Source organism: Halalkalicoccus sp. CG83, from assembly GCF_037081715.1.
GTDB classification, from domain to species: domain Archaea; phylum Halobacteriota; class Halobacteria; order Halobacteriales; family Halalkalicoccaceae; genus Halalkalicoccus; species Halalkalicoccus ordinarius.
In genome coordinates this window covers 112294-225565 of the sequence record NZ_JAZDDH010000001.1, presented here as the reverse complement: position 1 = coordinate 225565, position 113272 = coordinate 112294, and the positions used below count along the sequence as shown (strand labels likewise).

Sequence of the window (113272 nt, the reverse complement as noted above, 5' to 3'; positions counted from 1 at the left end):
AGCGATCGCACGCCGTTCGAGGAGGACGGTCCGAGAGCCTCGAGGAACGGGAAGGGTCGAGATCCGATGTCATGGCCTCCGTGACCGTCGAACGTCGGCGGGTTCGGCGTCGTGATCCGGCGCCGCCCCGCTTGGACGTGAACGGTTCCCGATGGCAATCCGAGTCAGTGGACGGAACGTCGGTCCCGGAGATGGGCGCCGAAACGGGACGATACGAAGGGCATGAACGCGTCCGAAGGGAGGGCGCCCCTTGGATGGCTCGCTGATTCGCGTATGGTCCCACGGATCGACACGGGCGCCCGAGACGCCTCGGCCCTGCCTCCTCGTGGAAATCGTCCGGACGGGTAAACGGCACCGTGGTCGATCAGCCATGAAGCCGTGCGGGATCAGTCGGTGTCCTCGAGCCCGCCGCCCGTCGACGCCGGACGGTCGCCGGCGCCGGGCACGGGGCTCGGGCCGGGTTCCTCGTCGACGACGCCGTCGGTCCAGGTCCCGCGAAGGAGGTAGAGCCCGGCGAGGACGACGATGACCACGTTCGTCAGCGCGTCCCCGAGGAAGACGCCCGTGGCGCCCATCCCCAGGGGTTCGGCGAGGCCGTAGGCCAGCAGCGGCCGGAGGACGATGAACCCGATGAGCGCGAAGGTCATCGCGATCCGGGTCGAGCCGCTGCCCCGGAACGCGCCCTGGACGACGTAGAAGACGCCGAGGAAGACGTACGATACGCCGACGATCCGGAGGTACTCGGCACCGATCGCCGTCACGTCGCCGGCGCCCGATCCGGTGATGAAGACGCCGATGATGGAGTCGGCGAAGAGATAGACCAGGACGCTGAAGCCGAGCAGACAGCCGGCGATGATCCCCGCGGCGGCGAACACGCCGCGTTTGGCGCGCTCGACCTGTCTGGCACCGAGGTTCTGGCCGACGACGGTCTCGACGCCGCGTGCGAGCCCGAGCGCCGGCAGCACGACCATCGACGTGACCCGGGTGCCGATCCCGTAGCCGGCGACCGCCGTCGGGCCGGCGATCGCCACCAGCGCGGTCAGGATCGTCACGCTGAACGCCTTGGTGCTGATCTCGACGCTCGCGGGCGTGCCGATGGTGATCAGCTGCTTGACGATCCCCGACTCGAGCCGGAAGTCGCCGGGCGAGAGCCGGATGCCGACCGAGCCCGACAGCAGCAGCCAGATCCCGACGCCGGCGGCGAGCCCGCGCGAGAGGATCGTCGCGAACGCCGCACCCTGCACCGCCCAGCCGTCGAACCCCGTGAGCGCGTACAGTTGGGCCTCGAGCGCCTCGAGGCCGAACCACGCGAAGACGACGTTGTTCTGGAACCCGAGGATGAAGAAGGGGTCGATGGCGACGTTGAGCACGACGCTCGCGGTCATGAGATACAGCGGCGTTCGAGTGTCTCCCCAGCCCTGCAGCAGCGACTGGAAGACGAAGAACGCGAAGATGAAGGGCATCCCGACGAACTCGGTTTGCGTGTAGGCGAGGGCGTACTCGTACTCGAGCGTCCCCGGCTCGGCGCCGATGAGTCGGAGCAGCGAGGGGGTGAGGACGAACCCGATGACGCCGAACGCGATCGAGAGCAGGCCCACGAACGTGATCGTCTGACCGGCGACGTGGCTGATCCGATCGAGATTGCCGGCGCCCTTGTTCTGGGCGACGAGCACCGTCCCGGCGACGTTGAAACCGATGGCGAAGCTGATGACCAGGAAGATGATCGCCCACGAGAACGACAGCGCCGAGACGGCCTCCTGGCCCAGTCGCCCGACCCAGAAGGTGTCGGCGAGGTTGTAGCCGACCATCAGCAGGTTGGTGAGAACGATCGGCACCGACAGCACGACCAGCGGCCAGACCAGCCCGCCGGAGACGACGTCGACCGCCCGGTCCGTGCCGCTCCGGCTCACTCGACCACCCCCGGCTCTGTGTCCTCCGCGAACAGCCGCGAGCAGAGGTAGGTCCGCAGCTCCTCACGGATCCCCGCGGACTCCGCCGCGTCGGTCGTCGCCTCCTCCTGCATCACGCCGTGGACGGTCGCGAGCAGCGTCGCGGCCACCTGATCGGGATCGACCTCGCGGAAGACCCCCTCCTCGATCCCGCGGCGAACCACCGCGGCGAAGCGCTCGCGGAAGAACCGATCGTTACGGGTGAAGTGCTCGCGGTAGGCCTCGTCGGTGGCGGCCTGGGCCCGGAGCTCGACCATCGCGGCCCTGAACTCCGCGCGCTCGGGGTCGAGGTCCGCCGGCAGCGCGTGATCGAGGATCGCCTCGAGATGCTCGCGGGCGTCGTCGTACTCGCGGTCGGGGATCGTCCCCTCGAAGCGCTCGAGCATGAACGAGAGGAAGTCGAGCAGGAGCTCGTCCTTCCCCTCGTAGTGGTGATAGAGCAGCGACTTGCTCTTCGGGAACTCGTCGCCGATCCGCTGGATCGTCAGCCCGGCGTAGCCGTGCTCGCAGAGCGCCCGATACGTCGCCTGCATGATGGCCTCGCGGGTGTCGGCCGGCTCGCTCTCGAAGAACTTCGCTGCCGTCATTGATTGAACGTTCATTCAGCGCCGACGGGTAAGACGGTTGTGATCGAACGCGGCGTCGGTCGACTCAGCGGCCATCGCGTTCTTCGACCCGCTCTCGGAGCGGAGCCCGAAGACGTAGTGATCTACCGCACAGGGAGGCGTACGAGCGGCTCGGTTCCCTGGAGCAGTGTGACCGCTCGAAGCGGAAAGAGGGGTGCTTCCGAGCGTCGACCATGAGCGCGGGAAGCACCGGACACCAGACGGCCGGGAGCTCATCCCTTCCTTCGGATCACCTGGTGCGGGGTCGCCCGTGACACGCAGCACGGACACGGCGGGGAGCCGTATCGGTGGCCGGGGCGACCTCCATCAGAGCGTAACGCCGTCAACGGCAAGTAGCTACTCGTCAGGACGTGTCTCACGGCATGCGACACGCCTCATTGTGTGCTGTTGTCGTGCGTCTGGAAGAGCCGTGCTATCCCTCGGTCGTGCTACCGGAAACCGACCTCCCGACGAGAGCGGTAGTGACGGTATGTCACATGAAGTCCGCGATGCCCGACTGCTTGTTCTGATCGTTCTCGAAGACGCTCTCGAGCGATCGGTCGAGGATCTTCAGGCGCTGTTTGGTGTACTCCCGACAGCCGTACTCCTCGGCGACGCGCATCGCGGTGTCCATGTACTTGTTCACCGAGCCCTGGTGGACGGTGAGGTTGACGTCGCCGTCGCACTCGCGACACGAGCCCGACAGCGGCATCCGTCGATACTTGGTCCCACACGAGAGACAGCGCGTCTCCTGGCTCGAAAAGGCTCTCAGGTTGCCGATCAGGTCGGGGAGGAAGTGGTACTCGATGACGCGTTCGGCGACGTCGGTCTCGTCGACGGCCCGCAGCTTCCGAGCGAGTTCGAGCTGGGCGTCCATCTTCTCCATCATCGAGCCGAGCGTCTTGTACGCCGAGAGGTCCGGCCCGAGCGCGAGGTTCGAGGTGTCGTGGGTGTGAGCGAAGCCGGCGTACTGCGCGTCGGTGCCCAGGGTGTCCTCGGCGATCGTGACGTCCACCGCCTCGGGGTCGGCCATCTCGAGGGTGGCTTCGTAGAACTCCAGCGGGTAGCGATCGACGATGTCCATGTTGTGGGCCTCGTCGTCGATCTCGTCGGGGTCGATCCGCGAGGACATCACGAGGGGAGCGTCCATCTGCCCGCCGCGCTTGTCGGGCAGGTACTCCTTCGAGAAGTTGAGCAGGCCGTCCATCAGCAGCATCACGCAGTCCTCGTCGCCGTCACAATTTCTTCTTTTTGCGGCGTGAAAATAAGGGTGGGCGTAGCCGACGGCCGCGCTCGTGAAGCCGACCACCCGGCCGACGACGGCCGCGCTCGTGTGGGGCGCCATCCCGAAGACGAGCTCGCCCACCAGGTCGTCGCGGTCCTCGATCCCGTAGAACGGCTCGAGTCCGTAGTAGTCAGTGAGTAGTTCGTCGACGAAGTCCGCCGTCTTCTGGAGGTTCTCCGCCGCGCCGTCCGAGAGGACGACGTCCTGGACTCGCAGCGAAACGAGCTGGTCGTCGTGTTCGAGGGGGTCGCCGCGGACGTCCTCGTGATAGCCAAGCTCGCGGAACTGCTCGACGGTGACGTCGAGCTCCGCCGGTCGGACGCTCGTCACCGGCAGGTCGGTCATGTCGTAGCGAACCGTGCCGTCCTTGAACGCGCTGATGCCGTGTTTCGCCCGGAGGATTCCCTTCTCCATCGGCTCGGGGGTGCTGTGCGAGGAGGTGAGCCCCTTTACGCCCTTCAGTATCTCGAAGGAACCCTCGCGCTCGTCGATGGCCTCGAGCGCGCCGCGGTAGACCTCGCGCAGCTCGATCGTCCGACGTTCGACGCTCGTTCCCTCGGTCTCACAGCGGGGACACTCGACGCGGCCGGCCTCGTCGGGTTCGAGCTCGCGGTCACAGTCGGGACACTCGTAATGGGGGAAGGTGTTCCCGCCGCAGTCGGGACAGCCGCCGCGGAAGGTGTGGGTTCCGCAGTTCTCGCACTCCCGACGGCCGATGGTCACCTCGATCTCGCCGGGCGTGTCGCGCATACCCGGCGCGTAGCGCGCGGCGTCGGCGACGTTTCGCTGGTTGCCGCCGGCCTCGCCGATCGGAAACAGAGTGTGGACGGCGGGGCTGAGCTCTCGTTTCTCGGACTTCTCGGGGCGGCCCATCCGGTTGCCGATCCGGGTGGGCGCGCGTTCGCGGACCGCGAACGGCGCCACCGCCTCGACGGCCTTCATCGCGTTCTCGCCGCCGTCCCATGCGTGAGCCTCCTCGGGGAGCTCCGACCAGGTTCGAGAGAGGTCGTCGTCGAACCCTATCGTCCGGACGAGCGCGCGCCACTCGGGAACCGAGAGGGTCTCGGCGGTCTGTCGGTGTTCGACCAGCAGCGTCTCGAGCGCCCGCCGAACCGTTTCGGTTCGGGCGAGTTCGAGCTCGCCGGCTCGCGGGTCATCCCCGCTCGCTTCCGAGGCCCGTTGGGCCTCGCTTGCCCTGATCTCGCCGTCCTCGACGGCGTCCGCGAGCGCCTCGAAGGTCTCGACCGAGAGATCGTGCCAGGGGTAGGTGTAGCGAGGGTGGAGCGGACAGTCGTACTCCAGTGCCCACTCGAGCGCCGTCTCGACGCTCGGCGCCTCGAGGTCGGCGTGCGGATCGTCCTCGAGCGCCTGGACGTCCGCGCCCGCCCGGTCGAACTCCTGGACCCACCACTCGACGGTGTAGGACGCCGGCGCGAGCGGGTGGTTGTTCTCGACGAACTCGCCGTAGTTGACGAGGTACTCGCCCAGATCGAGGATCCGCTCGACGCCGTTTCTGACCTCGAGTGCCTCCGCGGGGTCGTCGATCCGACGCACCTCGCCGTTGGCCAGCCTGACCGTGGGCCCCTCGATCGAGTCGACGGGGACGACCCCCGCCGCCTTCCCCGGTCGCTCGGTCTTGATCTGGGTGCCCGTCGCGAGGAAGTCGTCGATCAGATGCATCGTCGCGGGGTGGACGCCGGCGGTGGCGAAACCGTGGTTTCGCGCCCGCCCGTAGCGAAGCCGGAAGCCGCCGGATCGGGAGGGATGCGAGAAGACGGGCCGGCCCGCGATCAGATCCCGGAGGTACTTCGTCGCGGGCTCGACCCGCGGCGGGCCCGCGGGCTCGCGATCCTCGTCGGCCTCCCCTTCCTCGGCCGTGTCGTCCTCGTCTCCCTCGTCGGCGTCCTTGCCGATCGTCCCGTCGATGAGCTCCTGGAGCCAGGGCCAGTCGACCTCCTCGAGCTCGCGGGTGTAGCGCTGGATCTTCGGCGCCTTCAGCGCGATCCCCTCCGCGAGGACGAGACACATCCCCCCGCGGGCGTTGTTGGTGTCGACGCGATCGAGGTCGCGAAAGCCCGAGACCTCCTCGTCGCCCGTCGACTCCCCGTCGAGCATGATCGGGCAGTGCTCGGCGATGAACTTCGTCTCCTCGTCCTTGGGGGAGTACTGCAGGCCCGTCGTCTTGTCGTAGAGCCCCACCTCCTCGGCGTAGCGCTCGATCTCGTCGTCACGCGCGGCGTACTCGTCGATATCGAGCAGCGATCGGGTGTAGTCCGCGACCAGCACCGAGAGCGCCTGGGCGGTGCCGCCCGCCGACCGGATGGGACCGGCGTAGAAGACGCGGACGCACTCGGTGCCGTCGTCGTTCTCCATCAGCTCGACCCGATCGATCCCCTCGATCGGCGCGGCGACCACGCCCTCGGTGAGCAGCGCGACCGCGGTCCGGACGGCGCCCTCGATCTTCCCCTCCGACGTCTCGAACTCCCCCACCCGCCCCTCGGCGAAGTCCTCGGCGAGCGCGAGCGCCGCCTCCTCGCGGCTCATCTCCGTCTCGAGTTCGCGGACGCGCTCGGCGACGCCGGGAATGCCGAGGATGTTCTCGACCCGGTCGGCCATGTCCTTCGCGACGGGGATCTCGACCTCGGGGCGGGGATCGCCGCTACGCTCTCGGGCGTTCTCGGCCAGATCGAACGCCTCGTCGAGACGGGATTCGAGGCGTTCGAAGTAGCGCTCGTCTTCCGGGCGCATCTACAGCCAGAGGTCGAGTCCGGTCGTCTCGTCGGGCTCGCGGACGAGTTCGCCCTCGAGTTCGCGCAGGTAACACTCGCCGGAGAACACCGTTCCCGAGTTCAGATGGCCCGCGATGGCCTGTCCGCTCGGTCGCGAGAGCACCGCGTGGGTGTGGGCGAACCGCTCGGCACCGAGCCACGAGACGTTGCCCATGCAGGCGGCGACCTCGAGAGGCTCCTCGAAGGTGACCGCGTCGTACTCCCGCGACCGCTGGTCGTAGAACCAGAGTTCGGCGTCCTGGACGGCGCCCAGCGCGTAGAAGAACCCGGCGTCGACCTCCTGTTCGTTCGCGAGCGACTCGATCTCCTCGCGCCAGTCGGCGCCCGTCTCCATGGACGCGACGAACTCCCGGGTCGTCTCGACCTCGCGGTAGTGCATAGCGGGCCGGACGGCGGGCAGCGTCAAAAGGGTTTAGCTCCGGGTCAACAGCGCTCCGAAAGCACCACCGCGTCCTCGATCGCCATGGCGATCCACGCGTCGTCGGTGCTCGTGTCGGCGATGATGAGACGCGTTTTCGCGCCGTCGTCATCGACCGAGGCCATCACCTCGGGCTCGCCATCCACAGCGGACGCCGGTGTCGCCTTCGTGGACATATCGAGGTCCTGGTGACGGACCGTTATAAATCCGTTGGCACGAAATGGCCGTGGGATTTCTTCCGAGAGAAACCCCACGTTCGTCTGGTCGTCCGTTCGAACGGTGGACGTACAGCGTGTAAGCGTCGAGACCGGGGAGTACAAGGTAGCCGAGGTCATAGGCGGCGACCATGAACGTCGCTGACGCGATGACGCCCCGTCCGGAGCTCGTTACCGTCGAGCTTCCGGGGACGCGCGACGACGCGCTCGAGTATCTCCAGAAGGGCGGGTTCTCCTCAGTGCCGGTCGTAAAGGTCGAGGACGACACCGAGACGTTCCGCGGGCTCGTCTCGCGCGACAGCCTCATCGAGAACCCCGACGAGGACCAGCTCGCGCTGCTCCTGGAGGAGGTCCCGACGATCACCCAGGAGGCGACGGTCGAGGAACTCGCTACCCTGATGCTCCGCGAGCGGACGCGGCGGGTCCCGGTCGTCAACGGCGAACTCGAGGGGATCGTCACGATCACCGACGTGATCCGCGCGATCGCCACCGGCGACGCCGACGGCGGGACCGAGGTGGGGACGGTCGCCGCCCGACGGATCAACGCCGTCCACGCAGGAACGCCGCTTCCGGTGGCCGAACGCGAGCTCCACTACGCCGACGAGCCCTACGCGATCGTGCTCGACGACGACGCCGAACCGGCCGGCATCCTCACCGAGGTGGACGTCCTCGCGGTCGCGAACGTCGTCGAGGGCGAGGAACGCATCGGCGACAGCCTCGCCGACGACGACGACGACTGGAAGTGGGAGAGCATCAAGTCGGTCGGCAACCGCTACCTCCCGACCAGGAACGTCGAGCTTCCGACCGCGCCCGTCTCGGAGTTCATGACCGACGACGTCGTGACGGTGACGAAACGCAAGACCGCCCGCGAGGTCGCCCAGCTGATGATCCGCCACGACATCGAACAGATCCCGATGATGAGCGGCAACGACCTCGTGGGCATCGTCCAGGACAGCCACCTGCTGGAGGCGCTCGATGAGCGATAGCGCCAGCGAGCGCGAGTCGACCAAGCTCGCGGAGCTCGCGAAACGACGGGGCTTCTTCTTCCCGTCGAACGGCGTTTACGGGGGTGTCGCCGGCTTCTACACCTACGGACCCGAGGGCGCGGCGCTGAAACGCCACCTCGAGGAGGCCTGGCGCGACCGCTTCACCGTCCGGGAGGGCAACCGGGAGATCGAGGCACCGACGATCATGCCCGAAGCCGTCTTCGAGGCCTCCGGACACTTGGAGGGGTTCGACGACATGCTCGTCGAGTGTGCGGAGTGTGGCGAGAGCCACCGTGCCGACCACCTCGTCGAGGACGCCACCGCCATCGAGGACGCCGAATCGCTCTCGATCCCCGAGGTCGAGGAGCTGATCCGCGAACACGAACTGGTCTGTCCCTCCTGCGGCACGGCGCTCGCCGGCGAGCCCGTCGAGGAGTTCAACCTGATGTTCGAGACCACGATCGGCCCCGGCACCGGCCAGTCGGGCTACATGCGCCCCGAAACGGCGCAAGGCATCTTCGTCGAGTTCCCGCTGCTGGCGGAGTACGCACGCAACCAGCTGCCGTTCGGCGTGACGCAGATCGGGCCCGCCTACCGCAACGAGATCAGTCCCCGCAAGGGCGTCGTTCGGGTCCGCGAGTTCACGCAGGCCGAGCTCGAGCTGTTCGTCGACCCCGAACGCGACGAGCCCGACCTCTCCCGGGTGGCGGACGTCGAGCTGACGCTCTACTCCATCGACGAGCAGCGCGAGGACGGCACGGCGTACCTCGAGACCACGGTGGGCGAGGCGGTCGAGGAGGGCGTCATCGCCAGCGAGTGGGTCGCCTACTACCTCGGGATCGCCCAGGAGTGGTACGAGCGGATCGGCATCGACACGGACCGGTTCCGCTTCCGCCAGCACTTACCCGGCGAACGGGCCCACTACGCCTCCGACTGCTGGGACGCCGAGGCCGAACTCGGCGGGGACTGGGTCGAGATCGCCGGCTTCGCCTACCGTGGCGACTACGACCTCGCGAAACACGCCGAACACTCCGGCGAGGAGTTCACCGTCTTCGAGCAGTACGACGAACCGATCCGAACGGAACGCGCGACCGTCGACCCCGACATGAGCTACCTGGGACCCGAGTTCGGCGCCGAGGCGGGCGAGATCGCCGACGCGCTCGAACGGCTCGCAGAACGCGATCGGACGGCGTTCGAGGGTGAGACGGTGGCGGTCGAGTCGGACGGGGAGGCCTACGATATCCCGACGGAGAAGACCGGCTTCGCGGTCGAGGAGGTCACCGAGTCGGGAGAGCACGTCACACCCCACGTCGTCGAGCCCTCCTTCGGCGTCGGTCGGACGCTCTACGCCGTCTTCGCCCACGCCTACCGCGAGGACGAGGTCGACGGCGAGTCGCGGACCTACCTCGCGCTCGATCCCGAGGTGGCGCCGACCACCGTCGGCGTCTTCCCGCTGATGGACCGCGACGGGCTCGGCGAGCGCGCCCGCGAGCTGCTCGCGGAGCTGCGCTCGGCCGGCTTCGAGGCGAGCTACGACGACTCGGGCAACATCGGACGGCGGTACCGGCGCCAGGACGAGGTCGGGACGCCCTTCTGCGTGACCGTCGACTACGAGAGCCTCGAGAGCGGGGGCGTGACCGTCCGCGAACGCGACTCGACCGAACAGGTCCGGGTGCCGATCGCCGGGCTCGTGGACGTGCTCGCGGACCTGCGCGACGGGGAGCGCTCGTTCGAGGCGATCGCCGAGGAGTACGACGAGGAGCTCTCCGCCGGCGCCGAGAACGCACCGAACTGAGTATGGTATCGCTCGAAACCGTTCCCCACGTCGATCGCACGAAAGCGTGCGATCTATCGTGCGTCGGCGTTCAATCGACACCATAGTGGCCGAGATCGGCCGGCGGCTGATACACGCGAGCGGGACGGCGGCGCCGGCGAGCTACCTGCTCGGCGTGCTCACGTGGGAGCAGTTGGGCTGGCTGCTCACGATCGGACTCGTCGCGGTGTTCGTCCTCGAGGCGATCCGCCTTCGAGTCGGGCTCGACTGGTGGATCTACGAGAACCTCACCCGCGAGTACGAACGGGAGAAGGTCGCGGGCTACGCGCTGTACATGGTCGGGATGGTCCTCGCGAGCGCGTTCCCGCCGGCGATCGGCGTACCCGCGATGTTGATGCTCGCGATCGGCGATCCGCTCGGCGGCTACCTCGGCGGCGGGAGCCGGAGGAAGGGTGTCGGCGCGATCGCCGCGGTGTTCGTCGTCTGCTTCGCGCTCGCGATCCCGTTCGTTTCGCCGGGCGTGGCGGCCCTGGGGGCGCTCGCGGCGACCGCCGCGGACGGCTATCTCGTCTCGATCCAGGGGTACGTGATCGACGACAACCTGACGATCCCCTTCGCGTCCGCGGTGACGATGTGGCTGGCGACCACGCTGCTCTGAGCGGCGGCGTTACGTCCCCGTTCGCGAACCGTCTCCAGTGGTCTCGAGGATCAGCCGCGCCGCCTCCTCGGGAGCGTCCCAGTGGAGGTAGTGGCCGGCGTCCTCGAACCAGTACCAGCGTGCGTCGGGGAACCGTTCCCTGGCACGTCTCGCCTGGCGTGGAAGGGTGAGTCGATCCTCGTCTCCCCATCCGATCACGACCGAGCCGGACGTGGAGTCCGTCCCCTGCTGGGCCGGACCGAACGCCAGTCGGTACGCCAGTTCGTCGAAGACGGGCGACTCGGCGAAGGTGCGCAGCTCCTCCTCGACGACGTCGGCGGGAAGCTCCCACGGGCGCGCCGAGAGCTGAGCGAGCAGTAGCGTACGGCCCACGGCGCTGGCGGCGAGACGACCCCTCGCGGGCTGGAGCGCGCGAACGAGCCGGATCGAGGGTGCGATCGTGGCGTAGAAGAAGTAACGTTCCCACCCCTTCCAGAACCCGCCGGGGGCGAGCGCGACGGTGTCGTCGACCTCGTCACGGCGTGCCAGTTCGAGAACGAGCCGCGCACCCATGGAGTTCCCGACGGCATCGACCCCGGTGAGGTCCTGGGCTTCCAGGAAGGAGGTGACCGCCTCTGCGAGGGTGTCCATCGACGTCTCATCGGGCAGGGGTGGGGTTTCACCGTGGCCGGGAAGGTCGATCGCAACCACTTCGCGCTCCGCGGCCAGCCGATCGAGAACGGGCTCCCACGTCCGCCAACTGCCGCCGAGGCCATGAACGAGCAGCAGCGGTTCGCCCGTTCCCCGCCGCACGTGATTCATCTCCATGATCGTTGGTTCGGTTCCACCCGGGTATGAGTTCCGACCGCGGTGAAACGCGGGTCGTCGACGAACCGACCACTTCCACCGCGCCACGCGAACGCTTAACCACGAGAGCGGACAAGAACGCCCAATGGCCGCCACGGACGAGCAAACACACCACGTGGACCATCCGCTTCTCGAACCGGGGTTCATCGAACGCCGCCTCTACCAGCTCCAGCTCGCGGGGACCGCGAAGGACGCCCACACGCTGGTCTGTCTCCCGACCGGGCTGGGCAAGACGACGGTGAGCCTGCTCGTCACCGCCCAGCGCCTCGACGATCTGGGCGGGAAGGCGCTCTTTCTCGCGCCGACCAAGCCGCTCGTCGAGCAGCACGCGGAGTTCTACCGCGAGGCGCTCTCGATCCCCGACGAGGAGATCGTCGTCTTCACCGGCGAGGTCCGTCCCGCGGAGCGGGCGGCGCTGTGGGACGACGCTCGGGTCGTCATCGCCACCCCACAGGTGGTCGAGAACGACCTCGTCGGCGGGCGGATCTCGCTCGAGGAGGTCGTCCACCTGACGTTCGACGAGTGTCACCGCGCGACCGGCGACTATTCCTATGTGTATATCGCCGAACGCTACCACGGGGACGCGGAGAACCCCCTCGTCACGGGGATGAGCGCCTCGCCCGGCGGCGACGAGGAGGCGATCCTCGAGGTGTGTGAGAACCTCGGGATTCGCGAGGTCGAGGTGATGACCGAGGAGGACGCCGACGTCGACGAGTACACCTACGACACCGACGTCGAGTGGAACCGGATCGAGGTCCCGGAGGAGATCATCGAGATCCGCGACGCGCTCAACGAGGTGGTCAAAGACAGGTTGGAGAAGCTGAAGGATCTGGGCGTGATCGACTCCGCCCGGGTCGATATCTCGCGAAAGGAGCTGTTCGGCGTGCGAAGCGAGCTTCAGAAGCTGATCCAGAACGATCAGTCGGAGGGCTATACGGGCATGTCGATCCACGCGGAGGTGATGAAGCTGAAACACGCCGTCGAGGTCGTCGAGTCCCAGGGCGTCGAGTCGCTCGAGGCGTACTTCGAGCGCCTTCGCAACGAGGCCCGATCCTCGGGCGCGTCGAAGGCGAGCCAGCGGCTCGTTTCGGAACCCAAAGTTCGAGAGGCGATGCGCCGGGCCGAGGCGTACGACGACCTCCACCCGAAGCTCTCGGAGACGCGCCGACTGGCGATCGAGACGCTGGTCGACGGCGGAAAGCGGGTGATCGTCTTCACGGAGTTCCGCGACACCGCGGAAACCCTCACCGACTTTCTGGGCGAACACGTCGACGCGCGGCGGTTCGTCGGCCAGGGCGATAAGGAGGGCAGTTCGGGAATGACCCAGAAGCAGCAGAAGGAGGTGCTCGACGACTTCCGCGCGGGCGAGTTCGAGGTGCTGGTCTCGACCTCCGTCGCGGAGGAGGGCCTCGACGTGCCCGAGGTCGATCTCGTGTTGTTCTACGAGCCCGTGCCCACCGCCATCCGCTCGATCCAGCGAAAGGGGCGGACGGGCCGACAGACCGAGGGCCGGGTCGTCGTGCTGCTCGCGGAGGACACCCGCGACGAGGCGTACTTCTGGATCTCCCGACGGCGGGAGAAGGAGATGGAGTCCGAACTACGGAAACTGAAAGGCGTGGCGGGAGAGGTCGAGGAGCAGCTCGATTCGAGCCAGCGTCAGCTGGCGGACTTCGACGCCGGCGAGTCGGACGACGGGCTCGACCACGGCCTGGAGTCGTTCGGTTCGGCGGACGCGGAGGGGACGGCCGAGGAGGCCGACGACGTTGACGAGCCGGAGGAGGCCCTCGAAAGTGAGGAGGAGCCGACGGTCGCGCGAGCGGAGCCCGCGGAGGACGGGATCGAGATCGTCGCCGACCAGCGCGAACTCGACTCGACGATCGCCCGCGACCTCTCGACCCGGGAGGAGATCGACGTCCGTCTCGAGACGCTCGAGGTGGGCGATTACGTGCTCTCGGATCGCGTGGCGGTCGAGCGAAAGTCGGTGGCGGACTTCCTCGATACCCTCGTCGGCGGCGATCGCTCGGTGTTCGAGCAGGTGGGCGACATGGCGCGCCACTACGCCCGTCCGGTCGTGATCGTCGAGGGCGAACGCCTCTACGAGGAGCGAAACGTCCACCCCAACGCGATCCGGGGGGCGCTCTCGAGCCTCGCGATCGACTTCGGCGCCTCGGTGCTGCGAACCGAGGACGAGGCCGACACGGCGGAACTGCTCGCGGTGATCGCGGGGCGCGAACAGCGGACCGCCGACCGGGAGGTCCAGGTCCACGGCCGGAAGTCCTCGAAGACGCTCGCCGAACAGCAGGAGTACGTCGTCGGCGCGATCGCCGACATCGGTCCCGTGACGGCACGGTCGTTGCTGGAACACTTCGGCAGCGTCGAGGACGTACTGACCGCAAACGAGGACGAACTTCTCGACGTGGCGGGCGTCGGCGAGGTCACCGCGGGCCGGATCCGCGAGGTGGTCGCGAGCGCGTACGACCCCCAGTAGGTCTTCAAGGCTCCTAGAACGGACTCAGGGTCCCATAGTTATCCGAGGGGTAGTCTTATCAGTTGTGGATAGAACGTTCATCCAGAAAGGGATGAGTTTCACAACCGTATCGGACGAAGTCGACTCGAAGCCGGAACGTTCGTTGTACGGGAATCCACACCACGACGTAGACGTCGAGAACGACTGGGAGGTCGGGTACTACGGGAAGCGAGCCCCCAAGAGGGGCCGGAGCCGACCGAGTTCCTGCCGGCAGTAGAGCCCCGAGGCGGGTTCGACGGGAGCGAGGGAATGCGGCAGCGACCCCCCGAGTCCGGAGAGCGCTCGCGGGCACGTCCGATCGATCGTATCGCCCCGTAACGTCCGGGATCGGCGGCTCCGACGGTCGACGTTCGGACCCCGATCACTTCGGGCATACGTTTATGTCATCAGCCGTCCATACTTTACTCGAATTCGAGCAATGTCTCTCACAGTACGGCAGCGGTCGACGAACGGCCCAGAGTCGTGGTACGGTGAACCACAACACGACGTCTGCGAGGACGACGGATCGATCGAGTTCGAGCGATACGGCGAGCCGAACCACGAGCAGCCGCCGGAACCGCCCGAGTTCGTCCCCGGAATCGAGTACCGGCCGGGGCGAGCGATCGACGGACCCGCGCGAGCGAAGCGCACGATGCCGGTGCTGCGGATCGGCGACTAAGCGGTCTGCTCGCGGAGTTCGGTCCGACGGATCTTCCCGGTGACCGTCTTCGGTAGCTCCTCGACGAACTCGATCTCGCGGGGATACTCGTGGGCGGCGAGTTCGCTTCTGACGTGGTTCTGTATCTCCTCGACGAGTTCGTCGGAGGGATCGGTTCCCTCGCTGAGGACGACGTAGGCCTTCACGACGTTGCCCCGCTCGCGGTCGGATTTGGGAACGACGGCGGCCTCGGCCACCGCGGGGTGTTCGCCCAGCGAACTCTCGACCTCGAACGGGCCGATCCGGTAGCCCGAGGAGATGATCACGTCGTCCGCACGCCCCTCGAACCAGAAGTAGCCGTCCTCGTCGAGGTAGCCCAGATCGCCCGAGAGATACCAGTCGTTCACGAAACACGCCTCGGTCTTCTCGGGTTGCTCCCAGTAGCCCGCGAAGAAGCAGGGGTAGTCGCCCCGCTGGGCGATCTCACCCGTTTCACCCGGCGCCAGCGGTTCCCCGCTCTCGGGATCGACGACCGTCGCCTCGATCCCGGGTAGGGGTTTGCCCATGCTCCCGGGTCGAAGCTCCATCGTCGGATAGTTGTTGATGATCATGTTGCCCGTCTCGGTCTGGCCGTAGGTGTCGTGGATCGTCACGCCCAGCACGTCCTCGCCCCACTCGACGACGCCCGCGCTGAGGGGCTCGCCGATCGAGAGCGCGTGGCGCAGGTCGAGATCGACGTCCTCGAGGAGCGTCTCGTTCTCCCGCAGCATCCGATAGGCGGTGGGGACGCTGAACAGCACCGTAACGGGGAACTCGTCGAGCAGACCCGCCCACGTCTCGGGGTCGAACTCCCCCTCGTACGTGAGCTGGCTCGTCCCCCAGAACCACGCCCCGAGCGTGTTGATCGGCCCGGTGAGCCAGCCCAGATCCGCGGTCGACCAGTAGAGGTCGCCCTCCTGGAGGTCGACGGCGTAGCGTTGGGTGGCCGCGACGCCCGCGATCCAGCGGTGTTTGTGGAGGACGCCCTTCGCACGGCCCGTGGTGCCGCTCGTGTAGTAGAGCAGCGCGTCGTCCTCGCCGTCCGTTCGAGCGACCTCGAACTCGGGGCTCGCCGACTCGCATTCCTCGTGGTAGTCGAGGTCGCCCTCGCGACCCTCCCCGACGACGAGCACGTGCTCGACCGAGGGGACGTCCTCCAGGGCGCGGCCGACCGTCTCGCGGTTTTCGGCGGTCGTGACGACGGCCTTCGCGTCGCAGTCGTCGAGCCGGTAGGCGATCCCGTCGGGGCCGAAGCGCTCGTTGACCCCGCCGAAGACGGCGCCCGCCTTCAGCGTCCCTACGAGCGCGACGTAGTGTTCGGGGACCCGCGGCATGTAGGAGAACACCCGGTCGCCGCGCTCGACGAGCCCGTCGAGAACGTTCGCGAACCGGTTCGATCGCTCCGCGAGGTCGCCGAAGGTGAGCGTCTCTCGCTCGCCGTCGACTCCGGCGTACTCGAGCGCCACGTCGTCGTCGGGGTGGCGATCACAGACCTCGTGGGCGACGTTTAGTTCATCCGGCGCGTCCCAGTCGGCCTCCTCGAAGACGTCGGCCCACTCGAAACGTTCGCGGAGGTCGTCGTACTCCTCCATGTTGTGTGTTGGCATCGGTCGAAACTGCGGTCGAGAACGTCATAAATCACCGTGGTGGTCGGGAACTTTTTGCGGCGGCCGCTCCATCGGGCGGTCATGTCCCTCACCGATCGTGTCGAAGGGATCGTCCACGAGGAGACCCAGCGCCACGACAGGGGGCTGGACCTCACCGTCGCGGAGATACACGAGATCGACGAGCCGGGACGCGTGGACTTCGGCGGCGACGAACTGTCCGACGCCGGGCTGTCGTCCCACGAGCGGACGCTTCGCAATCCCGGAGACGACTACGGCTGGTGGTACCTCGACGCCGGCGGCTACCTCCTCGAGTACAACGAGGCACTGAGCGACGGGGAGCCGCTGACGCTTCAGACGCGAGAGGCGGTCCGCGCTCGCGGGGCGTTCCACCCGACCGTCACCGTCGAAACCCTGGATCGGATGCCGCTGTGGGTCGGCGGTAGCGGAATCCGGCTGAAGGAGAACGCCCGCGTCTCGACGCTGCTCCCGTCCGAGCGATAACGGTGGCCGACCCCGTACGCTCCTGTCCGGACCACGGCTACTTCACACGCGAGGCGTGTCCGGTCTGCGGGGCGATCAGTGAGAACGTCCTCGGCGGCGAACGCCGGACGCGGCTCTCGAAGTTCGCGAGCGGCGCGCTGCGACACTTCCCGGACGACGCCGGCCTCTCGCTCGACGAGCGGGGGTGGGCCGACTACGACGCGTTCGTCGCGATCGTCACCGACCGGTACGGCTGGGCCGAGCCTGAACACGTCGAGGCGACCATCGCGACCGACCCGAAGGGCCGGTTCGAACGCCTCGATGGACGGGTGCGCGCCGCCTACGGCCACTCGGTCGACGTGGACCTCGACGCGCCCGAGACGCCCGTCCCGGACCGACTCTACCACGGAACCTCCCCCGAGTCGGTCGAGGCGATCCGTGAGGAGGGGCTACGGCCGATGAGCCGCCAGCAGGTCCACCTCTCCGAGACGGTCGAGGAGGCACGCGAGGTGGGCCGGCGACACGCAGCCGATCCCGTCGTGTTCGAGGTCGACGCCGCGGGGATGACGGCCGACGGCCGGCGGGTCGTCCGCCGGGGCGAGGGGGTCTACACCACCGACCGGGTGCCTCCGGAGTACCTGCGCCTCGAGACGGACGCCGAGCCGTGATCGTGCTCCTCTGTGGCCCGCCGGGGGTCGGGAAGACGACGCTCGCGACGCGGGTGGTCGACCGGCTGCGGGCGCGCGGGGCGACGATCGGTCTGCTGCACTCCGACGACTTCGCCAGCCGGACCTACGAGCGGATGTACGAACGCGTCGAGCACGAGGGCGAGGACTGGCTGCTCGATGGGACGTTCTACAGACGCGAGTGGCGCGAGCGGTTTCGCGGTCTCGACGAGGTGTGCATCGTCCACGTTACCGCGAGCCTCGAGAGCTGTCTCGAGCGGAACCGGCGGCGATCGGACCCGATCAGCGAGACGGGCGTTCACGTGGTCTACCGGGAGTTCGAGGCGCCGCGAGCGGAGCTGACGATCGACACGGACGAGCTCTCGGAGGAGGAGGCGGTCGACCGACTGTACGAGGCGATCGAGGAGCGACGTTAGCGGCCGTCGAGCGTCTCGAGGGTCGCCGCCGCCTCGCGAGCGGCCTCGAGGAACTCGCGGGCGCGCCGAGGGTCCTCCGCGTCGCCCGCGCGCCGCGAGAGACGCGCGATCGTCGCGGCGAGCGCCTCGCGAGCGCCGACGAGGTCGTCGTTCGTATCCGTACCCACGTCGACGTCCGGGGTCGGTCTCGGTTCGTCCGCTGGCGCGGCGGTTCCGACGGACGACGAGGGGTCGGACGACTCCGCCGCGTCCGGTTCCCGGACCTCCGAGGGCTGGGAGGCGGTGTCGGTCGGCTCGGTCCGTTGCTCGTCGGCCAGCCGGCGGGCCTCGGCCTCGGATTCGGGAGCCGTGTCGGCGGGATCGGGTGACTCGCCTCCGGCCTCGGATCCCTGGGAAGGGGTCGCCTCGCCGCTCGACGCGGCCTGGCAGGACGGACAGAACTCCTGGCCCTCGTAGCGGAAGATCGGGCTACCACAGGCGTCACAGTGACGGTTGGTCATCGTCGCGCCCTGCAGGAGGAGTTCGCTCATCCGTTGGGTCGCCTGGCGGTCCTCCTGTTCGGCCTCGTACTTCCGGCGGAGCTTCTCGCGTTCGGCCTCCTTGTCGAACTCGCTCATACCTCCATGCAGGGTGCTTTCGCGCAAAAGCGCTGTGACTCGGTTCGTCGGGGCTGCGGGCGGCGTCCGACCGCCGACGATCGTCGGCAATCGTCGAACGCGAATACGCGCGCTGACGTGAGAATGCTACACTTCGACACGTTTAACGGTCCGCGCGTGGCGAGTATACGTGATTATGACCAAAGTGAGCGTCGTCGGTGCGGCCGGAACGGTCGGCGCGGCCGCCGGCTACAGCATCGCAATGCGGGACGTCGCGGACGAACTCGTCCTCGTGGACATTCCCGAGAAGGAGGACGACGTGGTCGGACAGGCGGCGGACACGAACCACGGCGTCGCCTACGACGCCAACACCACCGTGCGCCAGGGCGACTACGCCGCGACCGAGGGCTCGGACGTCGTCGTCATCACGGCGGGCATTCCCCGTTCGCCGGGCCAGAGCCGGCTGGATCTCGCGGGGGACAACGCCCCGATCATGGAGGACATCGGCTCCTCGCTCGCCGAGCACAACGACGACTTCGTCACGATCACCACCTCGAACCCCGTCGACCTGCTGAATCGCCACCTCTACGAGACGGGCGATCGGAGTCGCGAGCAGGTGGTCGGCTTCGGCGGCCGACTCGACTCCGCGCGGTTCCGCTACGTGCTCGCGAAACGCTTCGATACGCAGGTGCAGAACGTCGAGGCGACCATCCTCGGCGAGCACGGCGACGCTCAGGTGCCGGTGTTCTCGAAGGTGCGCGTCGACGGTACCGACCCCGAGTTCTCCGACGACGAGAAGGAGGAGATCCTCGAGGAGCTCACCGAGAGCGCGATGGACGTCATCGAGCGGAAGGGTGCGACCGAGTGGGGCCCCGCCGCGGGGGTCGCCCACATGGTCGAGGCGGTGCTTCGCGACACCGGCGAGGTGTTCCCGGCGTCGATCCCGCTCGACGGCGAGTTCGGCCACAGCGACGTCGGCCTCGGCGTTCCCGTGAAGCTCGGAGACGGGGGCGTCCAGGAGGTCGTCGAGTGGAACCTCGACGAGTACGAGCGCGAGCAGCTCGGCTCGGCGGCCGACAAGCTCGACGAACAGTACGACGAGATCAGTCAGTAGCGTCGTTCCTCGTCGTCGTCCTCCCTCTCGTCGGGCAGTTTCTCCCCGAGCAGCGCCGCCCATTCGGTCAGCCGTGACCGGTCGTCCCGTCGGTACATGGCGTGTGGGGGCTAGATCACGAACGTCGCTATAATCGTTGTGCCGGCACGAGTGGCGGTAGCGAGGGCGTGCTCAGGGAACGACCTGCTCGCCGTCGTCGTCGTAGAGCGTGATCGCATCGACCGGACAGACCCGGGCGGCCATCTCGGCGTCGAACTCCTCGCCCTCGGGCACCTCGCGGACGAATCGGCCCTCCTCGTCCTCCTCCGCGCCGGCCAGGTCCGCCTTCCCCGCGTCCATGTCCTTCTCGAAGGCGTCCCACTCGTCGACGCACTGGTAGATCCCGATGCAGGTGTCCCGATCGTACTCGATTCGCATACCCGGGGTTGTGCCGTCGTTCCTAAAGCTATGACGGACGGAACGGTGCCCGACGACGACCGGTCACAGTCGACCGCGAGTCGATTCCCGTCGGAGGGCGACAGTTTAAACCCGACGACGGGCCAATCACGGGTAATGGATACCGCGGAGCTTTCGGGCCTCCCCGCGGGGGTGACGGACCACCTCCGCGAGGAGGGCATCGAACAACTCTACCCGCCGCAGGCGGAAGCGGTGGAGGCCGGCGTTCTGGAGGGAAAGAGCGTCGTCGCGAGCGTCCCCACCGCGAGCGGGAAGACCCTGATCGCCGAGCTCGCGATGCTTGCCTCCGTCGAGCGGGGCGGCAAGGCGCTGTACATCGTTCCCCTGCGGGCGCTCGCGAGCGAGAAGAAACGCGAGTTCGAGCGTTTCGAGGAGTTCGGCGTCTCGGTGGGGGTCTCGACCGGCAACTACGAGTCCGACGAGGAGTGGCTCGCGAGCCGCGACGTGATCGTCGCCACCAGCGAGAAGGTCGACTCCCTGATCAGGAACGGCGCGCCGTGGATCGAGGAGCTCTCCTGCGTCGTCGCCGACGAGATCCACCTGGTCGACGACGCCAACAGGGGACCGACCCTCGAGGTGACGCTCGCGAAGCTCCGCCAGCTCAACCCCTCGTTGCAGACGGTGGCGCTCTCCGCCACGGTAGGGAACGCCGGCGAGATCGCGGACTGGCTCGACGCCGAACTCGTCCACTCCGAGTGGCGGCCGATCGACCTGCGGATGGGCGTCCACTACGGGGGGGCCCTGCAGTTCGACGACGGCTCACAGGAGGAGTTCGCGGTCGGGCGAAACGAGAACCCGACGACCGCGCTCGTGAGCGACGCACTGGAGGACGGCGGCTCCTCGCTGGTGTTCGTCAACTCCCGACGGAACGCCGAGGCCGCCGCACGCCGGCTAGGGGGCGCCGTCGAACCCCACCTCTCGGGCGAGGAGCTGGCCGACCTCTCGGAGCTCGCGAGCGAGGTCCGCGACGTGAGCGACTCGGAGACCAGCGACGACCTGGCTGACGCGGTCGAGAACGGCGCGGCGTTCCACCACGCGGGGCTGGCTCGCGAACACCGCACGCTCGTCGAGGACGCCTTCCGCGACCGGCTGATCAAGACGATTAGCGCGACGCCCACCCTCGCGGCAGGCGTGAACACGCCCAGTCGGCGGGTGATCGTCCGCGACTGGCAGCGCTACGACGGCGGCGCCGGCGGGATGAAGCCGCTCGCCACACTCGAGGTCCACCAGATGTGCGGGCGGGCGGGCCGGCCCGGGCTGGATCCGTACGGCGAGGCGCTGTTGCTCGCGAGCAGCCACGACGAACTCGACGAGCTTTTTGAAAGGTACGTCTGGGCGGATCCCGAGCCCGTCCGCTCGAAGCTCGCGACCGAGCCCGCCCTCCGAACGCACGTGCTCGCCACCGTGGCCTCGGGGTTCGCGAGCTCGCGGGAGGGGCTGCTGGAGTTCCTCGAACGAACGCTGTACGCAACCCAGTCGACCGATCCCGGCCGACTCGAGAGCGTGACCGACCGGATGGTAGACTACCTCGAACGAAACGGCTTCCTGGAACGCGACGACGAGGGCATCCGGGCGACGGGAATCGGCCACACCGTCTCGAGGCTCTATCTCGACCCGATGAGCGCCGCGGAGATGATCGACGGGCTTCGCGACGTCGCGGGGGAGGCGAAGGCGTCTACGGAGGACGCCGAGGGGAGGCCGAGCGCGCTGGGCCTCTACCACCTCGTCTCGCGCACGCCGGACATGTGGGGGCTCTACCTCCGCTCGGGCGATCGCGAGACGTTCACGGAGCTCGCCTACGAGCGCGAACCCGAGTTCCTCGGCGACATGCCCAGCGAGTTCGAGACCGAGCGCTTCGAGGACTGGCTCTCGGCGCTCAAGACCGCGAAACTCCTGGAGGACTGGGCGAGCGAACTCGAGGAGGACCGCATCACCGAGCGCTACGGGATCGGCCCCGGCGATCTCCGGGGGAAGGTCGAGACGGCCCAGTGGCTGTTGAACGCCGCCGAACGGCTGGCGATCGAACTCGACCTCGGCGCCGACGTCGTGACGCGGATCAGCGCCGCCCGCCAGCGGGTCGAACACGGCGTGGGCGAGGAGCTACTGAGCCTCGCAGGCGTCGGCAACGTCGGCCGGGTCCGCGCCCGGCGGCTCTACGAGGCGGGCATCGAGACCCGCGACGACCTGCGAAACGCGGACAAACGTGTGGTCCTCGGGGCGCTCAGAGGCCGGGAGAAGACCGCCGAGACGATCCTCCGCAACGCTGGCCACCCCGATCCCGACCTCGAGAACGTCGAGGCCGACGAGTCAGCGGCCGCGGCGGCCGAGAGCGACGGCGCGAAAGAAGGAGGCCAGGCCGGCCTGGGGGACTTCTAGTGGAGACGACGACCGGTACGGCCGAAATCGGGAACCTCGATGCCTTTCTCGATGAGCTGGATCGGATCGGGCGGGCGACCGACTGTGCGATCCAGGCGCTGGACGCGCGCTACGTCGCCGGCCCCGAACAGCTCGAACGCGCCGTCGCACTCGCGAATCGGTCGTTCGAGCGCGGCGAGAACGTCGCCCGGGAGCGAGGCGTCGAGATCCTGCTGTACGCCGCGGGGCGCCGTCAGATCAACCGCGCCTTCGAGATCGGCGTGAGCGAGGGGGCCCGTGAGATCGTGCTCGTCGCGGACGGCGAGAACGAGAAACGCGCGGTCGAAGCGCTCGAGGAGCTGCTCGACGGCGGAGGCTGGGAGCCCGGCGAGCGGGCCGACGCCGAACGAATCAGCGAGTTCTACGGGATCACCGACGTCGAACGCGCGGCGACCGACGCCTCGTTGTGCGACCTGGTCTGTGAGCGTGTCGCGCTGCTCGAGGTCGAGAAGTAAACGAGGCGAATGCAGGACCAAGCGTTATGCGCGAGGCGGGCGAACGTCGAGACATGAGCGAACGTGACCCGGATCGCGATCCTCAACGCAGCGCGCGGGAACGCCAGCGCGAGCGTGCCGAGGCGGCCGAATCGGCCGCGGCAGGCGAGTTCGGGGAGATGCTCTCGGATCACAAGTTCCCGACGACGAGCGAGGAACTGGCGGTCGACTACGGCGACGAGCCGATCGACATGGCAAACGAGACCGAGTCGATGGGGAGCGTCCTCGACCGCCTCGAGGGCGAGCGCTTCGAGAGCATCCAGGAAGTCGAGGAGGCAGTCTCGAACGAGCTCACGGGGAGCGAGGCCGGCCCCGAGGAGTACAACGACGAACGCGACCTGACGGAGCTCGAGGACGAGGTCCCGGAGGAGGAAGAGCGCGACCAGCCCCAGGGTCCGCTGTAGTCGGGTACGACGACCGAAGTCACGGAGACCTGACGAACTCGGGGCCGAATCCCTTACGTCCCGCCGCCCGTACTGAGACCATGCCCCCACACGTCGCCGATCCCGTCGATATCGGCGGCCTCACCCTCACGAATCGCCTGTATCGCGCCCCGCTTCTCGAGTGTGCCGGAAACGGCCCCGACGCCGTCGACGTCCTGATCGACGAGCTTGAGCCCGCCGCCGCGGCCGGTGCGGGGCTGCTCTTCCAGGGCGCGACGATCGTTCGCAAGGAGGGCGGCTGTGCCGCTCCCGGCATGACGCGCGTCCACGACCGCTCGTTCGTCTCTCGCTTGACTCGGCTGACCGACGCGATTCACGAACACGGCTCGCGGATCTTCCTCCAGCTCGAACACGGCGGGCTGCGGAGCATGGAGACGTGGCACGCGGGCTATCGCGACGAGCGTTCCGACCTCCGACAGCTCGCGGTCTCCGAACCCCCCCTTCCCCTCCGCGTAGCCGATCGATTCGGGCTCCTCGAGTACGACCCGCACGTGCTCTCGACCGACGAGGTGTACGAACTGGCCGCGGACTTCGGCCGTTCGGCGGGGTACGCGATCGAGGCGGGCTACGACGGGATCCACCTCGCGGGCGCAAACATGGGAATCGTCCAGCAGTTCCTCTCACCCTTCTACAACCGACGCGACGACGAGTTCGGCGGCGATCTCGAGAGTAGGACCCGCTTTCTGCAGGTCGTCCACGACGAGATCCGCGAGCGCGCCGGCGACGTTCCGCTGGTGACGAAGGCGCCCGCCGAGACGGGGAGTCCGCGAGTCGTACGTCGCCGACTGAGCGAGCGCGACGCGGTCGAGATCTGCCGGGCCTGCGAGTCGATCGGCTTCGACGCGGTCGTCCCCGTCCGTGGATCGGTCTTCTGGGACATGAGCGTCGTCCGCGGCGAGCACCCCGATCGGGCCTGGCACGACGAGCGGTTCCAACCAGGGTACGAGGCGGCGTTCGGCCCCCGATGGCGATGGAGGACGGTCGCGATCGCGAACCGGCTTCACGCCCGCCGGTTCGGGTTCGAGCCCGCGTGGAACGCCGCACTCTGTCGACGGGTGCGAGAGCACGTCTCGATTCCCGTGCTCTGTGAGGGCGGGATCCGCGAGCCGAACCGGATCGACTCCCTGTTGGGCTCGGCCTGCGACGCGGTCGGGATGGGCCGGCCGTTCTACGCCGAACCGCGGCTCCCGGCGCGCGTGCTCGCGGGCGAGGGCGTGGTCTGTGAGAACTGCAACAACTGCACCGTCCCGCAGGTGACGGGTGCCGACGGCGTCTGTCGCACCCCGAGCGTGCTGGCGAGGCGGGGCGAACTCGCCCGGGAGGGAGCCTACGAGTGGTGACGATCGAGCCGCTGTTCGTTCTCGCCGTCGCGCTGCTGATCGCGGGCGTCGTGGGCAGCTTCGTTCCGCTCGTTCCGGGGGTAGCGCTCTCGCTCGCGGGGATCTATCTCTACTGGTGGGGAACGGGCTACGCCGAACCCGGGCTCCTCTTTCTGGCCGTCGCGACGGTCGTCGGACTCGTGACGCTCCTCCTCGACTACCTCTCGAGCGTGATCTCGGCGAGCGCGAGCGGGGCGTCGATGCGGACGGCCGCGATCGCCGGGGTCGTCGGCCTCGTCGCACTGGTGATCACGGGCCCGATCGGCATGCTGATCGGCGTCGTGGTCGCGACCTTCGTCCTGGAGTACGAACGATCGGGCGACGTCGAGCGGAGCCTGCGGACGGGGGTCTACACCTCGATCGGGATGCTCGCTTCGAGCGCGATGCAGGCGCTGATCACCGGCGCGCTGCTCGTCGGATTCCTGATCGCGGTCTGGTAGCCCTCGTCGGGATCGACGGCACCGGGGCCCGGTTCTCGCGTGGACCCGGGTTCGTCGAACGACGAAAACGGGTCCGAGCGTGGAACGCGACCCGGAGGACGGGAACCGGCCGGCCGGTCACTCGAGTCGCGTGCCGTCGCGCGGACAGTAGTCGAACTCTCCTCGTTCGGTCTCGAACCCACACGCCGGACAGCGCTTCGTCTCCGGGCGCGAGCGCCGGCCGAAGAGGAAGGGGACGAACGGTATCAGGAGGAAGAGGAGGAACGTATCGAAGTACACCCACGCGAGAACGCTGATCGCGACGCTCGCGGCGATTCCCAGGAGGGCGGTGAGCCAGCGACTGGAGACCATGCCGGGCGATAGTCGCCCCGGACACAACAGCCTATCGTAGGTCGGAGTACGGCGGGAACCCGTAGCTATACCCACGCCGGGCACCTACGACCGGAAAATGGCCTCGTTCGGCTCCCGCCTGATCCGGCTTCTCCCACACTATCTGGTGATGATCGCGTCGATCTTCGCCGTTCTGATCGCCATCCAGGAGTTCTACGGCGGACTCGGCTTCTGGGCATCGTTCGCGGTGGCGATCATCGTCGCGGCCGTCTATCCGGTGGTCGTTCGCCGGCTCGGACTGGCTCCCGACTCCTGGCAGTGAGACGCTCGGTGGACGCTATGAGCCCCCGTCGATCGATCCCCTACTCGATGGCCGGATATGCATTCGGTGCCCGAGACGGGACGGGGGTCTAGAGGTCGTACTGCTCGCGAACGAGGTGGGCGATCCCGCGATCCTCGAGGATCTCCATCGGCGCGAGCATGTCGAGTTGCACCACGCCGGGGAGTCGACCGACCTGGACGCCGCCGGTGAACGTACACCGACCACGGACTTCGCCCTCGGTCATGTCGAGGAGCTTCCCAGCCCGATCGAACGCGTTCTCGGTGGCGTCGTTGATCGTCGCACCCGATCCGACGATCTGGATCGGACCCATCTCCTCGACAGCGACGCCGTAGCGCTCGGCGAGCGCCTCGCCGGCCTCGCGCTCCTCGTCGGTGTAGGGTTCCGCGATGTGGGGCAGGTCCTCTTGGTTGGGGAGCAGGAGCGGCCCGTCGAGCTCGAGATCCTTGATCACCTCGACGCCGAGAGTGGTGTGCCCGCTCACGTCGGTGGTGTGAAGCGAGAGCTCGCCGTCGCCCTGGTTGGCGTGAATGTCGCCGACGTAGACGCCGCCACCCTCTACCTTGACGGGACAGATCAGGATCGCGCCGGGGCGGACCTCGCTCACGTCCATGTGGCCGTCGGTCCGTGCCTCGAGCTCGTCCTCGTTCTCGAGACCCCAGTCGTGCTCGGCGCCGATCAGGGACTGCCCGAAGTCGCCGGCGTTGTGCGAGTCGGGTATCTCGATCGGTGGCGTAGTGCCGACGTTGCCGATGAAGGGCCGGAGGTGTCCGAGCGTTCCGGGCATCTCGCTCGGCTTGTAGAGGAGTATGGGATGCTGGCGGGAGTTCTCGGGAAGCGCCATCGCCTCGTCCGCGCGTTCTGCGAGTCCGTCGGCCGCCTCCTCGTCGACGGTCAACCCCACCGTCCGATCCTCGTCGAAGACGACGGTGTAGCCGTACTCGAAGCCGAACGAGGAGGCGTTCGCGCCGCACTCCGCACACCGGATCGACTCCTCGCCGGTACCCTCGACGATCGTCTCGGGCCACTCGGCGCCACACTCCGGGCAGCGGTGATCGACGAACGGGTCGCTGTCGAACGCGCCCTCGCGCTCCTTCATGCTGCCCGTGCTGGTGGCGATCGACGTCACCTCGACGTCCTCGATGCGGAGGGCGATCGCGTCGCCGACCTCCGCGCCCTCGACGGCGATCGGCCGGGTCACCTCGTGGCCGCCGCGGAACCCGGGGGTGATCATCGGCCCCCAACAGCCCGCGGGGGTGTGCGTGCGGATCGTGCCGCCGTCGGCGACCGTGCCCGCCCACTCCTGGTCGGGCCCGACCAGACCGAGGGTGAACTGATCGACCGAGAGCTCCTGCTGGATCTCGCGTTGTGCCATGCTAGCGGCTATGTACGCCACCACAATAGCGATTGTGTCACACGCCCACGATCGGACCAGTTCGGGGACGAGGTTCCGCCGGACAGCCTCAAGTGTCTTCCCTCCCGAAAACGGGTATGGAGACGACCGTCCTCGTGGTCGGCGGCGGGGCGACGGGCGCCGGCGTCGCACGGGACCTCGCGATGCGCGGGGTCGACGTGACGCTGGTCGAACGCGGTCGGTTCGCGGGGGGAACGAGCGGCCGATCGCACGGCCTGCTCCACAGCGGGGCGCGATACGCGGTCGACGACCCCGAGGGGGCCGGGGACTGCCTCGTCGAGAACCGGATCCTGAAGCGGATCGCACCCCACTGCATCGCCGATACCGGCGGCTACTTCCTCCGGACCGCCGACGACGACCCCGACTACTTCGAGCGAAAGCGCGAGGCCTGCGAGGAGGTCGGCATCGAGACCTCCTCGGTCGACGTCGAGGAGGCGCGCCGTCACGAACCCGACCTGGCCGAGGGCGTCGAGCGCGTGCTCGAGGTCCCCGATGCCGTCGTCCACCCCACGCGACTGACGGCGGCCAACGCCGCAGACGCCCGCGAACACGGCGCGCGCCTGCTTCCCGAGACCGAGGTCCGCGACGTGGTCCGTGAGAACGACCGGGTCGTCGGGGCGGTCGTCGACGACGGATCGAACGAGCGACGGATCGACGCCGAGCACGTGGTCAACGCGACGGGCGCGTGGGCCGGGCGACTCGGCTCGCTCGCGGGCGTCGAGATCGAGATGGCGCCCACCAGCGGCGTGATGGTCGCCGTCGAGTTCGAGGGGCTCGACACCGTGTTGAACCGGGCGCGTCCGGCCGCCGACGGCGATATCGTCGTCCCCCATGACGGGCAGGTCGTACTGGGGACCACCAGTGTCGACGTCGAGGATCCCGACGAGTTCTCGACGGACGACGCCGAGATCGATCGGATGTTCGAGGAGTGTAGTACCATGCTCTCGGGGCTCGATCCCGACCGGATCGACCGGGTTTACTGGGGGGTGCGCCCGCTCTACACCGAGGATCGCGAACGCTACGAGGGCCGCCAGATCTCCCGGGGGTTCTACCTGCTCGATCACGACGCCCGTGACGGCGTCATCGGCCTCTCGACCATCGTCGGCGGGAAGCTGACGACCTATCGACGCATGGCCGAGGCCGTCGGCGATCACGTCGCCGATCGACTGGGGGTCGAGGAGCCCTCCCGAACCGTCGAGACGCCGCTCGTGGGCCACGACGATCCCGACCGGATCGACGAGATCGTCCGCGAGTTCGGCGCGTCGAACCCCGCCGACGAGGACGTCACCGATCGCCCGTGACCTGCCGGTGACGTCCGGGGACGACGAGCGGGCGTCGAACTCGGCCGTCGACCGAATCCGGCGGTGAACGCATACGAAGTCGTACCGTTTATCCCGTTTTTCCCGCTACACCAGAACAGAGCCGTCTACGAGGCAGTATTCACGTGATGGGATTCCGAGTCGGTCGCCGTTCGACCATCGAATGATGCATGTGAACGAAGCGCTCGATCCTCGTTCACGGAATATCAGGGTTAACAAGGTACTAACTCGGTTGCTTTCGGAATAACAAAGGACGTCTGTTCTGAAGACCGGGACGATGAAGGACTCGACGAACCGACGACGGTTTCTGACGGCGGTCGGCGCGGGAACGTTCGCGCTCGCCGGTTGTAGCGGTCAGATTCCAGGCGGCGACGACGGAGACGGGGACGGCAACGGTAACCAGAGCGAGAGCGGTAACGACGAGGGTAACGAGACCGGCAACGAGAGCGGGAGCGGACAGAGCGTGCCGTTCCCGGCGCTCGATAAGGGCGAACTCGTCGACGACTTCGAGAATCTGGAGGACTGGACCCCGATCGAGGACGGACAGGTAGCCGGCGACACCGAGAACGCACTCGTCGGCTCACAGTCCGCACGCATACAGGGATCGGGTACCTTCGCGGGGATGTTCCGCGCGTACCCCGAGGGGCTCAACGTCGCGAATAGGAACCTCTCGCTCGCGCTCGCGGTCGATGCTCCCCGTCCCGCCCGCGTGACGGTCGAACTGCTCGCGCCCGGCGAGAGCGACATGCTCCGCGGTACGAAGACGGTCGTCGGCACCTACACGGGCTGGATGCGAATGGACGTCGGCATCACCGGACAGCGGGGCGAGCCCAATCTCGAGAACGTCCAGGAGATGCGCATCCGCCTCGATGCCCCCGAAGAGACGGACATCCGCTTCTGGGTCGACGATCTCCGGGCGACGCCGAAGGCCGAGAACGGCTACGTCATGCTGACGTTTGACGACGGCGTCGCGAGTCAGTACGAGAACGTCTTCTCGAGGCTCAACGATCGGGACATGTCCGGCGTCGTCGCGGTAAGTAGCGACTCGCTCAATCGCGAGGGGCGGCTCAACATCGACCAGCTCCGCGAGATGCGCGACGCGGGCTGGGACGTCTCCTCGCACCCCGAGGGCGACGCATTCCAGCAGCCGCTGGACGACATGGAGGCGATCCGTTCGGCGATTCAGTCGAACTACGAGTACCTCGACAACCGCGGGTTCCCGAACGGCGCGCGCCACATGTTCGTCCCGTATCACAACACCAATCAGGAGATCGTGGAGATCACCCGTGAGTTCCACGAACTCAGCTCGTACTTCGGCGGAATGCCGGCCGCGATTCCGTTCACCGATCCGATGCACGTCTCCCGGGTCGACATGCACAACGACGGGTTCACCGATCTGATCGACCTGGCAGCCGAGCACAACCAGCTCGCGGTCGGGCTGGCTCACGGCGTCGTTCCCGAGGACGAGATCGAGGACGACCCCCTCGCCGACATGACCGTCGAACAGCTCGAGGAGTTGCTCGACTACATCGAACAGAGCGACGTCCAGGTCGTGACCGCCTCCCAGTTGGTCGACAACCAGGACAGCCTGTAACGCCTGACTGATTCGCGACGGCCATGCGTCGAGTTAACAACCTCAGTCAGAAAGGTATTAACGGTGCGGGCGGTAGTTCAACTTGAACGAAAACATGTGGCCCTGGGAACACGTCATCGTCGGATACGTGGCGTACTCGTTGTTCCGTCACCTCTTCTTCCGACAGTCGCCAACGGGCCGGGAGACGCTCGCCGTGGTCTTTGCGTCGCTGCTTCCGGACCTGATCGACAAGCCGCTGGCCTGGCAGTTCGGCGTGTTCGAGGGCGGGTACGCGCTCGCTCACTCGGTGTTCTTCGCCGTTCCGGTCTCGATCCTCGTGGGCGTGCTCGCACGGCGCTACGGGGCCGGCCGCGCGGGTCTCGCCTTCGCCGTCAGCTACCTGATCCACCTCCCGAGCGACGTCATCTCGCCGTACTTTCATTACGGTGACCTCGCATGGGAGCGGATCCTCTGGCCCGTTCGGCGATCCAAAGGCGAGTACTCCCAGGGATTGATCGACGGATTTCTCGAGTTCTTCATCCCCTACGCCTACGAACTCGCCGCAGGCGAGCCGTCGGGCTACCTGCTCTTCCAGCTAGGACTAATGGGCTGTGCGTTCCTGCTGTGGATCTACGACGGCATGCCGGTGCTCCGGGAGGCGGTGTTGGGTACCCATCGCCGAATGACCGGCGGGGGCGGGCTCTGATCGGCGCTCGGCGAGCGCCGGCCGCGAGGGTTCGACGCGATGGCCGGGGAAGGGTATTCATGGCGGACTCCCTAGGGCGGCCATGGCGACGCATCCCCCGGGGCCGAAGGGCCTGCCGATAGTCGGGAGTACGCATCACTACGCCCGCGATCCGTTCCGGTTCATCGAGGGCGTTCGCGACGCCTACGGCGACGCCGCGCGGTTCACGCTGGGACCGCGCGAGACCTACCTGCTGACGAACCCCCGGGACGTCGAACGAGTGCTGGTTCGCGAGGAGAGCTCGTTCCGCAAGCCCGACTTCCAGACCGATGCACTCGGCGAGCTACTGGGCGAGGGCCTGCTGTTGAGCGAGGGGAGCGCCTGGCGGCGGATGCGAGAGCTCTCCCAGCCGGCGTTCGACATGCGCCGGCTCGCCGGCATGGGGTCGATGATGGTCGAGCGCACCCAAGGGGCGGTCGCGGACTGGGAGGAGGGTGACCGGCGGAACGTCGAACTGGAGATGGCCCGGCTCACCGTCGGGATCATCGTCGAGGCGATGTTCGGTACCGACCTCGGTGAGGAGCGAACCCGGCGGGTCCAGGAGAACCTCGAGCCGCTGGGCCGGCGATTCGAGCCCGACCCGCTTCGGTTCCTGACGCCCGAGTGGCTGCCGACCCGCGAGCGGAACTCGTACCGGGCGTCGATCCGGGAGCTCGAGGCGGTGATCGACGAGATCGTTCGCGAGCGCAGCGGCGACCTCGGCGAGGACGACCTGCTCTCGATCCTCCTGCAGGCCGAGCGAAGCGGCGCGATCACCGAACGACAGGTTCGCGACGAGCTGATGACGATGCTGCTCGCGGGCCACGACACGACGGCGCTGTCGCTGACCTACACCTGGTATCTGCTCTCGGAACACCCCGAGATCGAACGGCGGTTCCACGAGGAGATCGACGAACTGCTCGGGGGCGAACCGCCGACGGCCGCCGACACGCGGAGGCTCGAGTACGTCGGTCGGGTGCTGACCGAGGCGATGCGGCTCTACCCGCCCGTCTACACGATGTTCCGCGAGAGCACGGAGTCCGTCGAGCTGGCGGGCTACGAGCTTCCCGCGGGGTCGCTGTTCATGCTCCCCCAGTGGGGCGTCCACCGCGACCCGCGCTGGTACGACGAGCCCGAGCGGTTCGACCCGGACCGCTGGCTGCCCGAGCGCGCCGCCGAGCGTCCGCGGTTCGCGTACTTCCCGTTCGGCGGGGGCTCGCGCAGCTGTATCGGCCGGCAGTTCTCGCTGCTCGAGGCGACGCTGATCCTCGGAACGATCGGGCGGAACTACCGGCTGGAGCGGGTCGGCAACGGCCCGATTGACCTGCGGGCGTCGCTGACGATGCACCCCGCGAACGGGATGGAGATGCGGGTGGGCGAACGGAATGACGTTGAGGGCTGATCACGCACCGTCCACGCCGGCGTCCTCGGGATACGTCTTGAGGAACGGGTCGAATCGGACGTTCGCGACGCCCGGATCGAGCGACTCGGAGACCGTATCTCCCGCGCCGTCGGCAGGGGCGCCCGTCACGGGGTCGACGAACGGCTCGGCAGGCTCGCCGTGGCTCGACGGTCCGTCGGACGCGCCCCAGTAGTTCGCGGTCGCATCGAGGACGTCCTCGAAGCGGCCGTCGCCCGCCTCCTCGCCGAGCACGTCGCTCGCGAACTCGTCGACGTTCCGGATGCCGGACTCGTTGGCACAGATGGCGTTCCCCCGGAAGACGTTGTCGCGGGCGAAGACCCCCTGGACGGCGCCGGTTCCGTTGTCGACGATCCGGTTGCGTTCGATCGCGTTGTCGGTCGCCTCGTGTCCGAGCCGGATCCCTACCTCGTTGTCCTCGACGTCGTTGTGTACGAGGGTGACGCCGCTCGGGCCGCCGTAGACGTCCGGATCGCCGAACAGGTCCACGCCCGCCCCCGACTCCGAGAGGACGCTGTCCTCGATCGTGATTCCACGAGCGCCGAACAGGAGGGCGATGCCGACGCCGTCGTCCGGCGTCTCGACCCCCGCGATCCGCCCGCCGTCGACGCTCTCGTACCGGATCCCGGTCGCGAAGCCGGTGGCGGTCAGGTTCCGAACCGTGACGTTCTCGACGGGGCGGGCGTCCGGTTCGAACGTCCCCTCGGGGTTGACGGCGATGCCGGCGAGGCGCGCACGGTCCCCCTCGTCGGCCGCGCCGGTGCCGTCGATCACGTGTCCCCGTCCGTCGAGGACGACGTCGTCGGCCCGGACGTCGATACAGCCGTAGCCGTCGGCCGTCGTCGGCGAGACGTCCTCGGTGAGCACGTACTCGCCGGGTTCGGTGATCGTCGTACAGCCATCGATCTCGGTCGGCGAGTCGCGGGCCGCGACGCTCGACGGTCCGACGGCGATGCCGACTCCGGCGGCGCCGAGCGCCCGCAGGAACAGCCGTCGGCCGTGCGAACCGCGTCGTGTCGGCGTCGATCGGTCGGTCGGTTCGGTCCCCTCCATGTCTCTCGGATACGCGGGCTACCTATTAGTTCCCCGTAACTATCCTATCGCTGACATATCCGAGGAGAGGGGCTCGCCACGGGGCGAACGCTCATCGGTTCGGCAGCCGAACGGCCGGTGTGAACGATATGAATCGCCAGTGGGTGCTCGCGAGTCGACCGAAGGGGAAGCCGACCGAGGAGGAGTTCGAACTCGAGGAGGGGGAGGTCCCCGAACCGGGGCCCGACGAGGTGCTCGTGCGGACGGTCTACCTCTCGGTCGACCCCTACATGCGTGGGCGGATGCGCGACGCCGAGTCGTACGCCGAGCCCTGGGAGGCCGGCGACGTCATGCGCGCCGGAGTCGTGGGCGAGGTAGTCGAATCCAACCACCCCGAGTTCGAGGCCGGTGACGTCGCCTTCGGCAACCTCTACTGGGCGGAGTACGCGACCGCGAAGGGAAGCCAGTTGACCCACGTCGACCCGGAGCTGGCGCCGATATCGACCGCGCTCGGGGTTCTCGGCATGCCCGGGCGCACGGCGTACTTCGGCACGTTGGACGTCGCGGAACCCGAACCGGGCGATACGATGGTCGTCTCGGGTGCCGCCGGCGCGGTGGGCTCGGTGGTCGGCCAGCTCGGGAAGCTTTCGGGCGCCCGCGTCGTCGGAATCGCCGGCTCCGAGGAGAAGATCGAGTGGCTGACCGACGAGCTAGGGTTCGACGCCGGAATCGACTACCGCGATGAGAGCGTCCCCGAGGGACTGGACGAGGCCTGTCCCGACGGAGTGGACGTCTACTACGACAACGTGGGCGGCGAGATCACCGACGCCGTCTTCGACCGGCTGAACGTCCGCGGGCGGGTGGCTATCTGCGGGCAGATCTCGCTCTACAACGCCCAGCAGCGCCCGACCGGGCCGCGAAAGCTGGGGAGGCTCATCGAGACGCGCGCCCGCGTCGAGGGGCTGCTCGTAGGCGACTTCGAGGGACGCTATGACGAGGCCAACGAGCGACTGGCACGGTGGGTGAACGAGGGGACGATCGAGTACGAGGAGACGATCACCGAGGGGTTCGAGAACGCGCCGTCGGCGTTCATCGGACTGTTCGAGGGCGAGAACGTCGGCAAACAGCTGGTGGAGGTCGGGGAGTACGAGAGGTAGTCCGTCGTAAGGCACGGAACCCCGACGGGAGTCGCGGACTCAGTGGGTGGAGTCGAGCCCGAACCGGACGCCGGTGAGCTTCTCGGAGTGCTCCCAGAGGCGCGCGGCGCGTTCGGGGTCGTACGACCGGTCGTGCGAGCGCTGTTGCTCCGGGGGGCCGCGCGACTGCATGAGGCCGCTCGGACCGACGTAGTCGCCGTCCTCGACGTCGGGCGCGGTCGCCGCGTACAGCAGGGGGAGCGCGCCGCGTTCGGCGCTCCGGGCGAACAGCGCGTTCGCGGCGTGCATCGCCCACAGCCGGAGCGTCGAGTCCGTCATCTCCGGCCCCCGGCGCTGGAGGTCCGTGGCGGCCCAGCCGGGGTGACAGGCGACGCTCTTCACGTCGAGGTCGGCGATACGTGTCCGGCGCGCGAGCTCGTAGGCGAACAGTAGGTTCGCGAGCTTCGACTGGGCGTAGGCCTCCCACTCGTCGTAGTGCTCCTCGCCGTGGAGGTCGTCGAAGTCGATCTCGCCGCGCTCGTGAAGCCCGCTGCTCTGGGTGACGACGCGGGTCTCGCCGCCGGTGCCGACGAGGTCGTCGAACAGCAGGCCCGTCAGCGCGAAGTGACCGAGGTGGTTGACGCCGAACTGCGTCTCGAAGCCGTCGGCGGTCTCGCTGCGGGGAAGCGCCATCACGCCGGCGTTGTTACAGAGGACGTGCAGCGAGGGGTAGGTTCGCGAGAACTCCGCCGCGAACGCTCGAACGGAGTCGAGGTCCGTGAGGTCTCACTCGTGGACCGACAGCGAGGCGCTCGGGAGGGCGGCTCGGATCCCGTCCCTCGTCTCCCTGCCGCGGCGTTCGCTTCGACAGGCCATGACGACGTGGGCACCCTTCCGGGCGAACGCGCGGGTCGCCTCGAGACCGAGACCGGTGTTCGCGCCGGTGACGACGATCGTCGCCCCCGAGAGGTCCTGCATTCGTTCCGCCGACCAGTTCGTTGTCATCGGATCGGAGGCAGGATCGAGAACAGCGAAGGCGTAACGGCCCGGGCCATCGGAGGACGGGGGCGGCGAGAGGAGGACGCGGCACGATCGTCCGTCCGTCGAGAACCGGCGTTCGAGCCGGGTTACTCCTCGATCGTGAGCACGCCGTTGTTCACCGAGATCTCGTCCGCACCCTCGGGAAGTTCGAACTCGACCTGGCGGTCGTCGGCGACGACGATCGCCGTATCGCCGACGACGTCGATCGAGAGATCGCCGGCGTCGGCCCCGAAATCCGCGACGATGACGCTGCCATCGTCGTACGTTCGGGTTCGAACCGATCCGTCCTGCTCGTCGACGGTTCGTAGCTCGTGGGGCGTTTCCATGGGCGTAGGTTAGGGTGTGAGACTGATAAGCGACCTGCAGGCGACCACAAGGCGGTTCGATCGATGGCGTCGTCCGCCCGTGGTCGGCGTCGTGTGAACGTATCGTCCGTCTATTCCGGGCCGAGCGCCGGGCTACTCCGGACTCGGCGTTTCGACGTGCGAGAGGTAGGCGGTGAGGTCGGTCGTCGTGACGATGCCGACGACGCCCTCGGTCTCGTCGACGACCGGGACGTGGTGAAAGCCGTGGTCGATCATCAGGTCCGCGACGTCGCGGATGTCGTCGTTGGCGGCGGTGGTGACGACGTCGGTGCTCATGTATTCGGAGACCGGCGTGTCGGACGCGCGTCGGTCGTCCGCGCCGAGGCGGACGAAGTCGGTGGCGGTGAGGATCCCTTCGAGATCGTTGCCCTCGCTCACGACGATCACCGAACCGATGCCGTTCTCGCTCATCTTCCGTGCGGCCTCCTGGATGGGCGTCTCGGCGGTGACCGTTCGGACGGGCGAGGACATGAGTCGACCTACGAAGACGTCTCCCATGTGCTACGGTTTCTCTCGGCTCGGGATAAGGGTTGGTGGGGTGTGATCCGGTCGGAATGCGGGGACTCGAGAGACCGAGCCGAAAGGACTCGACCGGACCTCCGGCTCGATCGGGTCCTCGGATTACGCGATGAATGGGGTACTCAATCCGCGTGGGTCGGCTCGGCGAAGGGCTGGGAGGAGGAGCAGACGGGGCGCAGTTCGACGATTCCGGGCTCGGCGACGCGGACGACGTAGTCCGCGTACTCGAACTCGACGACGACCGAGCCAGCGGCGGACGGGGCTTCTGAACCCGCGAACAGCGCGTTCAGAGCGTCGGGATCGATGGACTCGTACAGAAGCGGGAGCTCGAGCTGGCTGCATCCCTGGCGTTCGGCCACCGTCCGGAGCACCGTCTCCGTGATGGGTTCCGAACCCTCGTGCCGTGTCGAGACCCCTTCGGGGGTAGTCGTGTTTTCCATGGCAACGAATGGCAGCCTATGATGTTGGTCGTATCCGTTCATACGTTGCGCCGTTTATATACTACCGCCGCGAGCGGCCCCGTGCGTCGGTCGTCGCGAGGTGTTCGATCAGCGTCGCGGTTCCCCGGCGGATCCGTCGGCCCGCGGCGGAGGCGGAGATCCCGAGCCGTTCGCCCACCTCGGCGAGCGACGCGGATCGTGGGTCGTCGAAGTAGCCCGCATCGAACGCCTCGAACATCGCCTCCCACTGTGCCTCGGTGAGGATCGTAGTGGAGAGCGCCGTGTTCATCACCTCGGCGGAGTCGGATCGGTAGAGGCGCTTGATCGCCAGTTCCGCACCGACCCTCTCGCAGTAGCTTCCGAACTCCGAGAGGTACGACTGATCGACGGCGCGGAGTCGGGCGGCCCAGGCGGCGTCCTCGTTCCAGAGTTCCAGGAGGTGGATCCCCATGTCGGTCGCCTTCGTCGGGAAGTCCTCGATGGTCGACTGGTCGAAGTCGATCCGGTAGATCCGCATCCCGCTCGAGTCGGTCATCACACGCGCGTTCCGGACCGTCTCGTCCTCGGAGAGCACGCGTTCGACCGTCTCCCAGTCGACGGTGGGTTCGATCTCGATGGTCGTGAAGACGGTCGGTCGATCGCTCTCGGTGTGGAGGGGGAGGTCGGGCCGAAGCACTACGTCCTCGAGCGAGGAGATGGTGTGATGGAGATGCATCCGCGGGTGCGAAAACCGTACCTCGGCGATGATCGTCCCCATTTCGTCCTCCTTAGTATTCGTAACTAGAGTGGATTAAAAAAACCTCGTATACGTGACGTTCGTCCGTTTTTTCACGTCTACTGAGAGGTTCGTCGGGGATCGGTCCTCACCACGGACGATCACCGAACGGGGAACGCGGCGAGCCGGATCGGCGTGACGGCTCCACAGCGGGGTCCCGATTCCGATGCCGGGTTGGCGAACCGGTGCGAGGAGTCAAACCTGGGGACCGGTCCCGACGGCGGACCGGAGCCACCGCGATAGCGACGGCTCCGTCGGTCCGATCGACGCCAAAAATCCGTGTGAACGTGCTTCGCCGGGGGTCCGTCGCGCCTCAGAGGCGGGTGACGTTGGTCGCCCGGGGGCCCTTGGGGGCCTGTTCGATGTCGAACTCCACTTCCTGTCCCTCCTCGAGGTCCGGACCGCCGACGTCCTCCATGTGGAAGAAGACGTCCTCGTCCGCGTCCTCAGTCTCGATGAAACCGTAGCCGCCAGTGTCGTTGAAGAAGTCGACCTTGCCTTTCGCCATAGCTTCTGAGAGGAGAGCCCCGACGCGGATAACGGTTCCGCGGTCCGCGTTGTCGCGTGAGTCCGACACACGGTCTCTCGGCGATCGGAACCGGCGACCGGGCGACCCTCGCGAGCGACGCCGGTCCTACTGGAATCCCGACGTCAAGAGTTAAGCACGTCGACGATGGCGATCTACGGGACTCCATGACCGTACCATCCGTCGAACTGCCGAGCGGAGACGAGATGCCCGCCGTGGGCGTCGGCACCTGGGACATCGAGGGCGACACCGTCCGGGAGGCCGTCCGTGCCGCCCTCGAGGCCGGCTACACCCACGTCGACACCGCCGAGGGATACATGAACGAGAGCGAGATCGGCGACGTGCTCGGCGAACACGACCGCGAGGAGCTGTTTCTCACCTCGAAGGTGCTCCCCTCGAACCTGGGCTACGAGGACGTCATCGAGGCGTGCGAGGCCTCGCTCGATCGCCTCGGCACCGACTACCTGGACCTGTACCTGATCCACTGGCCCAACCCCGCGATCTCGCTTCGCGAGACGCTCCACGCGATGGAGCGGCTCCACGAACGGGGGCTGGTCCGCAACGTGGGCGTCTCGAACTTCAGCGCCTACCAGCTGAGCGCCGCCCACCACGTCTCGAACGTCCCGATCGCGGTCAACCAGATCGAGTTCCACCCCTGGTTCCAGCGCCCGGAGCTCGTGGAGTACTGCCGGGAGACGGACGTGGTCGTCGAGGCCGCCGCGCCGCTCGCCCGCGCGGAGGTCTTCGAGGACGAGGTCGTCGGGGAACTCGCCGACGAGTACGGGAAGACCCCCGCACAGATCGTCCTCCGGTGGGCCCTCGAGAACGACGTCGTCACGGTGCCGAAGTCCTCCTCGCCCGAGCACGTCCGCGAGAACTTCGAGCTGTTCGACTGGGAGCTCGAGGAGAGCGACCGCGAACGTCTCGACGAACGGGATCGGGACCAGCCGGTCTACGACACGCCCGCACGCGACTGGAGCGGCGACATCTACGGGATCTCGGAGTAGCTACGGCTCTGCCCTCGGCCGGTTTCTGCTTCGCATCAGTGGTGAACGTGAACGTCCGGGTATCGATCCTACAGCATCATCGAACTCCTCTCAAGAACGGGACTGCCCTCGACGCGGAACGGATCTCGTGCCAGAAGGTTCGGCCTCTAGACGGGGCAGGGGGATCGGAGGGGGCCCGGAACGTACAGATAAGCACCCACATTGCCGTCCCAAGCGCAGCTCCAATGGCTGAGAACGGCATATTGAGCGTATAGAACGTCAGGGTGTAGATGATGCTCCGGATGGCGATCGGGAGACTCGTCGTTCTCGGGACGCGAGAATCACCGTTTCGGAGGGTCGGTGCGAGGATAACGACGGAGCAGAGGCCGCCAACGAGAAAGACGCCTTCCTGCCACGTCACGGAGTCACCTGCCGTTGCTGTGAGATCGGTTGAGTAGTAACAGTTCCGTACGATACCATGCTCGAGAGAATATGTAATTAGATATAAGTTTTCTCGCGGGATCATTACCGATGACATCCACTCCTATCAGAGCGGCGCGATCGCTACGGATGGCGGACGAATACAGGACTGGCGTGAGAACTACCGCACTCGATCAGTGGAGGGGGTCAAATCCGGTTTGAATCTGGGAATAACCGTCTTTCCCATAGCGGAATATCGCAGTACGATACCGGAACTCGTCACCAGCCGTCCGAACCCAGGCGAAGAATCCCTCCTTCAGGATATCGTCGAATCGTACGGTAGCCGACCAGAAGTGAGGCAAAGCTACTGCTGTTCTCGGCAACGACGGGAAAAGTTCGAGTAGTCCCAACAGGATTCGAACCTGTGTCGAAGCCCCCAGAAGGCTTCAGGATTGGCCACTACCCCATGGGACTGTACTCCTCCCTACTCACCCGGCGTTTGTAAGCGTTGCGCGTTCGCTCCGCCCCGATACGGACTCACAGTGTTCTGGAAGGGCGTGCATGGATCGACATCTACTTGCTCGCGAGCTATGCACTCCCGTGTATGTACGTCGGACGCTTCGTCGTGATCGGCCCCGAGGTCAGCGCGTATCGCGTCTCCTCGCGCTCGTTTCCGAACCGGCAGGTGATCGAACGGGACGACCGGCTCACCGTCGTCCCCACCGCCGACGCGGAGGAGACCGACAACCCCTACGTCTCGTACAACTGCGTACGGTTCACGGATCGAGGAGCGGTGCTCGGCAACGGCTCGCACGTCGATCCCATAGCCGAGAAGCTCGAACTGGGCTACCCCGCGCGCGACGCGCTCGCGGAGAGCCTGCTCGCGCTCGACTACGAGAAGGACGACTACGACACGCCGCGGATCGCGGGCGTGATGGACGACGACGGCGCTCTCATAGGTATCGTCCGCCGGGACGCCCTGCTGGTCGAGCGCGTTTCCGAGCCAACGCTGGTGGCGACCTACGAGCGCGACTCGCCCGAGCCGTTCGGACTCGACGCTACCGGAGCGGAGACGGCCGCGAGCGAGGTCTACGAGAGCGAGTTCGAACACGCCGTCTGCGCGGCGGGGGTCGCCCGCGTCGACGGCGGCTTCGAGCGGGCGATCGAGAACGGCGAGGACCGAACGCAGCCACGATAGGACTGAAGGACCCGTTCCCCCTACGAGGGGTATGCGCGTTGGTCTCGTCTCCGACGTTCACTCGAACCGGATCGCGCTCGAAGCCGTCCTCGAGGACATGCCCCCGGTCGACGCGATGGCGTGTGCGGGCGACGTCGTCGGTTACAACCCCTGGCCCGGAGAGTGCGTCGAGGCCGTCCGCGAACGCGAGATCCCGACCGTGATGGGCAACCACGACCGTGCGGTCGCCGAGGACACCGCCTTCCGGTTCAACTCGATGGCCCGCGCGGGGGTCGAACACGCTCGTCGGGAACTCGACGAGGAGCAGTTGGAGTGGCTCTCCTCGCTCCCCGACGAGCGGACGATGCTCGACGGGCGGGTGAAGCTCGTCCACGGCCACCCCGACGACCCCGACCACTACACCTACCCCGAGGAGTTCGCCTCGAGCATGCTCGCAGAGGAGGAACTGCTCGTGCTCGGACACACCCATATCCAGGGACACGAGACGTTCGAGGAGGGGATCGTCTGCAACCCCGGAAGCGTCGGCCAGCCCCGCGACGGCGACCCCCGGGCGGCGTACGCGGTCGCGGATCTCGACGCGGGCGAGATCGAGCAGCGCCGCGTGGAGTACGACGTCGACGCGGTCGCCGAGGCCGTCGGTCAAGCGGGATTGCCGCGGCGGATCGCGAGCCGGCTCTACGAGGGGCGTTAGAAGACGCTCTGGATGGTCTCGAGGGTGTGCTCGCGGTCGTCCCACGGAACGAAGACGGCGACGCTCGTCGCGCTGGTGATCAGGTCGTGAACGGCGACGCCCCGTTCGGCCAGCGGCACGACGACGTCCTGGACGATCCCCGACTGGGTGGGGAAGTCGCCGCCGGTCACGCGAACGACGGCGAAGTCGCCCTCGAGGGTGACGCTCGAGAGCGACTCGTCGTCGATCACCGACTCGTGGAGGATGGCTTCTGCCTCCTCGGCGGCCTCGGTGTCGACGTAGAACGTGACCGAGTCCATCCCGCTCGCGACCGCGTCGAGGTTGATCCCCTCCGCCGCGAGCGGGGTCGAGAGGTCCGCGAGGATCCCCGGCCGGTTGCGGATCGCACGTCCCGCGATGGTGATACACGAGAGCGGCTGGTCGCGCATGTCGACGAGGTTGTCGAACTCCCCCTCGATGCTCGTTCCGCCGGTGAGGAGGTCGCCGTGCTGGTAGTGGACGACTCTGACGTCCATGCGGTCGTCCTTATAGGAGAGCGCGCTCGGGGCGACGACCTCCGCGCCTCGGAAGGAGAGGTTTCGAAGCTCGTCGACCGAGATCTTCGCGACGTTGCGCGCCCCCTCCACGACGGAGGGATCGCCGGTCATCACGCCCTCGACGTCGGTGACGATCACGACCTCGTCGGCGCTCATGTACTTGCCGAGCATCACCGCGGTGGTGTCGCTGCCGCCACGTCCGAGCGTCGTGACGGTGCCGTCGACCGTCTCGGCGAGGAAGCCGGTGATGACGGGAACGACCCCGTCGAGCCGGTCTGCGAGTTCGCGTGCCCGGCGTCGGGTCTCCTCGACGTCGACCTCGCCGTACTCGTCGGTGACGATCGGCCACCCCTCGCTGCCGGGTTCGAGGAACGCCGCCTCCACGCCGCGGGAGGCGAGCGCGGCCTTCAGCATCCGGACGGAGGTGCGCTCGCCCATGCTGACGATCTCCGCGCGGTCGGCCTCGTCGGTCTCGAAGGTGATCTCGCCGAGCAGGTCGTCGGTGGTGTTACCCATCGCGCTCGCGACGACGGCGATCTCGTGGCCCTGCTCGACCGCGTCGGCGATCGAGTCCGCCGCCCGGTTGATCCGGTCGCCGCTTCCCAGACTGGTGCCGCCGAACTTCGCTACGACGCGCATGCGTCCACCTCGACCTCGACCGTGCGTGTCATGCTCATAGACCGTGGTAGCCATAGAGCGCAGATAATCCTATTCATTCCCACTCATTGGGAGGAGTCCGTTTGAAGGGGGACGAGTTTCGCGTTCAGGTGAACTTCCTCGCCGTGACCTCGAGGGTGTCGAGGTCGACGATCGGCGCGTAGCCCACGTCGGGGTCGATGTTGACGCTGCGCTGGAACGCCGTCTGCTCCTGCCAGCAGCCGCTGTTGATCGAGACCACGTTGTGGTAGGTGCCGAAGCCGAGCTTGTGGACGTGGCCCGTGTGGAAGACGTCGGGCACCTCGTCGATGACGAGGTAGTCGCGTTCCTCGGGGGCGACCCGCAGCTTCCCGCCGTACTTGGGCGCGACGTGGCGCTTCTTCAACAGCTGGTACATCGCCTTGTGGGGCTCGTCGTAGCTCGCCTTCTCCGCGGGGAGCTCGGCGATGATCTCGTCGAGGCTCATCCCGTGGTACATGAGCACGGAGACGCCCTCGATCGTCACCAGCGAGGGGTTGCCCGTGATCCGTGCATCGTGTGCGCTCATGATCCCCCGGAGCTCCTCGTCGAACCCCGGCTGTGGCTCGGCGAGCCGAACGGCGTCGTGGTTGCCGGGGATCATCACGATCTCGAGGTCGCCGGGTACCTCCTTCAGGTGTTCGGCGAACGCCTCGTACTGCTCGTAGATGTCGACGATCGAGAGCTCCTCGTCCTGATCGGGGTAGATCCCGACGCCCTCGACCATGTCGCCCGCGATCAGGAGGTACTCGACGTGCTGGGCCTCCGCGGTGTGGAGCCAGTCGGCGAAGCGGCTCCAGGCGTCGGCGGCGAACTCCTGGCTGCCGACGTGGACGTCCGAGATCAGCGCGGCCTGGACGTGGCGATCGGCGGTCGAGGGCTCGAACGTATGCGGGACGTCCGGGAAGAAGATCTCGTCGGTGAACAGGATGCCCGCGTCGTCCGCGAGCGTGCCCCGGACCGCGATCACCTCGTCGTAGACCAGCTCCTCGACCAGCGGGGCGATGTCGCGGTCCTTCAACACGAGACAGGGGAAGACGCCGGTGGTGTCCTCGAGTTCGACCAGCCAGTGGCCGCTCGCGGTCGATCGGACGTCGTTGACCATCCCGATCATCTCCGCATCGCTCCCGCCGGTCATCCCCTGGACGGCGCTCGCGGGTCGGTGGTTCACCCGGCGACGGAGCTTCCCCGCGAGTCGCTCGTAGCGGTCGCGGAAGACGTCGACGAAGTCGCCGTACTCCCCCGTACCGGTGCTTCGGCCGGTAATGTCGCCGGCGATCTCGATCCACCGGCGGTCCGGATCGGTCGGCTCGCGTTCCCCCGTCGTTTCGACTGGAGCTACTGCGCCGCCGTCGGCCGATCTGTCCGGTAGATCTCCAGTCGAAACGGAGGGGTCCCGGAGGTCCTCGCGGGAGTCGGCCTCGAGCAGCGACCGGACGTGCTCGCCGGTGAGTTTGAGCGCGTCGGCCGGGGCGGCCTCGACCGCGCGCTCGATCGCCGCGTCGGGGTCGGACGCACCGGCGAGCAGCGTGATCGCCTCGCGGTCGGCGTTGTAGCCCCGGGCCGCGAGTTCGCTGACGATCCGCCCGTCCGTAGTTCTCGACACGGCACCACCCTTCGGCGGGTGCGGTCAAAAGCGTGCCGAAAACCCAGAAGGTTGAAAGTCGAACCCGCGCTATGGACGCCAATGAGTTCCTCCGGCGACGACCGGCCGCGCTCGGGCGACGGCGGATCGTCGCGACGCGATACACGAACGGACGAACGCGAGCGCCCCCGAACGGTTCGGGGCTGGCTGGGCTGGTTCTGGACGGTCGAGCGCGGCGGCGCGGCGGTCCTCCGCGAGTTCCTCATCAGTGCCGGCGCGGTGCTCCTGGTGGGACTGTTGCTGTTCTCGGTCAGCGGCATCTGGCCGCCGATGGTCGCCATTGAGAGCGGCAGCATGGAGCCGAACATGAAGGCCAACGACCTGGTCTTCATCACGGACAACGACCGGTTCGTGAACGACGACGCCCACGCCGACACGGGCGTCGTCACCGCCGAGACCGGGAGCGAGACGGGCTACGAGAAGTTCAACGGCCCCGGCGACGTGATCGTCTTCGAGCCCAACGGCAGCGACCGACAGGTGCCGATCATCCACCGGGCACACTTCTGGGTCGACGAGGGGGAGAACTGGTACGACAAGGCTGACCCGGACCACGTGGGCAGCGCCGAGAACTGCGAGGAGCTCAGGAACTGCCCCGCGCCCAACGAGGGCTTCATCACCAAGGGTGACAACGAGGTGACGAACGAGCGCTACGACCAGGCCCGCGGGCTGAGCGGTCCCGTGAAGACCGAATGGGTGATCGGCACCGCCGAGATCCGCGTGCCGTGGCTCGGCTGGGTCCGGCTCCAGCTCGCGGAGCTCGCCATCGTCACGGGCCCGGGGATGACGATAGAACCCGCAACGGAGCTCCGGACGGCGGAACCGCCGACGACGTCGACGGGGGCGAACCCACCCGCAGACCGGATCAGTCCGACCGTCTGACCGACTCGCCGCGGTTCCCGAACCCCCGCTCGCGGTCCGGCGGTTCTCCTGGTGGCCGACCGACGGGCGGATCGAGCGCGAGACCGATCGACTGCTCTCGTCGATCGGACGCGCGGCCGTCCGGAGCACGGGCGAGCCGTTCTCCATGGGCTACGAGGGCTCCGGGACGCTGCCGTTCCTCCGCCGAGACGAGATCAGCGTCGAGGTCGAATAGACGCGCCGAGAGGAAGGCAGCACTTCGGTCTGAACGCCGCAAAACCGGGCCGGAAGAGCCCGTGTCACGTCTCTCGGCGATGGAGCCGAACCTCGCCATAGCAGCCGCCGCGGTCACGGAACGCGGGTCCTCGAAGGGCGGGCAGGGGGACGTGCGTCTAGTTGTCGAAGCGGGCCTGGACGAACGGCTGGATCTCCTCGATGTCGCTGAGGCGCGAGTCCGCGAGAAGCACGGCTTCGGTCTCCTCCGTCGGTACCGAGAGGCTGATCTCCTTCGTTCTGCCGTACCGGCCCTTCGAGACGACGATCGCGTTGACGATCCCCAGCATGTCGAGCTCGCTGATCAGGTCGGTGACGCGCCGTTGGGTGAGCACGTCGGCGTCGATCTCCTCGCAGAGGCGCTTGTAGATGTTGAACACCTCGCCGGTGTTGATGTTGTCGACGCCGTTCTTCTCGAGTAAGATGATCGAGAACAGCACGAGCTTCGACTGGGTCGGCAGCGTGCGGACCACCTCGACGACGCGGTCGAGCTCGATCTTGTCCTGGGCCTTGCGGACGTGGCTCTCGTCGACGCGTTCGGCCTGACTCCGTTCCGCGAGCTCGCCCGCGGTCCGGAGCAGGTCGAGCGCACGGCGTGCATCGCCGTGTTCCTGGGCTGCGAACGCGGCACACAGCGGGATGACGTCGTCGGTCAGCGCCGCGGGCTCGAACGCGATGTCCGCGCGGTGTTGGAGGATGTCCCGGAGCTGGTTGGCGTCGTACGGCGGGAAGACGATCTCCTCCTCGCCGAGGCTCGATTTCACCCGGGGGTCGAGGAAGTCGGTGAACTTCAGATCGTTCGAGATGCCGATGATCGACACTCTCGAATTGCTGAGCTCGGAGTTCATCCGCGAGAGGTTATAAAGGGTGTCGTCGCCGCTCTTCTCGACGAGCTTGTCGATCTCGTCGAGCATGATCACGACCACGCGCTCGCGGTAGTCGACCGCGTCGAAGAACTCCTGGTAGACGCGGTCGGTCGGCCAGCCAGTCATCGGCACCGGCTCCATCTCCTCGCCCTCGGCCTCGAGCTCCTCGATGCGTCGATCGATCCCCTCGACGTCGGCGAAGGGAGTCGCCTCGGGTGCGGTCGATCCGTCCTCGACGGCCTCGCGGAGGTCGGCGAGGTCGGCGAGTCGGCGCTCGACGTGTTCCTCGTTCTCCTCGATGAACTTGTTCGCGAGCTGGGCGAGCACCCGGTACTGGGTGTCGGTCACCTCGCAGTTGATGTACTCGACCTCGCAGGGGACGTCGTACTTCCTCGAGGTGCCCTCGAGCTCCTGGCTGACGAACTTCGCGCTCGCGGTCTTTCCCGTCCCGGTCTTCCCGTAGATGAGGATGTTCGAGGGCGTCTCCCCCCGGAGGGCGGCGACGAGGATCGTCGCCATCTTGTTGATCTGGTCCGAGCGATGGGGGAGCTCGTCGGGCGTGTACGAGGGTCGGAGCACCTCCTTGTTCTCGAAGATCGGTTCGCCGCTGAGTAGATCGTCGAACAGTCCCTGTGAGCTCGTCTTCTCGTCCTCGAGGACGTCCTCGACGTCGACGGCGAACTCCCGGTCCGACGGGTCGTCAGTCGGGGGGTTCTCGGGTGGTGAGTCGTTCGCGGTCATGGTTCGTGATCGGACGCCCCCATCGAACCCCATCGTTTCGAGTGGAATTCGATGCGCACGGTCGGAAATCCCGGGTTAGACGGTCTGTACCGTATGTTTCCCCGGTAATCGGTCAGGGATCGAGCGCAGATGATGCAGACGAACCCAAGGTCGGTGAGGGTCTTAAAACTGTCTCTACCGACTCGAAACGCCGGAGAGTTCTCGAGACTATTACATTTTCTCCGACGAGACGGAACCGCCGAAGCGACGAGTGAGATGGGAACACCCCCACCCCTTCGTTTCGGGTGGAACCGTTCGAGAGGGTCCCCGCGAGTCCGATCTAGGTGGGGAAACACCTAAGTAGATACCGACACAACCAGATCCGTAGTACAGTAACAGGATACGGTTCGGACCGGGTTCCTTCTTCTCTAGAAGGAGGTTTCCGCCGGAACGATCCCGTTCTTCGGTCGGGGGCCGTCCCTCGTCGGTCTCCACTCGAAACGAAGGGGTGGGGGTGGCGGACCCGGATCCTTCCGGGTCGTCACCCTCGTCCCCCGTCCGAGACGACGGCGAGCAGCCGTCCGTCTGCCGCAGGCATTAAGTAATCCTGGCTATTCGTCTACGCGCATGGATGCGCCCGAGACGGGCGCCGGAGGAAATGGATGGGACTGTTCACAGACATCAAAGATAGTATCTCACGCGCGGCGGACCGCCTCTTCGCTACCGATACACAGAAACGGATCGGCATCTACGGCCCCCCGAACGCCGGGAAGACGACGCTCGCGAACCGGATCGCTCGCGACTGGACCGGCGACGCGGTCGGCCCCGAGAGCCACGTTCCCCACGAGACCCGGCGCGCCCGCCGAAAGGAGAACGTCGAGATCAAACGAAACGGCAAGTCGGTCTCGATCGACATCGTCGACACGCCCGGCGTGACGACGAAGGTCGACTACAACGAGTTCCTCGACTACGAGATGGAGGAGGAGGACGCCATCCGCCGATCGCGGGAGGCGACCGAGGGCGTCGCGGAGGCGATGCACTGGCTTCGCGAGGACGTCGACGGCGTCATCTACGTTCTGGACTCGACGGAGGACCCCTTTACGCAGGTCAACACGATGCTGGTCGGGATCATCGAGAGCCAGGACCTGCCCGTGTTGATCTTCGCGAACAAGATCGACCTGGATGAGTCGAGCGTCCAGCGCATCGAGAACGCCTTCCCGCAGCACGAGACGATCCCGCTCTCGGCGCTCGAGGGCGAGAACATGGACGAAGTGTACGACAAGATCGCGGAGTACTTCGGGTGATCCGATGCCAGAGATAACAGGACCGGGCGGCGACGGCGTGCAGATCGACCTCATCAGCGGCGAGCGGATGGAGAACCTCACAAGCATGGAGAAGATCCGGATGATCCTCGACGGGGTCCACGACGGCAACATCGTGATCCTCGAGGAGGGGCTCTCGCCCGACGAGGAGTCCAGGCTCATCGAGGTGACGATGAGCGAGATCAACCCGGACGGCTTCAACGGCATCGAGATCGAGACCTACCCCAAGTCCCAGAGCAACAACGGCGGGCTGCTCGGCCGGCTCATGGGCAAGGAGTCGAACGCGAAGCTCACCGTGATCGGACCTGCCAACCAGATCGAGACGCTCCATAAGGACGAGACGCTGATCAGCGCGCTCGTCTCCCGGCAGTAATGCCCCACCAGTGCACCGAGTGTGAACACGTCTTCCCCGACGGCTCGAAGGAGATGCTCTCGGGCTGTCCGGAGTGTGGCGGCAACAAGTTCCAGTTCCTCCCCGAGAGGGCGAACGCCGAGGCCGGAACCGAGTCGGCCGAGATCGAAGACCCCGAACCGACCCCCGAGCCCTCCGACGCCGAGGGATCGGTGTTCACCGACCGCGGGGCCGAGGACCGCGCCCAGGCCGACGCTCGATCGTCGGTCGTCGACAGCGCCGAACTGCCCTCGCGGGAGACATCTCCGGAGGAGTCGGAACCCGAACCGGACGACGCCACCGACCTCTCGCGGCTCCGCGAGGAGCTCAACGACCAGTTCGAGAGCATCAAGATCGTCGACCACGGCCAGTACGAACTCAACCTGATGGAGCTCTACAAGCGCGAGGAGTTCATCATCGCCCTCCAGGAGAACGGCCGGTACGTCATCGAGGTGCCCGAGTCGTTCCGGCGGGGCCGGGAACGCTGACGCCGTGCCAGCCCCGACCCCTTCGTTTCGCCTGCAACCATCCGGAACACACCCGTCCGTTCCCCCGTCGGTAGTGTAGCTCCACACGAAACGACGGTCGTACCCGGATGATCCGCGACGGCGGATGGTGACCATTTAAGCGTCCCCACGTCCTCGCTCGGGGTATGAGCCAGGCCACGCGGATCGTCGTGGGAACGATCGCCATCTCGGTAGTCCTGTCGACCGTTCTCGTCGCGGTGTACGCCCTCGGGATCGTGTAGATGTTCGACGAGCGAGCGCTCTCTCCGCCGCTCGAGCGCGTGCGCGAACGCCACGCCCCCGAGACGGTCGTACTCGACTGTGCGAGCGACTTCGACACCCTTCCCGCGGAGGCGCTCGACGACCTCGCGCTGCTGACCGACTCGCTCTCCCCGACGAGTTACCCCGACGAGTGGCTACCCGACTCGGCGCCGAAGGTCCTCCGGCGGTACGCGGGAAGCGACCTCGTCGTCGGGACGCCCGGTGCGGGGAGCGTCGCGTGGACGACCCAGACCGAGCCGCCGATCTGCCTCGTGAAGGCCCGCGTTCAAGGAGTTCCCGAGGCGTTCGTCGAGTTCCTGATCGCGGAGGCGCTGGTCGAGGTCGGACTCGGGCTTCCCGAACAGTTCCTCGGGTTCTTCGGCGAGCGCTACCCCGACCTCGATCGCGTCCTCCCGCTGCAGGGCAACGGCACCTACCAGATGGCGAGCGCCCTCTACGCCGGATGGCGGGGGCTGCACACCCGCGAGGTGTTCGCGGACTGGGAGGAGGAGGAGCCCGAACTCCACGAGGCGTGGACCGACGCGGGCCGGCGCCTCGAGCCGCGTCTCTCGGAGCTGTCGGCCCTGGTCGCGAACGACGAACTCGACTTCCTCGAGGCGACCGAGTTCGCCTGCGGGGCGATCAAACACGGCCTCGATCTGCCCGCTCCGTTCGGCGCGCTCGACACCTACGCCTACCGCGAACACGGCGCGGAGTTCGCGATCCGGTGGGCCGAACGGACGTTCGAGGGACTGTTCGACTGAGTCGACCGGTCGACGCCCGATCGATCAGAACTCGCAAGTGACCTCGCCGTCGGCGTCCAGGTCGACGACGCCCGCGAACAGCTCACGGAAGCGCTCGACGGTCTCCTCGTCGTGGACCTCCGCCGAGAGGTGGAACAGCCCGACCGCGTCGTACTCCTCGAGCAGCGAGAGCAGTTCGACCATCGCGTCGTAGACGTCGTCCTCGTCGGCGTAGTAGATGAGCTCGGTGACCGAGTCGACCGTCAACCTGGTCTTACCGTCGTGGGCCTCGAGAAAGCTGCGCGTCTGCTCGAGGATCCCGTTCAGGTCGTGGGGGGCGGAGACGTAGTGGATGTTCTCGCCGCTTCGTCGGCCGTAGCCCCGCTCGACCGAGAGCGTATCGAGGATCTCCGCGCACGACTCGTCGACGTCGTAGTACTCGAGTTTCTGTCTGACCTCGCGGGCGGTGGTTCGCGTGGAGATCACCAGGAACCGGTCGGTGTCGGTCGCGAGGAACTCGGTGTCGATCCGGTCGGTCTCACCCGTGCTCGGATGCAACAGCAGGACGCCGGTCCCGCCCGGAATCGTCTCGGGGGCCCCTTCGATCGCCAGCGCGTAGTCCATACGATGGGGAGCCCGCGAATCGACTTAAGCGTGGGTGGATCCACCGGAGACCAGGAATCTCTCTGGCGATCGCCCTGGACGACCCGACCGGCTCGGCTCCCGAGCGGTTTTTGTAGCGACGTCGAGTCGTAGCGAACGAGAATGGCGACCCACGATTCGGCGCGGGAGATCTATCGCGGCGCGCTTCCGGCCATCGTCGTCAGCCTCGTCGCCGGCCTGTTCGCGGGGACCATCCTCGGCAGCGAGTCGATGCGGGCGGGCATCCAGAGCGTCCCCGGCCTGCTCCTGTTGCTGCCGGCGTTTCTCGCGACCCGCGGCGGCGTCTACGGCTCGTTGGGTGCGCGCCTCTCGAGCGGCCTCTATCAGGGGGTGATCGAACCCCGGTTCGAGCTCGACGAGCGGGTGGCCCACGCCATCCTCGCCTCCTTCATCAACGGAATGACGGTCTCGGTGTTCATCGCGGTCGTGGCCTTCCTCGTCCTCCTGGCGTTCGGGGAGGGGGGAAGCCTGCTCCAGCTGGTCGGCATCATGCTCATCGCGGGCTTTCTGAGCGCGCTCCTCATGCTCTCGGTTCTCGTGACCGTCGTGTTCGTCGGCTATCGACGGGGACTCGACCCCGACAACCTCGTCGGTCCGATCGTCACCACGCTCGGCGACGTCTTCGGCGTGCTCTTCCTGCTGGTCGGCGTCCGGATCGTGGGGTGGCTGATGTGAGTTTCTTCGGCGACGACCTCTCGGGCATGAGCGAACGGCTCGCGGCCCTCTACGAGGTCCTGACCGGCGACGCTCGGGACGACGACCCGCTCGGCGACTGGGCTGCGAGGTCGATCGTCACGACGATGCTCCCCCTCTTGATGGCTCTGTCGCTGCTCCAGATGGTCTCCGGCTCCGTCCTCGAGACGTTCGAGGAGACGCTGCTCGTCTACCCCTCGCTGCTCGTGCTGGTGCCGGTCCAGATCGGCACCGCCGGCAACCTGGCGTCGATCATGTGCGCGCGTCTCTCGACCCAGTTCCACCTGGGGACGTTCGAGCTCCACCCCTCGAACCCGGACGTGCGCGCGAACGTCGGCGCGGTGCTCGCCCTCGCGCTCACCATCTTCTCGCTCGTCGGAGTCGCGGCGTGGGCGATCGGGCGCGTGCTCGGGGGAAGCCTCGCGTTCTGGCAGGTGTTCGCCATCTCGATGCTCAGCGGGCTGGCGCTCGCCCTGCTCGTGATCACGCTCAGCCTCGTCTCGGTCACGGCGTCGTTCCGCCTCGGCTACGACCCCGACGACACCACCATCCCGATCGTCACCAACGTCTGTGACGTCGTCGGCGTGCTCATCCTCTTCGCCGTGACGAGGCTCGTGCTGTAGCATTCGAACGCGTTTTGTCGTCGCCGACCGACCTCTCCCCATGAGCGTTCGCGAGGAGTTCGACGACTGGGCCGCCGAGGGCCGCGATAGGGGGATGGAGGAGCGCCACTGGCACACCGCCAAACACGCGCTCGCGCGGATGCCGATCGAGGAGGGCGAGACGGTCCTCGACCTGGGCACCGGCAGCGGCTACGCGCTCCGGGCGCTTCGCGACACGAAGGGCGCGGGCCGAGGCTACGGGCTCGACGGCGCCCCCGAGATGGTCCACAACGCTCGCTCGTACACCGAGAGCCCGGAGATCGCCTACCTGGTCGCCGACTTCGACGAACTCCCCTTTGCCGACGACTCGGTCGATCACGCCTGGAGCATGGAGGCGTTCTACTACGCGGAGGACCCCCACCACACCCTTGAGGAGCTCGCGCGCGTGATCCGTCCCGGGGGGACGTTCTTCTGTGCCGTGAACTACTACGAGGAGAACGTCCACTCGCACGACTGGCAGGAGCGGATCTCGGTGCCGATGACCCGCTGGTCGCGCGGGGAGTACCGCGAGGCGTTCCGGGAGGCGGGGCTTCACGTCGCCTCCCAGGACAACGTCCCCGACCGGGAGGTCGAGATCCCCGAGGAGAGCGAGTTCCCGACCGAGGAGTGGGAGACCCGTCGAGAGATGGTCGAACGCTACCGCACGTACGGCACCCTTCTGACGGTGGGCGTCGTTCCGTAGCCACCGCCGTCGCGTTCCACCGGAAACGCAACCCGCTGTGATGGCCCCGAGATCCGCCGGTCCACCGGAGCGCGTTCCGCCGTCGAAACCGACGGACTGAAACGGGGTCATCGGCAATCGTCGCGGCCGAAATATCTTTCATCCACGAACCAGTCAGTGAGAGAGAATTCGTGGCTCGTTCACAACCCCTTCGTTTCGCCTGGAACTACACCAACCAGCCGGCGATCCGGGGGGTGAGGAAGGCCTCGACGAACGCGGCGATCACGAAGAGCATCGCGAGGCCGACGAGCACCCAGAAGGCGGTCCGTAGCTCCGCGGCGAGCGCCGCGTCGTCGACTCGGCCACGGGCGCGCCGCCAACCGACGCGCGCGAGGTGGAGACCGAGCGCTCCCGATATCGCGAGCGCGGGCACCTCGAGCAGTGCGTGAGGGACGACGAGCGCGGCGACGAGCAGGAGGTCGTCGCTCAGTCCCGAGACCAGACCGACCACGACGCCGTTGAACAGCAGGTTCACGACGGTCGGGAGCCCGAGCGCGAGTCCCGCGTACGACTGGCCGACGGCGACCAGCCAGTTGTTCGCCGCGATCAGCGCGAAGGTCCCGATCGGGATCGAGCCGAACGCCCCGGCAGGGTCCTGGGGCGGAGACGTTCCGATGGCGAACCCGGCGACGGCGTAGTAGCCCCCCAGAACGCCGACGCCGAACAGCGCGAGGCTCAGCGCGCTCAGTCCGGGCGTTCGCCTGGTGAACGACCACAGCGTTCCGAGACTCGTCCGCCAGGCGTCGCGAGCGCGGGCAGCGACGGGCCGTCGAGTACCCGACAGCAGCGGGTCGGGATCGATCCGCGCGCCCTCGGCGTAGACGGCCGTCTTGAGCAGGCCGAGAAACGGCGCCACGATCAGCAGTGCCAGCACGCTCGCGACCTGCGCGCCGCCGAGCACCGCGAGGACGGCACCCAGCAGGCCGAGTGCCGTCGAGACGCCGATCGCGACGGCGACGTAGACGGCGAACGCGCCGGGGCGGCGGCGGACGAACCCCACGCCGGCCTTCAGTCCGGAGAGCGTCCCCCGGTCGTCGATCACGATCGCCTGCGGGGCGAAGAGGAAGACGGCGGCGATCACCACCACCGAGAGCAGCCAGATCGGGGCGAGCAGCGCGGCGACGGCCGCGACCAGCAGTCCGATCCCCCCGTCCGCGGCGTAGATCGCGCCCGCGACGAGGACGACGAGTCCGTAGACAGCCGTCACGAGTAGGTAGAGGCCGTACTCGAGGAGCCGGAGGCCGACGAACGGCCGGGCGTCGCGGATCGCCCCCGCGACGCCCGCCTCGAGCGGGGCCCGACCCTGGAGGGCGGCGTAGACCGTGTGGACCTGTCCGGCGCGGATCGTCGCGTCGACGAGGACGAACGCGATCAGTCCGAGCAGCGCCGAGAGCACGAGCACAGCGATTACGCCCGGGGTGAGCAGGTTCGAGACCGCGGCCTCGAGCCCGCCGACGGGCGCGGTCCCGGCATCGATCGCCTCCGGCTCGCTCAGGGCGATCGCGTCGCTCTCCCGAAGCGCGTCCTCGAGAGCGGCGATCCGACCGTCCGCGCGCAACAGTAGGTAGACGACGAACAGTCCCACGAAGGGGATCGTCCGAGCGACCGTACCGGCACCCTGGCCGATCAGGTAGGCCGGCAGGATCGACGCCGGACGTTCGACCAGCGTCGAGATGGCGGCGTCGAGCGCGTCGGTGACCTTCATCCGTCGAACGATTCGTCGTCCGCCTGATAACGGTTGCGACGGCCGGAACGCGGCCACGAGCGTCGATCCATCCGTCCTACCCGCGACTCCCGGAGCCGGCGCTCGCCCCCGGCGTGGCACGCGAACCGGATCGCCCACGTCGCCCTCAGATCACGAGCGAGGCCGCGAGCCCCAGCAGGACGACCCCCAGCGCAAGCTTCAGCCGGTCGGTGGCGATCTGGTGGGCGAGCCACCAGCCGAGGGTAACGCCTCCGAGGTAGGCAGCCGTGACGAGGAAGACCAGCGGGGTGACGACCGCGCCGAGCAGCAGGTAGTTGACCGTCGTGAACAGCGCGGTGAACACGACGACGACCTGCGTGATCGCGATCGTCGCGAGCATGGGGACGCCGACGAGCACGAGTGCGGGTGCCGAGAGCGCCGCGCCGCCGATGCCCAACAGCCCGCCGAAGACGCCGATCACCAGCCCGATGCCGACGAACGCGACGAGGTCGAGCCCCTCGCGTCCGAGATCGAAGCGGGGTTCGAGGTCGCGGTACTCCCGGTAGAGGATGTTGCAACCGACCGCCGCGAGCAGCGCGGCCAGGATCAGCCCGTAGAGCTCCCGTGAGAGGTAGGCGTTGGCCTGGACGCCGAGCCACGTGCCGGCGGCGGCCGCGGCGCTGACGACGCCCGCGACCCGCCAGTCGATCTCGCCGGAACGCGCGTAGACGAGACTCCCCAGCACCGCGCCGACGGTGAACGTCGCGCTCGAGGTGCCCGCGACCTGGGCGCTCGAGAGCGAGGTCAGCAGGTAGAGCCCCGTGACGATGAGGATTCCGCCGGGGCCGATCGTGGCGACGATGATTCCGCCGAGAAAGGAGAGCAACGTGAGGGCGAGGAGGATTTCGGCGCCGAACGCGAAACTCACTGGTTCGGGCTACTCGACCCGTCCCGTTGAGGGTTCCCCTTGCAGTCGAACCCCACGGTGCGTATCAGCTGGACGGCCGGAACGGACGCCGCGCGTCGGTGCCCGCTTCTCAGTCGTCCCTCGAGCGAGTAGATCGCCCATCGTACGAGCCCCGGAAACCGTGTAAACGCCGGTCAGAGGCTACGCTATGCGACGGGCGATTCGACCGCACCGAGTTGTCGAAACAGCCCGTGTATGTCGGGTTGGAGCCACCGTTCGGCGATCTTACCGCCTTCGATACGCGTGAAGACCATGTTCTGGATCTCGAACTCCCGGCCGGTCGGCTCGATTTCCATGAACTCCCCCTCCTGGGTACCCCGGAGCGTAACGCGCATGGCGACCGTATCCCCTTCGGCGACGATGTCCTCGACCGTCGCCGAGAAATCGGGGAACGCGGCGAGGAACCGATTGAAATCCGCTCGGAGCGCCGCTACTCCCCGAGAATCCCCGTAGGGAGCGTGTTCGACGGCGTCTTCAGCGAACACCTCGTCGGTCAGATCGAGATTCCGTTTCGTGGCGATCTCCTCAGGGACCCGACGAGCGATCCGCTTGTTCTCTTCAGCATGGGCGTGTGTTCGTGTAGCCATACCTAGGGATACGCTAGCAACGGCGATAAACCACTCGTGATATCAATAGAAGACGAGGACGTGATCTCGTCTCTCAAACGGGTCACGTTCGCCGTACAGGCGAGCGGGTCAAGTGCCTCGAACCCCTCTCTCCTCCGATGAGCGACGCACACTCGGGCCCGCTCCAGCCCGACACGCCGGAGGCCGAGAAGCCCTTCAGGGTCGACGCGCCCTTCGAGCCCGCTGGCGACCAGCCCGAGGCGATCGAACAGCTCGTCGAGGGCTACGAGAACGGCGCGACGCGCCAGACGCTGCTCGGCGTGACGGGGTCGGGCAAGACCAACACCGTGAGCTGGGCGATCGAGGAGCTCCAGCAGCCGACGCTGGTGATCGCCCACAACAAGACGCTCGCCGCCCAGCTCTACGAGGAGTTCAGGAACCTCTTTCCGGACAACGCCGTCGAGTACTTCGTCTCCTACTACGACTACTACCAGCCCGAGGCGTACGTCGAGCAGAGCGACACCTACATCGACAAGGACGCCTCGATCAACGACGAGATCGATCGGCTGCGCCACTCCGCGACCCGCTCGCTGCTCACGCGCGACGACGTGATCGTCGTCGCCTCGGTGTCGGCCATTTACGGTCTCGGTGACCCGCGGAACTACGTCGACATGAGCCTGCGGCTCGAGCGCGGCGAGGAGATCGACCGCGACGAGCTCCTGAAGCGCCTCGTGGACCTGAACTACGAACGAAACGACGTCGACTTCACCCAGGGGACCTTCCGCGTGCGAGGCGACACCGTCGAGATCTTCCCGATGTACGGCCGCTACGCCGTCCGCGTGGAGTTCTGGGGCGACGAGATAGACAAACTGAGCAAGCTCGATCCGCTCGAGGGCGAGCTCAAGAGCGAGGAGCCCGCCGTGCTCGTCCACCCCGCGGAGCACTACTCGATCCCCGAGTCCCGCCTCCAGAGCGCGATCACCGAGATCGAGGACGATCTGGAGAAGCGGATCCGCTACTTCGAGCGCAACGGCGACATGCTCGCGGCCCAGCGAATCGAGGAGCGGACCACCTTCGACCTGGAAATGCTCCGCGAGACGGGCTACTGCTCGGGGATCGAGAACTACTCGCTCTACTTCTCGGACCGCGAGTCGGGCGATCCACCGTTCACCCTGCTCGATTACTTCCCCGACGACTTCCTCACGGTGATCGACGAGTCCCACCAGACGATCCCGCAGATCAAGGGCCAGTACGCGGGCGATAAGTCGCGAAAGGACTCGCTGGTCGAGAACGGCTTCCGTCTGCCGACCGCGTACGACAACCGCCCGCTCACCTTCGAGGAGTTCGAGGAGCGCGTCGACCGCCGGCTGTACGTGAGCGCGACGCCGGGCGACTACGAGCGCGAGACCAGCGATCAGGTGGTCGAGCAGATCGTTCGACCGACCCACCTGGTCGACCCCGCCGTCGAGGTCGAGAGCGCCGAGGGCCAGATCGACGATCTGATGGCCCGGATCGACGAGCGCATCGAGCGCGACGAACGAACGCTCGTGACTACGCTCACGAAACGGATGGCCGAGGACCTCACCGAGTACCTCGAGAACGCGGGCGTCGCGGTCGAGTACATGCACGACGAGACCGACACCCTCGAACGCCACGAACTCATCCGCGGCCTTCGATTAGGGGAGTTCGACGTCCTCGTGGGCATCAACCTGCTGCGGGAGGGGCTCGACATCCCCGAGGTCTCTCTAGTTGCGATCCTCGACGCCGACCAGCAGGGGTTCCTGCGCTCTCGCACCACCCTCATCCAGACGATGGGGCGTGCGGCGAGAAACGTCGAGGGCGAGGTCGTCCTCTACGCCGACGAGACGACCGACGCCATGAGCGAGGCGATCGAGGAGACCCGGCGGCGCCGCGAGATCCAGCGCGAGTTCAACGAGGAGCACGGCAACACGCCGACGACGATCGAGAAGGCGGTCGGCGAGACCAACCTCCCGGGGAGCAAGACCGACACCGGCGGCGTGACCGGCGACGCCCCCGAGGACGCGGAGGCCGCCCGCGAGCAGATCGAGGCGCTCGAGGAACGGATGAACGAGGCCGCGGGCAACCTCGAGTTCGAACTCGCGGCGGACATCCGCGACCGGATCCGCGAACTGCGCGAGGAGTTCGACGCCGTCGACGAGGGCGTCGTCCCCGAACCCGAAGCCGAGTTCTGAGCCGCCGGGATCCTCGCCCGTTACAGCGAGTCGAGAAACGCGTCGAACGCCCCGCTCTCGGGGTGGACGTGACAGTACGTTCCGAGCGCCCGGTGTTCGGTCAGGCCGTCGTGTTCGCCGTCGATCCCGTCACCTCGCTCCATCTCGAAGGCGAAACGGGCGTCCCCGTCGACCTCGGCGTTCGAGTAGTGGAACTCGTGGCCCCGGAGCGACTCGCCGGCGCCCGCGGTGAGCGTCCCCTCCTCCGAACGTAGTTCGACGTGGTCGAGCGCCTGGTACCGCTCGCACATTCGCACCTCGGCGGGGAGCACGCCGGCCATCGAGTGGGTCTCGTCCTCGACGGTCGTGAGCGACTCCGCGAGCGCCATCAGCCCGCCGCACTCGCCGAGGACCGGAAGTCCGTCGCTCGCCCGTTCGGCCAACTGGGAGAGCGCGGGCGACTCCGAGAGCGCCTCGGCGTGAAGTTCGGGATAGCCCCCGGGGAGGTAGACCGCGTCGCAGTCGGGGACCGCGTCGTCCGCGACCGGCGAGAACGTCACGAGCTCGGCACGTTCCTCGAGACGCTCGATCGTCGCCGGGTAGTAGAAGCAGAACGCGGCGTCCCGGGCGATCGCGACGCGCTTTCCGGTCTCCTCTCCCTGGGACCGGTCCTCCGCCGCTCGCGGCGGCGTGCGGGCGATCTTGAGCAGTCGGTCGACCCGGACGTGCTCGCTCGCAGCGTCGAGCGCCTCCTCCGCGAGCGGCGCCTCCCCACCCATCTCCAGGCCGAGATGGCGATCGGGGATCTCGAGTCGGTGGTCGGGCGGGATCCGTCCGAAGTACTCCATTCCCTCGGAAAGCGCCTCCCGAATGCCCCGTTCGTGTCGCCCGCCGTGGGCGCGCTGGGCGAGGATGCCGGCGACCTCGACATCGCGACCGGCGTGCTCGGCGTAGCGCCGAAAGCCGAGCGCGGTCGCGGCGACGCTCTCCATGCCGGCCTTCGCGTCGACGACGAGCACGACGGGCAGGTCGAGCGCCTCGGCGACCATCGCGGTACTGGAACCGTCGCCGTCGTACAGCCCCATTACCCCCTCGACGACGCAGACTGCGGGGGACGACGTCCCCCGGGAAGACGGGTGAGACCCGTCGACGCTCTCGCCGCGGTGGTAGTTCCGCAGAATTCCCTCCTCGCCCTGGAGCCAGAGGTCGAGCGTTCTCGACGGTCGGCCGGCGACCTGCCGATGATGGCTCGGATCGATGAAGTCGGGGCCGGCCTTCGCGGGCTGGACCGCGTGGCCCGCCCGATCGAGCGCGCGGATGACGGCGAGGGTGGCGACCGTCTTGCCGACGCCCGAGGCCGTCCCCCCGAGGACGAACCCCCTCACGGCTGCGGTTTCTCCGTCTTCGTCACCCGGTCGTACACCGTCACGATCCGTTCGCGGACCTCGGCCATCGAGACGTCTTCGCGCTCGGCGAGGAGAAGTGCCCCGCCCATGCCGACGCCCTCCTTCGCCTCCCCGGCGACGTATGCGGCCATCGCCGGATGCTCCTGCCCTCTGAACCCGGGATCCGTCACCCGGAGGTCGAGGTCGAGATCCGACGCCAAGCCCTCGATTCCGGCGCTCTCGTCCCCGGCGACGAACGAGGTGGTCGCGAGCGTCACCGGCACCTCGACGCCCGCGTGACGCGCGAGCGCCGCTGCCGCCGCCAGCTGGGTGCCGCCGCCCAGGGTCACCTCGACTCCGGCGGCGGTCGCGCCGACGATCAGCCCGGCGACCGCCGCCAATACCGGGTCTCCGACGCGCCGAACGGCCTCGACCGGATTGCCTGCGGCGTCGCCGACCTCGAGGCCGCTCGCCGCCAGCGCCTCCCTGACCACCCGCCGCTTGAGCGCGAGCGGGTTCTCCGGGAGTGATGAGGAGACGGCGGCGCGCTCGCCGAGCGCCCGGAGCACGGCCATGGCGGTGGTCGTCCCGCCCGGGATCGTCTCGCCGATCAACAGCGCCGAGTCGGGGAGGCTCCGGGCGAACTCCCGCGCGGATTCGAACAGTTCGCCGGCGTTCGCGACCGGCTCCTCCTCGCGGACATCCCTACCCGGTCCGTCGCCGAGATCGACCGTCGGCGCCGCGCTCGACCGCGCGAGTCCCGCGCCGAGCGGGGTCACGTCGAACCCCACCAGTTCGCGGACGGCGCGGGTCACGACCGCCGGCGTCGGACAGCCCGACGGGCTCACCGGGACGGCCGGCGCGAGCGTAACGTCGCCGTACTCGAGGATTTCCAGATCGGCGCTCGGCGTGTGGAGCATCGCGTCGCGGTTCGCCCCCGCGGCACTGATCCCGTCGATCCCCGCGGTCAGCGTGGATCCGCCGACCACCACCAGCCTCATTCGCCGCTCCTCGGAGCGGACTTCGATCGATCGACCGTCCACTCCACGATCTCTAGACCGGGCGCCTCGTTTCCGAACATCGTTGTACCGTCTCTAGCACAAGCGTACTTTAGTTAGTCGGTAGATCCACATATCGGCCGGTTCGTGCGGGGCTGGCGGTCGGCCGTCGGCCTCGCCGTCGCTACCGGTTCCCGTCGAATCGAGCGGATTCTGAGGCCATCCCAAGATATATGCTACTCTCTGACGAACCGTCTACAACTCCACTTGGCTTAAGTAAAGTCAATTTGTGGATTCGGAGGGACCATGACAGGCGACGCACTCACGCTCATCGGTCGGGAAGGTACACAGGACACGGAAACGCTGCGAACGCATGCCGCACGCCTCGAGGACCGTGGTGTCGTCGACGCGGTCCACGTCGCGACCTACGCGGAGGAACCGGTCCGCGAGCTTCGAGGTCGGCTCGAGTCGATCGACGCGGACCGAACGTTCGTACTTCCGGCCTGTATCGCTCACTCCCACGAGACGATCGACGCGGTTCCCGCCGCGCTCTCGTATCTCGACTCGGAGGTTCGCTACTGCGAGCCGATCGGTCGGAGTCCGACGCTCACCGCCCTGATCATGGAACGGGCAGCGAACCTCGTCGATTCCGAGGGAACGACGCTCGTCCTCATCGGACTGGGCAGCAGCTCGCTGCCGTATCACCGGCAGACGGCGGAGTATCACGCGGCTCGAATCCGGGAACGATCGAACCACGCGGACGTCGTCACCTGCTATCTCCTCCAGAACCCCGCCGTGGAGTGTGCCCGGTACAACGTCCACACGGAGCGTGCCGTGGCGGTACCGCTGTTCCTGACGCGGAACGGGACGACGGACGAGCGGATCCCCGAGAAGCTCGAACTCGATCGCGGCGGCATCGCCCTCGCCGATCCGTTCGGCAGGGACCGGCGGGTGACCGACGCGATCCACGCGGAGATCGAACGACAGCGGACCCTCGCTGGGGAGGAGGAAGACGCCGACGGGTCCCTCGCGACGTTCGAGGGGTCGCCGGCCGGAAGCCGCCAGCCCGTCGCGACCGACGGAGAAGGGGAGTACCGCTGAGAGATCGTCCTTACTCGACACCGACGCGGACGACCAGCACGGAGAGATCGGAGAAGGGGCTGCTCTCCCGATCGGATCCGCCCGAGTGAGCCGCGAGTTCGCCGAGCGACGTCCGGGTGATTGTCTCGTTCTCGTGGGTCAGCCGCTCGAGAACCAGCGCCTCGAGATCCGCCGACGCGCCCGCCTCGAGGAGGTGATCGGCGACGTCGCCGGGCATCCAGTCGAACGGCCGCGGGAGCACGAGTAGGTGGCGCTCGCCGACGGCCTCGACCAACCTCGCGAGATCCTCCGTGACGTCGCCGCTCTTGTGTAGCGTTACGAACCGGGCGTCCTCCATCGGCGTTCGGGCGCGGCTCGCGGCCATCTGCAGCGAGGAGATGCCGGGAATGACGCGTACCGGCCGACCGCTGGTTCCGGTCTCGTCACGTCCTCGGAATCGTGACGCTGATTCTGCCTCTACGGTACGTCTCTCGACGGCGTCCTGAACCTTGCCGACGAACTGGTAGCCCGAGTGGTTGGGATCCCCCATCAACACCGCGGTGGCGCGCTCGCCGGCGGCGGCGCGCTCCGCGAACCGTTCGAGCGTCTCGCGTTCGTCGCGATAGCCACACGTTAGCAGGTCGGCGTCGGTCAGGTCGGCGACGAACTCGACGACGGTCTCGAAGCCGACGACCACGTCGGCCTCCCGGATCGCCCGTTCACCTCGAGGGGTCAGGTAGTCGAGGTTCCCGGGGCCGATGCCGACCGCGTATACGGGATCGGCCGGATCGATCGGCTCCGGTCTCGAGGCCGCGACGGTCGCCGGGTCCGGCCCCGAATCGAGGTCGTATTCCGAGTCCGGACCGTCAGCGTCGGCGTCCGTGTCGGTCTCAGCGTCGTGATCACCGCCGGTCTCGCTCACAGTTCGACCTCGCCGTTTCTCGCGTCCGTCGCGACGTGGATCAGCTCGTTCGTCAGCGCCGCCGCCAGCCCGCTGCCGCCCCGCCGACCCACGTTCGTGATCGCGGGCACGCCGTGTTCCGCACTCACCTCGCGGACGCGCTCGCGGCTCTCGACCGCCTTCACGAAGCCGACCGGGGTGGCGACGACGACCGCGGGTCGGGTGCCCTGTTCGATACAGTCGGCGAGCGCGAGCGCCGCGGTCGGCGCGTTCCCGACGACCGCGATCGAGCCGTCGTAGACCCCCTGCCTGTCGAGTTCGAGCACCGAGGCCGCGGTTCGTGTCATCCCCGTCTCCGCGGCGAGTTCGGCGCCGTTGCTGATCGCCTTTCGCGTCTCGCAGTCGTGTCCCCGGTTCGTGATTCCCGCCTTCGCCATCGTGATGTCGGTGACGATCGGCCGTTCGTCGAGGACGGCGCGCGCGCCGGAGCGAACCGGCTCGGCCTCGTCCCCCCCGGGATCCGTAAACCGCAGCAGGTGTTGGAACTCGATGTCGCCCGTCGAGTGGACCGCCTTCTGACGGACGCGATCGGCGAGCGTCCCGTCGGGGACGAACTGCCGGACGATCTCCATGCTCGTCTCGGCGATCTCCATGGCGTTCTCGGTCGTCGCGCCGAGGTCGGCGTACTCCTCGAACTCGTCGTCGTCCGTAGCGCCGGTCGCGTCAGTCGTCATCGCCGGTCACCTCGCTCTCGTCTTCGCCCCCGGCGGGCCGCAGGTCGATCTCGTCGGCATCGCGCGAGGTCCGTTCCTCAAGGTCGCCGTCGACGCTCAGGTTGAGGTCCTGGAGGCGCTCACGCGTCGTCTCGTCCGCGTCCCAGAGATCGCGGTCGATCGCCTCGAGCAGCGTGTCGGTGATCGACTCGAGCGCCCAGGGGTTGACCTCGCGCATCCACGCCTGGCGATCCTCGTCGAACGCGAACTTCTCCGCGACCTCCTCCCAGAGTGTATCGCTCACCACGCCGGTCGTGGCGTCCCACCCGAGCGTCACGTCGACGGTCGAGGAGAGGTCGCCGGCGCCCTTGTAGCCGTGTTCCTCCATCGACTCCAGCCACCGTGGGTTGAGTACGCGTGCGCGCATCGCCTTGCGGACCTTCTCCTCGTTGGTGTAGACGTCGACGTTGTCGGGATCCGATGAGTCGCCGACGTAGGAGGCGGGCTCCTCTCCGGCGACCTTCGTGACCGCGGAGATGAACCCGCCATGGAACGCGTACCAGTCAGAGGAGTCGAACTCGTCCTGCTCCATCGTGTCCTCGATCTTCACCGTGGCCTCCACCCCTGAGAGCCGTCGCTCGAAGGCGTCGTGGGCCTCGCTGACCTTTCCACGCGAGCCCATCGCGTAGCCGCCCCACTGGACGTACACCTCAGCGAGATCCCCTCTATCGCTCCAGTTACCCTCGTCGACGGCCTTGTTGGTGCCGGCACCGTAGCCGCCCGGACGGGTCGTGAACACGCGGTGTCTCGCGGCATCTTCGGCGTTCGAGGCGTCCATTCCCTCCTCCTGGAGGCGCTCCGCCTCCTCCTCGACGTGTTTCTTTACGTAGTTCATCCCGTGGGGCTCGTCGAGATCGACTACGCAGTCGACGGCGTCGTGGATCACGCCCGCTGCGGCGGGGAAGGCGTCGCGGAACAGCCCCGAGACGCGCGTCGTGACGTCGATTCTCGGTCGTCCGAGCTCCTCCAGCGGGATCGGTTCGACGTCGTCGATCCGGCCGGCGTCGGTCCAGGTAGGGGAAACGCCCATGAGCGCGAGCACCTGGGCGATCGTCTCGCCGCGCGTGCGCACGGTCGGGGTGCCCCATGCGACGACCCCGATCTCCTCGGGATACTCGCCCTCCTCGTCGTGGTGTCGCTCGGCCACGCCATCGGCCACCTCCCGTCCCACCCGCCAAGCCGATTTGGCGGGCACCTTCCGGGGATCGAGCGTGTAGAAGTTCCGCGCCGTCGGCAGGAGGTCGACGCCGCCACGGGTCGGCGCGCCCGATCCGCCGGGGGGAACGTACTCGCCGGCGAGCGCGTCGGCCGTCCGGGGGATCTCCGCCTCGGCACCGGCGACGCGCGGTGCGGCCTCTTCACAGATGTAGGCCAGCGCCTCGCGGAGCCGGTCGTGAGCGCCGCGTTTCGCGCGTGCATCGCCGAGCGTGTCGATATCCACGACCAGCAGGTTCATGTTCACCTCGTCGCCTACCTCGCCCTCAAGCTCCGATTCGGGGACGTCGAAGCCGTGTCGGGCGAGCTCCTCGACCAGCTCGATGCTCGTCTCGTGGACCTCGTCCGCGGCCTCGGCATAGGTCATCCCCAGGGTCTCGTCGTACTCGCCTGGCGCCTCGAGCATGCGCTCGTAGTCCACCCCTAGAACGCCCGCGACGCTCTCACGAAGGCTCGGCGCACCGGGGTTCTCGAGCCGGGTGAGCGCCACGAGGTACTCCACCAGCCGATCGTCCGACGGGGGCTCGCCCATCGTGTGCAGCCCGAGGCGGATCTGGGTCGTCTTCACGTCGGTGACGTACTCGTGGATCCGCTCGATCAGTTCTTCGATGTCCACGTCGTCGCCGGCCACTTCGCCTTCGGCGAGCGTCGAGCCGGCCTCGTCGGGGCCCCTGACGTCCGCCTTCTCGTCGATCTCGCCCGCGATGCCGAGCTCGACGGCGAGGTCGAGCTCGTCGACCGTCGCGCGGATCAGCTCCTCCAGGTGCTCGCCGTCGTCCGCGCGGGCGTCCTCCATGCCCGCCTCGCGGTACTGGCTCGCGAGCTCCTCGAGTTCGCTTATCTCGTCGTAGGTGCCGGCGTTCGCCATCACTGGCGTGAGGTAGTCGACGATCGCCGCGTACGACCGGCGCTTGGCCTGTGTCCCCTCGCCGGGGTTGTTGACGATGTAGGGGTAGACGTTCGGGAGGTCGTCGATCAGCGCGTCGGGCGCGCTCTCGCCGTTCAGCCCGACCGTCTTGCCGGGCAGCCATTCCAGGCTGCCGTGGGTGCCCAGGTGGACGACCGCGTCGGCCTCGAACTCCTCGCGGAGCCACGCGTAGAAGGCGTAGTAGTCGTGGGGCGGCTGGAGGTCGGAGTCGTGGTACACCTTCGAGGGGTCCATCCCGAACCCGCGGGGGGGCTGGACCGTCACGAGGACGTTGCCGAACTCGACTCCGGGGATCGCGAACGGGCGCTTGGGGGGATCGCCCCACTCCTCGATCACGTTCTCCCGGAAGCGCTCGTCGGCCCCGCCGAACCACTCGCGATACCGTCCCGAAGAAACGACGTCGACGCTCCGATCGCGGACGTCCTCAGGGGCGACCCAGCGATCGTCGAGCGTGAGCTGTGAGGTGAGCGTCTCGATCACCTCCTGGCCGCCCTCGGGCATCCGCCCGCCCATGTCGTATCCGCGCCGTGCGAGCTCCTCGAGCAGGTTCACGGTGCTCTCGGGCGAATCGAGGCCGAACGCCGTGCCGATCCCGTCGTCGCTCGGCGGGTAGTTGTGTAGCACGACCGCGACCCGTTTCTCCTCGTTCGGCGTGTGGCGCAGTTCGGTCCAGTTCACCGCCAGCCGGGCGGCGTGATCGACGCGATCCTCGATCGGGAAGTGCTGTTTCGGTGCGCTGCCGATGCCCGCCGCGTCGTCGGTTCGTTCCTTCCCCGAGATGGGGTGGGTGATCACGTTGCCGTCGAACTCGGGAAGCGCGACCGAGAGCGCGAGCTCGAAGCCCATCACGCCGGTGTCCGAGGACTCGTAGCGCGAGCGCGAGCGCATCGTCGTGATGGTCTGGATGACGGGTACGCCAAGCCGGTCGAGGAAGACCTCCTCGGCGCCCTCGCCCTCGTCGCTCGCGCTTCGGCCCCGTTCGTCCATCGACAGCGAGAACATGAACGACGAACAGACCGCGTCGACGATCGGCTCGCCCGCCTCGAGCAGCCAGTTGTCGACGACCCACTCGGCGTCCTCCTGCTCGTCGGTGTCGGTCGCCGGGTTACAGAACACCGGCAGCGCGTCGGCACCCTGGGCCTCGATCGCCCGGACCAGCGCGTCGACGTACCGGGTGTTCTCGTGGGTCCAGTGGGACTCGTAGAACCAGACGCCGACGGTCGGCGTCCCGGGATCGAGCGTCGCACGCAGCTCCTCGTAGCTCGCGCCGGGATGATCGGGATGGTAGACCCCCTCCGTGGGCAGGGCGACGGGGTCGTCGTACTCCCTCGATTCCTCGCCGTACTCGTCGACCAGGTATCTGACGAGGTTCGCGAGGTTCGCGGTCCCGCCCCGATCGAGGTACCCGTAGACGGTCTCGCGGTCGTTCTCGGGGACGCTCGTGTCCTCGAAGGCGAAGGCGTCGCCGGTGGCCTTCACGATCAGCGGGATCCCCGCCTCGCGGACGCGCTCGACGGCGTGCTCGTAGCCGGGCATGCTGTCCTCGGCGCCGTGGAGCCAGAAGACCGCCGCTGCGGCCGGCTCGGCTCCCCGTTCGTGTTCGCCGACGATCCCGTCGACGAACGCGTCGGTGTCCTCGAGGTCGTCGAGGTCGCCCTCCGAGCGCACCGTCAGGTCGGTCTCGACCTCCTCGGCGGCACGTTGGATGGCTCCCAGCTCGTTCTCGGTCGCGGTGTAGATGGCGATCCGTGGCATAACGTTGTTAAACCTCTATTGCGCTAATACAAGTATGGTTGACTTAGCGAGCGACAAAAAGCTATCGCCCACCGGGAGCGGACTGGAGTTCGGCGCGGTCGTCGGCCAGGAGGAACTGAAGGAGGCGTTGCTGGCCGTCGCGGCGAACGACGCACTCTCCGGACTGCTGATCCAGGGCGAGAAGGGGACGGCGAAGTCGACCACCGTTCGCGGGCTCGTCGATCTGCTGCCGGACCAGCGGGTGGTCGCGGACTGTCCCTTCGGCTGTTCGCCGGACGATCCCGACGGGCAGTGTAGCGACTGTCGTGACCGTGAGCAGCCGCCCGTCGAGACGCGACCGGTCCCGCTGGTCACCCTCCCCTTGGGTGCGACGCGCGAACGCGTCGTCGGCACGCTCTCGGTCACCGACGCGCTCGACGGCCACACGGAGTTCGATCCCGGGCTTCTCGCACGCGCGCACCGTGGCGTCCTCTACGTCGACGAGGTGAACCTGCTCGACGACCACCTGGTGGACGTGCTGCTCGACGCCGCCGCGAGCGGCGTCAACCGCGTCGAGCGCGACGGCGTCAGCGTCTCCCATCCCGCCGAGTTCACGCTCATCGGGACGATGAACCCCGAGGAGGGCGACCTCCGACCGCAGCTTCGCGACCGGTTCGCGCTTCAGGCTACCGTCGAGGGAAGCGCCGACCTCGACGAGCGCGTGACGATCATCGATCGCGCGCTGGACGCCGATGGGTGTCGTGCCGACGGGACGGAGGCGACCGAACGCTCGCGCGACCGGCTTCTCACCGCGCGCACCCGGCTCGAAGAGGTGGTGCTCCCCGCCGAGTTCAGGCGGGAGATCGCCGAACTGTGTCGTGACGCCGGCGTCGACGGTCACCGGGCGGACATCGCTACCGCTCGGGGGGCCCGGACGTTCGCCGCGCTCGATGACCGGCCGAAGGTGCTCGAGTCCGACGTCCGCCGGGCCGCGGCGTTGGCCCTCCCCCACCGGCTGCAGTCGCGACCGTTCGAGGACGCGCCGGATCCGGAGGACGTGCTCGACGACCATTTCGACGACGAAACGGACGAGGGGAGCGAAGGGACGGTGGAGGACGGCGAAGCCGAGGACGACTCGCGATCCGATCCGGGCGAGAACGATCCGACCGAGGGGGGAGAGGAGGACGGCGAACGGGAGGACACGGATCCTGCGGCTGATCATCAGGAAGGCGAGCGTGACGATGGCGATTCCGCGAGGAACGACGAGGAAGACGGTGGGACCGACGGCTCCGACCAACCGCCCTCGATGCCGTCGACGGGAAACACGGGCGACGACCGGGGTAGCGAAGACGGAAACGGAGACGGACGCGGAGACGACGACGGCGGCGGAGGATCGGACGATACGGACGAGGAGGCGACGCCCTTGATCCCCGGGCAGGCGAACGCCGGGATCGCCGACGCGGCGGTCCCGGAGATCGATCCGACCGGCCCCGATCGAGCACCGAACGGCGATGACGGGGCGATCGGCGGATCACGGGCACGTACGGCGCCGTCGGCCGGCGGGACCGGAGCGCGGGTCCGTACCGAACACGCGGGACCGGACGACTCGATCGACGCGGCAGCCTCCGTTCGGGCGGCGGCGAGCCGCGGCAGCGACCGCGTCGAGTCCCGGGATCTCCGCCGTTCGGTGCGGACGAACGATCGATCGGCGCTCGTCGTGTTCGCGCTCGACGCCAGCGCGTCGATGCGCGGCCCGATGCGTGCGGCGAAAGGGGTCGTCATGGAACTGTTGCAGGACGCCTACGAGCAGCGCGACGAGGTGGGCGTCGTCGCCTTCGCCGGCGAGGAGGGCGAGGTTCTTCTACCCCCGACCGACAGCGTCACCAGGGCCGCACGTCACCTGAAGGAGCTCCCGACGGCCGATCGGACGCCGCTGCCCGCGGGACTGCGGACCGCCGCCGAGGTGCTCGAGCGCGCCGATCCCGCCGTCGGCGTCGTCGTTCTGGTCACCGACGGCCGCGCGAACGCGGGTACTGGAAGCCCGACCGCGGAGACCCGCCGGGCGGCGCGGCGACTGGCCGCGCTCGACGCACACGTCGTCGTCGTCGATACGGGGGATCCGGACGACAGGGCGACGTTGACGGAGGAGGTCGTCCGAACCACCGACGGCGAGCGCGTGGCGCTCTCGGCGCTCTCCGCCGAAGGGATCGAGGCGGCGGTAGCCGATGCCCGCGAGCGAACGTGAACGGCGCAACTTTTACAATCTAGCTTGCTTTTTAGCAAAGTAGAGTTTCAATGACGGAGACCGACACCGTTCGCAACCGGATCGGACGCGCGAAGACCGACGTGACGCCGGCGATGGCCGCCGCGGCCCTCCTCATGGCCGCCGCACTCGGGTTCACGCTGCTGTTTCTCCAGGACCCGATGGCTCACGACGCGATGCACGGCTTTCGCCACGCCGCGGGCATCACCTGCCACTGATCGATGATCGTCGACTCGTTCAAGCGGGGGATCGCCGCCGGCATCGTCGCCGGACTCGCCTACGGATCGTTCCTGGCGCTCGTCGGCAACCCGTTGGTCGAGTACCTGGAGCACGCTGGCCACGGTCACGGACACGAGCACGGACCGGCAGCCGTCTCGGAGCTGACGGCGGCGGTCGTGAGCGTCGGCAGCGGCGTCCTGTGGGGAGTCCTGCTCGGGGCGGCGTTCGGCGTCGCCTACTACCTCTTCGAGCCGTCGTTGCCCGGCGCCGGCACGACGAAGGCGTACGTCCTCGCCGGCGCCGGCTTCCTCACCGTGTCGGGCGCTCCGTGGCTCGCGCTCCCGCCGGTCGCTCCGGGCACCGAACAGGCGCTCGCGACCGACGTTCGGCTGGTCGTCTACGGCGTGATGATGGCGTTCGGCGCGACGATCTGTGTGCTCTCGGTCGGGCTGTACCGATACGTCCGCGACGAACACGATACGTCCGTCGCCGCCGGGATCGCTGCCGTGCCGTTCGCGCTCTGTGCGATCCCGATCGTTCTCGGCCCGACCACCGTGTCCGGCGGATCGGGGGGGCTCGCGATCGCGTTTCGGTGGCTCGTCGTCCTGGGGCAGGTCGCGCTCTGGACGATCATCGCCGCCGTCTACGGAGGGCTCGATCGACGGGCCGACGGGACTACCCCATCGCTGGACGATCTCGATGACGAGCTGACGGCGGGTGCCTAAGCGATGCGTCGACGCACCGCCGAGCAGCGCGACCGAGGGCTCACCTGGGTGCTCGTCTGTACGAACGACCGCTCCTCGGAGCACGCCTGTTGTGCCGATGCAGGCGGAAGAGCGGTCCTCTCCGAGGTGAAGTCGTGGCTCCGCGAACGCGACCTGTTCTGGTCGCGGGCGGCGGTCGTCGAGACCGCCTGTCTCGGTCTCTGTAGCGAGAACGGCACCGCGGTCGCGTTCCAACCCCGCGACGAGTGGTACTCCGACGTCAGCCCGGAGGACGTCGAACGGCTGCTCGCCCGGGAGTTCGAGGTCGAACTGGACGGCTCCGAGGAGGGCGGCGCTGCGGTCGCTCGAGAATGAGGGGTCGGAAACGGGACCCGTCCTCCCCGCCTACCGATACGTAACCGTCAGAACCGCTCTCTCGCTCGTTCTCGTCCTCCTGTCGCTCCTCCCCGACGCTATTCTTCGGCCGCGTCGATGACCTCGTAGCCGATGTTCTGCTCGTGGAGTTCGTCGGTGTGCGCCGAGACCCGGTCGGCGACCGCGACGAGCAGGACGTCGAGACCCTTCGTGGCCGCCTCCTGGACCGCGAGCGGGGTCCCGAACCGGACGTCCGGCTCGAGCTCCGCAGCACGAACCGCCGCGAGCGCCTCGGTCCCGGCCGCCGCGAGCAGGTCGTGCGCTTCCACGCGATCGACGAGGGTGGTCAGATCGACGGCCGCGCTCCCGCCGTTCTCGACCGTCGGCACGGAGACGGCCGTCACCGACCCCAGTTCGTAGTCGAGCACGCCTTTGAACTCCGTGATGCCGACGTCCCGTCCCTCCTCGGCGTCCGTAACCGCCACCGCCGTCGCGCCTTCGCCCTCGCCGGGCGTCGCCCGGAGAACGCCGCCGTGCATCGAGAGCGTCACCGTCTCGCCCTCCTCGATCACCCCGGTCGCGAGGGCGGTCTCGATCTCGACCTGGCCGATGACGCTCTCGGAGACGTGCTCGATGAACCCGCGAAGCTCGTCGGTCTGGGAGATGAGCCAGTCGACGCCCTCCTTGCTCACCTCGTAGCGTCCGCGGCCGTGTTTCCGAACGAAACCCTGTTTGACCAGGTCCTGCAGGTAGTCGCTCACCGCCTGGGCGGTGATGCCGATGGCGTCGGCGATCTCCTGTTGGCTGACCGCCGGCTGGCGTTCGGCGATCTGAACCAGGATCTGATAGCGCGTGGCGTCCCGTTTGTTCTTGAGGACGCTCGAACCCCCGCTCCCGGCCCCGTTCGCGTTCTCTGCCATCGGTTCCCGGTCGGCAGCGGGTACTCAAGTATTTTCGGTCTAATACCGCTTCAGTTGGAATCGTTCCGGCTTTCGTCGGAACGGCCACAACTCCACTTTCGCTAAAACAACCAAAATTGTTTTATGCGCTACCGGACTTGTTATCGGTGATGTCCCGCGTAGCGCTACCCCACGATGCGAAGGCGGGCCCGACGAAGCCGGAGGTCAGGGCCGTCCTCCTCGATAAGCTGGATCTGCGGACGACGGACCACTTCGCGGAGGTCGGCTCGTGTACCGGCGCCGTCACCATCGAGGCGGCGCGGCGTGCCGGGCGGGTGACGGCGCTCGAACGCAAGCCCGAGCGCCTCGAGGTCACGCGCGAGAACCTCTCGGCCAACGAGACCACGGCGGCGGTCGAGCTCCGTGAGGCGGAAGCCCCCGACGGCCTCCCTGAGGACGCCGACGCGCTGTTCCTCGGCGGCAGCCGCAACTACGAGGCCGTGCTCGACCACGCCGTCGAGACGGGGATCGATCGCGTGATCATGAACGTCTCGCGGCTCGAGGTCGCCGGCCGGGCGACCGAGGCGTTCCGCGAGCGCGACCTGCTCGAGGGAGTCGTCCAGTTCCAGGTGAGCCACGGTTACGAGCTCGCCGGCGCGACGAGCTTCGACTCGGAGAACCCGGTGTACATGCTGATCGGCGGTGCGGGCCCGGACGTGGCCGCCGACGGGGGCCGACGATGACCCTCTACGGCGTCGGGCTCGGCCCCGGTGATCCGGGGCTCATCACCGTACGTGGGAAGCGCGCGCTCGACCGCGCCGACGTGGTCTACTCGCCCGGCCGGCTCTCGCGCTCCGTCGCGCTCGAACACGTCCCCGAGGAACGGATCGGTGATCTCGACTTCCCGATGACGACCGACGAGGAGGAGCTCCGGCGCGCCTGGAAGGAGGCTGCCGCGGAGATCGCGCCGAACGCGCGGGAGGGCGACGTCGCGTTCGTCACGCTGGGCGATCCCAACGTCTACTCGACGTTCGGCCACCTCCGGCGCACGCTCGAGGCGTTCCATCCCGACGTCGCGCTCGAACTCGTTCCCGGCGTCAGCGCCGTCACCGCGTTCACGACCGCGCTCGGGGTCGAGATCGACGCCGGCGCCGGACTCGCGCTTCGGGAGGCCGCCCGCGGCGCCTCGCCGACCGGCCCCGATCGGATGGTGCTGTTCAAGGTGACGGACGCGCCCGCGACCCACGAGGGGCTGGTCGAGGCGGGCTACGACGTCAGGTACGGACGTCGCCTCTACATGGAACAGGGCGAGACGGCCGTCACCACGGATCCCGAGGAGATCGCCGATCGGGACTACTACACCCTCGCGTACGCGGAGAAACGGGGACTGGAGAAGGAGCGAGCGACCGCGGCGTTCCAGACCGACGGTAACGGCCCGGAGGCGAGGGCGGACGGCGTCGGGACGGCCGAGACCGACGGCGGTGAGCGAAGCGAAGCTTCGCGATCCTCGCCGGGGCTTCGATCCGGCGACGGTGAGTCGAGCCAAGTCGACGGAAATCGAAGATTTCCGGACCGTCAGAAGACGACGTCTTCTGAGACGAGGCGAACGTCGGAGGACGAGCGGAGCGAGTCTTCCGGCAGCGAACGATCCTCGGTGGAGTCTCGCTCCACCGGCGGGACACGAATCGAGCGCATCGAGGGCTGTGAGCACGGCGACTGCGCTCACGGTCACGGGGGTGAGAACGCGTGAGCGATTCCGGGAACGAAAACGACCCGCAGGCCGCCATCGACGCGGCTGGCGAACGCCGACTCGCCGAGCGCGAGCGTGACTCCCGTGTCTACGAGCACAGCGCGGGCGACGACCAGGAGGGGATCCCCTTCATCGGTGCCGGCCCGGGCGATCCGCGGCTGCTGACGGTCGCGGGCAGGGAGCTCGTCGAGACGGCCGATCTCGTGGTACACGCGGGATCGCTGGTCAACAGCGAACTGCTCGATCGATACTGTGCGGACGCCAGAACGGTCAGCTCGATCGGGAAGGATCTCGAGGAGCTCGTCCCGTTGATGCACGAGGCCTACGAGGACGGCGATCGGGTCGTCCGACTCCACAGCGGCGACCCCGCGATCTACGGCGCCGCGCTCGAACAGATGGACGCCCTCGAAGGGGAGGGCGTCCCCACCTACTTCGTCCCCGGCGTCACCTCGGCGTTCGCGGCCAGCGCAACCCTCAGAACCCAGCTGACGCTCAACGAGGTGGCGAACCACGTGGCGTTCACCCGTCCACAGGGCAAGACCCTGAGCGCCGAGGAGGACCACATCGGCGAGTTCGTCGGGATGGGTGACGTGACGACCTGTATCTACCTCGGTACCCACGCCGTGAGCGAGACGATGGACCGGCTGCTCGCCGATGGCCACGATCCCGACACGCCGGTCGCGGTCGTCTATCACGCCTCCTGGCCGGACGAGGACGTCATCGAGGGAACCATCGGGACGATCGGCGAGCGCGTGGAGGAGGCGGGCTACCGCGCCTCCGCGATGGTGATCATCGGTGACGCCGCGACGGGTGCGGGCTACGAGCGCTCCTATCTCTACGGCGACTGGGCGAGCCGCGGATCGAACGAGGACGGGAAGAGCGAGGGAAGCGAGGCCGACGGGACGGACGCCGACCCCGCGGCCGAGACGAGCGAGGCGGAGACGGAGGCCGACGACTGACAATGAGCACCGACACGGATACCGAGAACGACGCCACGAGCGGGTCGAACAGCTGCAAAGCACCCGACAACGACGGCGAGGTCGCGGAGGAGATCGCCATCGTCGCCTTCGAGCGCAAGATGGAGACGGCCGAGGAGATCGTCGAGGGGATCGGCGATCGTTACGAACGGATCGAGATCCTCGAGTATCACGGCGACGTCTTCGCCGAGCACTGGGGCGAGTACGACTGCTTCGTCGGGTTGATGGCGAGCGGCATCGCGATGCGAAAGACCGCTCCGCTGCTCGACGACAAGTGGGACGACCCCGCGATCTGCGTCGTCGATGAGGAGCTCACGTGGGCGATCCCCATCACGGGGGGCCACCACGGCGCGAACCAGGTCGCCGACGACCTGGCGTCGATGGGCGCGGTGCCCGCGATGACCACCGCGAGCGAGGCGGCCGACAAACAGGGCGTCGAGAAACAGGCCAAAGCGCTGGACGCTCACGTCGTCAACGGCGATTCAACCGTGGCGACCAACCTCGCCGTGCTCGACGACGAGCTCGGTCCCGTAGAGCGCCTCGACGGACCGAAGGCGGTGTTGGTCGGCGACGACGTCACCGTGTTGAAACGCAACGAGGAGGACGGCATCGTCCTCGGAACGGGGAGCGTCTCCGGCGCCCGCAAGGAGCAGTTCCTCGCGGCGTGGAATCGGGCGCTCGAGGAAGCGGAGAGGGAGTGGACCGACGTGGAGTTCGTCGCCACGGGCACTCGTAAAGAGGAGGAGGAGGGTCTGCTCGAGGCCGCCGCGGAGAAGGGGCTGGGCGTGATCTCGCTGACCAAGGCGGACCTCGAGCGGTTCGAGGGTCCGACCCCCTCGCGATCGAAGGAGCTGATCGGCTGGCCGGGCATCTCCGAGGCGAGCGCGATCGCCGCCGGCCGCGATCACGAACTGCTCGTCGAGAAGCTGAGCCACGAGGACAGCGTCACCGTGGCGGTGGGGCGATAACATGAGCGCGATTGACGACGATGACTCCGAGCTCGGCACGCTCTACGTCGTCGGGATCGGCCCCGGACTGCCGGGCGAGATGACACAACGCGCGAAGGACGTGATCCGCAACGCCGACTGCGTGATCGCCTCGAACCTCTATCAGGAGTTCCTCCGGCACGACGGCACCCTGCCGCCGGAGGACGCGGTGGCCGACGGGGGCACTACGGCCACGGCGTCGCCGGGTCGCGACCAGGAGGTGGTCCGCTCGACGATGGGCCGCCAGATCGAACTCGCTCGCGAGGCCTTCGAGCGGGTTCGCGACGGCGAGGACGTCGCGCACGTCTCGGGGGGCGATCCGAACGTCTACGGTAAGAGCGACCTCCTGTTCGTGATGGCCCGGGCGGAGGAGGCCCACGAGATCCCCATCGAGATCGTCCCCGGGGTGACGGCGGCATTGGGCGGTGCGGCCAACCTCGGTGCACCCCTCTCGAACGACTTCTGTACGATCTCGCTCTCGGACAAGTGGCGCGGCTGGGCGGAGATCGAGGAGAAGCTTCGCGCGGCGGCGATCAGCGGGTTCGTGATCGTCCTCTACAACTGCTGGCGCAACTACGAGCGGGCGGTCGGGATCGTCCGCGAGGAACGAAGCGACGACGTCCCGGTGGCGATCTTCAACGACGCCTGTCGGGGCGACGCCGGGCGCAACGGCGAGGACCGGACGATCACGACGCTCGGCGAGGCCACCGAACACGACGACGAGGTCTCCGGGATGGGCACCTCGCTGCTGATCGGTACCCACGAGACCGAGGTCTGGGAGAACGACTACGAACGCTTTCTCGTCACCCCGCGCGGCGGGCGTGACGTCGACGACTTCTAACATCACGATCCAATCATGAGCACTGACTCAGAGACCGAGACGGCGGAAACGGAGCGGCGTACGGACACGAAATCGAACTGCGGAGCGTCGAACTCCGAATCGACGGCCGACACGAGCGGGTCGAGCTGCGGCGGCTCGGCCTCGACCGAGGCGGAAGCGGGCGCCTCGGAGACGGCCGGGACCGGTTCGTCGTCGAAGTGTGGGGCGTCGAACTCGAGTTCGAACACGACGAACGAATCGAGCTCCTCGGGCTGTGGCGCCTCCTCGAGCGACGACGGAGACGAGGAGGAGGTCGGCGCGACGGTCGACGACTTCGATAGCGCTCCCGGCCGCCTCGTCGCCGTGGGCCTCGGTCCCGGCGAGCCCACCGGAATGACCTCGCGAGCCAAACGTGCGCTCGCCGAGAGCGAACACATCGTCGGCTACACCACCTACGTCGAGCTGCTGCCCGACGAGATCGTCGAGGATGCCGAGGACATCTACGACACGCCGATGTGCGGCGAGGTCTCCCGGACCGAGGAGGCGATCGACCGCGCGCTCGCGGGCAATGACGTCGCGATCATCGGCAGCGGCGACCCCAACGTCTACGCGCTCTCGGGGCTCGCGCTGGAGATCCTCGAATCGAAGGGCGCGACGGCCTCGATGGTCGACTTCGAGGTCGTCCCCGGCGTGCCCGCCGCCCAGTCGTGTGGCGCCCGACTCGGCGCCCCGCTAGTGAATGACACCGTCTCGATCTCGCTGTCGGACCACCTCACGCCGATGCCCGAGATCGAGTCACGGCTCCACGCCGTCGCGAGCGAGGGCTTCACGATCGCGATCTACAACCCCTGGAGCCGAAAGCGCCGCGAGAACTTCGAGAAGTGCTGCGAGATCCTCCTCACACACCGCGATCCCGACACGCCGGTCGGGATCGTCCACGCCGCCGGCCGCGAGGACGAACGGACGCTGATCACGACGCTCGGGGAGCTCGAGGCGCTCGGCGAGGAGGAGATCATCGACATGACGACGACGATCCTCGTGGGCAACGAGGAGACGTACGTCTGGGACGACCGGATGGTGACCCCCCGCGGCTACGAGACGAAGTACGAGTACTGAGACTCCATGGCCACCCACGACACCGACACTGATACACACGAGGACGGGACGCCCGCCTATCGCGTCACGATCGACACGGACGCCTGCGAGGGCATCTTCGCCTGCCTGACGCGCGATCCCCGGTTCGTCGAAGGCGACGACGGGCTGGCGACGATCGATCCCGCGGCGGATCCAGTCCCCCCTGAGGGCAGCGACGACGGGCGGATCCGCGAGGAGGACGGCCGGATCGTCGCGGCGTTCGCTGACGACCGGATCGAGGAGGCGCGAACGGCCGCGGCGGCCTGTCCGCCGAACGCGATCACCGTCGAGGAATGCCCACCACGCGCCACCGATGGCGGCGAACGGACGGAACGCACGGACGACCGAACGCGAACGGACGAGAGGTGATCGACGATGTCAATCGAGATCGATAGACCGAAACACATGCTCGCGGCCCATCCGGAGACGGCGTACTTCTGGGGGCGGGTCGCGGGCGACGGCATAGTGGAGGACGACTGCGTGACGGTGCGGACGGCCGACGAGACCGCCGCCCGCCGCGTCGCGGCGATCGCGGGCGCCGAACAGGTCGACCACCGGATCGTCGAACGCGACTTCGCCCACGACACCGCGATCGCCCGCAGCGAGGACGAGTATACGGTCCAGGTGTTCGGCAATCTCGCCGAGCGCGCGAGCGCGGCGCTGGGGCTGCCGATCGAGGGACAGCCCGGCGGCTTCCGGTTCGACGCCTTCGCCGAGCACGATCGCCAGCTTCTCAGAGGTATCCTCGAGGCCTGTGGCGTCGTCTGTTTCCGTGAGTCGTCGGGGGAGGTCGGCGTCTCGTTCGTCCACGAGGACCGCCAGTTACACCGCCGCGTCCGGTCACTGCTCGACGGGATCGAGCCTGCGGCCGGCTACGGTGAGCTCCAGGAGAGCTCGAGCGGCGGCTACTGGTTCGGACTGGACGACGCTACGACCGCAGACGTCGCCGCCTGGCTCTACGAGGGGAGCGACCGGACGGGGCTGTTCTCGCCGAGCCGCCGGCGAAAAACTCTCAGAAGCGTCGAACGGGCGACCGGGCGCGAGGTGGGAACGCTTCAGGGGGCGGGCGATTCGGACGCGAGCCGATGAGCCGGACTACTGGCGCCGCCGCGGCGTTCGACGACGAGGCGGTGCTGCTGGTGGGTCACGGCTCGCGGCGCGAGGAGTCGAACGACCAAGTGAGGGAGCTCGCCGCCGGCCTGGAAGGCCGGCTGGAAGTTCCCGTCGACGCGGCGTTCCTCGAGCTCGCCGAGCCGGCGATCGACGAGGCGATCGCGACGCTCGCGCCGACCGTTTCGACGGTCACGACGGTACAGCTGTCGTTGTTCGCCGCCAGCCACGTGAAGAACGACGTGCCGCTGGCGGTCCAGCGCGCCCGCGGCGAGCATCCGGGCTTGACGATCAACAACGGCGCTCATCTGGGCATCCACCCGGCGATCGTCGACCTGCTCGACGACCGCGTGGCCGCCGTCGAGGACGATCTGGGCGTCGACCGCGCGAACGACGACGTCGCGGTCGTGCTCTGTGCGCGCGGCTCGAGCGATCCCGACGCGAACGCCGACGTCCACAAGCTCGCCCGGCTGCTGTACGAGGGTCGAGACTTCTCCCGGGTCGAGGCGACGTTCATCGGCGTCACCGAGCCCCTGCTCGACGAGACGCTCCACGACGTCGCGAAGGTGCGTCCAGACGCGGTCGCCGTCGTTCCCTACATGCTGGGCGACGGCGTTCTCACCGAACGGATCCGCGATGGTACCGTCGAGTTCGACGACGACTACCCATACGTCGACGCCGCGGCCGGCGATCCCCTGGGTACCGACGACCGGCTGCTCGCGGTGTTGGCCGACCGCTGGCAGGAGGCTCGGTCGGGAAGCGTCGAGATGTCCTGCGATACGTGCAAGTACAAGGTCGAACTCGACGGGTACGAGGAGGATCGGGGCGGCGCCCGCGCCATGTTACGCGCGCTGACCCACCAGGAGACCCACGCCGACCGCGAGGACGTCGACGACGACCCGCACGTCCACGACGCACCGGAGAAACACGTCGCCGTCTGTACGAACCAGACCTGCGCCGCCGACGGTGCGCCCACAGTCCTGGAGCGGCTTCGCCAGGCCACCCGCGACTCCGAGGCGTGTGACGCTCGGATCACCCGCTCGTCCTGTCTGGGGCGCTGTGGCGACGGGCCGATGGTCGCGGTCTACCCCGACGGCGTCTGGTACGGCGACGTCGACGAGGACGACGCCGAGCGGATCGTCTCCTCGCATCTCGACCGGGGCCGCATCGTCTCGGACGCCGTCGACCAGACGCTCTGACCCGACCTGACCTCCACCGCCGATCGAACCGAAACGACGAACACCACCGACACGATTACGAGAACCATGACCTGCCACGAACTCGAAGCGCTACGACTCGGTCTGATGAACGTCCTCGGCACCGAGGACCGCACCGTTCGCGAACACGCGGAAGGAGAGCTCGAAGGCGAGCTGGAGGGCCCCATCGAGGGGCTGGCCGAAGCCGAGAGCCTCTCGGAGATCGAACGCCACCTCGACGGCGCGCTGGTCGACCTCGAGGAGGAGATCGCGCGTGCGGACGAGGAGAGCCAGGAGTACGACTACCTGCGCGGTCGGCTCGTCGCCGTCCGCGACGCGGAACGCGCGATCCACCGGCTGACCACCCAGGGTGAGGACGTCCTCTCGGGACTCGGCGAGGCCCACGACGTCCTCCACGAGACGTTCCCCGCCGATGAGTGAGAGCGAACCCGACCTGCACGAGAGCGAGGAGGCCACCGACGGATTCGCCGTCTCGCTCGGCGATCCCCGACCCGCCGGCAGCCGGCACATGTGGCAGCGCTCGGCCGTGACGATCACGGACGGACGGGTCATTGCTGGCACGGTCGACGGGAGGGTGAGCGCCTTCCCGATCGCGTTGTCCGGCTATGGAGACGAACCAGAACCATCGTGGACCGCGACGATCGCCGACGAGTATGCCGTCTCGCTCGAGGACGGTCCCGAGGGGACGGTCGCGGTCGGCGGACGGGGCGAGGGCGGGATCGTCGCGGCGATCGACGCCACGACCGGCGAGCGCCGGTGGAGCTACCGGAGCGCCGACGATCTCGGCGAGCCCCAGAAGGAGAGTCTCTTCTTCCTGCCGTACGTCGTGAGCGTCGCCACCGACGGGGAGCGGATCTACGCCGCGGCCCGCCGCTACGAGCGCGACGGCGGGGAGCGCTCGTTCCGCAGTGCGGTCTACGCGTTCGACCCCGACGGGGACCTCGTCTGGACCTACCGGGCGGACGCCTCGCCGATCGCCATCGATCTGCGCGAGGGACGGCTCGCCGTGGCGTACAACCGCTGTCCCGGCGACCACCGGACCGGGCTCGTCGTCCTGGACACGGAAACGGGCGACCCGCAACTCACCTGGGATCCCGGATGCGAGGGTGACCGCCGGGTTGGCGACGCCTCGCTCCTCGCCGACGGCGTGGCGGTCGCCAGCCACGGCGACTATCGCGGTTACCGGCTCGACGAGACCGGACGGGAACGCTGGTCGGTCGATCTCGCCCGACCTACCGAGGTCGGCGAGGAGACGCTGTACGCCTACCCGAATCACGTCCACGCGACGGGCGAGGGTGTCGCCTTCGTCACCGGGAACACGTATCCGGAGGAGGGTCGCGAGGCCGAGGGACGCCACCCTCACGAGCACACGATCACGGCGTTCACCCCGGACGGCACGGAACGGTGGCACGCCCCGGTCGGCGGCTGGGTGAGCGAACTCGCCGCCGCAGACGGGACGATCGCGACACCCGGTGCCCAGCGTTTCCGGGATCGCGATCCCGATTCCCACGGGCTCCGCCGCTACGACCTGGTCGAGGGCCCGATGACGGGGATCTCGATCGAGGGCGTCGTGACCGCCGCCGCGATGACCGACCGGCGAGTGGCCGTGATCGAGGAACCGGTGGAGTACCACGACGGCGACGCGGTCCGGGGCGGGTACCGGCTCCACGTTTCGGCCTGACGGCGGTCGTAGGCTCGATCCGTCGACGAATCGCGGTATCCCGAAGCGACGCTCGGAACCAATCCGACTCGTACCGAGTCTCGTTCGTCACGTTGAATCGATGAGCCCACGATACGGTTCCCGGCGGCTTGGGGCGGGATGACGTGCTCTTCGCGGCCGTCCGTCGTCTCAGTCGTCCGCGTGTGACGATTCAGCGGTGACGGCGATCCCGTCGATCTCAATTTCGGTGGGAACCCGGCTCGTATGCTCGTACGAGCACCGGTTCGGAGTCGGATACTCGGAGGCGACTCACCACTGGGGAGTCCGAGACATATGGGAACACGATCACGAACCGGCGGTACCCGCCTCGGTCTCCCTCCTTTTCCTTCGAAGGCCGGTAGTGATGAGGATGCCAGTCAACGACGAACTACCCACGACGGAGTCGGTTCGTGCACGGTCGAGCGTCGAAGGCGCGACGGCCGTAGTGACGGGCGCTTCAAGCGGGATCGGGCGCGCCATCGCCGAGACGTTCGTCGCCGACGGCGCGGACGTCGTGATCTGCTCGCGCACGCAGGCCGACGTCGACGCGGCCGCCGAGGAACTGAACGAATCGGACCTACCGGGCGAGGTCCTGGCGGTCGAGTGCGACGTCACCGACCGCGAGTCGGTCGAGGTGCTCGCCGAGGTCACCGTCGAGGAGTTCGGCGGCATCGACATCCTCGTGAACAACGCCGGCGGCACCGGCGAGGGTGGACCCCTCCACGAGGTCGACCCCGAGGACTGGGATGGCGTCCTCGAGGTGAACCTCACTGGGACCTTCAACGTCACGCGCGCGTTCGCCGACGCGCTCCGGGACGGCGGCGGCGCGGTCGTCAACACCGCGAGCATGGCCGGCCGCTACGGCGTCGCAGGCATGGGACCGTACAGCGCCGCGAAGGCCGGCGTCGCCAATCTCACCCGCACGCTCGCGAGCGAGTGGGCCGACAGCGGCGTACGCGTCAACGCCGTCAACCCCGGATTCATTGCGTCACCGCCCGTCCTCGAGAAGTTCGAGCTAGAGGAGATACCCGATCGCGAGCCGGTCGCACGGGACGTCGGGACGCCCCACGAGGTGGCCGACGCCGTGCGCTTCCTCGCGAGCGACGCCGCCTCGTTCGTCACCGGACAGACGATCGCACCGACCGGCCCGCCCCATACGTTCTCGCCGCCACAGTAAGGACTGCGTTCCCAGCCGGTGTGCCGGCGCGGAGCTCGGCTCCATACGGCCGTCTCGCGGGGGGCCGGATCGATCGCGCTCGGACGCTACCACCCTCGGATCGTCAAGGCGACCGAGTGCGACGCTCTCGAGGAGGACGCCGCTACAGCCGTTCGGCGATCGTCCGCGCGGTCTTCTCGCCGATCCCGTCGACGCTGCGTAGCTCCTCGGGCGAGGCACCTCTGACGCCCTCGACGCTGCCGAACCGCCGCAACAGCCCCGTCCGGGTCTTCGGACCGATCCCCGGCACGTCGTCGAGCACGGTCGAGACGTCGTCGCGGAGCGTCTGGTGGTACTGTACCGCGAACCGGTGTGCCTCGTCGCGCACCCGCTGGAGGACGTGCAGCTGTGGGGCGTCGTCGGGCCAGTCCAGCGGGCCGTCCGGGGTGATCACCAGCTCCTCGGCCTTCGCGAGCGCCACGGCCGGTATCTCCCAGCCGACCTCGCGAAGCGCCTCGCGGGCGGCGTCGAGCTGGCCCTCGCCGCCGTCGATCAGCAGGAGATCGGGGTCGGGCCGGTCGTCGCGACCCTCGACCGCCCGCAGGGCGCGCCAGCGCACGAGCGCGCGCATGTTGGCGTAGTCGTCGTTCTCCTCGGCGAGCTTCTTGCGCCGGTAGCCCGAGGTGTCGCTCTCGCCGTCGACGAACAGTACGTCGCTTCCCACCACCGAACGTCCCTGGGCGTGGCTCACGTCGAACCCCTCGATGCGCTCGGGTCGCGGCATCGAGAGCGCCTCCGCGAGCGCGCCGAGTTCGTCGCGCCGGCCCTCGCTTCGCCGGGCGTTCTTGATCGCCAGATCCACGAGCGTTCCCTCGCGACCCGCGCCCGGAACGCGGAGGTCGACGCCCTCGCTCGCGAGCCACGCGCGCAGTTCGTCGTCCGCGGGGTCCTCGGGGACGAGGATCGCGTCGGGCAACCGCCGTTCCGCGTAGTACTGGGCGACGAACGCAGCGAGGACGCCGGCGTGGCCGTCGCCCTCGTCGGGGACGTTCAGGTAGTGGCGGTCCCGGTCGACGAGCTGGCCGTCCTCGCTGTGGAGTCGGGCGACGATGGCGCGCCCGCCCTCGGTCGCGACTCCCAGCACGTCGACGGTACGGGCGCTCTCGGCGCTCGAGACGGCCTCACCGCGGCCCTCGTGAAACGATCTGACGGCCTCGAGGCGGTCGCGCAGGCTCGCCGCGCGCTCGAACGCCTGGTCCTGGGCGGCGGCCTCCATCCGTCGTTCGAGGGGGTCCGCGAGCACGCCCGTCTCGCCGGCGAAGAAGCGCTTGACCGACTCGACGTCCGCGACGTAGCTCTCGGGACCGATCTCGCCCGTACAGGGGGCGCTACAGAGGCCGATGTCGTAGTCGAGACACGGCCGCGAGCGCCCGGAGAACTTGTGATCCGAACAGCCTCGCACCCCGTAGATCTCGCGCAACGCCTTCACGACGGTCTCGACCTGCCCCTTGTTCGTGAAGGGACCGAAGATCGCTCCGGCGCTCGCGGCTTCGCCGCTCGCATTCGAGGCGCTTCGCGCCTCGCTATCAGGGTCACGCGTGATCTCGATGCGGGGGAACTCGTGGTCGGTGAGCTGGACGAGCGGGTAGGACTTGTCGTCCTTCAGCCGGACGTTGTAGCGCGGCTGGTGGCGCTTGATGAGGTTCGCTTCGAGAAGGAGGGCCTGAGTCTCGGTGTCGGTGACGGCGAAGTCGATCGCCGTCGAGGCACCGACCATCCGCCGGATCCGCTCGCTGCGGGGGTCGGCGTACGAGCGCACCCGGCTCCGGAGGTCGACGGCCTTGCCGACGTAGAGAACGGTCTCGCCGTCGAGGAACTGGTAGACACCGGGTTCACGCGGGAGCGTCGCCGATCGCTCCCCGAGTTCGGCCCCGTCCATCGATGACGGGTAGGCGATCGACGGATTTGAACGTCACGACACCGTGACGGTTCCGGTGGCGGGATCGTACTCGAGGACCCCGTGATCGTCGAGACGGGGCAGGTGGTTGTGGTGGAGCGTAAAGAGGGTTCGCCGGCGTTCGGCGGCAGCCTCGAGCGTACCCTCGTTCAGTTCCGCGACGACGTGGTCGGCGAGCGCCTCTATCGTGACGTCGGACGCCGTCCGGTCGAGACGCTCGATCACGATCCGTCGCTGAGGGTCGGCGAGAAGCGAGAACCGCTCGTCGATCGATAGTTCGGAGCGCTCCGTCAGCAGATCGGGTTCGGTCAGGTCGGCGATCATTGCCGGTACCGTTGTTCCCCTGTCGCATAGCTGCTTACCCAATGTGTTTTGGTGTTTCTCCCGCCGCGACTTTTCTTTCGCATAATACTATAAAAACACAACAATAGATATAATAACAAGAACGATCTATACGCCACGATGGTAGCTCTTCGAGACGGGACCAGAGAGTGGTCGAGTAGGTATCGCGTACTCGCACTCGGCGATCGGGACGCGACGGCGGCGCTGGAGCGCGCCGGCCACGTCGGCACCCCGGCGATCGACGTCGCGCTCGAGGAGCTCACGAACGAACGGTTCGACTGCCTCCTGATCGACGCCTCGGGATCCGGAGGCGTCGATCGACTCGAGGAGGTGACACGACTGCGCGAGGGGAGTCCGGCGGTCCCGATCGTCGCGTTCTGCGACGACGAGGCCGCCTCGGCCGCGAGCGCCACTGGCGTGACGGCCGTCGTCCGCGCCGCCCTCGGCTCGCTCACGGCCGAGGAGGCCGTGGACGAACTTCCAGTCGTCCACGGCCGGGACGACGCCGGAGCGGGGCGTCACGAGGCGGTCGCCGATCTCGGACGCCGATCGCTGGACGGCGCGCCGCTCGCGGCACTGCTAGAGCGCGCGGTCGTGCTGGTCCGCGACGCGCTCTCGCTCGATCGCTGTGGCGCGTTCGAACTCACCGCCGAGGGAACGCTGTCACTGCGGGAGGGCGTCGGCTGGGAGCCGGGCGCCGGAGACGATCTCGCGATCGACGCCGACGACGACTCGCAGGCTGCAGGCGCGCTGGCCGGCGAACCCGTCGCCGGCGCGCTCGGGTCCGAAACCCGGCTCGGCGGTTCGGACCGCCCCTTCGAGGGCGTCGAGAGTGGGATCAGCGTCGCCGTCGGCTCCGCCGGGGAGCCCTGGGGGATTCTCGGCGCGTATGCGACCGATTCGCGGACGTTCGACGGCTCCGACGTCGGTTTCGTTCGGAGCGTCGCGAACGTGCTCGCCGGCGCCGTCGACCGGGAACGAGCCGATCGGCGTCACCTCGAGACCGAACTCGAGGAGGTCTACGGCCGAGTCACCGACGCGTTCGTGGCGCTCGACGCGGACGCTCGCGTGACACACCTCAACGACCGGGCCGAGCGGCTGCTCGGGCTTCCCGCGGAGCGGCTGGTGGGAACGGTGATCTGGGAGCCGTTCCCCCCCGCCTTCGAGGAGACGTTCCGCGAGGACTACTGGGAGGCGATGGAGCGCCAGGAGCCGATCGAGCGAGAGCGCTACTACCCGCTTCTGGATCGGTGGTACGAGGGGCGTGCGTACCCCTCCGAGAGCGGGTTGTCGGTCTACTTTCGCGACATCACCGATCGAAAGCGGACCGAACGACGGCTCCACGAGGAACGAACCCTCAAGGATCGGATCGTCGAGACGAGCCCGATCGGCATCGTCGTCACCGACGTCGACGGCCGGATGACGTTCGCCAACGAGCGCGCCCAGTCGATCTTCGGCTGCAGCGAGTCGGAGATCTTGGCCCGCTCGCACGACGACGAGCGGTGGAACGCCGTCGACGGGAACGGCGATCCCCTTGACCCGGAGCAGTTGGCGTTCGCGCGCGTGAAGCGGACCGGGACCCCAGTGTTCGACGAGGAGGTCGGCATCGACCGATCCGACGGCCGGCGCGTCTGGCTCTCATCGAACTGTGCGCCCCTGTTCGACGGGGACGGCGAGTTCGACGGTGCGGTCTACGCGCTCGAGGACGTTACCGATCGGCGTCGCCTCGAGAAAGAACTCGACGACCTCCTCGGACGGGTGACGGACGGCTTCTTCGGGCTCGACGACGAGTGGTGCTTCACCTATCTCAACGAACGCGCCGAGGAGCTGATCAATCCCGAGAACAGGGATCTCCTCGGCGAGAGCATCTGGGAGCAGTTCCCCGGAGCGATCGACACGACCTTCGAGGAGGAGTATCGCCGGGCGATGGAGACCCAGCAGCCGGTCACGTTCGAGGAGCACTACCCCGAACCGCTGGACGCCTGGTTCGAGGTGAACGCCTATCCCTCCGAGACCGGTCTGTCCGTCTACTTCAACGAGATAACCGAGCGCAAGGAGCGTGAGCAGGAACTGGAGCTGTTTCACACCCTCGTCGACCACTCGACGGACGCGATCTACGTCAACGACCCCGAGACCGGCGAGTTCCTCGACGTCAACGAGACCGTCACCCGCCACCTCGGCTACGCACGCGAGGAGCTGCTCGGGATGACCACCTCCGACGTGGACTGCAAGATTCCGACGCAGGCGGCGTGGCGCGAGACCGTCGAGGGGATCAGAGCGCGAGGAGAACGAACCGTCGACACCGTCCACCGGCGAAAGGACGGCAGCACCTATCCCGCGGAGATCAACGCCTCCTACGTCGAACTCGAGGGCGGTCGGGAGTACGTCTTCGCGATCGGTCGGGACGTCAGCGAGCGAAAGGCCCACGAGCGGGCGCTCCGCGAGGAACGCGACCTCATCGAACGGATCGTCGAGACGAGCCCGGTCGGGATCGTCACGCTCGACGCCGACGGTGCGTTCGACCTCGTCAACGACCGGGCCGAGAAGATCTTCGGGTGTTCGGGTGACCGACTCGAGGAGCTCGTGGGATCGACCGACGCCTTCGATCCGATCGGTCCGGACGGCGAGCCTCTCTCCCTGGAGGAGATCCCGACCCGGCGAGTGCTCTGTGGGGGCGAAACGTTCCACGACATCGAGATGGGCTTCCGGCTGCCGGACGACGAACGCGTGTGGCTCTCGGTCAGCGGCACGCCGTTGTGCGACGAGAGCGGTGCAACGGCGGGCGGTCTGGTAACGTTCGCTGACGTCACCGAACGAAAGGAACACGAGCACGAACTCGAACAGCGCATGCACCAGCAGCACGCGATCGCCGATCTGGGCCAGCGCGCGCTCGAGGTCGACGATCTCGACGTGCTCTTTCAGGAGGCGTGTGAGATCGTCTCGGACGTTCTCGAAAACGAGTACTGCAAGGTGCTCGATCTCGACGCCGAGGGGCGGGAACTGCTGCTCCGCCGGGGTGTCGGCTGGCGTGACGGAATCGCCGGCACCGCCACCGTCGCGGCCGACGAGAACTCCCAGGCGGGCTACACGCTGCTCTCGAAGGAATCGGTGATCGTCGATGACCTCGACGCCGAGACCCGCTTCTCGGGTCCCGACCTCCTGACCTCCCACGGCGTGGTGAGTGGAATCAGCGTGATCATCGGCCCCGTCGAGAGCCCGTGGGGGATCCTCGGCACCCACGACACCGAGCGCAGCGCGTTCACTACGTACGACGCGAACTTCGTTCGGAGCGTCGCGAACGTGCTCGCGAACGCGATCGACCGGATCGAGCACGAACGGGAGCTCGAGCGCTACGAGACGATCGTCGAGACGGTGAACGACGGGATCTACACGATCGACGAGACGGGACGATTCACGTCGGTCAACCGGACGTACGCATCGATGCTCGGCTACGACCGAGACGAACTCGTCGGCACCCACGCCTCGTTGGTGGCCGACGACGAGGTGATCAAGTCCGCCCGGGAGATCGAGCAGTCGATGCGCGCCGGCGAGGTCGAATCGCCGACCCTCGAGGCGACGCTGCAAACGGCGGGCGAGAAGCGCTTCGAGGCGGAGGCGACGTTTGCGCTACTTCCGAGCGACGGGGGTGACGAGCGCGTCGGTGTCATCCGGGACATCACCGAGCGTAAGCGCATCGAACGGCAGCTTCGCCTCAGCGCCGAGACGCTCCATGGACTCTACGAGCTCACCACCTCCCGGGGGCTCTCGTTCGAACAGAAGCTGAAGCGCGTCCTCGAGGCCGGCTGCGAGCGACTCGACCTCGAGTACGGGTTCTTCACCCGTATCGAGGACGACACGATGACGATCGTCCAGAGTCACGCCGACAACGAGCTCTACAGGCCCGGCGCGTCGTGTCCGATCTCACAGTCGTACTGCAGGCGCGTGCTCGAGGAGGAGGGACTCGTCGTCGTCAACGACGCGCTCGCGGAGGGCTGGGCCGGCGACCCGGGCTACGAGACGTTCGAGCTCGGTACGTACGTGGGTGGACAGGTCGTGATCGACGGCGAGGTCTACGGCACGATCTGTTTCTCCTCGAACGATCCGAGAGAGGAGCCGCTCTCGGAGGTCGAACGCACGTTCGTCGAGCTCGTCAACGGCTGGGCGAGCTACGAGCTCGAGCGGAGCGAAAACCAGTACGAGCTCGAGCGCCAACGCGAGCAGCTCGCGTCGCTCGACCAGCTCAACGCGGTGATCCGCGACATCAGCCACGCGATCCTCGAGACGACCTCGCGCGAGGAGATCGAGACCGCCGTCTGCGAGCGCCTCGCGGATCGTTATCGGTTCGCGTGGATCGGCGCCATCGAGCGGGGCACGAGCGCCGTGTCGCCGACGGCGGCGGCCGGCGTCGAGGAGGGCTACCTCGACGAGATCGAGATCTCGCTCGACCCCGACGCACCGAGCGGGCGCGGCCCGACGGCGAAGGCGATACGCGACCACGAAGCGCAGTTCCACACGAACGTCCTCGAGGACCCCGAGTACGAACCGTGGCAGGAGGCGGCGCGCGAGCGAGGCTACCGCTCGTCTGCGGCGATCCCCATCCGACACGAGGGCTCGCTCTACGGCGTCCTGAACGTCTACTCCCCCTGCCCCGAGGCGTTCGACGGACCCGAGCGAGATATACTAACGCATCTGGGCGAGATCCTCGGTCACACCGTCTACGCCGTCGAGCAACGAAAGGCGCTCATCTCGGATACGGTGCTCGAACTCGAGTTGCGGATCGACGACGAGGAGCACCCGCTGATCGAGGCGGCCTCGACGGCGGGAGCCGAGATCACCTTCCAACGGACCGTTCCGGCGGCCGAAGGGTCGATGCTCCAGTTCGTCACCGTCTCGGGCATCTCCGCGGCGGCGTTCCGGAGCGCGGTCGAAGGGGTCGGTTCGGTCGAACGGGTGACGCTGCTCGCGGAGACCGACGACGAACTGACGTTCGAGCTGACGCTTTCTGAGTCCCCGCTCATCGACGCGCTGGCGGCGTTCGGCGGCCGACTCACGACCGCGATGATACGCCCCGGGGAGCTTCGGATCCTCGTCGAACTGCCGCCGAACGCCGACGTTCGAGCGGTGGTGGAAGCGATCGAGGAGAGCCACGCCGGCGTCAAACTCCTCGCACAGCGGACGGAGACGCACGACGGAACCACCAAACAGGAGCTCCGGGACGTGCTCGCGGACCGGCTCACCGAGAAGCAGCGTGCCGCCCTCGAGACGTCGTACTTCGCCGGCTACTTCGACTGGCCCCGGGGGCACACCGGCGAGGAGGTCGCGGAGCTGCTCGGGCTCTCCCCGGCAACGCTCTCACAGCACCTGCGGATCGCCGAACGAAAGCTGTTCGACGCGCTGTTCACGGGGAGCTGAGGCGTCGTCTCGGCCGTCACTTCCCCGACTCGGTCGTCGCCGCCGATCCGAACTCTCCGCGGACCGAGAGGTAGAGCGCGACCCCGACTGCGAGCGGGAGGGGACTCATCAGCCCGAAGAGGAACGTCGCGAGCGCCCAGTTGGTCGCTTTCCCCGTCCCTCGATCGCTCGCGTCGCGGTAGACCCAGTAGCCGACGAGCACCGGAATCACGAGGTAGGCCACCGCGAGCGCGAGCAGTTCCGGGTTCGCCTGCAGCGGAACGACGAGCATGTCACCACCCACGGGTCCGCGCTCCATCAGTGCTGGCGATCCCCCGTGTCGCGACGGCCGGAGCGCCAACGCCGGATACAAGCCGGCCGGTCGCGAACCGTCCGTCCATGACCGAGACCATCCGGTGCTGGCTGGTCGAACGGAGCTACGACGACAAGGGGCTGATCCGGATCGTCTACGCGCCGACCGACGCGAGCGGCCAGCACGTCACCGAGAAGGCAGCCGTGAGCGACCCGGACGTCACCGCGGCGATCGAGGTCGACCCCGGGAAACTCGATCCCATCGACGAGGAGCACGCCGAGCGCTACGCACAGGAGGCAGCACGGATGGCCGAGCGCCACGAGCCCGACGAATCGATCTGACGGTGACGCGTACCTAAAGACCTATGGCGGGGCTGTGACTACGGCCGGGTAATGGCCGCGATCGAACTGAACGGCGTGAGCAAACGCTACGACGACGTCGTCGCGGTAGACGATCTCGACCTCGTCGTGAGGGAGGGCGAGGTCTTCGGCTTTCTGGGCCCGAACGGCGCGGGCAAGTCCACGACGATCAACATGCTCCTCGACTTCGTCCGGCCCAGCGAGGGCCGCATCGAGGTGCTCGGTCGGGACGCCCGCGAGGAGAGCGTCTCGGTCCGCCAGCGCACCGGCGTCCTTCCCGAGGGGTTCGGCGTCTACGACCGGCTCACCGGTCGAAAGCACCTCGAGTTCGCGATCGAGTCGAAGGCGGCGAACGACGACCCCGACGCGCTGCTCGAGCGGACCGGGATCGCGGACGCCGCCGACCGGAAGGCGGGCGACTACTCGAAGGGGATGACCCAGCGTCTCGCGCTCGCGATGGCGCTGGTCGGCGAGCCCGAACTCCTCATCCTCGACGAGCCCTCGACGGGGCTCGACCCCAACGGCGCCCTCGAGATGCGCGAGATCGTCCGCGAAGAGGTCGATCGCGGTGCGACGGTGTTCTTCTCGAGTCACGTCCTCGGGCAGGTCGAGGCGGTCTGTGACCGCGTGGGAATCCTCCGCGGGGGGCGGCTGGTCGCCGAGGACAGCGTCTCCGGGCTCCGGGAGGCCGCCGGAACCGAGGCGACGCTCCGGATCACGACCGAACGCCTGCCCGAGGGGGCCGTCGAGCGGGTGCGCGGGCTCCCCGGCGTCTCCTCGGTCCAGGCCGACGGCACCGACCTGCGGGTCGGCGTCGAGAACGGCTCCAAAACGTCGGTGCTGAACGCCCTCGAGGAGGAGGGCGTCGGGGTTCGTGACTTCGAGACCGAGGAGGCCTCGCTCGAGGACCTCTTTCGTACCTACACCGAGGGCGAGACGGGGGAGGCAGCATGAGCTGGCAGGCCGTCGCGCGGAAGGACTTCCAGGACTCGATCCGCTCGTGGACGGTGCTCGCGCTGGCGGCGGTGTTCGTCGTGCTGTTCACCGTGCCGGCGTACTTCCTCGCTCGGGACGTCGGCGGACTGTTCGCCGCCGAGACCGGCGAACAGCTCACCTCCGATGCGTTCATCAGCATCCTCTCGTCGCTGATCGCCTTCTTCATCCCGATCGTCGCGATCGCGCTGGCGTACGCCTCGGTCGCCGGCGAGCGCGACTCAGGGACGATGAAGCTGCTGCTCTCGCTGCCCCACTCACGCCGGGACGTGCTCGTCGGGAAGGTCATCGGCCGGAGCGCGGTGATCGTCATCCCCGTGCTGGTCGGCTTCGCCGCGGCGGCCGTCGTCTTCCTCGCGACGCCCGTCTCGATCGAGGTCGGCAGCTACGTCGCGTTCGCGCTGCTGTCAGCGCTGTTGGGCGTGGTCTTCGTCGCCCTCGCGGTCGGGATCAGCGCGGCCGCCGCGACCCGCCGCCGGGCGATGTTCGGCAATGTCGGTATCTACGTGATGTTCTCCCTGTTCTGGGGACAGTTCGCCGAGGGGCTCGTCAACCTGCTGAACGAGTACACCGACCTCGGCTTCGAGACGCTCGTCGAGATCCAGCTCGCGACGCTGCTGTTCAACCCCACCGAGTCCTACCAGTCGATCGCGGCGATCCTCTGGACGAACGACGCCCTGGGTGCTCGCCTCGCGGCCTTCGGCGGCGGCCTCGCGGGACAGATCTACGGCCAGGCGCTCGAACCCCTCGCGTGGTACTTCTCGAACGCGATGGTGGCGCTCGCCTTCCTCGCCTGGCTGGTGGTCCCGCCGGTGCTCGGCTACCTCGTCTTCCGCGAGGCCGACCTCTAGCCCGTCTTCCATCACGTCGGATATGTAACAGCATTCTCGTGGGAGGTACGGCCGGATATCGGCGGATGGGTTTGGAGGGCCCGTTGGCGATCGGCGTAGTGGCCCTCGTCATCACCGCAGCGAAGAACGGTACACCGATCCGTAGCTATCGAAACGTATCCTCGAGCGTCCGCTGGTTCGACGACTCTCGCTCGCTCGACTCTTCGTCCGTCTCCACCAACGCCTCGAACTCCTCCGGATCGAGTTCGGGCACGTCGTTCGCCTCGGCGTCCTCGCGCTTGCTCGTCCCCGGGTTCTCGCCGACGACGAGGTAGTCGGTGTTGCCCGAGACGCTGCTGGTCACCGAGCCGCCTCGGCGCTCGATCGCCTCCGTGGCCTCGCTGCGCGTCCGGTCGGGGAGCGATCCGGTGAACACGAAGGTCGTCCCTGCGAACGCGTCGCCCTCCTCGCGCTCGCGGGCCTCGGGCTCGACGCCAGCCTCGCGGAGCTCGCGGATCACCCGACGGTTCTGTTCGCTGTCGAAGAAGTCGCGGATCTCGCTCGCGACGACGGGGCCGATCTCGTCGACCGCCTCGAGCTCGTCATCGCTCGCTTCCATCACCGCATCGAGATCACCGAACGCGTCCGCGAGTTCGCGGGCAGTCGCCCCGCCGACGTGGGGGATGCCGATCGCCGAGAGGAAGGCCGCGAGCGGGGGCTCCTTCGACGCCTCGAGCTCTGCGAGCAGGTTCTCGGCGCTCCGCTCGCCCCACCCCTCGAGCTCGAGGAGCTCCTCGCGCTCGAGCCGGTAGAGGTCGGCGACGCTCTCCTCGATCAGCCCCGCCTCGAGCAGCTGGTCGACCCGTTCGCCGCCCAGCCCCTCGATGTCCAACCCCTGGTCGCTCGCGTAGTACTCCACCGATCGCCGGAGCTGGGCGGGACAGGCCAGCCCACCGGTACAGAAGGCGATCGGGCCCTCGCGCTCGATCGCGCTGTCACAGACGGGGCAGGCATCGGGGAACTCGAAGTATCCCTCCGAACGCTTCTCGATCACCTCCTCGACGTACGGGATCACGTCGCCCGCCCGCTCGACGCGGACGAGGTCGCCGACGTTCACCCCCTTCTCGGCGATCTCCGCGGGGTTGTGGAGGCTCGCACGCGAGACGGTCACGCCGCCGACGTCGACGGGATCGAGCAGCGCGACCGGCGTGAGCCGTCCGGTGCGCCCGACCTGGAGTGCGACCTCCTGAACGGCGGTCTCGCCGGCTCGCGCCGGGAACTTGTAGGCGAACGCCCACCGGTAGTGCCGGGAGGTGCTTCCCAGCCGCTCGCAGGCCGCTTTGTCGTTGAGCTTGATCACCACGCCGTCGATCTCGTAGTTCAGCGCCTCGCGTTCCTCGAGCAGTCGGTCGCGGTAGTCGATCGCCTCCTCGACGTCGGAGACGAGTTCGGCGCGATCGTCGGTCTTCAGCCCGTACGTCTCCAGGAACTCGAGCTCCTCTCGCTGGGTGGTGAACTCCCGGCTCGAGTCGAGCACGTCGTAGAAGAAACAGTCGAGCGGGCGTTCCGCCGTAATGGAGGGATCGAGCTGTCTGAGTGTGCCCGCGGCGGCGTTTCGCGGGTTCGCGAACGGCTCGTCGCCGCGCTCGACGCGCTCGCGGTTGTACGCCTGGAACGCGTCCCGCGGGATGTAGATCTCGCCGCGCACCGCGAGGAACTCCGGATGATCATCCCGGAGCCGCTGGGGGATCGAGCGGATGGTGCGGACGTTCTCGGTCACGTCGTCGCCCGCACGACCGTCGCCCCTCGTGGCCGCGCGCTCGAGGACCCCCTCCTCGTAGATCACCTCGATCGAGAGGCCGTCGAACTTCGGCTCGCAGGTGTACTCGACGTCCCCGTCCACTTCGCGACGCATCCGCTCGTCGAACTCCCTGACGTCCGCCGCGTCGCCGCTCTGCTGGATCGAGAGCATCGGCGCGACGTGCTCGACGGTCTCGAGTTCGTCGAGCGGCTCGCCGCCGACCTGCCGCGTTGGGCTGTCGGGCGTCTGCAGGCCGAAGGAGTCCTCGAGGTCCTGGAGGCGTTGGAACAGCAGGTCGTAGGTTCGGTCCGCGATGACCGGATCGCCCTCGACGTAGTAGCGGTGGTCGTGGTACCGGATCGCCTCCCGCAACTGTCGGGCCTCGCGTTCGGCCTCCCGCTCGTCCAGTTCCTCGACCGGCTCGAACTCCGTCGGCGGCTCCCGCAGATAGGGGTTCTCGTCGCCGTTCTCGCTCGGCGTCGTCATTTGGGGTGGTTTTCGGCCGTCAGCATAAAAACGGGCCGTCTCCCGCGAGGGCCGAGACCGGCTCCGACTCGCGATCGGCCGATCGTGCTCGAATCGCGATCGTCCCGCCGGGATCGGCCGGCAGTCAGTAGTCAGTCCCGGTCGCGCTCGAGGATCGTCCCGTCCTCGCCGACGGCGATCTCGAGGAAGTCGTCGGTGAACACCACGTCCTGCAGCGTCGCGTCGGTCGGCGTCTCGTCCTCCTCCCAGCGGTAGAGCCTCCTGGTCAGGGCCGATCCGCTTCCGCCGACCGCGATGCCGTAGTCGAGGTCGCGATCGATCCCGAACAGCGACTCCTCGCCCGCGTCGTTCTTGGTCCAGACGGCGCCGTTGTACCGGAACACCGAGCCGTCGCCGCCGGTCGCGCTCACGTCGTCCTCGGCGCTGGCCGCGACGTCGTACAGCGCGACGCTCGCACCGTCGACGCCGATGCTCTCCCACCTCTCCCCGCCGTCGTCGCTCCGATACACCATCGAGTTCGTATCGGTGACGTAGACCGTCGACTCGTCGAGGAACGCTGCCCCGCCGACGCTCGAGCCGCCGCCCGGCTTGACGGCCTCGCCCCACTCGACCGTCTCGCCGTCGTACCGGCCCGAGAGCACCTCGCCCGAGCCGTTCGCGAACACCAGTCGCTCCTCGTCCGCGTCGCCGCCGACCGCGACGGCCTCCCAGGTGCTCGTCATCTCCATCGGCGCGGAGTAGTCCTCGAACTCGTCCGCCTCGACGTCGTAGCGGGCGATCACGCCGCTGCTGCCCGCGATCCATCCGGCCTCGCCGTCGTCGGTCGCGGCCGCATCGAGCAGCGCGCTGGAGTTGCCCGTCGGGCCGTCGTCCTCGATCGCGAACCAGGTGTCGTCCTCGCGTCGGAGGACCACGCCGCCCTCGCCGACCGCGATCGGCGCGGACGTGGCGGCCACGCCGCCGAGGACGCTACCGACCGGCGAGTCGGCCGCCCGCCACGAGAGGTCCGCGAGGCGAAGCGGCGTGACCTCGACGCCGTTCACCTCGACGGTCAGCTGTGGGAGCGGCCCCTGCGTGACCTCGAAGTCGACGATCCGTCCGTCGAACGCGAACTCGTGGGTGTCGCCGCCCTCGAGTGCCCCGGTGACGGTTCCGTCCTCGACGTCGGCATCGGCGTCGACCGCCTCGGCTTCGCCCTCGATCTCGATCCGGTACTCGATCGTCGCCGAGACGTCGTTCGAGAGAGTGATGCTCTGGGGGAGCGCCACGTACTCGCCCCGCTCGATCGCGGTGGGGCCGGCGCCGACGGCGACGTCGGGGAACTCTTGGTCCGTATCGTTGAGCGTAACGCCGCGGAGATCGCTCTCCGCCGGCGTCTCGAGCTGTTCCCAGTCGTCCTCCTCGGTTCGCTCGTAGACGAATCCGCTTCCGCCGGCCGCGAGGCCCTCCTGGCCGTCACGGAAGACGGCGAGGACGGCCTCTTCGCCCACGTCGATCTCCTCCCAGCCGACCCCGTTGTACTCGAAGACGGAGCCGCTCTCGCCGACGGTGGTGGCATCGTCGCCGGCCACCGCGGAGACGTCCTGCAGCGCCGTGTCGTCCGCGTAGATGCCGATCTCCGTCCAGCTCTCGCCGCCGTCTTTCGTCTCGTAGACCGCGCCCTCGGTATCGCAGACGAAGCCCGAGCCGACCTCGTAGAGTGAGACGCCCGTGATGGTGGTTCCGGAGCCGGGTTCGACGACCGTCCCCCAGTCCATGCCGCCCTCGGCGGTCTTCTCACCGGCGAGGACCTCGCCCGAACCGTTCGCGAGCACGACCTGCTCCTCGCCCGCGTCGCCGGCGACGTCGAGTGCTTCCCAGGTGCTCGTCATCTCGTTGATGCTGCCGTCCTCCTCTTCGACGCCGGGCGCGGAGTAGTCGGTCAGCTCGTGTTCGACGATGTCGTACTGGCCGATGACGCCGCTGCCGCCGGCGAACCAGACGTGTTCGCCGTCGTCGGTGACGGCTGCGTCGTTCAGCGGGTTCGACTCGGTCGTCGGGCCCGTCTCGAGCAGCGTCTCCCAGCCCGCGATGGTCCGCGAGATGAGCGTCCCCCCGTCGCCGACCGCGACGGGACCGAACAGCGAGTTGGCCGCGCTGGCGAGTCCGCTCTCGGTCGGGACGTCCGTCTCCGTCCAGTCGCCCTCCTGTGCGAGGCTCGTCGACGGTACCGTTCCGGCGAGCGCGCCGGCGACGGTCATTTTCAGTACCGTTCGTCGTGACTGCTCAGTGGATGGTACGTTCATGGATGGTGGTCGTATCGGTCGGTCGCGTCACCGGTTCCTCGCCCGTGGCGATCGCTACTCCTCGTACGCCACTATCCGTTGATGGACATGTTCTGTATAAAAATTCCGTTATCGATCGATATCACCGTCGTGGACAGGAATCTGACTATACTGATCGCTGACAGTAGTCCGATCCCGATCGGTACGACCGGTTCCCCGAAACGTATCGCTACCTATCGGCGGGGAACGTCGGTTCCGTTGGTGCGTTTCGGGACGTCGTTCGTTCGCCTCAGCTCTCCTCCGTGGAACAGTTTAGCCGTCGAGGAGGAACGCCGAGAGCCGCTCGGCGTACTCCTCGGGACGATCGACGGGCACCCAGTGTCTCGCGTCCTCGAGTCCCACCAGCTCCGCCTCGGAGATGTCGTCACGCAGTCGCTCGGCGTACTCGATCGGCTGGAACTCGTCGTCGGCGCCCCAGAGCAGGAGCGTCGAAGCCTCGATCCCGGCCGGATCGATCTCGGTGGTGTGGTTGGTGTTGGTCGCCGCGGCGTTTCGCACCAGCGAGACGAGCGCCTCCTCGGAGCCCCACTGGGTCTTCATCCCCTCGACGAACCACTCGCTGCGCTCGGGATCGACCAGGGTGTTCTCCATCAGCCCCTCGAGCAGCTCCTGGAGCTCGTCGACGCTCGTCTCCTCGGCCGTCTCCGGGAGGCCGAGGTCGACGATGGTCTCGATCGGCCAGGAGTCGTACGCGACGGCGTTCGAGAGCACCAGCCGGTCGACCAGCTCGGGTCGGTGGGCGGCGAGGCGTAGTCCGACCCCGCCGCCGAGGTCGTGGCCGACGAACGCACACGAGTCGATCCCCAGCCCCTCGAGCAGCCCGTCGATCATCTCCTCCTGGGCACGGATCGAGCGGTCGAAGCCGTCGCTCATGTCGGACTCGCCGTAGCCCACCATGTCGGGGACGATCACGCGGCGCTCCTCGGCGATCGCGGGGACGACCTCCGCCCAGAGGTACGAACAGGTGGGGATGCCGTGGAGGAACACCACGGGATCGCCCTCTCCCTCGCCGTCTTGGTAGTACGCGACGTCGAGATCGTGTCCGTCGACCGACACGGTCGTCCGCTCCTGGGCGTCCTTCCACTCGTCGTACGTGAGCGATGGCATGGCTGCTCCGAGGGTCGCCAGCCACTACAATCCCCGGCCGGTCGTGCGCGCGGGGCGGTCGAGCGATCGGCTCCTCAGTTCATGTAGCCGTCTCCCATCCGTGCTCCCTGGGCGACCAGCTCCCTCCCGGCCTTGAGCCGGTCCGTCTCCCAGTCGGCGAGCGCGTCCGCGAGGTCCCCGCCCTCCGCGAGCGCATCGCCGAGTCCGATCGCGTCGGCGGCCGCCTTCTCGGTGCCCGCGGCGGTGTGCGGGCGGGCGACGAACGCCGCGTCGCCGAGCAGACAGACGCGGTCGAACGCCATCCGCGGGACCGAGAGGTCGTAGATCGTCTGGACGAACGGGTCGTCGGTCGCCCGGACCGACTCGGAGAAGAGCTCCGGAAGCCGCTCGTCGGCGGCCGTTCGGAGCCCGCGTTCGACCTCGTCCTGGAGGGCCCCCGGCGGCACCGAGAACTCGTGTTCCACCCCTCGCACGTCGGTTAGCAGTTCGCCCAGCCGTCCGCCGTCCACGTCGTCGTACCAGACCCAGTTGAGCCGCCGCGCGCCCTCGTGGGTCTTCCCGTCGGGGCCGGGGATCAGGTAGCCCAGCATCAGCCCGTCCTCGCCCTCGTAGAAGGGGAACGTCCCCTCGAAGCGCTCGAGGAGATCCGCGGGGACGTCGCTCTCGTCGACCAGTCCCCGCCACGCGACGTAGCCGGCGTGTTCCGGGGCGACGTCCGGGAGGAGCTTCTCCCGGGTCGAGGAGCGACCGCCCTCGGCGACGACCAGCAGGTCCGCCCGGCGCTCGCCGTCCTCGAGCCGGACCGTCACCCCCTCCCCGTCGCGCTCGAACCCGACCACCCGCCGTCCCGCGTGGTACCGCTCGTCGGCGACCGCTCCGCGGAGCCGGCGGTAGAGCGCGTCCCACGCGGTGAACGCCATCGAGTCGGCGCGCTCCCGACGGAGGCTTCCGTCGCGCTCGAGGTACTCCCGGCGATCGGCAGTGAGGGTAAGCTCGTCAGGATCCGCGACTCCGCGCTCCTTTAGGTACTTCATCATCCGCGGCTGGGCGACGATGCCCGCCCCGCGGCTCTCGAGTTCGCCCGACGCGCGCTCGAAGACGTCCACCGCACAGCCCGCCTCGCGAAGCGCGAGCGCCGCGAACAGCCCGCCCATCGACCCGCCGGAGACGATCACTCGAAGGTCGTCGGTCATCCCCGGCCGTTCGGGCGCGACGCTCATAGGACTGCGGCCGGCGAAAAAGGCGGGACGGACAGGTGTGAGTTACTCCGTCGGGTCGTTGTACGTCCGCGGGTCCGGCGAGGGGAGTTCGGGCTCGCCGCCGCCGGGCTGGCGGCCGAACGAGAACTCGCCCTCGCCGTCGACCGAGTCGCCCGTCGTCCACGGCTGCTCGGGGTCGTCGGTCGGCTCCCTCGTCGTGGAGAGGAACTGGTAGTCGAACTCCTGGTTCTCCTCCTCCTGGGGGAAGCTGTCGGGCACCGGCAGGTGGTCGAACGCGTCGTCCGGGTCGCCGAGGTCCTGCAGCGCGGCGAGCCACTGGTTCTGGTGCATCGTGTCCCGGGCGATCAGGTACGACAGCATGTCCTTCATGCCCGGGTCGTCGGTCATCTCCCAGAGCCGCGTCGCGAGCGTTCGCCCGGTGGCCTCGGCGGTCACGTTCGCGTACAGGTCGCCCGCAAGGTTGCCGCTCGCGTAGACGTGGTCCGTGCTGAACGGGTTGCCCTGGCTGTCCTCGGGCATCGCGCCGAAGCCCGCCGAGAGAAACTGCCGGGGCAGGTAGCCGTGCATCGCGGCGTTGACCGCGCCGTCCTGGGACATCTCCTCGCGCAGGCCGACCGGCGCGCCCTCGAGGTTCTTCGCGACCGCCGTCGCGAGCATCTCGACGTGGCCGAGCTCCTCCATCGCCGTCTCGTAGAGCAGCATCCGCATCCCCTGGTTCTCCGGCGGCTGGTTCATCCCCTGGAACAGGTACTGCATGAACACGCGGATCTCGCCCTCGACGCCGCCGATCGCCTGCTGGAGCATCCTGGCGAACGCCGGGTCCGGCTCCTCCACCTCGACCGGGTACTGAAGTTCGTTATCGTGATAGAACATCTCTCTTTCCTCCGTCTCCACGGACGGAACGAGAGTCAATAAATACACTCTACGAAATAATTATACTATCACATGAAATTAACTAAATAAATTCGCATGGATTCCTCTGTTCGTCGACGGGTGGTATCGATCCGCGCGCTCGCCGATCAGCCGTCGTCGATGGGAAAGGGCTCGACGTCGCTCGTTGCGGCCTCCTGGAACCGCGAGAGCGCCGCGACCGGTTCACGTTCGAGCGCCGCCCGGTCGACGTAGGCGAACTCGACTCCGACCACCGGCGTCAGCCGGTCGTCCCCTCCGTCGAACGGAGCGAACGCGGCCGGCGCGGCCTCGTAGAGGCCGACGCCGCCGTGGCCGGTGGCGTACTGGTGGGGCCTGGTTCCGCAGACGAGGACGTCCGTTCCCTCCTCGGGCAGGTCCGCCGGATCGAGGTCCGCGGGCACCTTTCCGGGGAGCTCGCTCCAGGTCGCGACGCCGTCCCTGTCCTCGAAGGCGTCCCCGTCGCGCTCCCGGTGACACCGACACCAGCCCTCGCCCTGCCCGAGCGCCGCGATCCCGCCGAGGGGGAGTTCGGCGACGGTGAACTCGACGCCGTTCTCGCTCGCGCGTTCGCGCTCGTCGGCGGTCATCGGGCGGGTCGCGTGGTGGACGTCCGTCTCGCTCCGGAGGAACCGATCGAACTTTCCGTCGACGGCCGAGACCCGGACGTCGGGATGCTCCCGCTCGAACCTTCCGAGAACGTCGGCTAGCGCCGGCGCGTCCCCGCTCACGGCGACCCCCTCGGCCGTTTTCGCTTCCGCGTTCGTGCTCGCGGCGGGCTGGCCCCCGATCCCGGTCGCGACGGCCGCTCCGGTCGCCGCCAGGAACGCCCTGCGCGATCCGTTCATTGCTCCCCTCCGAACCGTGTCCGGCTGGTGGCCCACATAGTGTTGGTAGGTTGCAACGTACATGGGTAAGTCGTGGTGCTTGCGTGGGCGGGAGCCGATACGATGGCGGCATTTGCAGCCATCCACGGGGCTTATCCCCTCGCGGGCGAAGGGCGGGGTATGGACGAGCAGTTCCCGTCACTCGACCTCGACAAGCGGTGGTTCGCGTGACCGACGGACGCGAGTACACGGACGACTACGACGAGAAGACGCTGTACATCCCGGGTCCGACGGAGGTGCGCGAGGACGTCATCGAGGCGATGGCCCAGCCGATGTTCGGCCACCGGATGGATCGGATGACCGACCTCTACACCACGATCGTCGAGGACACCAAGCAGTTCCTCGGTACCGACAACGACGTCGTCGTCCTCACGGCCTCGGGGACGGAGTTCATGGAGAGTTCGATCCTCAATCTCGTCGACGAGGACGTCCTCGTGACGACCTGTGGGAGCTTCAGCGAACGCCAGGCCGACGTCGCCGAACGCCTCGGCAAGCGCGTCGACACCCTCGAGTACGAGTGGGGGAAGGCGGTCAAGCCCGAGGACGTCCGCGAGGCCTTAGAGGAGAGCGACGCCGAGTACGACGCCGTCACCTGCGTGATGAACGAGTCCTCGACCGGCGTCCGCAACCCGATCGAGGAGATTGGCGACGTCGTCGCCGAGTTTCCCGAGACGTACTTCGTCGTCGACGCCGTCTCGGCGCTGGGCGGCGACTACGTCGACATCGATAGGCATGGAATCGACGTCATCTTCACCTCGGTCCAGAAGGCCTTCGCGATGCCACCGGGGCTCGCGGTCTGCGTCGTGAGCGACGACGCCTACGAGCGCGAACTCGGGAAGGACTCGGCGTCGTGGTACGGCGGCTTCCAGCGCTCGCTCGACTACTACGACCGGAAGGGCCAGACCCATTCGACGCCGGCCATTCCGGTGATGCTCGCCTACCGCAAACAGATGAAACACATGATCGAGGAGGGTCACGAAGGGAGGGACGAACGCCACCGCGAGATGGCCGAGTACACCCGCGAGTGGGCGCACGAACACTTCGATACGTTCTCCGAAGAGGGCTACGAGTCCCAGACCGTGAGCTGTATCGAGAACACGCGGGGCATCGACGTCGCCGCGACCATCGACGCCGTGAGCGAGGAGTACGACATGGTCTTCTCGAACGGCTATGGCTCGCAACTCGGCGAGGAGACGTTCCGCATCGGTCACATGGGCGAACACGATGCGGAGTCGATCCGGGCGCTCACGGACGCCATCGAGGACGTCGCCGGCCTCTAATCCCTCGAACCCCGACTGAACCTTTACTGTTCGGCCGCCGTAGGCGGGGCCATGTCCCTGCTTATCGACACCGATCCGGGCTGCGACGACGCGCTCGCGCTGTTGCTCGCGCTCGAATCCGACCTCGACGTCGTCGGACTGACGACCGTCGCCGGCAACACCTCCATCGAGAACACCACCCGTAACGCCCTCTCGATCCTCGAGTTCCTCGAGTGCGATCTCCCGGTCGCCCGCGGCGCCGACCGGCCGCTCGTCAAGCGCCAGGACACCGCGGAGTTCATCCACGGCGAGGGCGGCCTGCGGGGCGGGCTTCCCCCGTCCTCCGAGGAGCCGATCGACGCGTCGGCCGCGGAGTTCATCGTCGAGCGTGCCCGGGAGGACGGCGACCTGACGATCGCGGCGATCGGCCCGCTCACGAATATCGCGCTCGCGCTGTCGATCGACCCCGACCTCCCCGAGTACCTCAGTGAGATCGTGGTGATGGGCGGCGCCGTCTACGCGCCGGGCAACCGGACGCCGGCCGCCGAGGCGAACCTCCACGCGGATCCCGACGCCGCGAGTCGCGTCCTCCAGAGCGCCCGACCGACGTTCGTTGGCCTCGGCGTGACCACGCGCGCGACGATCGATCCGGCCACGCTCGACCTCTCGGGCCCGCGCGGCGAGACGGTTCGCGAGTGGCTCACCTACTACCCGGATGACGTCCGTGAACGCTACGGGCTCGAGCACTCGCCGATCCACGACGCGGCGGTGATCGCGGGCATCGCCGACGACGTGCTCACCGTCGAGGAACGGGCGTTCGAGATCGAGACGGGAGACGGGCCCGCCCGGGGCGCGCTGCTCGCCGACGAGTACGGCGTCACCGACGAACCGGAGAACGGCCGCGTCGCGACCGACCTCGACGAGGTGCGCTTTCGCGCCGCGCTCGCCGAGGCGATCGAGTCGGCCCTCTAATCGTTTACGTACCCGAACAGTTCGTCGATCGAGAGCACGGTCGGGAGACCGAGTTCGTGGCCGATCCTCGTGACCGTCGGCGGATCGACGTCGGTCTCGGCGAGCACGTCGGGTCGACCGAACACCTCCCGCGCGGTTCCGTCAAGCAGTACCTCGCCCTGGCCGAGCGCGATCACGCGGTCGGCGTATCGGCGTGCGAAGCCGACGTCGTGGGTGATGACGACGACGAGTTTCCCCGCCTCGACCAGCCGCTCGATCGCGGCTCCGAGGAGGGCGGTTCCGGGGGCGTCCTGTCCGCCAGTGGGCTCGTCGAGGACGACGGTGTCGGTGTCCATCGCGAGCACCGAGGCGACCGCCACGCGTTTCCTGCGGGGCATTCCCAGATCGTAGGGGTTGCGCCCGCGGACGTCCTCGAGGTCGAGGCGTTCGATCGCCCGTTCGACCGTCTCGTCCTCCCGTTCGTCGTCGAACCCGAGGTTCTCGGGGCCGTATCTGATCTCCTCGTCGACCGTGTCGTGAAAGAGCTGGTCGTCGGGGTTCTGGAAGGAGAGCCCGACGTGGCGCGCCAGTTCGGCGACGCGGGCCTCGCGGGTGTCGATCCCCTCGATCCGGACGACTCCCTGTGAGGGCTCGAGCAGCCCGTTCATGTGCTTGACGAACGTCGTCTTGCCCGCGCCGTTCTGCCCGACGAGACAGACACACCCCGACGACATCTCGAGGCTGACGCCCGAGAGCGCCTCGACGCCGCCCTCGTAGACGTGTCGGACGTCCTCGAGGACGACGCGCGGGTCGCCGGCGGGCGCCGGCCCGTCGGTTTCGGATCGAGTTCCGTCGTCGGAGCGGTCGCCGGCCTCGCTCGTGACGCTCGCGACGTGCGGACGGAGCTCCTCGATGGCCTCGGCGACCGACAGCGGCACGCTTTCCGGGGCGCCGTCGGACCCGTGCAGCCGGCGGCCCACCCGAACCGCCTCGGGGACGTCGATCAGCTCGTCGATCCCCGGCGTCGTGAAGACCTTCTCCGGGGTGCCGTCGTGGACGACCTTGCCCTCGTCCACGACGAGCAGTCGGTCGAGGTGGGGCGCCAGCCGGTCGAGGCGCTGGCTGACGACGACCACGGTGTAGCCCTGCTCCTTCATGTCGGCGACGATGTCGAAGACGGCGTCGGCGCCGTGGGGATCGAGCTGCGAGGTCGGCTCGTCGAGCACGAGCACGTCCGGCGCCATCGCGAGCACGGAGGCGAGCGCGACCCGCTGGGACTGGCCGCCCGACAGCCGTTGAGGATTGCGATCGATCAGCTCCTCGATTCCCACTCGTCGGAGGCTCTCGACCGAGCGTTCGATTATCTCCTCGCGCGGGTAACCGAGGTTCTCGAGGCCGAAGGCGACCTCCTCGATCACGGTGGTGCTCGCGCCCGTCAGCTGGTCGAACGGGTTCTCGAAGAGCATCCCCACGCGTTCGGCGAGTTCGCCGATGGAGGCCTCGCTCACGTCGCGATCACCCACCCGGACGCTCCCCTCCAGATCGCCGTCGAAGTAGTGGGGGATGTAGCCGGGGATCAGCCGACAGAGCGTGGACTTTCCGGCGTCGCTCGGACCGGTCACGCCGACGAAGCTGCCCGACTCGATCTCCAGGTCGACTCCCGAGAGCGCGAGCCCGTCGCCCGTCCGATACTCCCAGGCGACGTCCTCGAAGGCGATCCGGGTCACGGCGCGACCCTCCAGACGACGACGGCGATCGCGGCGAGGACCGACAGCCAGCGAAGCGCCCTGTCGAACGTGCCGTCCGAGACGTCGAGCAGGTACGTGCGCTCTCCCTTTCGGGTGAACCCGCGCGACTCGAGCGCGAGCGCACGGGTCTCGGTCGCGATCAGCGTCCCGATCAGCAGCGGCGCCATCAGCGCGACGTAGGACTTGAGGCGGCTCGCGAGGCTCGCGGTGGTGTCGAGCCCCCGTGCCTGCTGTGCGTCGAGGATCGAGCGTGCACGTCGCTGCATCTGTGGGATGAACTGCAGCGCGGCCATGAAGACGTACGCGATCTTGCTCGAGACGCCCTTCTCCATCAGCGCGACCGTCAGCTTCTTCGGGTGAGTCGTGACGATCGTCCCGAGCAGCGCGATCATCAACACCGTCAGGCGAAACAGGACCAACAGCGCGAACTCGACGCCCTCGCTGTAGAACGCGAGCTGATCGATCACGGGCACGCCGATCGCGACGAGGACGGTCTCGTTCTCGGGGTAGAACAGCCCCTGGATGACCACCAGCGAGAGCGCGAGCGGCGCTCCCACCGCGAGAACGGCCGCGAGGACGGGCTTCGCGACGCCCGCGAGGAGGACGAGCCCGAGGAGGACGACCGAGAGCGCGAGCGGGCCCCAGAAGTTCGGCAGGGTGAAGGCGATCACGACGAGCGCGAGGCTGCAGACGAGCTTGGTCACCGGGTTGAGGCGGTGGAGGACGCTCGAGCCGGGACGGTACTCGAACAGCGAGTCCGCCCCCTCGGCGTTCTCGATCAGCGCCTCGACGTCGATATCCGTCGCCGTGTCCGTCTCGGCTTTCGGGTTCGCGCTCGGCGTGCTCATCGATCGCGATCGCGGTCGCGTCCGAGCGCCCGCTGGCCGAAGGAGGGGCGATACCGCTCGGGGACCGACTTCGCGATGAAGTACGCGATCACGACGCTCGAGATCTTGTCGATCGGCTCGATGACGAGCTGGGAGGCCAGCACCGCGGGCACGAGGTCGAAGCCCGCCGCGAGGAAGGCCCCGACGACGATGTCGGGTGCGGTGCCGGTCAGCCCGCCGAACAGCGTGACGACGATCGGGAGGCTGATGACGATCGAGGTGAGCGCCACCACCACGCCGACGCCCGCGAGCTTCGCGTAGTCACGGGTCTCGTGGATCCGGAACCAGCCACGCATCGCGAAGAAGCCCGCGACGAGCGCGATCGCGGCGTTGACCACCGCGAACGGGATGATCGTCGGCGAGCGCGTCACCCCGAGGACGAGGTTCGTCAGGATCCCGCCGACGGCCCCGACGAGCGGACCCGCCAGGAGCGCGAGCAGGATCGTCCCGATCACGTCCAGGTAGACCGGGATCCGAAGGAAGTTCGTGACCGTCCCGCCGACGACGTTGATCCCGACGGCGACGGGGATCAACACCCACGCGAGCGTCGTGAACCGCTCGGACGCGCGCTCCGTGATCGACGACGACTCCCCCGCCATCAGCGGCCTCCCCGATCGAACCGCTGTGAATCAGTCGATGCCATGACGTTACACGTACGGTCTCGCAGGCCCCACTTAACGCCTGTTACTCGGGTTCACTCGTAGGTCCGCTCGCCGAGTGCGTGCTCCTCGATGTACTCCCAGTCGTACTCGACGCCTAGTCCCGGGCCGTCGGGGACCGGCACCGTGCCGTCGTCGTCGATCGCGTCGAGCTGGTCGGTGTAGCCACCCTCGTAGACCGGCGCCTGGGTGTTGTCACAGTCCGGATGTACCAGCGCGAGCTCGTAGTAGTTCGCGTTGCGCGTCGCGGCGATGCAGTGGCGCTGGGCGGGTCCCGGCGCGTGGAACTCCACGTCGAGGCCGAACCCCTCCGCGACCCTCGCGCGCTTCATCGCGCCCGTGATGCCCGCGTCGTACTCCGGATCGGCGCGGACGAAATCGGTCGCCTCGTTCGCGATGAAGTCGGTGAACGGCTCGAACCCGCGGACGTGTTCTGTCTGCAGTATGGGCGTCTCGAGCTGCTGGCGCAGCTTCCGGTGAGCGTGCTGGGAGATCCCGCCGTCGCGGTAGGGGTCCTCGTACCAGAAGAACTCCTGCTCGTCACACGCCCGCCCGACGGTCAGCGCGTCGGCGAACGTCTCGTACTCGCAGGCGGGATCGAGCATCAGGTCCATCCGCTCGCCGACGCGCTCGCCGACCGCTCGGACGGTCTCGATCTCGCGGCCCACCTCCCGGGCGTCGTCGCCGCCGCCCCAGCCGTGGATCTTGAAGCCCGAGTAGCCCAGCTCGAGACAGTCCTCGGCGAAGTCGGCGTACGCCTCCGGGGAGTCGAGCCCGCCGTTGTCGTCGGCGTGATACGTCGAGGCGTACGCCGGGATCCGCTCGCGGTAGGTTCCGAGCAGTTCGTGGATCGGCGCGTCGTAGAGCTTGCCCGCGAGGTCCCACAGCGCGACGTCGAGCGGTCCCATCCCCATCCGGTCGTACTTGCGGAGCCCGCGCTTGAGCTCGCTCCAGTGACGCTCGCGTTTCAGCGGGTTCCTGCCGACGAGGTACTTCGCGCACGTGGCGATCTGGTCCGACGAGGTCGAGGTGACCAGGACGTACTCGCCGGTCACGTCCGCGTCGGTGTGTACCCTGAGCGCGAGCGTCGAGCTCTCGAGCGTCGATCCCGGCTCGTAGATCAGGTTGAATCCGTTCTCGTCGGTGCCAACGTCCTCGAGCGGGTAGGAGAACTCCGTCACCTCGATCCGGGTGATCCGTGGCGCCATGCCGGCCCCTCACCGGCTACGGAGAAAAGGTTGGGGTCCTCGTTCACACCCCCGCCGGTTCGATCGGGTGGGACTACCGACGTGGCGACGCCGTCGGAGCGTCTCAGAGCCAACCCCGCACTCGGAGGTAGTTCGCCCCCCAGTCGAAGAACGCGGCCAGCCGACCCGTGTTCTCGGTCCACTCGCGCCGACACTCCTGGCACCGGTGGCGAACCCACTCCTCGTCCTCGGTGGTCCAGGAGGTGACGCGCTCGCTCTCGCAGTACCGGCAGCGATCGGGGACGTCGATGTGGTCCGTCACGCTGTTGCGGTCGGCGAACTGGACGAGCGCCTCGATCCTGTCGGTCTGTTTGATCAGGATCCGACACCGGGGACAGCGCCACTCGATCGGCGCCTCCGAGTCGACCGGGTGACGTTCGCCGCACGACGGACAGACGAGATGCGTTCGGTCGGTCTCGTCTCCGCTCCCGTCCGTCCGCACCGGCGCCGCGGTAGAGCCTGGCAACACGTTCGTACCGATCCGCTACGAGCCGGGTGCCCGTAGTCCTATCGTCACGGGCGGGTGCCCGGTGGCCCGGCGGCGCGACGCCGGACGGTCGGCACGCCGGGGCCGCGTCTGCCCGGGGGCGCACCGACGAGCGAGGCTATCGTTCGGTCTCCGACCCCGGAGCGTCCGTAGAAAACGTCCGTCGCGCGAGCGTCGGTCTACCGTCCGTCGTCCGCGTCGCCGTCCCCGCCGTCCTCGGGGCCGCCGATGTCGACTTCGAAGCCCTCGTCGTCCCCGTCCTCCTCGTCGAGGTCGGTGAACTCGTCGAACTCCTCTACGTCGGTCTCCTCCTCGACCTCGATGTCGACCTCGATCGGGTCGCCGCGCTGGTCCTCGACTACCCTGAGGATGAGCCGTCCGCCCTCGCGACCGATCGCGCCGCCGATCGCGTAGCCGACGGTCTGTTCGGCGAGCTGACCGGGCGTGAACCGCCCGAGGGTCCGCTTGACGACGAGCCTGCCGCCCATCTGGCCGACCAGCTCTCCCATGCGCTCGAAGTCCATCGCGTCGGGGTCGCCCGCGGCGAGCCCCTCGAAGTCGACGGCGTCCGCGAGCTGCGAGAGCGAGTCGACGGCGAACGCCGCCTCCAGACCCTGCTCCAAGCTTTTTCGAAGCGGATCGGGGATGCCGCCTGAGCCTGATGACATGGGTATACTCAACGCCGGAAGACGAACAAGGTGGCGGCCTGCCCTTGCCGGCAGGTCAAGTACCGGCGGCTCTTCGGCCGCGATCCGGTCCTCAGACGTTGAATCCGAGCAGGCTCCGGTAGCGAAGCACGTCCAGAAGGACGAGGAGCGCCAGCACCACCAGCGGGTAGTGGAGCCGTCCGAGCAGCCCCCAGTAGCCGCCGCGCCAGGCGAGGACGACCGTCACGAGCGTCCCGCCATCAGCCCGTCGACGAACGTCTCCAGCCCGTCGGCGGTTCCCGAAAACACTCGATCGGTGGTAGGACGCGGCCCTCGTGCCGGACACAGGGCGCGTATCTCCCGGTTGACCCGGATCTCGCCTAACTAGTAACGAGCGCTCGCTAGATTCGGCAGGCCGTTCGTATCAGCCGCTGAGGACCTCACGGGGCCGACTGATTCGAAACGGCCCGTACCGGTAGTACCTGAAGAGATTATCCCACTCACCCACCGAGGACCTATATGGAGTGGTGCGACCGGACAACGGGATCAGTCGGAAACGAGGGTGTGAGGGTCCGGAACCGAAGCCCGAAGGGGGCAGTGGCGTGACCGACGACCCCCTCCCGGCCGAACACCTCTCGCCGCTCGCCACGCTCGTCGACGAGGTGCTCGCGGGCGTCGGCTACGAGGTGGCGGCCGCCATCGACGCCATCGACGACGCCGTCCCCGGCTACGGCGGTCTCTTCGACCCCGCGACCACCCCGGCCGAGTTGCGTCGCGCACTCGAACGCCTGCTGACGTCGGGACTCACCCGGCCACCCGTCCCCGAGCCGACGAGCGACGCGTTCGTCCTCTACGTCGACGGCAGTTCACGCGGCAACCCCGGTCCTGCAGGTGCGGGCGCCGTCATCATGGACGCTGCGGAGGACCAACTCGCCCGTCTCGGCCGACCCGTCGGCTCCCGGACGGGGAACAACACCGCCGAATACGTCGCCCTCCAGCTCGGACTCTCCGAACTGGCGGCTCGCTACGAACCACGCACGCTGGAAGTGCGCATCGATTCGATGACGGTCATTCGGGACGTCTGGGGCGGCGATGACCCGACGGAACCGGGCGTCGAGACGTACAGCGAGGCCGTCACGGCAGCACTGTCGAGCATCCCGGAACACCGGTACACGCATCTGGCCGACGACGACCCGAACCCCGCCGACGCACTGGCGACGGTGGGGGCCGACATCGCGGCCTTCGGACCTGGATAGGAGAGGTACGCCGTTCGAAACTCGACATCCGGAATCCGTTGAAATCCTCGGAAGCTACTAGCAACCAGGTGCTGACTCCACCCGCCGTATTCAGCACGCCATTTCTATCGGTCACCGAAGGTTTCGACGGACCGTCGTGACGGGTCTTCTACCACGTCGACCGCGTTCCTACCGCTCGGGCTGGAACGACGCCTCCAGCGGGAGGTCGACGCGCAGAAAGAGCGGCACGGCGACCGCGGCGATCAGTACTTCGAGGCCGCCAACGACGAGGAAGGCGGCGAGATAGCCGTAGGTGCTCGCGACGGTACCACCCAGGAGAAAGCCGGTCAGAAAACCCAGGCTGCCCGCGATGTTGAAGCCGGCCATCGCCGCGCCGCGCTCGCTATCCCGGGCGAGATCGGTCACCAGCGCCATCGTCGCGGGCGCGACCAGCGCGCCGAGCACCCCCACGAGCACCATCGACGCCTGCGCGAGTTCGAGCGTCGGCACGAGTCCGACGAGCACGATCGAGCCGCCGTAGCAGACCGAGCCGACCACGATCGGGACCGTCCGGCCGATCCGATCGGAGAGCACGCCCATGGGATACTGGAGCAGCGCGAACGGCGCGAAGAACAGCCCGAGGACGATCCCGGTCTCGGCGGGGCCGATCCCGAACGTCTCCTGGAAGTAGAAGACGCCCACGAGCGCGAAGAAGCCCGCCGTCAGCCTGTCGACGAACCCGAAGGCGTAGGGCAGCCCGAGCGTCGGCGTCCGCGCGAGTCCGCCGACGATCTCCCGGGCGCTCCGTCGGTCGGGGGCGGGCGCACGGTCGTCGATGAGCACTAGAAGGGGGACGACCGCGAGCAGCAGTCCCCCGGCGGCCCACAGCGGGACGAGCGGATCGATCGCGGCGAGCCGGCCACCCAACGGCGCGCCGCTCGCGGTTCCCAGCCCGATCGCGATGCCCGCCGCGCCCATGTTCTTCCCGTGGCCGCCCGGCAGGTCCATCAGCATCGTGATCGCGAGCGAGAAGGCGGCGATCGTCATTGCGCCCTGGCCGACGCGGATCGCGAGCACGTGGGCGAAGCGGACGTCGACGACGCCGGGAAGGATCGCGAGCAGGAGGTAGCCCGTCGCCCCGCCGAGCGCCCCGGCGGCGATGAAGGGCGCCCGCCGTCCGGCACGATCGCTCGCGGCCCCCCAGAGGCTCGCACAGACGACGAACGCCGAGAACTCGGCGACGAGAAACCACATGCTCGCGTCGAGGTCGGTGCTCGCGCCGAGCGCCGCGACCAGTCCAGCGATCCCCGGATACAGCACCACCTGCGCGAGCAGCACGACGAAGATCACGCTCGCCAGGGCGATCCGGTCGCGTCTCGGAGACGTCACTGCTCCCCGCTACGGGTCCCACTCACCTAACCCGTACGGTCGGTCTACGGGTCGACCCGCACGACGGCGACGCCCGCTGGAATCGCGGGAAGCCGGCCGTCCGTGTCGACGGGCACGGCGATGGCGACCGCGTCGGCGTCCGATCCGCGCGCCCGCTCGGCGGCCCAATCGGGATCCTCGCCGGGAACGACGAGCAGGTCGAGGGGCCACGCGTCCACTCGGAATGCCCCGTTCTCCTCGCGGACGTCGCCGTGATGGCGTTCGAGCCGGTCACGGAGCCGTCGTCCGAAGCCACCGGCCGGACCGTCCTCGTCGGTCTCGTCGGGAACGTCACCTCCGTCCTCGCCGTTCCCGCTTTCGCCGACGACGGACAGTTCTCCGTGTTCGGCCTCGAGCGCCGCGATCGGGACTCCGATCGTCGCCTCGGGGCTGCCCGCGAACAGCAGGTCCGTCGCGCGGAACCCGCCGTCGTCGATCCCGATCAGGCTCCCCGAGTCGCCACCCTCGCCCATCGGCGTGAACAGGTCGACGCCCTCGAAGACGGCGGGCCGGGCGCCGTACCCGCCGACTCGGATGCGGGCGTCACGCCCGCGGAGCTCGCCCGTCGTGACGCCCGTCGTTCGGCCGCTCTTCGTGTACTCCTCGTCGGCGTCGATGGCGGGTTCCGTGAAGCCGACCAGCGGTCCGATCCCGAGCACCTCTTCCTCGACGTCGTCGGGATCGACCGAGACGAGCGCCGAGTCGGTCGCGTTGGGCGCCTCGGTGGTGACCTCGGTCCACTCGAGGAGCCGACCGATCTCGTCGCTCGCGTCGCCCCCGTCCGCGGGACCCGGCTGGAGCACGAGGTCGCCCTCGCTCGCCTCCCCGATCGGCGCGGCGACGTGGGCGTTCGTCAGGACCACCCGGTCGCCGCTCTCGGTCTCGAGCAGCGTCGAGCCCATGGTCCCGGCGCTGACCGACGGGTGGGCGAGCGAGACGCCGGCCGGCGCGGGCCGGAGCCGCTCGGTGCGCTCGGCCTCCCGTGCTGGCTCGGCCGCCAGCGCGGTGACGTCACCGACCTCCTGAACGTCGGTC

At 68.0% G+C, this 113272-nt stretch carries 105 protein-coding genes, 1 tRNA gene and 2 pseudogenes (1 of these 108 cut by a window edge); 58 read left to right on the top strand and 50 right to left on the bottom strand.

All coding sequences use genetic code 11. The features are described 5' to 3' along the window. Nucleotides 1-386 precede the first annotated feature (386 nt). From V0Z78_RS01070 to V0Z78_RS01050, 5 genes are all read right to left on the bottom strand, one after another. Nucleotides 387-1910 carry an MATE family efflux transporter gene (locus V0Z78_RS01070; RefSeq protein WP_336342768.1) on the bottom strand — a complete coding sequence of 508 codons (1524 nt, stop codon included), beginning with the start codon at nt 1908-1910 and terminating at the stop codon, nt 387-389. Then, nucleotides 1907-2536: a TetR/AcrR family transcriptional regulator gene (locus V0Z78_RS01065; protein ID WP_336342767.1), complete on the bottom strand. Its 630-nt coding sequence runs from the start codon at nt 2534-2536 to the stop codon at nt 1907-1909. Before V0Z78_RS01065 ends, V0Z78_RS01070 begins: the two co-directional genes overlap by 4 nt. A gap of 511 nt (nt 2537-3047) precedes the next feature. Next, on the bottom strand, nt 3048-6587 hold the full coding sequence (locus V0Z78_RS01060) for a DNA polymerase II large subunit (protein ID WP_336342766.1): 3540 nt from the start codon (nt 6585-6587) through the stop codon (nt 3048-3050). Further along, nucleotides 6588-7007: a PPC domain-containing DNA-binding protein gene (locus V0Z78_RS01055; protein WP_336342765.1), complete on the bottom strand. Its 420-nt coding sequence runs from the start codon at nt 7005-7007 to the stop codon at nt 6588-6590. It lies immediately after the preceding gene. A 44-nt stretch (nt 7008-7051) separates the two neighbouring features. Then, nucleotides 7052-7222 (bottom strand): DUF7556 family protein, encoded by a 171-nt coding sequence (locus tag V0Z78_RS01050; RefSeq protein WP_336342764.1) that lies wholly within the window; start codon nt 7220-7222, stop codon nt 7052-7054. A 170-nt stretch (nt 7223-7392) separates the two neighbouring features. On the opposite strand from V0Z78_RS01050, the gene V0Z78_RS01045 reads away from it, so the two are divergent. The 3 genes from V0Z78_RS01045 to V0Z78_RS01035 all read left to right on the top strand — a co-directional run bounded on the left by V0Z78_RS01045 (nt 7393) and on the right by V0Z78_RS01035 (nt 10679). Continuing rightward, the gene (locus V0Z78_RS01045; RefSeq protein WP_336342763.1) at nt 7393-8247 is read left to right on the top strand and encodes a CBS domain-containing protein; all 855 of its coding nucleotides are present in this window, start codon (nt 7393-7395) and stop codon (nt 8245-8247) included. Further along, complete coding sequence (glyS, locus tag V0Z78_RS01040; RefSeq protein ID WP_336342762.1) at nt 8237-10042, top strand: glycine--tRNA ligase; 1806 nt, start codon at nt 8237-8239, stop codon at nt 10040-10042. Before V0Z78_RS01045 ends, glyS begins: the two co-directional genes overlap by 11 nt. An 85-nt stretch (nt 10043-10127) precedes the next feature. Next, the gene (locus V0Z78_RS01035) at nt 10128-10679 is read left to right on the top strand and encodes a dolichol kinase (protein WP_409338658.1); all 552 of its coding nucleotides are present in this window, start codon (nt 10128-10130) and stop codon (nt 10677-10679) included. 9 nt (nt 10680-10688) lie between these two features. On the opposite strand, the gene V0Z78_RS01030 is transcribed toward V0Z78_RS01035, so the two are convergent. Next, the gene (locus V0Z78_RS01030; protein WP_336342761.1) at nt 10689-11486 is read right to left on the bottom strand and encodes an alpha/beta fold hydrolase; all 798 of its coding nucleotides are present in this window, start codon (nt 11484-11486) and stop codon (nt 10689-10691) included. A gap of 124 nt (nt 11487-11610) precedes the next feature. Here V0Z78_RS01030 and V0Z78_RS01025 point away from each other — a divergent pair, with 124 nt between their 5' ends. Both V0Z78_RS01025 and V0Z78_RS01020 read left to right on the top strand, forming a co-directional pair. Further along, entirely contained in the window at nt 11611-14013 is a 2403-nt protein-coding gene (locus V0Z78_RS01025) for a DEAD/DEAH box helicase (RefSeq protein ID WP_336342760.1), read from the top strand. Nucleotides 14014-14470: 457 nt separating this feature from the next. Beyond that, nucleotides 14471-14710 carry a hypothetical protein gene (locus tag V0Z78_RS01020; RefSeq protein WP_336342759.1) on the top strand — a complete coding sequence of 80 codons (240 nt, stop codon included), beginning with the start codon at nt 14471-14473 and terminating at the stop codon, nt 14708-14710. On the opposite strand, the gene V0Z78_RS01015 is transcribed toward V0Z78_RS01020, so the two are convergent. Next, complete coding sequence (locus V0Z78_RS01015) at nt 14707-16335, bottom strand: acyl-CoA synthetase (RefSeq protein WP_336342758.1); 1629 nt, start codon at nt 16333-16335, stop codon at nt 14707-14709. The genes V0Z78_RS01020 and V0Z78_RS01015 overlap by 4 nt on opposite strands. Nucleotides 16336-16416: 81 nt before the next feature. Here V0Z78_RS01015 and V0Z78_RS01010 point away from each other — a divergent pair, with 81 nt between their 5' ends. Genes V0Z78_RS01010 through V0Z78_RS01000 form a run of 3 tightly spaced genes read left to right on the top strand, consistent with a single transcriptional unit; the run spans nt 16417 to nt 17917 of the window. Further along, the gene (locus tag V0Z78_RS01010; RefSeq protein WP_336342757.1) at nt 16417-16836 is read left to right on the top strand and encodes a dCTP deaminase/dUTPase family protein; all 420 of its coding nucleotides are present in this window, start codon (nt 16417-16419) and stop codon (nt 16834-16836) included. Between the two features lie 2 nt (nt 16837-16838). Then, the gene (locus tag V0Z78_RS01005) at nt 16839-17483 is read left to right on the top strand and encodes an RNA 2'-phosphotransferase (RefSeq protein WP_336342756.1); all 645 of its coding nucleotides are present in this window, start codon (nt 16839-16841) and stop codon (nt 17481-17483) included. Then, nucleotides 17480-17917: an AAA family ATPase gene (locus tag V0Z78_RS01000; protein WP_336342755.1), complete on the top strand. Its 438-nt coding sequence runs from the start codon at nt 17480-17482 to the stop codon at nt 17915-17917. The genes V0Z78_RS01005 and V0Z78_RS01000 overlap by 4 nt, the downstream gene beginning before the upstream one ends. On the opposite strand, the gene V0Z78_RS00995 is transcribed toward V0Z78_RS01000, so the two are convergent. Continuing rightward, nucleotides 17914-18534 (bottom strand): Sjogren's syndrome/scleroderma autoantigen 1 family protein, encoded by a 621-nt coding sequence (locus tag V0Z78_RS00995; protein ID WP_336342754.1) that lies wholly within the window; start codon nt 18532-18534, stop codon nt 17914-17916. The genes V0Z78_RS01000 and V0Z78_RS00995 overlap by 4 nt on opposite strands. Before the next feature lie 175 nt (nt 18535-18709). On the opposite strand from V0Z78_RS00995, the gene mdh reads away from it, so the two are divergent. Then, nucleotides 18710-19627: a malate dehydrogenase gene (gene mdh / locus V0Z78_RS00990; RefSeq protein WP_336342753.1), complete on the top strand. Its 918-nt coding sequence runs from the start codon at nt 18710-18712 to the stop codon at nt 19625-19627. Nucleotides 19628-19798: 171 nt separating this feature from the next. On the opposite strand, the gene V0Z78_RS00985 is transcribed toward mdh, so the two are convergent. Then, nucleotides 19799-20044, bottom strand: coding sequence for a ferredoxin (locus V0Z78_RS00985; RefSeq protein WP_336342752.1), 246 nt, complete (start codon nt 20042-20044; stop codon nt 19799-19801). Between the two features lie 135 nt (nt 20045-20179). On the opposite strand from V0Z78_RS00985, the gene V0Z78_RS00980 reads away from it, so the two are divergent. The 5 genes from V0Z78_RS00980 to V0Z78_RS00960 all read left to right on the top strand — a co-directional run bounded on the left by V0Z78_RS00980 (nt 20180) and on the right by V0Z78_RS00960 (nt 25254). After that, on the top strand, nt 20180-22459 hold the full coding sequence (locus V0Z78_RS00980; RefSeq protein WP_336342751.1) for an ATP-dependent DNA helicase: 2280 nt from the start codon (nt 20180-20182) through the stop codon (nt 22457-22459). Then, nucleotides 22459-22953 (top strand): KEOPS complex subunit Cgi121, encoded by a 495-nt coding sequence (cgi121, locus tag V0Z78_RS00975; protein WP_336342750.1) that lies wholly within the window; start codon nt 22459-22461, stop codon nt 22951-22953. Before V0Z78_RS00980 ends, cgi121 begins: the two co-directional genes overlap by 1 nt. 53 nt (nt 22954-23006) lie before the next feature. Next, complete coding sequence (locus V0Z78_RS00970) at nt 23007-23396, top strand: DUF5789 family protein (RefSeq protein ID WP_336342749.1); 390 nt, start codon at nt 23007-23009, stop codon at nt 23394-23396. Between the two features lie 80 nt (nt 23397-23476). Then, complete coding sequence (locus tag V0Z78_RS00965) at nt 23477-24775, top strand: oxidoreductase (protein ID WP_336342748.1); 1299 nt, start codon at nt 23477-23479, stop codon at nt 24773-24775. Then, on the top strand, nt 24769-25254 hold the full coding sequence (locus tag V0Z78_RS00960) for a DUF456 domain-containing protein (protein WP_336342747.1): 486 nt from the start codon (nt 24769-24771) through the stop codon (nt 25252-25254). The genes V0Z78_RS00965 and V0Z78_RS00960 overlap by 7 nt, the downstream gene beginning before the upstream one ends. A gap of 117 nt (nt 25255-25371) precedes the next feature. Here the strand turns inward: V0Z78_RS00960 and V0Z78_RS00955 are convergent, their stop codons facing one another. Beyond that, nucleotides 25372-25605 carry a hypothetical protein gene (locus tag V0Z78_RS00955; protein WP_336342746.1) on the bottom strand — a complete coding sequence of 78 codons (234 nt, stop codon included), beginning with the start codon at nt 25603-25605 and terminating at the stop codon, nt 25372-25374. A 97-nt stretch (nt 25606-25702) separates the two neighbouring features. Here V0Z78_RS00955 and V0Z78_RS00950 point away from each other — a divergent pair, with 97 nt between their 5' ends. After that, nucleotides 25703-25906, top strand: coding sequence for a hypothetical protein (locus V0Z78_RS00950; protein WP_336342745.1), 204 nt, complete (start codon nt 25703-25705; stop codon nt 25904-25906). 88 nt (nt 25907-25994) lie between these two features. Here V0Z78_RS00950 and V0Z78_RS00945 read toward each other — a convergent pair whose 3' ends face one another. Then, entirely contained in the window at nt 25995-27299 is a 1305-nt protein-coding gene (locus V0Z78_RS00945; RefSeq protein WP_336342744.1) for an acetamidase/formamidase family protein, read from the bottom strand. Nucleotides 27300-27415: 116 nt separating this feature from the next. Here V0Z78_RS00945 and V0Z78_RS00940 point away from each other — a divergent pair, with 116 nt between their 5' ends. From V0Z78_RS00940 to V0Z78_RS00925, 4 genes are all read left to right on the top strand, one after another. Then, entirely contained in the window at nt 27416-28639 is a 1224-nt protein-coding gene (locus V0Z78_RS00940) for an FAD-dependent oxidoreductase (RefSeq protein ID WP_336342743.1), read from the top strand. 295 nt (nt 28640-28934) lie between these two features. After that, on the top strand, nt 28935-30251 hold the full coding sequence (locus tag V0Z78_RS00935) for a polysaccharide deacetylase family protein (protein ID WP_336342742.1): 1317 nt from the start codon (nt 28935-28937) through the stop codon (nt 30249-30251). A 94-nt stretch (nt 30252-30345) separates the two neighbouring features. Further along, on the top strand, nt 30346-30936 hold the full coding sequence (locus V0Z78_RS00930; protein WP_409338711.1) for a metal-dependent hydrolase: 591 nt from the start codon (nt 30346-30348) through the stop codon (nt 30934-30936). 82 nt (nt 30937-31018) lie between these two features. Next, nucleotides 31019-32356, top strand: coding sequence for a cytochrome P450 (locus V0Z78_RS00925; RefSeq protein WP_336342740.1), 1338 nt, complete (start codon nt 31019-31021; stop codon nt 32354-32356). Here V0Z78_RS00925 and V0Z78_RS00920 read toward each other — a convergent pair whose 3' ends face one another. Then, nucleotides 32357-33427, bottom strand: a complete 1071-nt coding sequence (locus V0Z78_RS00920) for a NosD domain-containing protein (RefSeq protein ID WP_336342739.1) — start codon at nt 33425-33427, stop codon at nt 32357-32359. A gap of 128 nt (nt 33428-33555) precedes the next feature. Between V0Z78_RS00920 and V0Z78_RS00915 the strand changes: the two genes are divergently transcribed. Beyond that, complete coding sequence (locus tag V0Z78_RS00915) at nt 33556-34563, top strand: NADP-dependent oxidoreductase (protein ID WP_409338710.1); 1008 nt, start codon at nt 33556-33558, stop codon at nt 34561-34563. Between the two features lie 39 nt (nt 34564-34602). On the opposite strand, the pseudogene V0Z78_RS00910 reads toward V0Z78_RS00915, so the two are convergent. From V0Z78_RS00910 to V0Z78_RS00885, 6 genes and pseudogenes are all read right to left on the bottom strand, one after another. Beyond that, a pseudogene (locus tag V0Z78_RS00910) lies at nt 34603-35547 on the bottom strand (oxidoreductase). Nucleotides 35548-35669: 122 nt separating this feature from the next. Next, nucleotides 35670-35909, bottom strand: a complete 240-nt coding sequence (locus V0Z78_RS00905) for a DUF7127 family protein (protein WP_336342737.1) — start codon at nt 35907-35909, stop codon at nt 35670-35672. Between the two features lie 132 nt (nt 35910-36041). Then, entirely contained in the window at nt 36042-36446 is a 405-nt protein-coding gene (locus V0Z78_RS00900) for a CBS domain-containing protein (RefSeq protein WP_336342736.1), read from the bottom strand. Nucleotides 36447-36589: 143 nt separating this feature from the next. Then, nucleotides 36590-36907: a HalOD1 output domain-containing protein gene (locus V0Z78_RS00895; RefSeq protein WP_336342735.1), complete on the bottom strand. Its 318-nt coding sequence runs from the start codon at nt 36905-36907 to the stop codon at nt 36590-36592. Between the two features lie 61 nt (nt 36908-36968). Then, the gene (locus V0Z78_RS00890; RefSeq protein ID WP_336342734.1) at nt 36969-37664 is read right to left on the bottom strand and encodes a helix-turn-helix domain-containing protein; all 696 of its coding nucleotides are present in this window, start codon (nt 37662-37664) and stop codon (nt 36969-36971) included. Between the two features lie 331 nt (nt 37665-37995). Further along, nucleotides 37996-38190 (bottom strand): cold-shock protein, encoded by a 195-nt coding sequence (locus V0Z78_RS00885; protein WP_336342733.1) that lies wholly within the window; start codon nt 38188-38190, stop codon nt 37996-37998. A 185-nt stretch (nt 38191-38375) separates the two neighbouring features. Between V0Z78_RS00885 and V0Z78_RS00880 the strand changes: the two genes are divergently transcribed. Continuing rightward, complete coding sequence (locus V0Z78_RS00880; RefSeq protein WP_336342732.1) at nt 38376-39215, top strand: aldo/keto reductase; 840 nt, start codon at nt 38376-38378, stop codon at nt 39213-39215. A gap of 800 nt (nt 39216-40015) precedes the next feature. On the opposite strand, the gene V0Z78_RS00875 is transcribed toward V0Z78_RS00880, so the two are convergent. After that, a tRNA-Gln gene (locus tag V0Z78_RS00875) sits at nt 40016-40088 on the bottom strand. Nucleotides 40089-40218: 130 nt separating this feature from the next. Here V0Z78_RS00875 and V0Z78_RS00870 point away from each other — a divergent pair. Beyond that, on the top strand, nt 40219-40812 hold the full coding sequence (locus tag V0Z78_RS00870; RefSeq protein WP_336342731.1) for an IMP cyclohydrolase: 594 nt from the start codon (nt 40219-40221) through the stop codon (nt 40810-40812). 31 nt (nt 40813-40843) lie between these two features. Further along, nucleotides 40844-41503 carry a metallophosphoesterase family protein gene (locus tag V0Z78_RS00865; protein WP_336342730.1) on the top strand — a complete coding sequence of 220 codons (660 nt, stop codon included), beginning with the start codon at nt 40844-40846 and terminating at the stop codon, nt 41501-41503. Here V0Z78_RS00865 and V0Z78_RS00860 read toward each other — a convergent pair. Both V0Z78_RS00860 and V0Z78_RS00855 read right to left on the bottom strand, forming a co-directional pair. After that, nucleotides 41500-42678, bottom strand: a complete 1179-nt coding sequence (locus tag V0Z78_RS00860) for an aspartate kinase (protein WP_336342729.1) — start codon at nt 42676-42678, stop codon at nt 41500-41502. The genes V0Z78_RS00865 and V0Z78_RS00860 overlap by 4 nt on opposite strands. A 124-nt stretch (nt 42679-42802) precedes the next feature. Further along, nucleotides 42803-44320, bottom strand: coding sequence for a DNA-directed DNA polymerase II small subunit (locus V0Z78_RS00855; protein WP_336342728.1), 1518 nt, complete (start codon nt 44318-44320; stop codon nt 42803-42805). Nucleotides 44321-44401: 81 nt separating this feature from the next. Here V0Z78_RS00855 and V0Z78_RS00850 point away from each other — a divergent pair, with 81 nt between their 5' ends. Further along, the gene (locus V0Z78_RS00850) at nt 44402-45238 is read left to right on the top strand and encodes a S26 family signal peptidase (RefSeq protein ID WP_336342727.1); all 837 of its coding nucleotides are present in this window, start codon (nt 44402-44404) and stop codon (nt 45236-45238) included. Between the two features lie 13 nt (nt 45239-45251). Further along, nucleotides 45252-45452 (top strand): annotated as a pseudogene (locus V0Z78_RS18930) (heme-binding protein); the annotation flags it as partial. Between the two features lie 157 nt (nt 45453-45609). Here the strand turns inward: V0Z78_RS18930 and V0Z78_RS00845 are convergent. Then, nucleotides 45610-47166 carry a Cdc6/Cdc18 family protein gene (locus V0Z78_RS00845; protein ID WP_409338709.1) on the bottom strand — a complete coding sequence of 519 codons (1557 nt, stop codon included), beginning with the start codon at nt 47164-47166 and terminating at the stop codon, nt 45610-45612. A gap of 572 nt (nt 47167-47738) precedes the next feature. Here V0Z78_RS00845 and V0Z78_RS00840 point away from each other — a divergent pair. From V0Z78_RS00840 to V0Z78_RS00820, 5 genes are all read left to right on the top strand, one after another. Beyond that, a complete protein-coding gene (locus V0Z78_RS00840) occupies nt 47739-48380 on the top strand; it encodes an Era-like GTP-binding protein (protein ID WP_336342725.1) in 642 nt (213 codons plus the stop codon). Between the two features lie 4 nt (nt 48381-48384). After that, nucleotides 48385-48771 (top strand): DUF2073 domain-containing protein, encoded by a 387-nt coding sequence (locus V0Z78_RS00835; protein ID WP_336342724.1) that lies wholly within the window; start codon nt 48385-48387, stop codon nt 48769-48771. After that, nucleotides 48771-49277: a Zn-ribbon domain-containing protein gene (locus V0Z78_RS00830; RefSeq protein ID WP_336342723.1), complete on the top strand. Its 507-nt coding sequence runs from the start codon at nt 48771-48773 to the stop codon at nt 49275-49277. The genes V0Z78_RS00835 and V0Z78_RS00830 overlap by 1 nt, the downstream gene beginning before the upstream one ends. A 164-nt stretch (nt 49278-49441) precedes the next feature. Further along, nucleotides 49442-49537, top strand: a complete 96-nt coding sequence (locus V0Z78_RS00825) for an adenosine deaminase (RefSeq protein ID WP_336342722.1) — start codon at nt 49442-49444, stop codon at nt 49535-49537. Next, nucleotides 49538-50320 carry a DUF7089 family protein gene (locus V0Z78_RS00820; RefSeq protein ID WP_336342721.1) on the top strand — a complete coding sequence of 261 codons (783 nt, stop codon included), beginning with the start codon at nt 49538-49540 and terminating at the stop codon, nt 50318-50320. A gap of 24 nt (nt 50321-50344) precedes the next feature. Here the strand turns inward: V0Z78_RS00820 and V0Z78_RS00815 are convergent, their stop codons facing one another. Continuing rightward, on the bottom strand, nt 50345-50923 hold the full coding sequence (locus V0Z78_RS00815) for a DUF7090 family protein (RefSeq protein ID WP_336342720.1): 579 nt from the start codon (nt 50921-50923) through the stop codon (nt 50345-50347). 141 nt (nt 50924-51064) lie between these two features. On the opposite strand from V0Z78_RS00815, the gene V0Z78_RS00810 reads away from it, so the two are divergent. From V0Z78_RS00810 to V0Z78_RS00800, 3 genes are all read left to right on the top strand, one after another. After that, the gene (locus tag V0Z78_RS00810; RefSeq protein ID WP_336342719.1) at nt 51065-51637 is read left to right on the top strand and encodes a magnesium transporter; all 573 of its coding nucleotides are present in this window, start codon (nt 51065-51067) and stop codon (nt 51635-51637) included. 125 nt (nt 51638-51762) lie between these two features. After that, entirely contained in the window at nt 51763-52278 is a 516-nt protein-coding gene (locus V0Z78_RS00805; RefSeq protein ID WP_409338708.1) for a magnesium transporter, read from the top strand. A 40-nt stretch (nt 52279-52318) separates the two neighbouring features. Further along, the gene (locus tag V0Z78_RS00800) at nt 52319-52999 is read left to right on the top strand and encodes a class I SAM-dependent methyltransferase (protein WP_336342717.1); all 681 of its coding nucleotides are present in this window, start codon (nt 52319-52321) and stop codon (nt 52997-52999) included. 205 nt (nt 53000-53204) lie between these two features. On the opposite strand, the gene V0Z78_RS00795 is transcribed toward V0Z78_RS00800, so the two are convergent. The 3 genes from V0Z78_RS00795 to V0Z78_RS00785 all read right to left on the bottom strand — a co-directional run bounded on the left by V0Z78_RS00795 (nt 53205) and on the right by V0Z78_RS00785 (nt 56276). Then, on the bottom strand, nt 53205-54743 hold the full coding sequence (locus tag V0Z78_RS00795; protein ID WP_336342716.1) for a stage II sporulation protein M: 1539 nt from the start codon (nt 54741-54743) through the stop codon (nt 53205-53207). A gap of 145 nt (nt 54744-54888) precedes the next feature. Beyond that, complete coding sequence (locus V0Z78_RS00790) at nt 54889-55650, bottom strand: sulfite exporter TauE/SafE family protein (RefSeq protein WP_336342715.1); 762 nt, start codon at nt 55648-55650, stop codon at nt 54889-54891. Between the two features lie 185 nt (nt 55651-55835). After that, nucleotides 55836-56276, bottom strand: a complete 441-nt coding sequence (locus V0Z78_RS00785; protein ID WP_336342714.1) for an ester cyclase — start codon at nt 56274-56276, stop codon at nt 55836-55838. A 137-nt stretch (nt 56277-56413) separates the two neighbouring features. Between V0Z78_RS00785 and uvrB the strand changes: the two genes are divergently transcribed. Continuing rightward, a complete protein-coding gene (gene uvrB / locus V0Z78_RS00780) occupies nt 56414-58468 on the top strand; it encodes an excinuclease ABC subunit UvrB (protein ID WP_336342713.1) in 2055 nt (684 codons plus the stop codon). A gap of 20 nt (nt 58469-58488) precedes the next feature. Here uvrB and V0Z78_RS00775 read toward each other — a convergent pair whose 3' ends face one another. Then, nucleotides 58489-59832 (bottom strand): cobyrinic acid a,c-diamide synthase, encoded by a 1344-nt coding sequence (locus V0Z78_RS00775; RefSeq protein WP_336342712.1) that lies wholly within the window; start codon nt 59830-59832, stop codon nt 58489-58491. Continuing rightward, nucleotides 59829-60833 (bottom strand): nicotinate-nucleotide--dimethylbenzimidazole phosphoribosyltransferase, encoded by a 1005-nt coding sequence (locus tag V0Z78_RS00770; RefSeq protein ID WP_409338657.1) that lies wholly within the window; start codon nt 60831-60833, stop codon nt 59829-59831. Before V0Z78_RS00770 ends, V0Z78_RS00775 begins: the two co-directional genes overlap by 4 nt. A 303-nt stretch (nt 60834-61136) precedes the next feature. Between V0Z78_RS00770 and V0Z78_RS00765 the strand changes: the two genes are divergently transcribed. After that, on the top strand, nt 61137-61931 hold the full coding sequence (locus V0Z78_RS00765) for a CbiX/SirB N-terminal domain-containing protein (protein ID WP_336342711.1): 795 nt from the start codon (nt 61137-61139) through the stop codon (nt 61929-61931). 10 nt (nt 61932-61941) lie between these two features. On the opposite strand, the gene V0Z78_RS00760 is transcribed toward V0Z78_RS00765, so the two are convergent. The 3 genes from V0Z78_RS00760 to cobN are packed head-to-tail and all read right to left on the bottom strand — an operon-like array spanning nt 61942 to nt 67482. Then, nucleotides 61942-62832 carry a cobalt-precorrin-7 (C(5))-methyltransferase gene (locus tag V0Z78_RS00760; protein ID WP_336342710.1) on the bottom strand — a complete coding sequence of 297 codons (891 nt, stop codon included), beginning with the start codon at nt 62830-62832 and terminating at the stop codon, nt 61942-61944. Continuing rightward, nucleotides 62829-63545, bottom strand: a complete 717-nt coding sequence (locus V0Z78_RS00755) for a precorrin-8X methylmutase (protein ID WP_336342709.1) — start codon at nt 63543-63545, stop codon at nt 62829-62831. Before V0Z78_RS00755 ends, V0Z78_RS00760 begins: the two co-directional genes overlap by 4 nt. Continuing rightward, complete coding sequence (gene cobN, locus V0Z78_RS00750; protein WP_336342708.1) at nt 63535-67482, bottom strand: cobaltochelatase subunit CobN; 3948 nt, start codon at nt 67480-67482, stop codon at nt 63535-63537. The genes V0Z78_RS00755 and cobN overlap by 11 nt, the downstream gene beginning before the upstream one ends. 34 nt (nt 67483-67516) lie before the next feature. On the opposite strand from cobN, the gene V0Z78_RS00745 reads away from it, so the two are divergent. From V0Z78_RS00745 to V0Z78_RS00730, 4 genes are read left to right on the top strand one after another with little or no spacing between them, the layout of a single operon-like run. Beyond that, nucleotides 67517-69706 carry a VWA domain-containing protein gene (locus tag V0Z78_RS00745; protein WP_336342707.1) on the top strand — a complete coding sequence of 730 codons (2190 nt, stop codon included), beginning with the start codon at nt 67517-67519 and terminating at the stop codon, nt 69704-69706. A gap of 50 nt (nt 69707-69756) precedes the next feature. Further along, complete coding sequence (locus V0Z78_RS00740) at nt 69757-69942, top strand: CbtB domain-containing protein (RefSeq protein ID WP_336342706.1); 186 nt, start codon at nt 69757-69759, stop codon at nt 69940-69942. 3 nt (nt 69943-69945) lie between these two features. Then, nucleotides 69946-70668 carry a CbtA family protein gene (locus V0Z78_RS00735; RefSeq protein ID WP_336342705.1) on the top strand — a complete coding sequence of 241 codons (723 nt, stop codon included), beginning with the start codon at nt 69946-69948 and terminating at the stop codon, nt 70666-70668. Between the two features lie 3 nt (nt 70669-70671). Then, nucleotides 70672-71022 (top strand): (2Fe-2S) ferredoxin domain-containing protein, encoded by a 351-nt coding sequence (locus V0Z78_RS00730; RefSeq protein WP_336342704.1) that lies wholly within the window; start codon nt 70672-70674, stop codon nt 71020-71022. A 98-nt stretch (nt 71023-71120) separates the two neighbouring features. On the opposite strand, the gene V0Z78_RS00725 is transcribed toward V0Z78_RS00730, so the two are convergent. Then, nucleotides 71121-71942: a DUF7839 domain-containing protein gene (locus tag V0Z78_RS00725; protein WP_336342703.1), complete on the bottom strand. Its 822-nt coding sequence runs from the start codon at nt 71940-71942 to the stop codon at nt 71121-71123. Between the two features lie 149 nt (nt 71943-72091). Between V0Z78_RS00725 and cbiT the strand changes: the two genes are divergently transcribed. The 12 genes from cbiT to V0Z78_RS00665 all read left to right on the top strand — a co-directional run bounded on the left by cbiT (nt 72092) and on the right by V0Z78_RS00665 (nt 82791). Beyond that, nucleotides 72092-72664 (top strand): precorrin-6Y C5,15-methyltransferase (decarboxylating) subunit CbiT, encoded by a 573-nt coding sequence (cbiT, locus tag V0Z78_RS00720; RefSeq protein WP_336342702.1) that lies wholly within the window; start codon nt 72092-72094, stop codon nt 72662-72664. Beyond that, nucleotides 72661-73671, top strand: a complete 1011-nt coding sequence (locus V0Z78_RS18925; protein WP_409338656.1) for a cobalt-factor II C(20)-methyltransferase — start codon at nt 72661-72663, stop codon at nt 73669-73671. The genes cbiT and V0Z78_RS18925 overlap by 4 nt, the downstream gene beginning before the upstream one ends. Further along, entirely contained in the window at nt 73668-74630 is a 963-nt protein-coding gene (locus V0Z78_RS00710) for a cobalt-precorrin-4/precorrin-4 C(11)-methyltransferase (RefSeq protein ID WP_336342701.1), read from the top strand. Before V0Z78_RS18925 ends, V0Z78_RS00710 begins: the two co-directional genes overlap by 4 nt. Before the next feature lie 2 nt (nt 74631-74632). Next, entirely contained in the window at nt 74633-75616 is a 984-nt protein-coding gene (cbiG, locus tag V0Z78_RS00705; RefSeq protein WP_336342700.1) for a cobalt-precorrin 5A hydrolase, read from the top strand. 1 nt (nt 75617) lies between these two features. Then, nucleotides 75618-76475 (top strand): precorrin-3B C(17)-methyltransferase, encoded by an 858-nt coding sequence (locus tag V0Z78_RS00700; RefSeq protein WP_336342699.1) that lies wholly within the window; start codon nt 75618-75620, stop codon nt 76473-76475. Nucleotides 76476-76490: 15 nt separating this feature from the next. Then, nucleotides 76491-77570 carry a precorrin-3B C(17)-methyltransferase gene (cobJ, locus tag V0Z78_RS00695; RefSeq protein ID WP_336342698.1) on the top strand — a complete coding sequence of 360 codons (1080 nt, stop codon included), beginning with the start codon at nt 76491-76493 and terminating at the stop codon, nt 77568-77570. 6 nt (nt 77571-77576) lie between these two features. Further along, nucleotides 77577-77957, top strand: coding sequence for a ferredoxin (locus V0Z78_RS00690; protein ID WP_336342697.1), 381 nt, complete (start codon nt 77577-77579; stop codon nt 77955-77957). 6 nt (nt 77958-77963) lie between these two features. Continuing rightward, complete coding sequence (locus V0Z78_RS00685; protein ID WP_336342696.1) at nt 77964-78677, top strand: cobalamin biosynthesis protein; 714 nt, start codon at nt 77964-77966, stop codon at nt 78675-78677. Then, entirely contained in the window at nt 78674-79897 is a 1224-nt protein-coding gene (locus V0Z78_RS00680; RefSeq protein ID WP_336342695.1) for a CbiX/SirB N-terminal domain-containing protein, read from the top strand. Before V0Z78_RS00685 ends, V0Z78_RS00680 begins: the two co-directional genes overlap by 4 nt. 66 nt (nt 79898-79963) lie before the next feature. Continuing rightward, nucleotides 79964-80335 (top strand): DUF3209 family protein, encoded by a 372-nt coding sequence (locus V0Z78_RS00675; RefSeq protein WP_336342694.1) that lies wholly within the window; start codon nt 79964-79966, stop codon nt 80333-80335. Continuing rightward, nucleotides 80328-81596, top strand: a complete 1269-nt coding sequence (locus tag V0Z78_RS00670) for an outer membrane protein assembly factor BamB family protein (RefSeq protein WP_336342693.1) — start codon at nt 80328-80330, stop codon at nt 81594-81596. Before V0Z78_RS00675 ends, V0Z78_RS00670 begins: the two co-directional genes overlap by 8 nt. A gap of 388 nt (nt 81597-81984) precedes the next feature. Then, on the top strand, nt 81985-82791 hold the full coding sequence (locus V0Z78_RS00665) for an SDR family NAD(P)-dependent oxidoreductase (protein ID WP_336342692.1): 807 nt from the start codon (nt 81985-81987) through the stop codon (nt 82789-82791). A gap of 142 nt (nt 82792-82933) precedes the next feature. Here V0Z78_RS00665 and V0Z78_RS00660 read toward each other — a convergent pair whose 3' ends face one another. Both V0Z78_RS00660 and V0Z78_RS00655 read right to left on the bottom strand, forming a co-directional pair. Beyond that, nucleotides 82934-84709 (bottom strand): excinuclease ABC subunit C, encoded by a 1776-nt coding sequence (locus V0Z78_RS00660; protein ID WP_336342691.1) that lies wholly within the window; start codon nt 84707-84709, stop codon nt 82934-82936. 33 nt (nt 84710-84742) lie between these two features. Further along, the gene (locus V0Z78_RS00655; protein WP_336342690.1) at nt 84743-85051 is read right to left on the bottom strand and encodes a DUF7344 domain-containing protein; all 309 of its coding nucleotides are present in this window, start codon (nt 85049-85051) and stop codon (nt 84743-84745) included. A 138-nt stretch (nt 85052-85189) separates the two neighbouring features. On the opposite strand from V0Z78_RS00655, the gene V0Z78_RS00650 reads away from it, so the two are divergent. Beyond that, on the top strand, nt 85190-90481 hold the full coding sequence (locus V0Z78_RS00650; protein ID WP_336342689.1) for a PAS domain S-box protein: 5292 nt from the start codon (nt 85190-85192) through the stop codon (nt 90479-90481). Nucleotides 90482-90497: 16 nt separating this feature from the next. On the opposite strand, the gene V0Z78_RS00645 is transcribed toward V0Z78_RS00650, so the two are convergent. Beyond that, nucleotides 90498-90779, bottom strand: coding sequence for a hypothetical protein (locus tag V0Z78_RS00645; protein WP_336342688.1), 282 nt, complete (start codon nt 90777-90779; stop codon nt 90498-90500). A gap of 80 nt (nt 90780-90859) precedes the next feature. On the opposite strand from V0Z78_RS00645, the gene V0Z78_RS00640 reads away from it, so the two are divergent. From V0Z78_RS00640 to V0Z78_RS00630, 3 genes are read left to right on the top strand one after another with little or no spacing between them, the layout of a single operon-like run. Beyond that, complete coding sequence (locus tag V0Z78_RS00640; protein ID WP_336342687.1) at nt 90860-91114, top strand: hypothetical protein; 255 nt, start codon at nt 90860-90862, stop codon at nt 91112-91114. Between the two features lie 51 nt (nt 91115-91165). Further along, entirely contained in the window at nt 91166-92086 is a 921-nt protein-coding gene (locus tag V0Z78_RS00635) for an ABC transporter ATP-binding protein (RefSeq protein WP_336342686.1), read from the top strand. Then, nucleotides 92083-92976, top strand: coding sequence for an ABC transporter permease subunit (locus tag V0Z78_RS00630; protein WP_336342685.1), 894 nt, complete (start codon nt 92083-92085; stop codon nt 92974-92976). Before V0Z78_RS00635 ends, V0Z78_RS00630 begins: the two co-directional genes overlap by 4 nt. Nucleotides 92977-93121: 145 nt before the next feature. On the opposite strand, the gene ligA is transcribed toward V0Z78_RS00630, so the two are convergent. From ligA to V0Z78_RS00600, 6 genes are all read right to left on the bottom strand, one after another. After that, nucleotides 93122-95242 (bottom strand): NAD-dependent DNA ligase LigA, encoded by a 2121-nt coding sequence (ligA, locus tag V0Z78_RS00625; protein WP_336342684.1) that lies wholly within the window; start codon nt 95240-95242, stop codon nt 93122-93124. A 131-nt stretch (nt 95243-95373) separates the two neighbouring features. Continuing rightward, a complete protein-coding gene (locus tag V0Z78_RS00620) occupies nt 95374-97527 on the bottom strand; it encodes a WD40/YVTN/BNR-like repeat-containing protein (RefSeq protein WP_336342683.1) in 2154 nt (717 codons plus the stop codon). A gap of 291 nt (nt 97528-97818) precedes the next feature. Then, nucleotides 97819-98673 (bottom strand): alpha/beta fold hydrolase, encoded by an 855-nt coding sequence (locus V0Z78_RS00615; protein WP_336342682.1) that lies wholly within the window; start codon nt 98671-98673, stop codon nt 97819-97821. Nucleotides 98674-98747: 74 nt separating this feature from the next. After that, on the bottom strand, nt 98748-99893 hold the full coding sequence (locus V0Z78_RS00610; protein WP_336342681.1) for an FAD binding domain-containing protein: 1146 nt from the start codon (nt 99891-99893) through the stop codon (nt 98748-98750). 42 nt (nt 99894-99935) lie between these two features. After that, the gene (locus tag V0Z78_RS00605) at nt 99936-100766 is read right to left on the bottom strand and encodes a manganese catalase family protein (RefSeq protein ID WP_336342680.1); all 831 of its coding nucleotides are present in this window, start codon (nt 100764-100766) and stop codon (nt 99936-99938) included. Nucleotides 100767-100912: 146 nt separating this feature from the next. After that, nucleotides 100913-101650: a type 2 periplasmic-binding domain-containing protein gene (locus V0Z78_RS00600; RefSeq protein ID WP_336342679.1), complete on the bottom strand. Its 738-nt coding sequence runs from the start codon at nt 101648-101650 to the stop codon at nt 100913-100915. A gap of 206 nt (nt 101651-101856) precedes the next feature. Between V0Z78_RS00600 and V0Z78_RS00595 the strand changes: the two genes are divergently transcribed. Together V0Z78_RS00595 and V0Z78_RS00590 are read left to right on the top strand one after the other, a co-directional pair. Next, nucleotides 101857-102969: a pyridoxal-phosphate-dependent aminotransferase family protein gene (locus V0Z78_RS00595; RefSeq protein ID WP_336342678.1), complete on the top strand. Its 1113-nt coding sequence runs from the start codon at nt 101857-101859 to the stop codon at nt 102967-102969. Nucleotides 102970-103020: 51 nt separating this feature from the next. Next, nucleotides 103021-103920: a nucleoside hydrolase gene (locus V0Z78_RS00590; RefSeq protein ID WP_336342677.1), complete on the top strand. Its 900-nt coding sequence runs from the start codon at nt 103021-103023 to the stop codon at nt 103918-103920. Here the strand turns inward: V0Z78_RS00590 and V0Z78_RS00585 are convergent. From V0Z78_RS00585 to V0Z78_RS00555, 7 genes are all read right to left on the bottom strand, one after another. Then, complete coding sequence (locus tag V0Z78_RS00585; RefSeq protein WP_336342676.1) at nt 103917-105626, bottom strand: ABC transporter ATP-binding protein; 1710 nt, start codon at nt 105624-105626, stop codon at nt 103917-103919. The genes V0Z78_RS00590 and V0Z78_RS00585 overlap by 4 nt on opposite strands. Beyond that, on the bottom strand, nt 105623-106495 hold the full coding sequence (locus V0Z78_RS00580) for an energy-coupling factor transporter transmembrane component T family protein (protein WP_336342675.1): 873 nt from the start codon (nt 106493-106495) through the stop codon (nt 105623-105625). The genes V0Z78_RS00585 and V0Z78_RS00580 overlap by 4 nt, the downstream gene beginning before the upstream one ends. Continuing rightward, nucleotides 106492-107133, bottom strand: coding sequence for an ECF transporter S component (locus V0Z78_RS00575; protein WP_336342674.1), 642 nt, complete (start codon nt 107131-107133; stop codon nt 106492-106494). Before V0Z78_RS00575 ends, V0Z78_RS00580 begins: the two co-directional genes overlap by 4 nt. Nucleotides 107134-107228: 95 nt before the next feature. Further along, on the bottom strand, nt 107229-108401 hold the full coding sequence (locus tag V0Z78_RS00570; RefSeq protein ID WP_336342673.1) for an enolase C-terminal domain-like protein: 1173 nt from the start codon (nt 108399-108401) through the stop codon (nt 107229-107231). A 103-nt stretch (nt 108402-108504) separates the two neighbouring features. Next, nucleotides 108505-108909 carry a hypothetical protein gene (locus tag V0Z78_RS00565; RefSeq protein ID WP_336342672.1) on the bottom strand — a complete coding sequence of 135 codons (405 nt, stop codon included), beginning with the start codon at nt 108907-108909 and terminating at the stop codon, nt 108505-108507. Between the two features lie 197 nt (nt 108910-109106). Then, entirely contained in the window at nt 109107-109595 is a 489-nt protein-coding gene (locus V0Z78_RS00560; RefSeq protein WP_336342671.1) for a hypothetical protein, read from the bottom strand. A 91-nt stretch (nt 109596-109686) separates the two neighbouring features. Further along, the gene (locus tag V0Z78_RS00555) at nt 109687-109821 is read right to left on the bottom strand and encodes a hypothetical protein (RefSeq protein ID WP_336342670.1); all 135 of its coding nucleotides are present in this window, start codon (nt 109819-109821) and stop codon (nt 109687-109689) included. Between the two features lie 355 nt (nt 109822-110176). Here V0Z78_RS00555 and V0Z78_RS00550 point away from each other — a divergent pair, with 355 nt between their 5' ends. Beyond that, nucleotides 110177-110830 (top strand): ribonuclease HI family protein, encoded by a 654-nt coding sequence (locus V0Z78_RS00550; RefSeq protein ID WP_336342669.1) that lies wholly within the window; start codon nt 110177-110179, stop codon nt 110828-110830. 168 nt (nt 110831-110998) lie between these two features. On the opposite strand, the gene V0Z78_RS00545 is transcribed toward V0Z78_RS00550, so the two are convergent. Both V0Z78_RS00545 and V0Z78_RS00540 read right to left on the bottom strand, forming a co-directional pair. Beyond that, complete coding sequence (locus V0Z78_RS00545) at nt 110999-112198, bottom strand: MFS transporter (protein ID WP_336342668.1); 1200 nt, start codon at nt 112196-112198, stop codon at nt 110999-111001. A 44-nt stretch (nt 112199-112242) separates the two neighbouring features. Next, nucleotides 112243-113272: the 3' portion of a hypothetical protein gene (locus V0Z78_RS00540; RefSeq protein WP_336342667.1), read on the bottom strand. Its footprint extends 206 nt past the window's final position; 1030 of the gene's 1236 nt are visible here — the last part of the coding sequence; the start codon falls outside the window, past its right edge — the gene reads right to left on this strand; the stop codon is at nt 112243-112245.

Bases quoted from the DNA above. Each gene is read 5' to 3' on its own strand.
- V0Z78_RS00915 (WP_409338710.1), top strand. From the start codon at position 33,556: ATGAATCGCCAGTGGGTGCTCGCGAGTCGACCGAAGGGGAAGCCGACC.
- V0Z78_RS00740 (WP_336342706.1), top strand. From the start codon at position 69,757: ATGACGGAGACCGACACCGTTCGCAACCGGATCGGACGCGCGAAGACC.
- cbiT (WP_336342702.1), top strand. From the start codon at position 72,092: ATGTCCCGCGTAGCGCTACCCCACGATGCGAAGGCGGGCCCGACGAAG.
- V0Z78_RS00700 (WP_336342699.1), top strand. From the start codon at position 75,618: ATGAGCGCGATTGACGACGATGACTCCGAGCTCGGCACGCTCTACGTC.
- V0Z78_RS00935 (WP_336342742.1), top strand. From the start codon at position 28,935: ATGAAGGACTCGACGAACCGACGACGGTTTCTGACGGCGGTCGGCGCG.
- V0Z78_RS01050 (WP_336342764.1), bottom strand. From the start codon at position 7,222: ATGTCCACGAAGGCGACACCGGCGTCCGCTGTGGATGGCGAGCCCGAG.
- V0Z78_RS00820 (WP_336342721.1), top strand. From the start codon at position 49,538: ATGTTCGACGAGCGAGCGCTCTCTCCGCCGCTCGAGCGCGTGCGCGAA.
- V0Z78_RS00645 (WP_336342688.1), bottom strand. From the start codon at position 90,779: ATGGAGCGCGGACCCGTGGGTGGTGACATGCTCGTCGTTCCGCTGCAG.
- V0Z78_RS00825 (WP_336342722.1), top strand. From the start codon at position 49,442: ATGAGCCAGGCCACGCGGATCGTCGTGGGAACGATCGCCATCTCGGTA.
- V0Z78_RS00650 (WP_336342689.1), top strand. From the start codon at position 85,190: ATGGTAGCTCTTCGAGACGGGACCAGAGAGTGGTCGAGTAGGTATCGC.
- V0Z78_RS00615 (WP_336342682.1), bottom strand. From the start codon at position 98,673: ATGCCATCGCTCACGTACGACGAGTGGAAGGACGCCCAGGAGCGGACG.
- V0Z78_RS00805 (WP_409338708.1), top strand. From the start codon at position 51,763: ATGCTCCCCCTCTTGATGGCTCTGTCGCTGCTCCAGATGGTCTCCGGC.
- V0Z78_RS00870 (WP_336342731.1), top strand. From the start codon at position 40,219: ATGTACGTCGGACGCTTCGTCGTGATCGGCCCCGAGGTCAGCGCGTAT.
- V0Z78_RS00810 (WP_336342719.1), top strand. From the start codon at position 51,065: ATGGCGACCCACGATTCGGCGCGGGAGATCTATCGCGGCGCGCTTCCG.
- cobJ (WP_336342698.1), top strand. From the start codon at position 76,491: ATGAGCACTGACTCAGAGACCGAGACGGCGGAAACGGAGCGGCGTACG.
- V0Z78_RS01045 (WP_336342763.1), top strand. From the start codon at position 7,393: ATGAACGTCGCTGACGCGATGACGCCCCGTCCGGAGCTCGTTACCGTC.
- V0Z78_RS00680 (WP_336342695.1), top strand. From the start codon at position 78,674: ATGAGCCGGACTACTGGCGCCGCCGCGGCGTTCGACGACGAGGCGGTG.
- V0Z78_RS01065 (WP_336342767.1), bottom strand. From the start codon at position 2,536: ATGACGGCAGCGAAGTTCTTCGAGAGCGAGCCGGCCGACACCCGCGAG.
- V0Z78_RS18925 (WP_409338656.1), top strand. From the start codon at position 72,661: ATGACCCTCTACGGCGTCGGGCTCGGCCCCGGTGATCCGGGGCTCATC.
- uvrB (WP_336342713.1), top strand. From the start codon at position 56,414: ATGAGCGACGCACACTCGGGCCCGCTCCAGCCCGACACGCCGGAGGCC.
- V0Z78_RS00630 (WP_336342685.1), top strand. From the start codon at position 92,083: ATGAGCTGGCAGGCCGTCGCGCGGAAGGACTTCCAGGACTCGATCCGC.
- V0Z78_RS00765 (WP_336342711.1), top strand. From the start codon at position 61,137: ATGACAGGCGACGCACTCACGCTCATCGGTCGGGAAGGTACACAGGAC.
- glyS (WP_336342762.1), top strand. From the start codon at position 8,237: ATGAGCGATAGCGCCAGCGAGCGCGAGTCGACCAAGCTCGCGGAGCTC.
- V0Z78_RS00815 (WP_336342720.1), bottom strand. From the start codon at position 50,923: ATGGACTACGCGCTGGCGATCGAAGGGGCCCCCGAGACGATTCCGGGC.
- V0Z78_RS00730 (WP_336342704.1), top strand. From the start codon at position 70,672: ATGCGTCGACGCACCGCCGAGCAGCGCGACCGAGGGCTCACCTGGGTG.
- V0Z78_RS00955 (WP_336342746.1), bottom strand. From the start codon at position 25,605: ATGGTCTCCAGTCGCTGGCTCACCGCCCTCCTGGGAATCGCCGCGAGC.
- V0Z78_RS00950 (WP_336342745.1), top strand. From the start codon at position 25,703: ATGGCCTCGTTCGGCTCCCGCCTGATCCGGCTTCTCCCACACTATCTG.
- ligA (WP_336342684.1), bottom strand. From the start codon at position 95,242: ATGACGACGCCGAGCGAGAACGGCGACGAGAACCCCTATCTGCGGGAG.
- V0Z78_RS00795 (WP_336342716.1), bottom strand. From the start codon at position 54,743: ATGAAGGTCACCGACGCGCTCGACGCCGCCATCTCGACGCTGGTCGAA.
- V0Z78_RS00725 (WP_336342703.1), bottom strand. From the start codon at position 71,942: ATGGCAGAGAACGCGAACGGGGCCGGGAGCGGGGGTTCGAGCGTCCTC.
- cbiG (WP_336342700.1), top strand. From the start codon at position 74,633: ATGAGCACCGACACGGATACCGAGAACGACGCCACGAGCGGGTCGAAC.
- cobN (WP_336342708.1), bottom strand. From the start codon at position 67,482: ATGCCACGGATCGCCATCTACACCGCGACCGAGAACGAGCTGGGAGCC.
- V0Z78_RS00925 (WP_336342740.1), top strand. From the start codon at position 31,019: ATGGCGACGCATCCCCCGGGGCCGAAGGGCCTGCCGATAGTCGGGAGT.
- V0Z78_RS00785 (WP_336342714.1), bottom strand. From the start codon at position 56,276: ATGGCTACACGAACACACGCCCATGCTGAAGAGAACAAGCGGATCGCT.
- V0Z78_RS00850 (WP_336342727.1), top strand. From the start codon at position 44,402: ATGAGTTCCTCCGGCGACGACCGGCCGCGCTCGGGCGACGGCGGATCG.
- V0Z78_RS00885 (WP_336342733.1), bottom strand. From the start codon at position 38,190: ATGGCGAAAGGCAAGGTCGACTTCTTCAACGACACTGGCGGCTACGGT.
- V0Z78_RS00600 (WP_336342679.1), bottom strand. From the start codon at position 101,650: ATGAACGGATCGCGCAGGGCGTTCCTGGCGGCGACCGGAGCGGCCGTC.
- V0Z78_RS01025 (WP_336342760.1), top strand. From the start codon at position 11,611: ATGGCCGCCACGGACGAGCAAACACACCACGTGGACCATCCGCTTCTC.
- V0Z78_RS00905 (WP_336342737.1), bottom strand. From the start codon at position 35,909: ATGGAAACGCCCCACGAGCTACGAACCGTCGACGAGCAGGACGGATCG.
- V0Z78_RS00610 (WP_336342681.1), bottom strand. From the start codon at position 99,893: ATGAGCGTCGCGCCCGAACGGCCGGGGATGACCGACGACCTTCGAGTG.
- V0Z78_RS01055 (WP_336342765.1), bottom strand. From the start codon at position 7,007: ATGCACTACCGCGAGGTCGAGACGACCCGGGAGTTCGTCGCGTCCATG.
- V0Z78_RS00690 (WP_336342697.1), top strand. From the start codon at position 77,577: ATGGCCACCCACGACACCGACACTGATACACACGAGGACGGGACGCCC.
- V0Z78_RS01030 (WP_336342761.1), bottom strand. From the start codon at position 11,486: ATGGAGATGAATCACGTGCGGCGGGGAACGGGCGAACCGCTGCTGCTC.
- V0Z78_RS00940 (WP_336342743.1), top strand. From the start codon at position 27,416: ATGGAGACGACCGTCCTCGTGGTCGGCGGCGGGGCGACGGGCGCCGGC.
- V0Z78_RS00745 (WP_336342707.1), top strand. From the start codon at position 67,517: ATGGTTGACTTAGCGAGCGACAAAAAGCTATCGCCCACCGGGAGCGGA.
- V0Z78_RS00675 (WP_336342694.1), top strand. From the start codon at position 79,964: ATGACCTGCCACGAACTCGAAGCGCTACGACTCGGTCTGATGAACGTC.
- V0Z78_RS00590 (WP_336342677.1), top strand. From the start codon at position 103,021: ATGTCCCTGCTTATCGACACCGATCCGGGCTGCGACGACGCGCTCGCG.
- V0Z78_RS00970 (WP_336342749.1), top strand. From the start codon at position 23,007: ATGAGCGAACGTGACCCGGATCGCGATCCTCAACGCAGCGCGCGGGAA.
- V0Z78_RS00655 (WP_336342690.1), bottom strand. From the start codon at position 85,051: ATGATCGCCGACCTGACCGAACCCGATCTGCTGACGGAGCGCTCCGAA.
- V0Z78_RS01060 (WP_336342766.1), bottom strand. From the start codon at position 6,587: ATGCGCCCGGAAGACGAGCGCTACTTCGAACGCCTCGAATCCCGTCTC.
- V0Z78_RS00835 (WP_336342724.1), top strand. From the start codon at position 48,385: ATGCCAGAGATAACAGGACCGGGCGGCGACGGCGTGCAGATCGACCTC.
- V0Z78_RS00900 (WP_336342736.1), bottom strand. From the start codon at position 36,446: ATGGGAGACGTCTTCGTAGGTCGACTCATGTCCTCGCCCGTCCGAACG.
- V0Z78_RS00865 (WP_336342730.1), top strand. From the start codon at position 40,844: ATGCGCGTTGGTCTCGTCTCCGACGTTCACTCGAACCGGATCGCGCTC.
- V0Z78_RS00770 (WP_409338657.1), bottom strand. From the start codon at position 60,833: ATGAGGCTGGTGGTGGTCGGCGGATCCACGCTGACCGCGGGGATCGAC.
- V0Z78_RS00635 (WP_336342686.1), top strand. From the start codon at position 91,166: ATGGCCGCGATCGAACTGAACGGCGTGAGCAAACGCTACGACGACGTC.
- V0Z78_RS00755 (WP_336342709.1), bottom strand. From the start codon at position 63,545: ATGACGACTGACGCGACCGGCGCTACGGACGACGACGAGTTCGAGGAG.
- V0Z78_RS00685 (WP_336342696.1), top strand. From the start codon at position 77,964: ATGTCAATCGAGATCGATAGACCGAAACACATGCTCGCGGCCCATCCG.
- V0Z78_RS00895 (WP_336342735.1), bottom strand. From the start codon at position 36,907: ATGGAAAACACGACTACCCCCGAAGGGGTCTCGACACGGCACGAGGGT.
- V0Z78_RS00920 (WP_336342739.1), bottom strand. From the start codon at position 33,427: ATGGAGGGGACCGAACCGACCGACCGATCGACGCCGACACGACGCGGT.
- V0Z78_RS00945 (WP_336342744.1), bottom strand. From the start codon at position 27,299: ATGGCACAACGCGAGATCCAGCAGGAGCTCTCGGTCGATCAGTTCACC.
- V0Z78_RS00840 (WP_336342725.1), top strand. From the start codon at position 47,739: ATGGGACTGTTCACAGACATCAAAGATAGTATCTCACGCGCGGCGGAC.
- V0Z78_RS00860 (WP_336342729.1), bottom strand. From the start codon at position 42,678: ATGCGCGTCGTAGCGAAGTTCGGCGGCACCAGTCTGGGAAGCGGCGAC.
- V0Z78_RS00880 (WP_336342732.1), top strand. From the start codon at position 38,376: ATGACCGTACCATCCGTCGAACTGCCGAGCGGAGACGAGATGCCCGCC.
- V0Z78_RS00620 (WP_336342683.1), bottom strand. From the start codon at position 97,527: ATGAACGTACCATCCACTGAGCAGTCACGACGAACGGTACTGAAAATG.
- V0Z78_RS01020 (WP_336342759.1), top strand. From the start codon at position 14,471: ATGTCTCTCACAGTACGGCAGCGGTCGACGAACGGCCCAGAGTCGTGG.
- V0Z78_RS00735 (WP_336342705.1), top strand. From the start codon at position 69,946: ATGATCGTCGACTCGTTCAAGCGGGGGATCGCCGCCGGCATCGTCGCC.
- mdh (WP_336342753.1), top strand. From the start codon at position 18,710: ATGACCAAAGTGAGCGTCGTCGGTGCGGCCGGAACGGTCGGCGCGGCC.
- V0Z78_RS00580 (WP_336342675.1), bottom strand. From the start codon at position 106,495: ATGAGCACGCCGAGCGCGAACCCGAAAGCCGAGACGGACACGGCGACG.
- V0Z78_RS00640 (WP_336342687.1), top strand. From the start codon at position 90,860: ATGACCGAGACCATCCGGTGCTGGCTGGTCGAACGGAGCTACGACGAC.
- V0Z78_RS01010 (WP_336342757.1), top strand. From the start codon at position 16,417: ATGTCCCTCACCGATCGTGTCGAAGGGATCGTCCACGAGGAGACCCAG.
- V0Z78_RS00965 (WP_336342748.1), top strand. From the start codon at position 23,477: ATGCCCCCACACGTCGCCGATCCCGTCGATATCGGCGGCCTCACCCTC.
- V0Z78_RS00800 (WP_336342717.1), top strand. From the start codon at position 52,319: ATGAGCGTTCGCGAGGAGTTCGACGACTGGGCCGCCGAGGGCCGCGAT.
- V0Z78_RS00605 (WP_336342680.1), bottom strand. From the start codon at position 100,766: ATGTTCTATCACGATAACGAACTTCAGTACCCGGTCGAGGTGGAGGAG.
- V0Z78_RS00930 (WP_409338711.1), top strand. From the start codon at position 30,346: ATGTGGCCCTGGGAACACGTCATCGTCGGATACGTGGCGTACTCGTTG.
- V0Z78_RS00995 (WP_336342754.1), bottom strand. From the start codon at position 18,534: ATGAGCGAGTTCGACAAGGAGGCCGAACGCGAGAAGCTCCGCCGGAAG.
- V0Z78_RS00665 (WP_336342692.1), top strand. From the start codon at position 81,985: ATGCCAGTCAACGACGAACTACCCACGACGGAGTCGGTTCGTGCACGG.
- V0Z78_RS00890 (WP_336342734.1), bottom strand. From the start codon at position 37,664: ATGGGGACGATCATCGCCGAGGTACGGTTTTCGCACCCGCGGATGCAT.
- V0Z78_RS00980 (WP_336342751.1), top strand. From the start codon at position 20,180: ATGGATACCGCGGAGCTTTCGGGCCTCCCCGCGGGGGTGACGGACCAC.
- V0Z78_RS00560 (WP_336342671.1), bottom strand. From the start codon at position 109,595: ATGTCATCAGGCTCAGGCGGCATCCCCGATCCGCTTCGAAAAAGCTTG.
- V0Z78_RS00985 (WP_336342752.1), bottom strand. From the start codon at position 20,044: ATGCGAATCGAGTACGATCGGGACACCTGCATCGGGATCTACCAGTGC.
- V0Z78_RS00660 (WP_336342691.1), bottom strand. From the start codon at position 84,709: ATGGACGGGGCCGAACTCGGGGAGCGATCGGCGACGCTCCCGCGTGAA.
- V0Z78_RS00570 (WP_336342673.1), bottom strand. From the start codon at position 108,401: ATGGCGCCACGGATCACCCGGATCGAGGTGACGGAGTTCTCCTACCCG.
- V0Z78_RS00575 (WP_336342674.1), bottom strand. From the start codon at position 107,133: ATGGCGGGGGAGTCGTCGTCGATCACGGAGCGCGCGTCCGAGCGGTTC.
- V0Z78_RS00670 (WP_336342693.1), top strand. From the start codon at position 80,328: ATGAGTGAGAGCGAACCCGACCTGCACGAGAGCGAGGAGGCCACCGAC.
- V0Z78_RS00830 (WP_336342723.1), top strand. From the start codon at position 48,771: ATGCCCCACCAGTGCACCGAGTGTGAACACGTCTTCCCCGACGGCTCG.
- V0Z78_RS01015 (WP_336342758.1), bottom strand. From the start codon at position 16,335: ATGCCAACACACAACATGGAGGAGTACGACGACCTCCGCGAACGTTTC.